The organism is Neorhizobium sp. NCHU2750 (assembly GCF_003597675.1).
Classification (GTDB): domain Bacteria; phylum Pseudomonadota; class Alphaproteobacteria; order Rhizobiales; family Rhizobiaceae; genus Neorhizobium.
The window spans coordinates 3,631,926-3,747,268 of sequence record NZ_CP030827.1; the positions used below are offsets into that span (position 1 = coordinate 3,631,926).

At 61.5% G+C, this 115,343-nt stretch carries 92 protein-coding genes, 1 tRNA gene and 2 riboswitches (2 of these 95 cut by a window edge); of the genes, 43 read left to right on the plus strand and 50 right to left on the minus strand.

Annotation, left to right across the window (positions count from 1 at the left end; translation table 11 throughout):
* From rimM to rplS, 3 genes are all read left to right on the plus strand, one after another.
* Positions 1 to 355, plus strand: partial view of a ribosome maturation factor RimM gene (gene rimM, locus NCHU2750_RS17620; protein WP_119941710.1) — the 3' portion only. It extends 239 nt beyond the left edge of the window; only the last 355 of its 594 coding nucleotides appear in the window; its start codon lies off the left edge, out of view; it ends in the stop codon at positions 353 to 355.
* Complete coding sequence (gene trmD / locus NCHU2750_RS17625; protein WP_119941712.1) at positions 355 to 1,038, plus strand: tRNA (guanosine(37)-N1)-methyltransferase TrmD; 684 nt, start codon at positions 355 to 357, stop codon at positions 1,036 to 1,038. Before rimM ends, trmD begins: the two co-directional genes overlap by 1 nt.
* A gap of 228 nt (positions 1,039 to 1,266) precedes the next feature.
* Positions 1,267 to 1,809, plus strand: a complete 543-nt coding sequence (rplS, locus tag NCHU2750_RS17630) for a 50S ribosomal protein L19 (protein ID WP_119941714.1) — start codon at positions 1,267 to 1,269, stop codon at positions 1,807 to 1,809.
* A 64-nt stretch (positions 1,810 to 1,873) separates the two neighbouring features.
* On the opposite strand, the gene NCHU2750_RS17635 is transcribed toward rplS, so the two are convergent.
* On the minus strand, positions 1,874 to 3,181 hold the full coding sequence (locus NCHU2750_RS17635) for an MFS transporter (RefSeq protein WP_119941716.1): 1,308 nt from the start codon (positions 3,179 to 3,181) through the stop codon (positions 1,874 to 1,876).
* A 189-nt stretch (positions 3,182 to 3,370) separates the two neighbouring features.
* On the opposite strand from NCHU2750_RS17635, the gene NCHU2750_RS17640 reads away from it, so the two are divergent.
* The 3 genes from NCHU2750_RS17640 to NCHU2750_RS17650 are packed head-to-tail and all read left to right on the plus strand — an operon-like array spanning position 3,371 to position 5,689.
* Positions 3,371 to 4,183, plus strand: a complete 813-nt coding sequence (locus NCHU2750_RS17640; RefSeq protein ID WP_119941718.1) for a transporter substrate-binding domain-containing protein — start codon at positions 3,371 to 3,373, stop codon at positions 4,181 to 4,183.
* Positions 4,184 to 4,223: 40 nt separating this feature from the next.
* Entirely contained in the window at positions 4,224 to 5,060 is an 837-nt protein-coding gene (locus NCHU2750_RS17645; RefSeq protein ID WP_119941720.1) for an amino acid ABC transporter permease, read from the plus strand.
* A complete protein-coding gene (locus tag NCHU2750_RS17650) occupies positions 5,057 to 5,689 on the plus strand; it encodes a class I SAM-dependent DNA methyltransferase (RefSeq protein WP_119941721.1) in 633 nt (210 codons plus the stop codon). The genes NCHU2750_RS17645 and NCHU2750_RS17650 overlap by 4 nt, the downstream gene beginning before the upstream one ends.
* A 3-nt stretch (positions 5,690 to 5,692) precedes the next feature.
* Here NCHU2750_RS17650 and NCHU2750_RS17655 read toward each other — a convergent pair whose 3' ends face one another.
* Positions 5,693 to 6,724 carry a sensor domain-containing diguanylate cyclase gene (locus tag NCHU2750_RS17655; RefSeq protein ID WP_119941722.1) on the minus strand — a complete coding sequence of 344 codons (1,032 nt, stop codon included), beginning with the start codon at positions 6,722 to 6,724 and terminating at the stop codon, positions 5,693 to 5,695.
* 347 nt (positions 6,725 to 7,071) lie between these two features.
* Between NCHU2750_RS17655 and leuC the strand changes: the two genes are divergently transcribed.
* Positions 7,072 to 8,481 carry a 3-isopropylmalate dehydratase large subunit gene (gene leuC, locus NCHU2750_RS17665; protein WP_119941725.1) on the plus strand — a complete coding sequence of 470 codons (1,410 nt, stop codon included), beginning with the start codon at positions 7,072 to 7,074 and terminating at the stop codon, positions 8,479 to 8,481.
* A 170-nt stretch (positions 8,482 to 8,651) separates the two neighbouring features.
* Here leuC and NCHU2750_RS17670 read toward each other — a convergent pair whose 3' ends face one another.
* Positions 8,652 to 9,215, minus strand: a complete 564-nt coding sequence (locus NCHU2750_RS17670) for a L,D-transpeptidase family protein (RefSeq protein WP_119941727.1) — start codon at positions 9,213 to 9,215, stop codon at positions 8,652 to 8,654.
* Positions 9,216 to 9,362: 147 nt separating this feature from the next.
* On the opposite strand from NCHU2750_RS17670, the gene NCHU2750_RS17675 reads away from it, so the two are divergent.
* Both NCHU2750_RS17675 and NCHU2750_RS17680 read left to right on the plus strand, forming a co-directional pair.
* Positions 9,363 to 10,043: a response regulator transcription factor gene (locus NCHU2750_RS17675; RefSeq protein ID WP_119943483.1), complete on the plus strand. Its 681-nt coding sequence runs from the start codon at positions 9,363 to 9,365 to the stop codon at positions 10,041 to 10,043.
* Complete coding sequence (locus tag NCHU2750_RS17680; protein WP_119941728.1) at positions 10,043 to 10,498, plus strand: cyclic nucleotide-binding domain-containing protein; 456 nt, start codon at positions 10,043 to 10,045, stop codon at positions 10,496 to 10,498. The genes NCHU2750_RS17675 and NCHU2750_RS17680 overlap by 1 nt, the downstream gene beginning before the upstream one ends.
* A 235-nt stretch (positions 10,499 to 10,733) precedes the next feature.
* Here the strand turns inward: NCHU2750_RS17680 and NCHU2750_RS17685 are convergent, their stop codons facing one another.
* The 6 genes from NCHU2750_RS17685 to tesB all read right to left on the minus strand — a co-directional run bounded on the left by NCHU2750_RS17685 (position 10,734) and on the right by tesB (position 18,190).
* Positions 10,734 to 11,534: an exodeoxyribonuclease III gene (locus NCHU2750_RS17685; RefSeq protein WP_119941730.1), complete on the minus strand. Its 801-nt coding sequence runs from the start codon at positions 11,532 to 11,534 to the stop codon at positions 10,734 to 10,736.
* Between the two features lie 128 nt (positions 11,535 to 11,662).
* Positions 11,663 to 12,313 carry an outer membrane lipoprotein carrier protein LolA gene (locus tag NCHU2750_RS17690; RefSeq protein ID WP_119941731.1) on the minus strand — a complete coding sequence of 217 codons (651 nt, stop codon included), beginning with the start codon at positions 12,311 to 12,313 and terminating at the stop codon, positions 11,663 to 11,665.
* 91 nt (positions 12,314 to 12,404) lie between these two features.
* A complete protein-coding gene (locus NCHU2750_RS17695) occupies positions 12,405 to 15,098 on the minus strand; it encodes an FtsK/SpoIIIE family DNA translocase (protein ID WP_119941732.1) in 2,694 nt (897 codons plus the stop codon).
* 261 nt (positions 15,099 to 15,359) lie between these two features.
* On the minus strand, positions 15,360 to 16,724 hold the full coding sequence (locus tag NCHU2750_RS17700) for an ammonium transporter (protein WP_119941734.1): 1,365 nt from the start codon (positions 16,722 to 16,724) through the stop codon (positions 15,360 to 15,362).
* 28 nt (positions 16,725 to 16,752) lie between these two features.
* The gene (locus tag NCHU2750_RS17705) at positions 16,753 to 17,103 is read right to left on the minus strand and encodes a P-II family nitrogen regulator (RefSeq protein ID WP_162939671.1); all 351 of its coding nucleotides are present in this window, start codon (positions 17,101 to 17,103) and stop codon (positions 16,753 to 16,755) included.
* Between the two features lie 208 nt (positions 17,104 to 17,311).
* Positions 17,312 to 18,190: an acyl-CoA thioesterase II gene (gene tesB, locus NCHU2750_RS17710; protein ID WP_119941735.1), complete on the minus strand. Its 879-nt coding sequence runs from the start codon at positions 18,188 to 18,190 to the stop codon at positions 17,312 to 17,314.
* Between the two features lie 87 nt (positions 18,191 to 18,277).
* Between tesB and NCHU2750_RS17715 the strand changes: the two genes are divergently transcribed.
* On the plus strand, positions 18,278 to 19,492 hold the full coding sequence (locus NCHU2750_RS17715; RefSeq protein WP_119941737.1) for a ubiquinone biosynthesis hydroxylase: 1,215 nt from the start codon (positions 18,278 to 18,280) through the stop codon (positions 19,490 to 19,492).
* 58 nt (positions 19,493 to 19,550) lie between these two features.
* Here NCHU2750_RS17715 and NCHU2750_RS17720 read toward each other — a convergent pair whose 3' ends face one another.
* From NCHU2750_RS17720 to NCHU2750_RS17735, 4 genes are all read right to left on the minus strand, one after another.
* A complete protein-coding gene (locus NCHU2750_RS17720) occupies positions 19,551 to 19,739 on the minus strand; it encodes a Trm112 family protein (RefSeq protein ID WP_119941738.1) in 189 nt (62 codons plus the stop codon).
* Positions 19,740 to 19,748: 9 nt separating this feature from the next.
* Positions 19,749 to 20,429 (minus strand): LON peptidase substrate-binding domain-containing protein, encoded by a 681-nt coding sequence (locus NCHU2750_RS17725; RefSeq protein WP_119941739.1) that lies wholly within the window; start codon positions 20,427 to 20,429, stop codon positions 19,749 to 19,751.
* 251 nt (positions 20,430 to 20,680) lie between these two features.
* On the minus strand, positions 20,681 to 21,673 hold the full coding sequence (trxA, locus tag NCHU2750_RS17730) for a thioredoxin (protein ID WP_119941741.1): 993 nt from the start codon (positions 21,671 to 21,673) through the stop codon (positions 20,681 to 20,683).
* Positions 21,674 to 21,735: 62 nt separating this feature from the next.
* Entirely contained in the window at positions 21,736 to 22,233 is a 498-nt protein-coding gene (locus tag NCHU2750_RS17735; protein WP_119941742.1) for a prolyl-tRNA synthetase associated domain-containing protein, read from the minus strand.
* Positions 22,234 to 22,497: 264 nt separating this feature from the next.
* Between NCHU2750_RS17735 and NCHU2750_RS17740 the strand changes: the two genes are divergently transcribed.
* Positions 22,498 to 22,572 (plus strand) — tRNA-Gly (locus NCHU2750_RS17740).
* 107 nt (positions 22,573 to 22,679) lie between these two features.
* Here NCHU2750_RS17740 and NCHU2750_RS17745 read toward each other — a convergent pair.
* Both NCHU2750_RS17745 and metA read right to left on the minus strand, forming a co-directional pair.
* Positions 22,680 to 23,702, minus strand: coding sequence for an aldose epimerase family protein (locus NCHU2750_RS17745; protein ID WP_119941744.1), 1,023 nt, complete (start codon positions 23,700 to 23,702; stop codon positions 22,680 to 22,682).
* 109 nt (positions 23,703 to 23,811) lie between these two features.
* Complete coding sequence (metA, locus tag NCHU2750_RS17750; protein WP_119941746.1) at positions 23,812 to 24,732, minus strand: homoserine O-acetyltransferase MetA; 921 nt, start codon at positions 24,730 to 24,732, stop codon at positions 23,812 to 23,814.
* A 53-nt stretch (positions 24,733 to 24,785) separates the two neighbouring features.
* A riboswitch (SAM riboswitch) is annotated at positions 24,786 to 24,863 on the minus strand.
* Positions 24,864 to 25,010: 147 nt separating this feature from the next.
* Here metA and NCHU2750_RS17755 point away from each other — a divergent pair.
* From NCHU2750_RS17755 to NCHU2750_RS17795, 9 genes are all read left to right on the plus strand, one after another.
* On the plus strand, positions 25,011 to 25,322 hold the full coding sequence (locus NCHU2750_RS17755; RefSeq protein WP_119941747.1) for a DUF1330 domain-containing protein: 312 nt from the start codon (positions 25,011 to 25,013) through the stop codon (positions 25,320 to 25,322).
* A gap of 157 nt (positions 25,323 to 25,479) precedes the next feature.
* Entirely contained in the window at positions 25,480 to 26,130 is a 651-nt protein-coding gene (locus NCHU2750_RS17760) for a thiamine diphosphokinase (protein WP_119941749.1), read from the plus strand.
* Between the two features lie 9 nt (positions 26,131 to 26,139).
* Positions 26,140 to 27,957, plus strand: coding sequence for an ABC-F family ATP-binding cassette domain-containing protein (locus NCHU2750_RS17765; protein ID WP_119941750.1), 1,818 nt, complete (start codon positions 26,140 to 26,142; stop codon positions 27,955 to 27,957).
* Positions 27,958 to 28,136: 179 nt separating this feature from the next.
* The gene (locus tag NCHU2750_RS17770; protein WP_119941752.1) at positions 28,137 to 28,589 is read left to right on the plus strand and encodes a response regulator; all 453 of its coding nucleotides are present in this window, start codon (positions 28,137 to 28,139) and stop codon (positions 28,587 to 28,589) included.
* Between the two features lie 102 nt (positions 28,590 to 28,691).
* Positions 28,692 to 29,087 carry a VOC family protein gene (locus tag NCHU2750_RS17775; protein ID WP_119941754.1) on the plus strand — a complete coding sequence of 132 codons (396 nt, stop codon included), beginning with the start codon at positions 28,692 to 28,694 and terminating at the stop codon, positions 29,085 to 29,087.
* A 239-nt stretch (positions 29,088 to 29,326) separates the two neighbouring features.
* Positions 29,327 to 29,432: riboswitch (TPP riboswitch) on the plus strand.
* Positions 29,433 to 29,472: 40 nt separating this feature from the next.
* Entirely contained in the window at positions 29,473 to 30,483 is a 1,011-nt protein-coding gene (gene thiB / locus NCHU2750_RS17780) for a thiamine ABC transporter substrate binding subunit (RefSeq protein WP_119941755.1), read from the plus strand.
* 31 nt (positions 30,484 to 30,514) lie between these two features.
* A complete protein-coding gene (locus NCHU2750_RS17785; protein ID WP_119941756.1) occupies positions 30,515 to 32,146 on the plus strand; it encodes a thiamine/thiamine pyrophosphate ABC transporter permease ThiP in 1,632 nt (543 codons plus the stop codon).
* Positions 32,136 to 32,846 carry a thiamine ABC transporter ATP-binding protein gene (locus NCHU2750_RS17790; protein WP_502703801.1) on the plus strand — a complete coding sequence of 237 codons (711 nt, stop codon included), beginning with the start codon at positions 32,136 to 32,138 and terminating at the stop codon, positions 32,844 to 32,846. Before NCHU2750_RS17785 ends, NCHU2750_RS17790 begins: the two co-directional genes overlap by 11 nt.
* A 420-nt stretch (positions 32,847 to 33,266) precedes the next feature.
* The gene (locus tag NCHU2750_RS17795) at positions 33,267 to 34,688 is read left to right on the plus strand and encodes a M48 family metalloprotease (protein ID WP_119943487.1); all 1,422 of its coding nucleotides are present in this window, start codon (positions 33,267 to 33,269) and stop codon (positions 34,686 to 34,688) included.
* A 6-nt stretch (positions 34,689 to 34,694) separates the two neighbouring features.
* Here NCHU2750_RS17795 and NCHU2750_RS17800 read toward each other — a convergent pair whose 3' ends face one another.
* From NCHU2750_RS17800 to NCHU2750_RS17820, 5 genes are all read right to left on the minus strand, one after another.
* Positions 34,695 to 35,558 carry an RNA polymerase factor sigma-32 gene (locus NCHU2750_RS17800; RefSeq protein WP_119941759.1) on the minus strand — a complete coding sequence of 288 codons (864 nt, stop codon included), beginning with the start codon at positions 35,556 to 35,558 and terminating at the stop codon, positions 34,695 to 34,697.
* Positions 35,559 to 35,832: 274 nt separating this feature from the next.
* The gene (locus tag NCHU2750_RS17805) at positions 35,833 to 36,411 is read right to left on the minus strand and encodes a CarD family transcriptional regulator (protein WP_119941761.1); all 579 of its coding nucleotides are present in this window, start codon (positions 36,409 to 36,411) and stop codon (positions 35,833 to 35,835) included.
* A gap of 481 nt (positions 36,412 to 36,892) precedes the next feature.
* Positions 36,893 to 37,231: a ferredoxin FdxA gene (gene fdxA, locus NCHU2750_RS17810; RefSeq protein WP_119941762.1), complete on the minus strand. Its 339-nt coding sequence runs from the start codon at positions 37,229 to 37,231 to the stop codon at positions 36,893 to 36,895.
* A gap of 186 nt (positions 37,232 to 37,417) precedes the next feature.
* Positions 37,418 to 37,843 carry an RNA-binding S4 domain-containing protein gene (locus tag NCHU2750_RS17815; RefSeq protein ID WP_119941764.1) on the minus strand — a complete coding sequence of 142 codons (426 nt, stop codon included), beginning with the start codon at positions 37,841 to 37,843 and terminating at the stop codon, positions 37,418 to 37,420.
* 11 nt (positions 37,844 to 37,854) lie between these two features.
* Entirely contained in the window at positions 37,855 to 40,983 is a 3,129-nt protein-coding gene (locus NCHU2750_RS17820; RefSeq protein WP_119941765.1) for a helicase-related protein, read from the minus strand.
* Between the two features lie 500 nt (positions 40,984 to 41,483).
* On the opposite strand from NCHU2750_RS17820, the gene NCHU2750_RS17825 reads away from it, so the two are divergent.
* Positions 41,484 to 41,639, plus strand: a complete 156-nt coding sequence (locus NCHU2750_RS17825) for a DUF3309 family protein (RefSeq protein WP_119941766.1) — start codon at positions 41,484 to 41,486, stop codon at positions 41,637 to 41,639.
* 32 nt (positions 41,640 to 41,671) lie between these two features.
* Positions 41,672 to 41,926, plus strand: coding sequence for a YMGG-like glycine zipper-containing protein (locus tag NCHU2750_RS17830; RefSeq protein WP_119941768.1), 255 nt, complete (start codon positions 41,672 to 41,674; stop codon positions 41,924 to 41,926).
* A gap of 252 nt (positions 41,927 to 42,178) precedes the next feature.
* Here the strand turns inward: NCHU2750_RS17830 and phbB are convergent, their stop codons facing one another.
* Together phbB and NCHU2750_RS17840 are read right to left on the minus strand one after the other, a co-directional pair.
* Positions 42,179 to 42,907 (minus strand): acetoacetyl-CoA reductase, encoded by a 729-nt coding sequence (phbB, locus tag NCHU2750_RS17835; RefSeq protein ID WP_119941769.1) that lies wholly within the window; start codon positions 42,905 to 42,907, stop codon positions 42,179 to 42,181.
* Positions 42,908 to 42,961: 54 nt separating this feature from the next.
* Entirely contained in the window at positions 42,962 to 44,143 is a 1,182-nt protein-coding gene (locus NCHU2750_RS17840; RefSeq protein WP_119941771.1) for an acetyl-CoA C-acetyltransferase, read from the minus strand.
* Between NCHU2750_RS17840 and NCHU2750_RS30610 the strand changes: the two genes are divergently transcribed.
* On the plus strand, positions 44,127 to 44,306 hold the full coding sequence (locus NCHU2750_RS30610; protein ID WP_162939672.1) for a hypothetical protein: 180 nt from the start codon (positions 44,127 to 44,129) through the stop codon (positions 44,304 to 44,306). The two genes, NCHU2750_RS17840 and NCHU2750_RS30610, sit on opposite strands and share 17 nt — an antisense overlap.
* 60 nt (positions 44,307 to 44,366) lie before the next feature.
* On the plus strand, positions 44,367 to 44,951 hold the full coding sequence (gene phaR / locus NCHU2750_RS17845) for a polyhydroxyalkanoate synthesis repressor PhaR (RefSeq protein WP_119941772.1): 585 nt from the start codon (positions 44,367 to 44,369) through the stop codon (positions 44,949 to 44,951).
* 82 nt (positions 44,952 to 45,033) lie between these two features.
* Here phaR and rpmF read toward each other — a convergent pair whose 3' ends face one another.
* From rpmF to mtgA, 3 genes are all read right to left on the minus strand, one after another.
* Positions 45,034 to 45,219 (minus strand): 50S ribosomal protein L32, encoded by a 186-nt coding sequence (gene rpmF / locus NCHU2750_RS17850; protein ID WP_092999643.1) that lies wholly within the window; start codon positions 45,217 to 45,219, stop codon positions 45,034 to 45,036.
* A gap of 168 nt (positions 45,220 to 45,387) precedes the next feature.
* Positions 45,388 to 46,047: a glutathione S-transferase family protein gene (locus NCHU2750_RS17855; RefSeq protein WP_119941774.1), complete on the minus strand. Its 660-nt coding sequence runs from the start codon at positions 46,045 to 46,047 to the stop codon at positions 45,388 to 45,390.
* Positions 46,048 to 46,115: 68 nt separating this feature from the next.
* A complete protein-coding gene (gene mtgA / locus NCHU2750_RS17860; RefSeq protein ID WP_119943489.1) occupies positions 46,116 to 46,817 on the minus strand; it encodes a monofunctional biosynthetic peptidoglycan transglycosylase in 702 nt (233 codons plus the stop codon).
* Between the two features lie 200 nt (positions 46,818 to 47,017).
* Here mtgA and NCHU2750_RS17865 point away from each other — a divergent pair, with 200 nt between their 5' ends.
* A complete protein-coding gene (locus tag NCHU2750_RS17865) occupies positions 47,018 to 47,941 on the plus strand; it encodes a polyprenyl synthetase family protein (protein ID WP_119941775.1) in 924 nt (307 codons plus the stop codon).
* Positions 47,942 to 47,977: 36 nt separating this feature from the next.
* Positions 47,978 to 48,619, plus strand: a complete 642-nt coding sequence (locus tag NCHU2750_RS17870) for a LysE family translocator (protein ID WP_119941776.1) — start codon at positions 47,978 to 47,980, stop codon at positions 48,617 to 48,619.
* Between the two features lie 78 nt (positions 48,620 to 48,697).
* Here NCHU2750_RS17870 and NCHU2750_RS17875 read toward each other — a convergent pair whose 3' ends face one another.
* The gene (locus NCHU2750_RS17875) at positions 48,698 to 49,357 is read right to left on the minus strand and encodes a YiaD family glycine zipper/OmpA-like lipoprotein (RefSeq protein ID WP_119941778.1); all 660 of its coding nucleotides are present in this window, start codon (positions 49,355 to 49,357) and stop codon (positions 48,698 to 48,700) included.
* A 126-nt stretch (positions 49,358 to 49,483) separates the two neighbouring features.
* Positions 49,484 to 49,966: a cupin domain-containing protein gene (locus NCHU2750_RS17880; protein ID WP_245480276.1), complete on the minus strand. Its 483-nt coding sequence runs from the start codon at positions 49,964 to 49,966 to the stop codon at positions 49,484 to 49,486.
* Between the two features lie 158 nt (positions 49,967 to 50,124).
* Between NCHU2750_RS17880 and NCHU2750_RS17885 the strand changes: the two genes are divergently transcribed.
* Complete coding sequence (locus NCHU2750_RS17885; protein WP_245480277.1) at positions 50,125 to 50,634, plus strand: TetR/AcrR family transcriptional regulator; 510 nt, start codon at positions 50,125 to 50,127, stop codon at positions 50,632 to 50,634.
* A gap of 36 nt (positions 50,635 to 50,670) precedes the next feature.
* Here NCHU2750_RS17885 and ispG read toward each other — a convergent pair whose 3' ends face one another.
* Both ispG and NCHU2750_RS17895 read right to left on the minus strand, forming a co-directional pair.
* Positions 50,671 to 51,924: a flavodoxin-dependent (E)-4-hydroxy-3-methylbut-2-enyl-diphosphate synthase gene (ispG, locus tag NCHU2750_RS17890; RefSeq protein WP_119941781.1), complete on the minus strand. Its 1,254-nt coding sequence runs from the start codon at positions 51,922 to 51,924 to the stop codon at positions 50,671 to 50,673.
* Positions 51,925 to 52,041: 117 nt separating this feature from the next.
* Positions 52,042 to 53,232 (minus strand): MFS transporter, encoded by a 1,191-nt coding sequence (locus NCHU2750_RS17895; protein WP_119941782.1) that lies wholly within the window; start codon positions 53,230 to 53,232, stop codon positions 52,042 to 52,044.
* Between the two features lie 210 nt (positions 53,233 to 53,442).
* Between NCHU2750_RS17895 and NCHU2750_RS17900 the strand changes: the two genes are divergently transcribed.
* The gene (locus NCHU2750_RS17900) at positions 53,443 to 54,366 is read left to right on the plus strand and encodes a DMT family transporter (RefSeq protein WP_245480422.1); all 924 of its coding nucleotides are present in this window, start codon (positions 53,443 to 53,445) and stop codon (positions 54,364 to 54,366) included.
* A gap of 22 nt (positions 54,367 to 54,388) precedes the next feature.
* Here NCHU2750_RS17900 and pyc read toward each other — a convergent pair whose 3' ends face one another.
* Positions 54,389 to 57,847, minus strand: a complete 3,459-nt coding sequence (pyc, locus tag NCHU2750_RS17905; protein ID WP_119941785.1) for a pyruvate carboxylase — start codon at positions 57,845 to 57,847, stop codon at positions 54,389 to 54,391.
* A gap of 142 nt (positions 57,848 to 57,989) precedes the next feature.
* Positions 57,990 to 58,730, minus strand: coding sequence for a helix-turn-helix transcriptional regulator (locus NCHU2750_RS17910; RefSeq protein WP_119941786.1), 741 nt, complete (start codon positions 58,728 to 58,730; stop codon positions 57,990 to 57,992).
* 273 nt (positions 58,731 to 59,003) lie between these two features.
* Between NCHU2750_RS17910 and NCHU2750_RS17915 the strand changes: the two genes are divergently transcribed.
* Entirely contained in the window at positions 59,004 to 60,791 is a 1,788-nt protein-coding gene (locus tag NCHU2750_RS17915; protein WP_119941788.1) for a glucan ABC transporter ATP-binding protein/ permease, read from the plus strand.
* Between the two features lie 705 nt (positions 60,792 to 61,496).
* On the opposite strand, the gene NCHU2750_RS17920 is transcribed toward NCHU2750_RS17915, so the two are convergent.
* Positions 61,497 to 69,971, minus strand: a complete 8,475-nt coding sequence (locus NCHU2750_RS17920) for a glycoside hydrolase family 94 protein (protein ID WP_119941790.1) — start codon at positions 69,969 to 69,971, stop codon at positions 61,497 to 61,499.
* A 338-nt stretch (positions 69,972 to 70,309) separates the two neighbouring features.
* On the opposite strand from NCHU2750_RS17920, the gene NCHU2750_RS17925 reads away from it, so the two are divergent.
* Entirely contained in the window at positions 70,310 to 71,488 is a 1,179-nt protein-coding gene (locus NCHU2750_RS17925) for a M20 aminoacylase family protein (protein WP_162939673.1), read from the plus strand.
* 38 nt (positions 71,489 to 71,526) lie between these two features.
* Here the strand turns inward: NCHU2750_RS17925 and NCHU2750_RS31185 are convergent, their stop codons facing one another.
* The 6 genes from NCHU2750_RS31185 to NCHU2750_RS17950 form a co-directional block, all read right to left on the minus strand.
* Entirely contained in the window at positions 71,527 to 71,661 is a 135-nt protein-coding gene (locus tag NCHU2750_RS31185) for a hypothetical protein (RefSeq protein WP_256377693.1), read from the minus strand.
* 179 nt (positions 71,662 to 71,840) lie between these two features.
* On the minus strand, positions 71,841 to 72,815 hold the full coding sequence (locus tag NCHU2750_RS17930; RefSeq protein ID WP_119941792.1) for a threonine ammonia-lyase: 975 nt from the start codon (positions 72,813 to 72,815) through the stop codon (positions 71,841 to 71,843).
* 107 nt (positions 72,816 to 72,922) lie between these two features.
* On the minus strand, positions 72,923 to 73,744 hold the full coding sequence (locus NCHU2750_RS17935; protein ID WP_119941794.1) for an endonuclease/exonuclease/phosphatase family protein: 822 nt from the start codon (positions 73,742 to 73,744) through the stop codon (positions 72,923 to 72,925).
* A gap of 70 nt (positions 73,745 to 73,814) precedes the next feature.
* Positions 73,815 to 75,287 carry a phospholipase D-like domain-containing protein gene (locus NCHU2750_RS17940; protein ID WP_119943495.1) on the minus strand — a complete coding sequence of 491 codons (1,473 nt, stop codon included), beginning with the start codon at positions 75,285 to 75,287 and terminating at the stop codon, positions 73,815 to 73,817.
* A 52-nt stretch (positions 75,288 to 75,339) separates the two neighbouring features.
* Complete coding sequence (locus NCHU2750_RS17945; protein WP_119941796.1) at positions 75,340 to 76,695, minus strand: aspartate aminotransferase family protein; 1,356 nt, start codon at positions 76,693 to 76,695, stop codon at positions 75,340 to 75,342.
* A gap of 138 nt (positions 76,696 to 76,833) precedes the next feature.
* Positions 76,834 to 78,267 carry a M20 family metallopeptidase gene (locus NCHU2750_RS17950; protein WP_119941799.1) on the minus strand — a complete coding sequence of 478 codons (1,434 nt, stop codon included), beginning with the start codon at positions 78,265 to 78,267 and terminating at the stop codon, positions 76,834 to 76,836.
* Between the two features lie 500 nt (positions 78,268 to 78,767).
* On the opposite strand from NCHU2750_RS17950, the gene NCHU2750_RS17955 reads away from it, so the two are divergent.
* From NCHU2750_RS17955 to NCHU2750_RS17975, 5 genes are all read left to right on the plus strand, one after another.
* Positions 78,768 to 80,366, plus strand: coding sequence for an ABC transporter substrate-binding protein (locus NCHU2750_RS17955; RefSeq protein WP_119941801.1), 1,599 nt, complete (start codon positions 78,768 to 78,770; stop codon positions 80,364 to 80,366).
* A gap of 160 nt (positions 80,367 to 80,526) precedes the next feature.
* Entirely contained in the window at positions 80,527 to 81,531 is a 1,005-nt protein-coding gene (locus NCHU2750_RS17960; RefSeq protein WP_119941803.1) for an ABC transporter permease subunit, read from the plus strand.
* A gap of 27 nt (positions 81,532 to 81,558) precedes the next feature.
* A complete protein-coding gene (locus NCHU2750_RS17965) occupies positions 81,559 to 82,476 on the plus strand; it encodes an ABC transporter permease subunit (protein WP_119941805.1) in 918 nt (305 codons plus the stop codon).
* A gap of 2 nt (positions 82,477 to 82,478) precedes the next feature.
* On the plus strand, positions 82,479 to 83,351 hold the full coding sequence (locus NCHU2750_RS17970) for an ABC transporter ATP-binding protein (RefSeq protein WP_119941807.1): 873 nt from the start codon (positions 82,479 to 82,481) through the stop codon (positions 83,349 to 83,351).
* Entirely contained in the window at positions 83,348 to 84,196 is an 849-nt protein-coding gene (locus NCHU2750_RS17975; protein WP_119941809.1) for a dipeptide ABC transporter ATP-binding protein, read from the plus strand. The genes NCHU2750_RS17970 and NCHU2750_RS17975 overlap by 4 nt, the downstream gene beginning before the upstream one ends.
* 177 nt (positions 84,197 to 84,373) lie before the next feature.
* Here the strand turns inward: NCHU2750_RS17975 and pbpC are convergent, their stop codons facing one another.
* Entirely contained in the window at positions 84,374 to 86,467 is a 2,094-nt protein-coding gene (gene pbpC, locus NCHU2750_RS17980; protein WP_119941811.1) for a penicillin-binding protein 1C, read from the minus strand.
* A gap of 286 nt (positions 86,468 to 86,753) precedes the next feature.
* Entirely contained in the window at positions 86,754 to 92,219 is a 5,466-nt protein-coding gene (locus tag NCHU2750_RS17985) for an alpha-2-macroglobulin family protein (RefSeq protein WP_119941813.1), read from the minus strand.
* Positions 92,220 to 92,431: 212 nt separating this feature from the next.
* Between NCHU2750_RS17985 and NCHU2750_RS17990 the strand changes: the two genes are divergently transcribed.
* Positions 92,432 to 93,355: a methylenetetrahydrofolate reductase gene (locus NCHU2750_RS17990; RefSeq protein ID WP_205583863.1), complete on the plus strand. Its 924-nt coding sequence runs from the start codon at positions 92,432 to 92,434 to the stop codon at positions 93,353 to 93,355.
* Between the two features lie 65 nt (positions 93,356 to 93,420).
* Here NCHU2750_RS17990 and NCHU2750_RS17995 read toward each other — a convergent pair whose 3' ends face one another.
* From NCHU2750_RS17995 to araD1, 9 genes are all read right to left on the minus strand, one after another.
* Positions 93,421 to 94,074 carry a TerC family protein gene (locus tag NCHU2750_RS17995; protein WP_119941815.1) on the minus strand — a complete coding sequence of 218 codons (654 nt, stop codon included), beginning with the start codon at positions 94,072 to 94,074 and terminating at the stop codon, positions 93,421 to 93,423.
* A 318-nt stretch (positions 94,075 to 94,392) separates the two neighbouring features.
* Positions 94,393 to 95,862 carry a virulence factor family protein gene (locus NCHU2750_RS18000; RefSeq protein ID WP_119941817.1) on the minus strand — a complete coding sequence of 490 codons (1,470 nt, stop codon included), beginning with the start codon at positions 95,860 to 95,862 and terminating at the stop codon, positions 94,393 to 94,395.
* Positions 95,859 to 98,435 (minus strand): bifunctional lysylphosphatidylglycerol flippase/synthetase MprF, encoded by a 2,577-nt coding sequence (gene mprF, locus NCHU2750_RS18005; protein ID WP_119943499.1) that lies wholly within the window; start codon positions 98,433 to 98,435, stop codon positions 95,859 to 95,861. The genes NCHU2750_RS18000 and mprF overlap by 4 nt, the downstream gene beginning before the upstream one ends.
* 326 nt (positions 98,436 to 98,761) lie before the next feature.
* A complete protein-coding gene (mmsB, locus tag NCHU2750_RS18010) occupies positions 98,762 to 99,952 on the minus strand; it encodes a multiple monosaccharide ABC transporter permease (RefSeq protein ID WP_119941819.1) in 1,191 nt (396 codons plus the stop codon).
* 3 nt (positions 99,953 to 99,955) lie between these two features.
* Positions 99,956 to 101,515, minus strand: coding sequence for a multiple monosaccharide ABC transporter ATP-binding protein (gene mmsA / locus NCHU2750_RS18015; RefSeq protein ID WP_119941821.1), 1,560 nt, complete (start codon positions 101,513 to 101,515; stop codon positions 99,956 to 99,958).
* Between the two features lie 56 nt (positions 101,516 to 101,571).
* Complete coding sequence (gene chvE, locus NCHU2750_RS18020; RefSeq protein ID WP_119941823.1) at positions 101,572 to 102,633, minus strand: multiple monosaccharide ABC transporter substrate-binding protein; 1,062 nt, start codon at positions 102,631 to 102,633, stop codon at positions 101,572 to 101,574.
* A gap of 101 nt (positions 102,634 to 102,734) precedes the next feature.
* Positions 102,735 to 104,579, minus strand: a complete 1,845-nt coding sequence (locus NCHU2750_RS18025) for an IlvD/Edd family dehydratase (protein ID WP_245480278.1) — start codon at positions 104,577 to 104,579, stop codon at positions 102,735 to 102,737.
* Positions 104,580 to 104,581: 2 nt separating this feature from the next.
* Complete coding sequence (locus NCHU2750_RS18030; RefSeq protein WP_119941824.1) at positions 104,582 to 105,508, minus strand: Gfo/Idh/MocA family protein; 927 nt, start codon at positions 105,506 to 105,508, stop codon at positions 104,582 to 104,584.
* A 7-nt stretch (positions 105,509 to 105,515) separates the two neighbouring features.
* On the minus strand, positions 105,516 to 106,508 hold the full coding sequence (araD1, locus tag NCHU2750_RS18035; RefSeq protein ID WP_119943503.1) for an AraD1 family protein: 993 nt from the start codon (positions 106,506 to 106,508) through the stop codon (positions 105,516 to 105,518).
* 316 nt (positions 106,509 to 106,824) lie between these two features.
* On the opposite strand from araD1, the gene ytfQ reads away from it, so the two are divergent.
* The 5 genes from ytfQ to NCHU2750_RS18060 all read left to right on the plus strand — a co-directional run bounded on the left by ytfQ (position 106,825) and on the right by NCHU2750_RS18060 (position 112,216).
* Positions 106,825 to 107,793 carry a galactofuranose ABC transporter, galactofuranose-binding protein YtfQ gene (gene ytfQ / locus NCHU2750_RS18040; protein WP_162939720.1) on the plus strand — a complete coding sequence of 323 codons (969 nt, stop codon included), beginning with the start codon at positions 106,825 to 106,827 and terminating at the stop codon, positions 107,791 to 107,793.
* A gap of 97 nt (positions 107,794 to 107,890) precedes the next feature.
* Entirely contained in the window at positions 107,891 to 109,417 is a 1,527-nt protein-coding gene (locus NCHU2750_RS18045; RefSeq protein WP_119943505.1) for a sugar ABC transporter ATP-binding protein, read from the plus strand.
* Positions 109,414 to 110,448 carry an ABC transporter permease gene (locus tag NCHU2750_RS18050; RefSeq protein ID WP_119941828.1) on the plus strand — a complete coding sequence of 345 codons (1,035 nt, stop codon included), beginning with the start codon at positions 109,414 to 109,416 and terminating at the stop codon, positions 110,446 to 110,448. Before NCHU2750_RS18045 ends, NCHU2750_RS18050 begins: the two co-directional genes overlap by 4 nt.
* Positions 110,445 to 111,431: a galactofuranose ABC transporter, permease protein YjfF gene (yjfF, locus tag NCHU2750_RS18055; RefSeq protein WP_119941830.1), complete on the plus strand. Its 987-nt coding sequence runs from the start codon at positions 110,445 to 110,447 to the stop codon at positions 111,429 to 111,431. The genes NCHU2750_RS18050 and yjfF overlap by 4 nt, the downstream gene beginning before the upstream one ends.
* Positions 111,432 to 111,433: 2 nt before the next feature.
* A complete protein-coding gene (locus NCHU2750_RS18060; RefSeq protein WP_119941832.1) occupies positions 111,434 to 112,216 on the plus strand; it encodes a FadR/GntR family transcriptional regulator in 783 nt (260 codons plus the stop codon).
* A 4-nt stretch (positions 112,217 to 112,220) separates the two neighbouring features.
* Here NCHU2750_RS18060 and NCHU2750_RS18065 read toward each other — a convergent pair whose 3' ends face one another.
* Positions 112,221 to 113,564, minus strand: coding sequence for a formimidoylglutamate deiminase (locus tag NCHU2750_RS18065; protein WP_245480279.1), 1,344 nt, complete (start codon positions 113,562 to 113,564; stop codon positions 112,221 to 112,223).
* 102 nt (positions 113,565 to 113,666) lie between these two features.
* On the opposite strand from NCHU2750_RS18065, the gene hutI reads away from it, so the two are divergent.
* Both hutI and hutH read left to right on the plus strand, forming a co-directional pair.
* Positions 113,667 to 114,893: an imidazolonepropionase gene (hutI, locus tag NCHU2750_RS18070; protein WP_119941834.1), complete on the plus strand. Its 1,227-nt coding sequence runs from the start codon at positions 113,667 to 113,669 to the stop codon at positions 114,891 to 114,893.
* Positions 114,890 to 115,343, plus strand: partial view of a histidine ammonia-lyase gene (gene hutH, locus NCHU2750_RS18075; RefSeq protein WP_119941836.1) — the start only. The gene runs 1,082 nt beyond the window's last position; only the first 454 of its 1,536 coding nucleotides appear in the window; it begins with the start codon at positions 114,890 to 114,892; its stop codon lies beyond the right edge, outside the window. Before hutI ends, hutH begins: the two co-directional genes overlap by 4 nt.

The window sequence follows — 115,343 nt, forward strand, 5'->3', positions numbered from 1 at the left end:
GGAACTCTTCGTCGAACGCGACAATCTTCCCGACGACGAACTCGATGAAGACGAATTCTATTATGCCGATCTCGAAGGCCTCGAAGCCGTCGATGCAGAAGGCAAAAGCTATGGTACCGTCAGCGCCGTCTTCGATTTCGGTGCAGGCGACCTGCTCGAACTGAAGGGCCCCGGCCGCCGCCCGACGCTCATCCCTTTTTCCGAGACGGCCGTGCTGGAAATCGACCTCGAAGCCGGCAAGATCCTCATCGACCCTGACGCGGCTGGCCTGATCGAGGACCCCAACGACCGCGATCCGACCGCTGCCGCCAGACGCCAGCCCAGACCGCGCCGCGACGGCGGCAAGGGCGAGTGATGACGTTCCGCGCCACCATCCTGACGCTCTATCCGGAAATGTTCCCCGGCCATCTGGGCTTCTCGCTCTCCGGCAAGGCCATGGAGCGCGGCGACTGGTCGGTCGAGACCGTGCAGATCCGCGATTTCGCCGAAGACAAGCACCGCACCGTCGACGACACGCCGGCCGGCGGCGGTGCCGGCATGGTGCTGAAGGCGGACATTCTGGCGAGAGCCATCGATTCCGTTGCCGACGACAGTCGCCCGCGTCTGCTGATGAGCCCGCGCGGTAAACCGTTGACCCAGAAGCGGGTGCGCGAACTTGCCGATGGTGAGGGCGTGGTGATCGTCTGCGGCCGTTTCGAAGGTGTCGACCAGCGGGTAATCGACGGGCGGAAGCTGGAGGAAGTGTCGATCGGCGACTACATCCTTTCCGGCGGCGAGCCGGCAGCGCTGACCGTTCTCGACAGCATCGTCCGCCTGCTGCCTGGCGTCATGGGCAATATCCATTCCGGCACCAATGAAAGTTTCGAGCACGGCCTGCTGGAACACCCGCACTACACCCGACCGCAGGTTTTCGAGGGTGAGGAAATTCCGGCCGTCCTGACATCAGGCAATCATGCGGCCATCGAGAAATGGCGGCTGGAACAGTCGCTGCGACTGACACAGGAGCGCCGGCCGGACCTGTTGCAATCCGAAGACTGAGAAATGGCCTGAATCTTCGGCCTGAGCGTCACAAAAGCGCAATCTGCGGGGTGACAAGTGCCGGTCTTTCGTGTATCAGCCGCCGCGGAAATGGGAAAATTCCCGTCGACCAGCAACAAAGAATGGCGAATTCGCTAGCCCGCAAGGCACGTCGCGAGGCCCTCGGATGAGGTGACCAAGGACGGGAAGCGCTCTGGCTGTTTCAGAAGAACTGAAAAGGTTTGACCGATGAACATCATCCAGCAGCTGGAAGCCGAACAGGCAGCCAAGATCGAAGCTCAGCGCAAGCTTCCGGAATTCGCCGCAGGTGACACCCTGCGCGTCAACGTCCGCGTGACGGAAGGCAACCGTACCCGCGTACAGGCCTATGAAGGCGTCTGCATCGCCCGTTCGGGTGGCGGCCTCAACGAAAGCTTCACCGTTCGCAAGATCTCCTACGGCGAAGGCGTCGAGCGCGTATTCCCGATGTACTCGCCGCTCGTCGAGAGCGTCGAAATCGTCCGCCGCGGTAAGGTCCGTCGCGCTAAGCTCTACTACCTGCGCGATCGTCGCGGCAAGTCGGCTCGTATCGTCGAGAACACCGGCACCCGCGCACGCAAGCTGAACGAAGCCGAGCGCGCTGCCGTTGCCGAAGAAAAGGCACGTATCGAAGCTGAAAAGATTGCAGCAGCACAGGCTCTCGCCGCCGAAAAGGCAGCACAGGAAGCCGCTGAAGCCAAGGCAGCAGCAGAAGCCGAAGCAGCAAAGGCTGCCGAAGGTTCGGCTGAATAAGATTTGCCGTCAAGGCATGCGAAAAGGCGACCCTCGGGTCGCCTTTTTTGTTTGTATCCGGCGCTCACCGCGAATGGCTGACCTTGGCCGCAGCCGCATAGCCGCTGGGATCCCGTCCCAGCATATGGCCGACGACGATCACAAGAAGGCCGGCTGCAGCAAGGCAGGCCGCGAGGAAGAACATCGGCAGGAGGTCGCTTCCGGTGGCATCGTTGATCCACGGTACGACGTTCTGGGCAATGAAGCCGCCGAGATTGCCGACCGAATTGATCGCCGCAAGCCCGGCCGCAGCCCCCGCTCCCTTGAGAAAGCGCGACGGCAGGCTCCAGAAGACCGGCTGGCCGGCAAAGATACCAGCAGCCGCAACGCACAGGCAGGCAAACTGCAGCACCGGCGAGGCAATCAGCACGGAGAGCACCAGGAAGGCCGCGCCGACAAAGGCCGGACCGACGATGTAAGGCGTCTTTCGTTCCGTGCGGTCGGCAGCAGCCGGTACGACCCACAGCGAAACCGCCACGATCAGCCACGGAATGATATTGATGAAACCGTTGACGGTATTCGACACGCCAAAGCCCTTGACGATGGTCGGCAGCCAGTAGCTCAGCCCGTAGGCAGCAAGCGGAAAGCCGATATAGCAGACCGCCATCAGCAGGACACGCGGATTGACCAGCGCCCTGAACCCGTGGTCGGCGTCCTTTTCCATGCCGGCATTTTCCTTTGCCAGCCGGTCCTTCAGCCAGCGCGTTTCGTCATCGCTGAGGAATGTCGCCTTCTCCGGTGTGTCGTTCAGGTAGAAGAGCGTGATGACACCGGCCAGAACCGCCGGAACGCCCGTAGCAAGGAAGACCCACTCCCAGCCCCGAACACCGAGCGATCCGTCAAGATCGAGCAGCATCCCGCCAAGCGGCGCACCGACGGCATTGGCCAGCGCGCTGAAGATCATAAAAAGGCCCACCATGCGGCCGCGATAATCCTTCGGGAACCACAGCGTCAGGAGATAGAGGACGCCGGGAAAGAAGCCTGCTTCGCAAAGGCCGAGCAGGAAGCGCAGGATGTAGAACATCGTCATGTTCTGGGTAAACGCCAGCGCGATCGTCACGAGCCCCCAGGAGATCAGGATGCGGGCAAACCAGATCCGCGCACCGAACCGCGTCAGAAACAGGTTGGCCGGCACTTCGAAGATGAAATAGCCGATAAAGAACAGCGACGCCCCGAGCCCGTAGGCATATTCGCTCATGCCGAGCGAGTCGACCATCTGCAGTTTCGCGAAGCTGACATTCTGCCGGTCGATATAGGCAATCAGATAAAGGAGCCCGAGAAACGGCATCAGCCGCCAGGTAATCTTCGAGACAATATGATTTTCGGAAACCAAGACACTCCTCCCGGCCATGTGGGCCTATGCTTGAAGTCACAAGGAGCCATTTAGTCGCGAGGGAAATTGCGACAAGAGGTTGAAAACCGCGGATGCAGCAATCCGAACCGCACGAAGACGTGATCCCGCTTGCCTTGGAGGCGTATTTGATGAGAGTTGCCGGGGACAACCATAAGGGGGATCGAACCGATGCTGACCAGACGCACGACACTCACCGGCCTTGTTTTCTCAACCCTCGCTTTGTCAGGGCTCGCCCCCGCCATGGCGGCGGCCGAAACCCTTCCGGACCTGCAAGGCCGTTCGGTGGCCGTCGTCACCGAAAACGCCTATCCGCCGCTGCAATTCGTCGATCCGAAATCCGGCAAACCAATCGGCTGGGAATATGACGCAATGGCGGAGATCGCCAAGCGGCTGAATTTCAAGCTCGACTACCAGAACACGTCGTGGGATGCGATGATCCAGGCTGTTTCCGACGGCCAGTACGACATCGGCATGACCGGCATCACCATCAAGGACGACCGCAAGGAAAAGGTCGATTTCTCCGATCCCTACATGCGCTCCGAGCAGTTCATGCTGGTACGCGGCGACGAGAAGCGCTTTTCCGACGCCAAGAGCTTTGCCGCCGTCGAGGACGCATTGGTCGGCGCTCAGGCGGGCACCACGCCTTTCTATACCGCGGCTTATGAAGTGCTGGATGGCAACGAACAGAACCCGCGCATAAAACTGTTCGAGACTTTCGGAGCCACGGTCCAGGCCCTGAAGACCGGAGACGTCGACATGGTTCTGACCGACGGCACGGCCGGCAAAGGCTATGTCGATGCCTCCAATGGCGGACTGAAGCTTGTCGGCGGCCCGCTCGGCTCGGAGGATTTCGGCTTCATCTTCAAGAAGGGCTCGGATCTCGTTGCCCCGGTCAATGCCGCCATCGCATCACTGAAGGCTGACGGCACGTTTGATGCGTTGAACAGGAAATGGTTCCTCGATTACAAGATGGGCCAATGACGGGAAGCGGCATGTCTCGAACGGCCGGAACCGGATTCTGATGGGCTTCCAGACCCTGCCGACATCCAGCGGCAAAGACGATCGGCCGTGGTGGCTTTACGCGCTCTGCGCCATAGGGCTCGCCATCGCCGCCGTCATCGCCGTCAACGATCTCTATGCCCAGGTCTTCGCCACCGTCGCTCGCGGCATCTGGGTGACGGTCTTCGTCAGCGTCACCGCTTTCGCGCTCGCCGCAGCCCTTGGCCTGCTGGTCGCACTCGCCGGCCTCTCCGGCGGCATCACGCTGCGCCAGGCGGCCCGCTTCTATGTCGAGGTGATCCGCGGCATCCCGGTCCTCGTCCTGCTCTTCTATATTGCCTTCGTCGGTGCGCCGAGCCTTGTCAGCCTCTATAATTTTCTGGTCATGCCCTTCGTCGACGGCGGCTGGCTGAAGCCCGCACAGGTGCGCGACGTCTCCCTGATGTGGCGGGCGATCATCGCGCTCACCATTGGCTATTCCGCCTTCATCGCGGAAATCTTCCGCGCCGGCTTTCAATCCGTCGACAGGGGCCAGATCGAGGCCGCCATGGCGCTCGGCCTCAATCGCCGCCAGCGGTTTCGCCTGATCGTCTTCCCGCAGGCCATCCGGGTCGTCTTTCCGCCGCTGTCGAACGATTTCGTCGCCATGGTCAAGGACAGCTCGCTGGTCTCCGTCCTCGGCGTCGCCGATATCAGCCAGGCCGGCAAGATCTATGCCTCCGGCTCGTTCCGCTTTTTCGAGACCTATTCAATTGTCGCCTATATCTATCTTATCCTCACAATCGGCCTTTCAATCCTGCTCCGACAGGTGGAAAAAGGCATGCGGGACAGACAGAACACCAAGGGGAACGGCAGATGAGCGAACGAAAGAGCGAAGGACTGGCCAAGGTCTACGCCTCAAGATCCGACGACGAACTGACCTCCGCCTACGCCACATGGTCGACGGATTACGATCGCGAGAACCTGTCTTCAGGCTACTGCCTGCCCTTCATGATCACCGCCTGGATCGCCCGCCATGTGCGCACCGGGTCCGGCCCGCTGCTCGATGCCGGTTGTGGCACAGGCCTGTCGGGCCCCTATCTCAAGGCACTCGGCTATGACGAGATCGAGGGACTGGATTTTTCCGACGAGATGTTGGCACTCGCCGAAAAGCGCGGCGCCTACGCTCGGCTTGAACGCGCGACGCTCGGCGAGGAACTGCCCTGGGCCGACGGCCATTTCTCCGCCTTCCTCTCCACCGGCGTCTTTACCGAAGGCCATGCACCGGCCCGCAGCCTGTTCGAACTTTGCCGCATCACCAGGCCCGGCGGCTACGGCATCTTCACCGTACGCGACAAGGTGTTCGAAACTGGCGGTTTCGCCGATGTCTTTGCCGAACTGTTTGCCCGCGGCGTCTGGCAGGCGGTGGAGGAGAGCCAGCTCTGGCGCTCCTATGCCATCGACGAACCGGATGTGCTCGTCAGGTCCTACGTCTTCCGCATTCGCTGACTGTCAGCTCTGCAGCAGAACGAAGCGGTCACGACCGGCTTCCTTCGCCTGATAGAGCGCCTCGTCGACAGCCTTCAACAGGCTCAGCCGCTCCGAACCGGCATTGGGGGCAAGCGCAGCCCCGATGCTGAGCCGGGCATTGAGGATCTTCTCCTCGGCGACGAACGGCCGCCGGAATTCACCGAGCAGGCGCTCCGAAAGATCCGAAAGTGCCGTAATATCCGGCGGATCGGGCACGAAGATCGCAAACTCGTCACCGCCCATGCGCACCACAACATCCTGCGCCCGAATGCATTCGCTGATCCGCTTGGCCGCATAGGTCAGCACTTCGTCGCCGGTATGGTGGCCATACCGGTCATTGATCGCCTTGAACCCGTCCATATCCAGATAGAGAACGCCAAAACCCTGATGCTGGGACAGTGCATTGTTGAGCATCACGTCGATCAACGATACGAGTGCCGAACGATTGTAAAAACCGGTCAAAGGATCGGTCATCGCCGCAAGCTTCAGCTTCTCCTCGGCAAATTCCATCACGAATTTCGCCTTTTGCAGCCTCAAAAGCCCGCTCGCAACATCGGCAAACTGCCTGAGATTGCGGATCTCGCCGTCGCTGAAATCCCGCGGCCTTGTATCGATCAGGCAGAACGAGCCGACCGGCATGTCCGGTTCGATTGATACCGGCGCGCCGGCATAGCTCAGGAAATGCGGCTCGCCGGTCACATAGGGCATATGGCGCAGTTCAGGGTGGCGTGACAGGTCCGGAATGACCACCACCTCATTGGCGAACACGACGCGCGAGCAGATCGATACATCGCGCGAGCAGGCGCTGATCTCGATCGTGCCGACCTGGCAGGCAACCCGCTGCCAGTCCTCGTCGACGACATTGACGGCAGCAACCGGGCTGTCGAAGACATCTTTCGCAAGCTGCACCAGGGATGTCAGTTCCGGCGTGGAGTAGCCATCCGGCGCGATCAGCGACCGCACGGACAACAATCGTTCAGCTTCGTTCTGCGGAAGCTGGACCGCGAGAGCCATTTGCACCTCCTCGTCGCGTCATTAACCCCGCCACAGGAAACAAAGACGCAAAATTAGAGCATTCTCATCAGCTTGCTTGTGGCACGCTCATTCTTTCGAAACAATTGCCGTCAATCCAAAAAACTGCTAATGGAGCCGCATGGGATCGAAATTCGGATGCCTCGCGAACAGATTTATCGTGCTGCAGGACCACAAGCGTCTGCCGGCACGCTTTTTCGCGCGCGTCTCCGGCGCTCTCAACAGCCGACTTAGCTGACGGTCGTATAAACGCGACCCGTGCTGCGGTACACGCTTTTGCCGCCACCACTCCCCCTTTTTTGACAACTGTTCTTCAACGGATGGCAGCCATGAGCGCACCCCGCACCCTGTATGATAAGATCTGGGACGACCACGTCGTCTCTCAAGATGAAAACCAGACCTGTCTTCTCTACATCGACCGTCACCTGGTCCATGAGGTGACGTCGCCGCAGGCCTTCGAAGGCCTGCGCATGGCCGGCCGCAAGGTCCGCGCCCCGGAAAAGACGCTCGCCGTTGTCGACCACAACGTGCCGACCTCTGCCGATCGCCATTTGGGCATCAAGAACGAGGAAAGCCGTATCCAGGTCGAGACCCTGGCCGAGAACGCCAAGGATTTCGGGCTGGAATATTATAACGAGAGCGATATCCGCCAGGGCATCGTCCATATCGTCGGCCCCGAACAGGGCTTCACCCTGCCCGGCATGACGATCGTCTGCGGCGACAGCCACACCTCGACCCACGGCGCCTTCGGCTCGCTGGCCCACGGCATCGGCACGTCCGAAGTCGAGCATGTTCTCGCCACCCAGACGCTGGTGCAGAAGAAGGCCAAGAACATGCTGGTACGCGTCGACGGCAAGCTGCCGGAAGGCGTAACCGGCAAGGACGTGATCCTGGCCATCATCGGCGAGATCGGCACGGCCGGCGGCACCGGCCATGTCATCGAATTCGCCGGCGAGGCGATCCGCTCGCTGTCGATGGAAGGCCGCATGACCGTCTGCAACATGACGATTGAAGGTGGTGCCCGCGCCGGCCTGATCGCCCCCGACGAGACGACCTTCGCCTATATCAAGGACAAGCCGCGCGCTCCGAAGGGCACGGCCTGGGACATGGCGGTCGACTACTGGAAGACACTGCAGACGGATGAAGGCGCTCATTACGACAAGGTCGTCGTGCTGGACGCTGCTAACCTGCCGCCAATCGTCACCTGGGGTTCTTCGCCGGAAGACGTCACGACCATCGAAGGCGCCGTGCCGAACCCGGACGACATCCAGGACGAGAACAAGCGCACGTCGAAATGGCGCGCACTCGACTATATGGGCCTGAAGCCGGGCACGAAGATGACCGATATCACCATCGACCGCGTCTTCATCGGCTCGTGCACCAACGGCCGCATTGAGGATCTGCGCGCTGCCGCCAAGATGGTGGAAGGCAAGAAGGTGGCCTCCACCGTCAACGCCATGATCGTGCCGGGCTCCGGCATCGTCAAGGAACAGGCGGAAGCCGAAGGTCTCGACGTCATCTTCAAGGAAGCCGGCTTCGAATGGCGTGAGCCGGGCTGTTCCATGTGCCTGGCCATGAACGACGACCGCCTGAGCCCCTACGAGCGCTGCGCTTCGACCTCGAACCGCAATTTCGAGGGCCGCCAGGGCTACAAGGGCCGCACCCACCTCGTCTCCCCGGCCATGGCCGCGGCGGCAGCAGTGGCCGGCCATTTCGTCGACATCCGCGACTGGAAGTAAACGAAGTTAAGACCCCTCCCAACCCTCCCCACAAGGGGGAGGGCTTAACCTAGCCGAACCGCCGAGATCATATTGATGCAGGCGATTGCCGCTGGTCTTCTCCCCCTTGTGGGGGAGATGGCCGGCAGGCCAGAGGGGGTTAACTGATGCACAAGACCGCCTTCAGCCGGCTACCCCACCACCTTCACCACCGTCCCCTTTCGCAAATGCGGCAACAACCGCTTCATGTCGCGCGGGTGAACCGCGATGCAGCCTGCCGTCGGTTGATAGCCCGGCTTGATCAGGTGGAAGAAGATTGCCGAGCCGCCAAAACGTTTGCGGCATGTGATGTTCCAATCCATCACCAGACACACATCATAGAGCCCGTCCGCCCGCGTCATCTCTTCATGGCTCGGCCGGAAGGACGATCCGGCCCGTTTCGTCACCAGCCGGTTATAGGCGGCATGTTTCGGCTCATCGCACCACAGCATGTCGGGCGATATCCGCTTCATTGCCAGCGGCGTCTGCGGCAGTCTCATCCTCTCGCCGCGGGTAAAGCCGGAAATGAGTTTCATTGATGCGATCGGTGTGGCACCATCCCCTTCCCGCTTGAATGCGGACGTGCCGGAGCGGCCTATTGCCGCCGGAATGCTCAGCCCGCCAATCGAGATGATTGCCCGGCGGCGATCCCCCGGCGCAGTGCGGACGACAAGAATCCATTGTTTTTGCAGGTTTTGCACACGGAAAAGCGGCATTTTCTCACGAGCTTTTGCTTTGAATATGATTTTGTTTGAATTCATAGCATGTTGGGAATTACATCGAAGAGCCCTAAATACCTTGCGAATCTGCCGACAGGACAGGCGCGGATGAAAATCACGGGCGACACGAAAGGCGAGAACCGTATGGCAAGAACGATACTCCTGGTGGATGACGACAATGATCTGCGCGAGACGCTGGTCGAGCAATTGTCGTTATACGACGAGTTTTCGCTATTGCAGGAGGAAAACGCCGCCAAGGCGATGAACACGGCCAAAAGTGCCCAGATCGATCTCCTGATCATGGATGTCGGCCTGCCGGACATGGATGGTCGCGAGGCCGTCAAGCTCCTGCGCAAGAACGGCTTCAAGGCGCCGATCATCATGCTCACCGGCCACGATACCGATTCCGATACGATCCTCGGCCTGGAAGCGGGCGCCAACGATTATATCGTCAAGCCGTTCCGCTTCGCCGTGCTCTTGGCCCGCATCCGCGCCCAGCTTCGCCAGTACGAGCAGAGCGAGGATGCCACTTTCACGGTCGGCCCTTATCTGTTCAAGCCGAGCCAGAAGCTTCTGACCACCGACGACGGCAAGAAGATCCGCCTCACCGAAAAGGAAGCGGCGATCATCCGTTACCTCTACCGCGCCGGCCAGAAGGTCGTCACCCGCGACGTGCTGCTCGAAGAGGTCTGGGGTTATAATTCCGGCGTCACCACCCATACGCTCGAGACCCATGTCTACCGTCTCCGCCAGAAGATCGAGCGCGACCCGTCCAGCGCCGAAATCCTGGTGACCGAGAACGGCGGCTATAAGATCATTCCCTGATGGCGCTGAACGACGACATAAGACTTCTGTCCAGCGTTCCGCTGTTCCGTGAACTGGATGGTGATCAGTTGCGCCTGATCGCCTTCGGCGCGGAACGCCGCTCGCTTGCCGAGACGCAGGAACTCTTTCGCGAAGGCTCGCCGGCGGAAGCAGCTTATATCGTCGCCAAGGGCCAGATCGGCCTCTATGCCATCGATCGCCAGGGCGACATCCGCCACCAGAAGAATGTCGGCCCCGGCACGCTTTTATCCGAGCTCGCACTGGTGACGATGGTGGAGCGCAAGTTCACCGCCGTCGCGGCATCCGATGCCGAGGTGATGAAGATCAGCCGCCAGCTCTTCCAGCGCCTGCTGGAAGAATATCCCCAGGTCGGCCGCCTGATCGAGGCCCGCATCCGCGATAATATCGCAGGGCTGGCCAAGGCTGCTGCGGCGATGGAACACCGGTTCAGGTAGTTTTCGGGCGTGGCAGCCGTTTATTGAGCGCCCACACTTTCCGCAAATCCCCCTCTGGCCTGCCGGCCATCTCCCCCACAAGCGGGGAGACGATCCGGGGTGACCTCCTGCCCCAAGCAATGAAAGACAGCGGACACGGCTGGGTTAAGCCCTCCCCCTTGTGGGGGTCCGAAGGACGGGCGAGACCCGCTGCTCGCCCCAGACGGTTGGGAGGGGTCTTTATTCCCCACCCGCCTCAGAACTTAAACACAGCCGTCACCGGCACATGGTCGGATGGCTGGTTCCAGCCGCGGGCTTCCTTGAGGATCTCGATCCGCTCCAGGAAGGGCCCGAGATCCGGCGACGACCAGACATGGTCGAGGCGCCGGCCCTTGTTGGCCGCTTCCCAGTCCTTGGCGCGGTAGCTCCACCACGTATAGATTTTTTCCGGCTCCGGCGTGTGCTGGCGCATCAGGTCCAGCCAGCCGCCCTTAGCGATAACATCCTTCATGCCCTCGGTCTCGACCGGGGTGTGGCTGACGATCTTCAGGAGCTGCTTGTGCGACCAGACGTCATGCTCCAGCGGCGCGATGTTGAGATCGCCGACGAGGATCGACGAGACGCCGGGCATATCTGCCTTCAGCGCCTTCATCTCCTCGACGAAATCGAGCTTGTGGCCGAATTTCGGATTGACCGTCCGGTCCGGCTCGTCACCGCCCGCCGGTACGTAGAAATTATGTAAGCGTACACGACGCGAGCCGCGCTCGAAGATCGCCGAGATATGCCGCGCGTCGCCCATGCCGCAGAAATCCTGCCGATGGTCTTCGAGAAGCGGGACCTTCGAGGCGATGGCGACCCCGTGATAGCCCTTCTGGCCATGCACGATGATATGCTCGTAACCGAGATCGCGAAGCGGCTGGTAGGGAAATTCCGGCTCCTGGCACTTGATCTCCTGCAGGCAGAGAATATCCGGCTGGTTGCGGACAATGAACTGCTGCACGATCGGCATCCTGAGCCTGACCGAATTGATGTTCCAGGTGGTGATGGAAAATGTCATGAAAAACCTCGGTTAAACCCGAGGTCTAGCGCATCGACCGGAAAATCGGAATCGATTTTCGCCGCCATCCGGAATCAAAAAGGGCCGAGCAACCCGCAGCCCTTTCGATATCCGGAACAGGACGGACGTTACTTCACCTGATCATAGGGGATGGTGAAGACCTTGTCGTCGAGGCTCACACCCGTCTGCACGTTGTAGATCATCACAGACGTATCCTTGCCCTGGTTGTCGGTAATCGTCCATTGGCGCAGGTCATAGGTCTTGCTGTCGAACATTATGGTGATGGTGGAATCGCCGAAAATCGTCTTGTTGCCGAGCACGATCGTGGTCAGATCGGTCTCCTGCTTGACGCTGCGCACCGCGTCGTCCGAAAGATCGATCTTGTTGGCCAGAAGCAGGCTCAGCGGCGTCTTCGACAGGGGATAGATGTCCCAGGTGCTCAATTTGACATTGCCGACGACGACATTGCGGCCATCGGCGATCACCCGCAACGGCGACGGATCCTCGAAATTGAAGCGCAGCTTGCCGGGACGCTCGATATAGAACTTGCCGCCGGTCTGCTCGCCTCGCGGGCCGAACTGGACGAACTCGCCCATCATTGTCTTCACTGAGGAAAAATGGTCGGCGATCTTCTGGGCCGCCGCACCGCCCGCCGCAGCACCTGCCCCTTGGGCAAGGCCTAAGCCGGGAATAACAGCAGTTACGGCAAGACCGAGAAGCCCTGCGGAAAACTGCCTGCGGCCGATCCGGATGGAAAGAGGTGTCTTTTCAATGGTCATTCTTGTCTCCATCCATATGCACTGGGCCGCAAACGCGGCGTCTTGATGACCGGCCGCCTTTGTGGCCGGGCCGCGGCGATCACGTGAAGGCTTACCTGTCGAGAATGTCTTCTTCGGTCGGCACGAGGATCTCGCGCTTGCCGGCATGGTTGGCCGGCCCGATAAGCCCTTCCTTCTCCATCCGCTCGATCAGCGAAGCGGCGCGGTTATAACCGATGCCGAGACGCCGCTGGATGTAGGAGGTCGAAGCCTTGCCATCCCGAAGCACGATCGCCACCGCCTGGTCGTAGGGGTCGTCCGAATCCGACAGATTGGACGTGCCCGCCGGGCCGCCGCCACCGCCTTCATCGTCATCGTCGTCGGCCGTGATCGCTTCGAGATATTGGGGCGAACCTTGAGTTTTCAAGTAGGCGACGATTTCCTCGACCTCGTTATCCGACACGAAAGGCCCGTGGACACGCTGGATGCGCCCGCCGCCGGCCATATAGAGCATGTCGCCCTGGCCGAGCAGCTGTTCGGCACCTTGCTCGCCAAGAATCGTGCGGCTGTCGATCTTCGACGTCACCTGGAAGGAAATGCGCGTCGGGAAGTTGGCCTTGATCGTACCGGTGATGACGTCGACCGACGGACGCTGGGTTGCCATGATGACATGGATGCCGGCAGCACGCGCCATCTGCGCCAGACGCTGTACGGCACCTTCGATATCCTTGCCGGCAACCATCATCAGGTCGGCCATTTCGTCGATGATGACGACGATATAGGGCATCGGATCGAGATCGAACTCTTCCGTCTCGTACATGGCCTCACCCGTCTGGCGGTCGAAGCCGGTCTGCACGGTGCGGGTCAGGATTTCGCCCTTCTCCTTCGCCTGCTCGACGCGGGAATTGAAGCCGTCGATGTTGCGCACGCCGATCTTCGACATCTTCTTGTAGCGCTCTTCCATCTCGCGGACGGTCCATTTGAGCGCAACGACGGCCTTCTTCGGATCGGTCACGACCGGAGACAGAAGGTGCGGAATGCCGTCATAAACGGAGAGTTCGAGCATCTTCGGGTCGATCATGATCAGGCGGCACTTCTCCGGCGTGTAGCGATAGAGAAGCGACAGGATCATTGTGTTGATCGCGACAGACTTACCCGAACCGGTCGTACCGGCGACGAGGAGGTGAGGCATCTTGGCAAGATCGGCCACGACCGGCTCGCCGCCGATCGTCTTGCCGAGCGCCATGGCGAGCTTCGCCTTGCTGCCCTCGAAATCCTTCGAACCGATCATCTCGCGCAGATAGACCATCTCGCGGGTGCGGTTCGGCAATTCGATGCCGATCGCATTGCGGCCCGGCACGACGGCGACACGGGCAGCGATCGCGCTCATCGAGCGGGCAATATCGTCGGCAAGGCCGATGACGCGGGACGACTTGATACCCGGCGCCGGCTCCAGTTCGTAAAGCGTGACGACCGGACCGGGACGAACATGGATGATCTCGCCCTTGACGCCGAAATCCTCCAGAACGCCTTCCAGCATACGGGCATTCTGCTCAAGAGCCTCGGCCGAAAGCGTCACATCGCGGGCAACCGCCTTGGGCTCGGTCAGCAGGTGCACCGAGGGAAGCTGGAATCCGTCGGGACGAATGAACGAGCCCTGCGCATCACGGGCAACACGTGCGCTCGGCCGCGGCGCGGCGGCAGCGGGTGCAACGCGCGGCGAGCGACCTGCGGCCTGCGGTCCGCGCGAGGCGACAAAGCCTGCATCGTCGTCTTCATCGGAAAGAATGCCGTTGGGGCGGCGCGGCATGTCGTCATCCATGTCGAACGGCGGATCGTCGTCATGATCATGGGCCGACATCGGCGGAGCCGATACGATCCGTCGGGGAGAAGCCACCCTTTCGCCGGCGCCATCGAGCGAGGGTTCCATCCGCCCGCGGTCGCTGGATGTGGCCTTGGCGCGCACCGGCTCGTTCAGCGTGCCGAACTCGTCCTCATTGAAATCATACGGCTGGTCGAAACTGCGTCGGGCGCGCGGCTTCATGCCCACCATGCGGCGCAGGCGGGCCTGGGTGATGAACCAGTAATGGGAAGCAAGGCCGATCGGCAGGAAGCGCTCGAGCAGGCTGCCGCCATCGTCCTCGTCGTCTTCCTCTTCCTCGCGCCTCGGGCGGGAGACGACGGCGGCAACCGGCCGGTCGTCATCCTCGTCCTCGACGATCTCTTCCAGCGAATCGCCGACGAGACCGGAAGCAAACAGCATCAGCCAGATACAGGGAATGGTAAAAACGCCGCCGAGAGCCATGGCGACCACGCCGGTCGGATAGGCGCCGACGAAGAGAGCCGGAAAGCGCAGGATCATGTCGCCGATGACACCGCCGATACCGTTCGGGATCGGCCAGGTCTGTGGCGCAGGAAAACAGCCGAGCGTCGCCGAGGCGAGAACCGTGCCCCCGGCCCATGCGGCAAGCCTGGCGGGAATGCGATCGAAGCGACGCCCCGAAATCAGCGCCAGCGCAAAGGCCAGTATCGGCAGCAATGCCAGGATGCTGGCAAGCCCGAGAAACTGCATCATCACGTCGGCAAAGGCAGCACCGGCAAAGCCCAGCATATTGGTGGGCGCATTGTCGGTCGCATAGGAAAAGCTTGGATCGGCGACATTCCAGGTGGCGAGTGCCGCAACCGCGAGCGCCAGTGCCAGAAAAATGCCAAACCCGATCAGCGCCAGCGTCTGCCTCAGGACAAAGGAGCTGAGGACAGAGCGGGTTGACCGGTTTGCCAATACCGCTGAACTGCTTCTGCTCATCGTGTCTGCCCGCCGCCTGAAAAACGTAATCTATGTGCGAATCCGGGAAAATGCCGTCGCACAATTCCAAGACAAGGTAGCGCAGCGATGGTTAACGCAGCTTTAACCAAGCCGGTCCAGGCACTGAACCTAAAGTATTGCCAGGCAATTTTTACCCGGAAAGCGGGCTCCGGATACGAAAAATGGCCCGGAACATATCCGGGCCATCTGATTGCTTGCAGGATTGCCACCGACATCCTCAGACGACAGTGGCAGGCCTTATTAGTCGTGATAGGCAGACTCACCGTGGGAAGCGAGATCGAGACCTTCGCGTTCGGCTTCGACCGGTACGCGCAGGCCGACGATCAGGTCGGTGATCTTGTAGAGGATGATCGAGCCGATACCCGTCCACAGGATCGTGATGACGACGGCTTCGATCTGAACCATGACCTGGCCGCCCATCGTCTGCTCGCCGGCATAACCGATGCCGCCCAGCGAAGCGGAAGCGAAGATGCCCGTTGCGATGGCGCCGAAGATGCCGCCGATACCGTGAACGCCGAAGACGTCCGAAGTATCGTCATAGCCGAACTTGTTCTTCACCGTGGAGACGAAGAAGTAGCAGATCGGCGAAACGATCAGACCCATGACGATCGAGCCCATCGAGCCGACGATGCCGGCAGCAGGCGTGATGGCGACGAGGCCGGCGATCATGCCCGACGCAGCGCCGAGCATGGAAGCCTTGCCACGGGTGAAGGTCTCGACGATCGACCAGGAAACGGTTGCAGCAGCCGTTGCCAGGAAGGTGTTGACGAAGGCGATGAAGGCGCCGCCGGAAGCTTCGAGGTTGGAACCGGCGTTGAAGCCGAACCAGCCAACCCACAGAAGGCTGGCGCCGACGAAGGTGAGCGTCATGGAGTGCGGAGCCATCATGTCCTTGCCGAAGCCGGTACGCTTGCCGACCATGATCGCACCAACAAGACCCGCAACACCGGCATTGATGTGAACGACGGTACCACCGGCGAAGTCAAGCGCGCCCTTACCGAACAGGAAGCCGTTCGAATCCCAGACCATGTGAGCGATCGGGAAGTAGACGAAGGTGACCCAGAGTGCGCAGAACAGCACGACTGCGGAGAACTTGATGCGTTCTGCGAAGGCGCCGATGATCAGGCAGGGGGTGATGGCGGCAAAGGTCATCTGGAACAGGAAGAACACATATTCCGGAATGACGACGCCCTTGGTGAAGGTTGCCGAAGTGTTGGTCGGATCCATGCCGGCCATGAACATCTTGGCCGTGCCGCCCCAGAATGCGGACGTGCCGCCGCCGAAGGCGAACGAGTAGCCGTAGATCGCCCAGATCAGCATGACCACGCAGGTGACCATGGTGACCTGCATCAGGACCGACAGCATGTTCTTGGCGCGGACCAGGCCGCCGTAGAACAGCGCGAGGCCCGGCAGGATCATCAGAAGAACGAGCAGGGTGGCGATGTACATGAAGGCGATGTCGCCCTTGTCCATTACCGGGGCCGGCTCCGCAGCGGCAGCAGCTGCCGGTGCGGCATCCTGCGCAAAGGCGACAACCGGCGCAAGCAGAGCGGCTGCAGCAACAGCGCCCATGCGTCCGAGGTTGGAAATCTTGGTCAATTGCATAATCTAAAAACTCCCCTGTAAGCCGTGCTTAGAGCGCTTCGGTATTGGTTTCGCCCGTACGGATGCGCACGGCCTGCTCGATCGAATAGACGAAGATCTTGCCATCCCCGATCTGGCCCGTCTTTGCCGACGAGGCGATTGCCTCGATTGCCTTGTCCACGAGATCGGCAGCAACCGCGATCTCGATCTTCAGCTTCGGCAGAAAACTTACGGCATATTCGGTGCCGCGATAGATCTCGGTGTGTCCCTTCTGGCGTCCGTAACCTTTGACTTCGGTGACGGTCAGGCCCTGGATACCGACAGCCGTGAGGGCTTCACGCACCTCATCCAGCTTGAACGGCTTGATAATGGCCATCACGATTTTCATCTGGCTTCCCATCCTTTGGTTATTTCGGCCAAGGCCGACTCTCCTCATTACCGAATTATGACACCGGCAACTGCGCCTTTACATTCAAGGGCCGTGCCAGATTCACGCAGCTATTAAGTTATTGAAAAATAAAGGTCTATATAGGCATCGCCACAAATGAGGCAGTTGGGCGCCACAAAGGCGCCGAAATCCTGTGCATTTTTTATTTTTTGCACATAATTTAGTCATTTGCCTTTTTACGAATCAACCCCTCCTGCGCCACCGACGCAACGAGAGTGCCCGAACGGGTATAGATGCTGCCTCGCGTCATCCCCCTTGCGCCGGAGGCGCTGGGACTATCCTGACTATAGAGCAGCCAGTCGTCGAACCGGACCGGACGGTGGAACCACATGGCGTGATCAAGGCTCGCCGCCTGCACCCGCGGATCATAGACCGAGGTCCCGTGCGGATAGAGCGACCCGTCGAGGAGCGTCATGTCGGAGAGATAGGCGAGAATGGCAGCGTCATAGATCCCGTCATCCGGCATGGAGCCGACCGTGCGCACCCAGACGTCCTGACGCGGATCGAGCTTTTCGGTCGTCAGGAAATGCGTGAGCGATACCGGCCTGAGCTCGATCGGTCGGGGCCGCTCCCAATAGCGCCGGATAGCCGGCGGCGCCTTGGGCAGAAAAATCCGCTTGAACTCTTCCTCGTCGATCAACTCCTCCGGCTGCGGCACGTCCGGCATGGCGATCTGATGGTCGTACCCCTCTTCCCTGCTCTGGAAGGAAGCCGACATGGTGAAGATCGCCTTGCCGTGCTGGATCGCCAGCACCTGCCGCGTGGTAAAACTCCCACCGTCACGAATTCTCTCCACCTGGTAGACGATCGGAACGCTGGGGTCGCCGGGCCGCACGAAATAGGCATGCAGCGAGTGGACCGGCCGCTCGGCCTCGACGGTGCGCTGCGCTGCTACCAGCGCCTGTGCGATCACCTGCCCGCCGAACACCCGTTGCCAGCCGATATCCGGGCTCGTGCCGCGATAAAGATTATGCTCCAGCTGCTCCAGATCCAACGTCCGGATAAGCTGCTGCATGGGGCTTGAGGTCGTATCTGACATTTTTACAGACTCCGGCAATAGGAAGCGGCGGTCAGTTGATCTATATCCACCCCATCGGTAACCACAAGACGGACGGGAGCCAGGCAGATGCTGGACATGATGGTTGTAGGTGGAGGTTATGTCGGGCTGGCAGCGGCAGTCGCGGTCAAGCAGGCGGCTCCTCACCTGAACATCGAGGTCATCGAGGCGGCACCCGCGGGCATATGGGAGAAGGACGAGCGCGCCTCCGCCATCATCGCCGCCGCAAGCAGGATGCTCGCCGTCCTTGGCGTGTGGGACGAAATCCTACCCCAGTCCCAGCCGATCAACAGGATGGTCGTCACCGACAGCCGCACATCCGATCCGGTGCGCCCAGTCTTTCTCACCTTCGACGGCGAAATCGAGAAGGACAAGCCGTTTGCCCATATGGTGCCCAATGTCGCCATGGTGCGCGCCCTGAGGGGGCGGGCCGAAGAGCTCGGCATCGCCATCCGTCACGGCCTCTCAGCCACCGCTTTTTCAACCGGCAGCAACGCGACCACGGTTAGCTTCTCCGACGGATCGACCTCAGAGACCCGCCTTCTGGTCGCCTGCGACGGCGTGCGCTCGAAACTGCGCGATATGGCCGGCATCAGGACGGTCAGCTGGCAATATGGCCAGTCCGGCATCGTTGCCACGGTCGCCCATGAACGGTCGCATGAAGGCGTGGCCGAGGAACATTTCCTCCCCTCCGGCCCCTTCGCCATCCTGCCATTGCCCGGCAACCGGTCGTCGCTCGTCTGGACCGAGCGGACCGAAGATGCCGACCGGCTGGTTGCAGCCGATGATCTCGTTTTCGAGGACGAACTCGCGCGCCGCTTCGGCCACAAGCTCGGCGAACTGACGGTCGTTGGCGGCCGCAAGGCCTTTCCGCTCGGCCTGACACTCTCGCGCGCCTTCGTAGCACCGCGTTTCGCGCTGGCCGGCGATGCCGCCCATGGCATCCATCCGATCTCCGGACAGGGCCTGAACCTCGGCTTCAAGGATGTGGCCGCCCTTGCCGAAACCATTGTCGAGGCCGACCGCATGGGCCTCGATATCGGCTCGCTCAATGTGCTGGAACGCTATCAGTCCTGGCGCCGTTTCGACACGTTCCGCATGGGCGTGACGACCGATGTCCTCAACCGGCTCTTCTCCAACGACGTGGCGCCAATCCGTTTCGCCCGCGATTTCGGTCTCGGCCTCGTCGAGCGCATGCCGAAGCTGAAAGATTTCTTCATCGGCCAGGCGGCGGGGACCACCGGCGAAGGCCATCCGAAACTGCTGGCCGGCCAAGCTCTCTGACAGGCCTCCCGGCGAAAGTCAGGTCCAGACGGCGCAGGACAAAGGACTTGAGCCAGACTCAGTCCTCGATCTTGCGCGCCTCGGAAATCAGCATGATCGGAACGCCATCGCGGATCGGATAGGCCAGGCGGGCATTTTCCGACACCAGTTCGTTGCGCTCCCGGTCGAACACGAGCGTGCCCTTGGTGAACGGGCAGACCAGCAGTTCCAAAAGCTTGGGATCGACCTTGCTGAGTTTTTCGTCCATTGGCGCGGCTCACTGCAGGATTGTGTCGGTATCCGCCAGCCCTCGCGCCAGCAGGATCTCGGTAATGGCGATCAGCGTATCGGCGCGGCTCTTCAGATCCGGCGCCTCCAGGAGCGCCTGCTTCTCGGCCGGACCGAAGGGCGACATCATCGACAGCGAATTGACCAGCGTGCGATTTCCGGCTCGCTCGACGCTTTCCCAATCCACTTCCAGCTTGTTGGCATCGAGATAGGCACGGAAGACGCGCAGCAATTCGCGCCTATCGACGGCAGCCTCGCCATCCTCTTCCGAAAGATCCGCCATGAAGGGCGCAAAGCGGATGGTGCGATACGGATGGTCGCCGCCCACTTCCTCGAGCAGCCGGAAACGGCACACCCCGCTGACCGAGGTGATATAGCGACCGTCGCCGGTCTCCGCAAACGACGTGATCCGCCCGACGCACCCGACAGTCGACAGCGCCGGCCGCAAGGGATCGGAAGCCTCCGCCGCGCCCTCGATCAGCGAGGGCTGTACGACACCGATCAGCCGGTGACCCGCCAATGCGGCATCGAACATGGAAAGATAGCGCGGCTCGAAAATATTGAGCGGCAGCTGCCCGCCGGGAAGCAAGAGGGCACCGGTCAGCGGAAACACCGGCAGGTCTTCCGGCAGATCCTCACGCTTCACATACCGTGCGTTTCCCACATGCATCGGCTCGCCACCTCCCGCAGAACATTTCGATTGCGATCGAGACCGCCCGCACCCTTACGCGGGGCATCCGGCACGGACAGTCATCATTGCAATTATCTGGGGCTCCGGCCCGCGAACGCAAGACCATCGCCTGAGGATAAGTTGTCGCCTACGGCAGTTGCGCCAGAAGCTCACGCCGGCCAGCCGTTCGAAACGACCGAAACACCGGCGCGGACGCAATCATACGCCCCCCCGAGGAAAGGCGAATTGCCTCAGGAGAAAAGGATGGACGAAAGCCGCCGCCGGGCCGCGATCGTTGCCGGGTCCTTCGGTCCCCAGACCTCGAAGAACTGCAGGAGTTCGCGCCGCGCACCGTCATCGTCGAAAGTCCGGTCCTTGCGCATGATCGTCAGCAGGTGTTCCGCCGCATTTTCCCGATCACCCTGGACGTTGAGGATCTTTGCAAGCTTCATCCGCGCTTCGTGATCGTCGGGATTGGCGGCAAGCGCCTGCTCAAGTGCCACCGGATCGCCAAGCTTGCGGGCTTCCTCGATCTGGCCGAGCTTCTTGGCCACGGCCTGGATCGCAGCATCCGCCTGCATCTCTTCCGGAAGCGAGGAGAGCATCTGCCCGACCCGTTCTGTCTCACCCATGGCGATCATGCAGTTCATCATGCCGGCTGCTGCACGGGCATTTTCCGGATCGGCCTGCAGCACGGCGCTGTAAAGCTGCGCTGCACCCTCGATATCGTCGGCGGCAAGCAGTCCGTCGGCATCGCCGAGCACGGCCTCGATCTCTGCCGCCTGATCGGCACCGGCAGGACCGGCCACCTTGTCGATGAACTCGTTGACCTGGCTTTCCGGCACCGCGCCCATGAAGCCATCGACGGGGCGTCCGTCGACAAAGGCAATCACCGCGGGGATCGACTGGATGCCGAGCTGGCCTGCGATCGACGGATGGTCGTCGATATTCATCTTGACCAGCTTCACCCGGCCTTCAGCGCCATTGACGGCCTTTTCCAGCACAGGGGTCAGCTGCTTGCAGGGACCGCACCAAGGCGCCCAGAAATCGACGAGAACCGGCTGATGGCGCGATTCCTCGAGCACGTCCTTGGCAAAGCCCGCAGTCGTCGTGTCGCTCACATAGGAGCCCGCTGCCGCACCTGCCGGGCTGGCCGGCGCCGCGCTAACATTCGCCGACGCGCTCATCTGTCCGCCGTAACCGCCGCCATAGGATCCGCCATAAGGATTATCGTTGCCGCTCATCGATGTTCTCCCGGGAAACTGGGGTGAGGACCCTTTTCATTATCTGCCCGAAACATCGTATGTCAGTCCGTTACTTTCAAGACAAGCGGCGTGTGCCCGGTGGCCTCCATAAAACGGATGAGATCGTCGCGGCCGATCGAGGTCGTGGCATCGTTGGAGAGCGGATGCCCGTTGATGATCTCGTGCTTCATCAGATCCTCGTCGAGCACGAAGGTGACGTTCCTCTCCGTATCGCAGAAGGCGCCGAACACGGTGACCGAGCCGGGCACGACACCGAGATAGTCCAGCATCATTTCCGGCCTGCCGAAGGAGACGCGGCTTGAGGCGCCGATCACCTTATGCACCGTCTTCAGGTCGACCACCGCGTTTTCCTCGACGGTGATGACGAAATACTGGTCCTTCTTGTCCTTCACGAACAGGTTCTTGGTGTGCCCGCCGGGTATCTCATCCCTCAGCCATTCCGATTCGGCGACGGTAAACACCGGCGCATGCTGTTTTGTCGTGTACTTGATGTCGAGATTGTCGAGAAAGGCAAAAAGGTCGGCAGCTGTCTTGGGCATGTTTCCGGTCGCATAAGAGGGGTCGATAGAGAGAAGGCCGGACTATAGCGACATTGCTCCACAGGACCAAGCATCCCGCCACATCATTGGCCAAAACGAAAAGCCCTGCGATTCAAGGACTTTAGCGAAATACGAAAAATTCTTTGGCCCGATCGTCATTTCCCTGTTGCATTTGAAAATCGTCTGGGCCATATAGCGCCTCGTCGCCGGCAACGAGCCACGACACACCGGTTCAGACTACCACACGGACCGATGGATTGATGAGCGGGTGTAGCTCAGTGGTAGAGCACAACCTTGCCAAGGTTGGGGTCGAGGGTTCGAACCCCTTCGCCCGCTCCATTCCCCCTCCCGAGACAAAACTGAGAAATTGTCCTTCGGGCAAATGCTGCATTTTGCGCGGGCAGCGCCGCCAGATATTTCAGGCTGGCCGGGGCCAACCCCTCTCCTCAACTCTTCGAAAACACATAATCCGTTTCCTGCCGCAGCACCTCGCCCGTCTGCAGCACGGCATTTGGAAAATTCTCGTGGTTTATCGCGTCCGGCCAGATCTGGGTTTCCAGGCAGAAGCCGGCATAGGGGCCGTAGCGGCGACCATCGAAGCCCGGCACCGGCACGTTGACCATCACCCCGGCATAGAACTGCACGCCGGGCTCGGTCGTCCTCACCTCCAGCGAAACGCCTGAATAGAGGCTGCGCACCAGCGCCACCGAGCGCTTGGCACCACGCTGCGCCGACAGGCAGTAATTGTGGTCGAAGGGCACTTGCAGACCATCCGCGCCAGAACGCTTGACCGGCCCCATGCGGCGCAGGTCGAAGGGCGAACCGGCGAGATCGGTCAGCCGGCCGGTCGGCACGAGATTGCCATCGACTTCCGTCAGCCGGTCGGCAGCAATCATGATCTCGTGGCCAAAGATATCCTCGCGGCCATCGAGGTTGAAATAGGAATGCTGGCAGATATTGGCTGGCGTCTTCTCGTCGCTTACGGCCTCATAGATGACGGAAAGCGTGCCGTTGCCCGAAAGATGATAGGTGGCGCTGATCGTGCAATTGCCCGGATAGCCGGCCCGCCCGTCGGGATCGGTGATCGTCAGCACCACCCTGTCGGCGCCATGCTCGACGATCATCCAGTTGCGCTCGGCAATTCCGTCGGAACCGCCATGCAGGTGGGTGATGCCGCGCTCGTTGAGTTCGAGCTGATAGTCCCGTCCGTCAATCGAGAACTTCCCGCCGCCGATCCGGTTGGCGCAGCGGCCGGGCGTCGCGCCGAAATAGGGCGAGTGGGCAAGATAGGACGCAAAATCGTCGAAGCCGAGCACCAGCGGCGCATCATGGCCTTCGAGGCGCAGGTCCTGGATCACCGCACCCCAGCTGATCACATGGGCGACCAGACCGCCGCCGGCGATCCGCACACGGTGGACGACCTCCCCCTCCGGCGTCGTGCCGAAAATCTCAAGCGCCTGCCCAGCCATGAATGTCCTCCGTCTCTCAACGGCGGCAAACTGCGCGATTTGACAGGGCGCTGCAATGGGCAAGGAAGCCGCGCGACGTCTTTTCCGACATACGCGCGAACCACCACACTCATTCCGTGCCGATCTTCTCCAGGTCGTAGGGCGTCGTCTGGTAGATCTCGTTGATCCAGTTGCCGAACAGAAGATGCGCATGGCTGCGCCAGCGGTTCTGCGGCGTCAGCGTGTCGTCGTTATGCGGGAAATAGTCATGCGGCATCTTGATCGGGATGCCGGCATTCACGTCGCGGAAATATTCGTCAGCCAGCGAGGTGGAATCATATTCGACATGATTGAACATATAGAGCCGGTTGCCCGCCTTCTCATGCACCAGGCAAAGCCCCATCTCGTCGGATTCCATCAGGATTTCCAGATCGCGCTTCTTCTCCACATCCTCGCGGCGAACCTCCGTCCAGCGTGACACGGGCACCTGGAAATCATCGGAAAAACCGTTGAGATAGACCGAGGCCGGCGCCAGATTGCGGTGGCGATAGACCCCGAAGGCCTTCTGGTCGAGCCCGTGCTTCGGCACGTCATGGAAATGATAGATCGCCGCCATCGCCCCCCAGCAGACATTCATCGTCGAATGCACATTGGTCGCCGTCCAGTCGAAGATCTGGCTCATCTCATCCCAATAGCTGACATCCTCGTAGGGCATCGTTTCCACCGGTGCGCCGGTGATGATGAAGCCGTCGAACTTGCGCTCCTTCACCTCTTCCCAGGTGTGGTAGAAGGACAGGAGATGTTCTTCCGACGTGTTCTTCGCCTTGTGGGTACCGAGCCTGACGAGCGAAAACTCCACCTGCAGAGGCGAGGCACCGACGAGGCGCGCCATCTGCACCTCGGTCTTGATCTTGTTCGGCATGAGGTTGAGGAGCCCGATCTGCAGCGGACGGATGTCCTGACGCAGCGCGGCCGTATCGGTCATGACGCGTACGCCTTCGGAAACAAGAGTGGCAAACGCTGGAAGCGTATCGGGAATCTTGATCGGCATGTCGAACCCACAAACAAAAAGCCGGCAACGAAAAATCGCGACCGGCCCGTGGGAAACATGTTCTCGCGGCCCTTTAGCGACTTTTTTAACGTGGCTGCAAGCCGGCCGGCCAAATCACCACGAATTACGGCTCTCCAAATAATCCTTGCTGCCGTGAACGTCAATGGCAGCAAAATCATCCGCGGGCTGCGGCCTGGATTTGAACACCGCATCATTTTTATTGATTGGGCGCTCCGCCACGGACCGGCTAAGCCTGTAGGGCAATCAAGGAGATTTTCATGAAGGGTTACTGGTTCATCCTCGCCACCGAGATCATCGATCAGGCGGCACAGCAGGAATATGGCAGGCTCTGGGCGCCTATTGCAGCCAAATACGGCGTGCGGGTGCTGCGCGGGGAGGAAGCCCCGGCACTGCAGGAAAGCCGCCCCGACACGAGCCGGGTTCTTCTGGTGGAATTCCCGACCTACGCGGACGCAAAAGCCTGCTATGACGATCCCGATTATACCGAGGCTCGCGCCTTCGCCGCCAAGGGAGCCCGGCGCGATCTGCTGATCATCGAGGCCGATTTCGGCACTCCCCCTTCGGCCTGAGGCTCCGGCTAAGCGTTCGCGAGGTCTCTTTTCGAAGCAGGACACGGAGAAAGGCCGGGATCGGCGCGAATGAAATCCGGGTTTTCGCGCCTGGGCGGCTTCTGCCTGCACGCAACCGCTTTCCCTTCCCCCTCGCTTTGCGCTATGGGCAGTGCCCATGGCCAGTTCGACCTTCACAATCCTGCTTGGCGGCAACCTTGCCGTCACCGATCGCGTCCGCCGCGCGGTCGCGGGTAGCCGCGTCATTGCCGCAGACAGCGGCATGCGGCATGCGGTCGAGCTTGGCGTCACGCCGGAACTCTGGGTCGGCGATTTCGATTCCTCCGATGACACATTGATCGCCCGGTTTCCCGACGTCGAGCGCCAGACCTATCCGCCGGCCAAAAACGAGACCGATGGCGAGATCGCCACGGCCGAGGCGGTCGAACGCGGCGCAACCCGCCTCATCCTGATCGGCGCTCTCGGCGGCGAGCGGTCGGACCACGCGCTGCAGCACCTGCTGCACGCCATGGGGCTTGCCGAACGCGGCATGGACGTGCTGCTGATGTCCGGCGATGAAGAGGCCATTCCCTTCCTGCCGGGCAAAAAGACGGTTGATCTGCCCAGGGGGGCGCTCTTTTCCGTCCTCGGTCTTTCGGCCCTGTCCGGCCTCGATATCCTCGGCGCGCGATATCCGCTGAAGGACTTTTCGCTGCCCTTCGGCTCGTCCCGCACCGTCTCCAATGTTGCGGAAGGCCCTGTCGAATTCCATCTAAGAGCTGGCAAGGCGATGATCCTTGCCCGACCCAACGATTTTTCCGGAGCATAAACGGTCCTCATGGCACCTCCCATTCTCAAGCTCGACGATATCTTCCTCAGCTTCGGCGGCACGCCGCTGCTGAACGGCGCCGGACTGCAGGTGGAACCGGGCGACCGCATCTGCCTGGTCGGCCGCAACGGCTCCGGCAAGTCGACGCTGATGAAGATCGCGGCAGGCTTCGTCGAGGCGCAATCCGGCGAAGTCTTCCGCCATCCGGCAGCCACGATCCGCTATCTCGAACAGGCGCCCGATTTCGCCGGCTATTCCACCGTCCAGTCTTACGCAGAGGCGGGGCTCGGACCGGGCGACGATCCCTATCGCGTCACCTATCTGCTGCAGCATCTAGGCCTGACCGGCGAGGAAGACCCGGTAAGACTGTCCGGTGGCGAAGCCCGCCGTGCGGCCCTTGCCCGCGTCATGGCGCCGGAACCCGATATCCTGATGCTCGACGAGCCGACCAACCATCTCGACCTGCCGACCATCGAATGGCTGGAAGACGAGCTGCGTCGCACCAAGAGCGCCCTCGTGGTCATCTCCCACGACCGCCGCTTTCTCGAAAAGGTGTCCAATGCCACCGTCTGGCTCGATCGCGGCACCTCGCGCCGCCTTTCCCGCGGTTTCGGCCATTTCGAGGCCTGGCGGGACCAAGTTCTCGAAGAGGAAGAAATCGAGCAGCACAAGCTCGGCAAGGCGATAGAACGCGAAGAACACTGGATGCGCTATGGCGTGACCGCGCGGCGCAAGCGCAACATGCGGCGCGTCGGCGAACTCCAGGCCATGCGCGCCGATTATCGCGGCCACAAGGGCCCCCAGGGCTCTGTCCAGGCCTCCGTTGCCGAGGGCCGTGAATCGGGCAAGCTGGTTGTCGAGGCCGAAAACATCACCAAGACCTACGACAAGCCGATCGTCGAGCCCTTTTCGATCCGAGTCCATCGCGGCGACCGCATCGGTCTCGTCGGCCCGAACGGCGCCGGCAAGACGACGCTTCTGAAAATGCTGACCGGCCAGCTTGAGCCCGATTCGGGCTGGATCAAGCTCGGCACCAATCTCGAAATCGCCACCCTGGACCAGAAGCGCGAGGACCTCGATCCGGAAGACACCCTGTCCCATTATCTGACGGATGGCCGTGGCGAGACATTGCTCGTCAATGGCGAACAGCGCCATGTCGCGGGCTACATGAAGGACTTCCTGTTCCAGCCTGAACAGATCCGCACCCCGATCAAGAACCTGTCCGGCGGCGAACGCGCCCGTCTGATGCTGGCCCGCATGCTGGCAAAGCCGTCCAACCTTTTGATCTTGGACGAACCGACCAACGACCTCGATATCGAGACGCTGGACCTGTTGCAGGAAATCGTCGCCGGCTATAACGGCACCGTCATACTTGTCAGCCACGACCGCGATTTCCTCGACCGAACCGTCACCTCGACCATCGCGCCCGCCAATCCGGACGCGCCGGACGGCCGCTGGATCGAATATGCGGGCGGCTATACAGATATGCTCGCCCAGCGCAAGGGCGCCCTGGAAGAGCGAAAAAAGGCTGAGAAATCAGCTGAAAAGCCCAGGGCCGAGACCCCGGCCTATGAAGCGCCCAAGGCCAAGGGAAAGCTTTCCTACAAGCAGAAATTCGCGCTGGAAAACCTGCCGAAGGAAATGCAGAAGGCCGAGGGCGAGATTGCGCTGCGCGAAAAGAAGATGGCCGATCCGAACCTCTTCGCCAAGGACCCGACGACCTTCAACAAGCTCGCCGCCGAAATGGAAAAGCTGCGCGAAAAGCTGACGGCCATGGAAGAGGAATGGCTGGAGCTTGAAATGCTGCGCGAGGAGCTTGAAGGCTGAGGCCGCGACAGATTGCCTCGAAATCAACTATTTATTAAGATTAACAATAAGTTACCTTAAATAAATTCTGTCCCGCCGCGGAACAATCTCCTCACTCCGGCGTTCTTGGGTTTGTTCGGTTGCATCGCTGAGACATGGCGGCAACCGGGCGGCAGCGAGTTGAACTGTGGAGATGTGCAATGCTGACAAATGTTTCGCGTCGTCGGCAGGCCAGTGAGGCAATGAACCAGCGGGTTCTTATCATCGAGGACGAGTTCCTCATCGCACTCGACGTCGCCGAGACGATCGAACAGATGGGGCTGAAAGTGACCGGTTTCGCCAGTGGTCGCAAACATGCGCTGGCGCTGGCGCCCTATGCGGATATCGCCTTTGTCGACGTCAACCTTTCCGATGGCCGCACCGGGCCGGATATCGGTCGCGAACTCGCCGAGGACTACGGCCTGACCGTCGTCTTCATGACCGCCAATCCGGACGACATCGGTGGCGGGATAGAGGGCACGCTCGGCGTACTGACAAAGCCTGTCATGCCCGACGTCGTAGTGAAGACCGTCGACTACGCGATCGCCAATCGCCTCGGCGGCATGGCCATCGTTCCCCGCGAACTGAAGGTCTTTCAGGGCGGAAGCCACTGAATTTGAAGATCCGGCATGGACGTGTCGGATTGCTACCGCATCTTTCGTCCTTGGCATGACGGCGCCCCTCGAAGAGGCGCCGGACAATGAAGGAGGAAAGACATGCGCATGATTTTCGTAAACCTGCCGGTGGCAGACCTTGAAGCATCGACGGCCTTCTACGCCGCACTCGGCTTCACCAGGAATCCGGACTTTTCCGATCAAACGGCAAGCTGCATGGTCGTCAGCGACGCGATCTACGTAATGCTGCTGACCCATGAGAAATTCGGCATGTTCATCAACGGCCAGATCGCCGACGCCAAGACTGCAACGCAGGTGCTGAACTGCCTTTCCGCCTCAAGCCGCGACGAAGTCGACGGCTTCAGGCAAAAGGCACTGGCCGCCGGCGGCAGCGAATGGAAGCCGAATATGGAAATGGGCTCCATGTACGGCTGCAGCTTCCAGGATCCCGACGGGCATGTCTGGGAGATCATGTACATGGACATGTCCGGCGGCTGATTTGACCACGAGCCGCCGACCGTATGGGCCGCCAGGACTGCTGTAGGAAAGCCACCTCCCAACCCTCCCCACAAGGGGGAGGGCTTAACCCGGCCGCACCCTTAGCGCCCGATAGGGAGCGAGCGGCTTGCCACGGGTCTTCTCCTCCCTTGTGGGGGAGATGGCCGGCAGGCCAGAGAGGGTCTTTGATCAAGCGTCCTGCCCTCTTGCCAGTATCAAGCGAGACCGCTACATCTTTGCACGCTCTAACGGGGTGCCCTGCGCAAGCAGGGCTGAGAGGCTTCATGCCAACCCGCGGAACCTGATCCGGTTAACACCGGCGGAGGGATTAGACGGCTCATCACCAGCGCCTGTCCCCCATTCGTTTTTTTGAGAGGAGGCGCTGATGCGCAGGATTTCGACGATATTTCTGGCGGCCACGGCTGCAATTCTTCTGCCCTTTGCCGCAAGGGCAGAGAACAAACCGCTGACCGTCTATACCTATGAGAGTTTCATCTCGGACTGGGGCCCCGGCCCGAAGATCAAGACCGAATTTGAAAAGACCTGCGGCTGCACGCTCAATTTCGTCGGCGTGGCCGATGGCGTGGCGCTGCTCACCCGCCTCAAGCTCGAAGGCGCAGGCTCCGATGCCGATGTGGCGCTCGGCCTCGATACCAGCCTGGTTTCCGAGGCGAAGGCGACTGGCCTGTTCCAGCCCGCCGGCATCGATATGAGTGCCGTCAAGGTTCCGGGCAATTATACCGACGATACGTTCGTCCCCTATGACTACGGCCATTTCGCCGTGGTCTATGACACGCAGTCGATCAAATCTCCGCCGACAAGCCTCAAGGATCTCGTCGAAGGCGACCCGTCGCAGAAGATCGCCATCGAGGATCCAAGAACCTCGACGCCCGGCCTCGGCCTGCTGCTCTGGGTCAAGGCGGTCTATGGCGACAAGGCGCCGGAAGCCTGGGCAAAGCTCAAGGACCGCGTGCTGACCGTCACCCCCGGCTGGTCGGAAGCCTATGGCCTGTTCACCAAGGGTGAAGTTCCGATGGTGCTGTCCTACACCACCTCGCCCGCCTATCACATGATCGAGGAAAAGACCGATCGTTATCAGGCCGCATCCTTCTCGGACGGTCACTACATCCAGATCGAAGTTGCCGGCATCCTGAAAAACACGAAGAACAAGGATCTGGCGAAAAGCTTCCTCACCTTCCTCCTTTCTCCCACGGCACAGGACATCATCCCCACCACCAACTGGATGATGCCGGCGGCACCGACCTCCACGCCGCTGCCCGACGCTTTCGGCAAGCTGGTCGAGCCGAAGAAGACCCTTCTGATCGGCTCCGATGAAGTGGCGAAGAACCGCCAGGCCTGGATCGATGAATGGCTGACCGCCATGAGCAAGAATTGAGGCAGACGCAGAGAGCAGCCGGGGCCGCCACGTGTTGACCCAAGCAGAACGACAGCGAAGCATCGGTGCGGGCCTTGCCGCGCTTGTCCTCGTCTTGCTGTTCGTCGGCACGGCGGCTGTCACCCTGCTGGCCTGGGAAGGCGGCCAGTCGGCATCCCGGCTGTTCACCGCCTATACCTGGCGCATCCTGCAATTCACCCTCTGGCAGGCGGCACTCTCCACCCTCCTCTCGGTGTTCTTCGCCATTCTGGTGGCGCTTGCCCTGGCGCGCCGCCCACGCTTTCCCGGCCGCGTCTGGATCGTCCGGCTGATGGCGCTACCGATGGGGCTCCCCGCGCTCGTCGGTGCCTTGGGTCTTCTGGGCGTCTGGGGCCGGCAGGGCATGCTCAATAGCTGGCTCGGCATGGCCGGCCTCGAGCAGCCGGTCAGCGTCTACGGCCTGTCCGGCATCCTGATCGCCCACACATTCTTCAACATCCCGCTCGCCACCCGCCTGCTTCTCGCAGCGCTCGAACGCTTGCCGGCGGAATATTGGCTCCTGTCGGCAAGCCTCGGCATGAAGCCCCTGTCGATCTTCCGCTTTGTCGAGATGCCGGCCCTCAAGCGCGTCGTGCCGGGCGCGGCCGGCCTCATCTTCATGCTCTGCGCAACCAGTTTCACCCTCGTCCTCGTGCTCGGCGGCGGCCCGGCGGCAACGACACTGGAAGTGGCGATCTATCAGGCGCTGCGCTTCGATTTCGATCCGCCGCGCGCCATCGCACTCGCCTTCCTGCAGATCGCCGTCACCGCCACCGTCATCGGCCTGATCTCACTGCTTCCGGCGGCAAGCGAGACGGCAAGGACGGCAGGGCGCAGAACGAAGCGTTTCGACGGACGATCGGCGCCGGCGCGGCTGTGGGATCTCCTGATGATCGCGGCTGCAACGCTCTATGTCGCAGCACCGCTGATCTCCGTCCTCGCCGCCGGCCTCAAGGCGGATTTGCCGAAGCTCGTGGTCGGCCCGCTGTTTCTTCGCGCAGCAGGAACCAGCCTCGTCATCGCTCTCACCGCCGGCATTGTCGCGGTCGCGGCGAGCCTCGCCATCATCCTCGCGCGACAGGCGATCGGCGCCGGCAGCAAGCGACCGCTCGCATTGCGGAGCCTCTCCGTCTCGCTTGCCGGCCTCTCGTCGCTCGTCCTCGTCATCCCGCCGATCATTCTCGGCACCGGCTGGTTCCTCGCCCTGCGCCAATGGGGCATTTCGGGTAATGCACTGGCTGCCTTCGCGCCCTATCTGGTCGCCGTCATCAACGCCATGATGGCCCTGCCATTCACCATACGCGTGCTACAGCCGGCCCTAGACGACCACCAACGGCAGACCGCCAGGCTTGTCACGGCGCTTGGCCTGACGGGGGTCGCCAAATGGCGGCTGATCGACCTCCCCGTCCTGAGAAAGCCGGTGCTAACGGCGCTCTCCTTCGCCATGGCCCTGTCGCTTGGCGATCTCGGTGCTGTCGCTCTTTTCGGCTCCAGCGATCTCGTCACCCTGCCCTGGCTGGTCTATAGCACGCTGTCGAGTTACCGGACCCATGATGCCGACGGGCTGGCGCTGATCCTCGGCCTTGTCTGCCTAGGCCTGACCATCCTCGGCACCGCCGGCGCAAGGGAGAAGAATGATGCATGAAGGCATCCGGATCGAAGACACAAGCCTGACGCTTGGTGCGACCCGCTTTGCTTTCGATTGCACAATCGAACGAGGCAGGATCACCGCCATCGCCGGCCCGTCCGGCGCCGGCAAGTCGACGCTTCTCAATTTGATCGCAGGCTTTGAGGTCGCACACGCCGGACGGATATTCATAGCCGGCAATGAATGCACCGGAACGCATCCGTCGGAGCGCCCGGTCTCCGTTGTTTTTCAGGACCATAACCTCTTTGCCCACCTCGATGTCTTCACCAATGTCGCGCTTGGCATCAACCCAGCCATGCGGCTCCCTGCCGAAGACAGGCAACGGGTCGAACAGGCGCTCGCGCGCGTCAGCCTTGCTGGCTTTTCGAAACGCATGCCGGGCTCGCTGTCAGGCGGCGAGAAACAACGGGCGGCATTTGCGAGAGCCCTTGTCCGCCGCAAGCCCGTTCTGCTGCTCGATGAGCCCTTCGCTTCGCTCGATGCCGATCTGCGGCTGCGGATGACCGATCTGCTGCGCGAACTTCATGAGGAAACCGGCAATACCGTTGTGATCGTCACCCATGATCGCAGCGAGATCGAGCGCTTGGCTGATGATGTCGTCCTCGTCGAGCATGGCCATGTCGCCGCGCACCTGCGCTGCGCGGACTATCTCGCTCGTTTCGGCGCCGACGGCGCCTCCGCCGCCAACGCCTCGTAAACGCCTGTCTTCAACCGTGCGGATTGGTCGCCACAATTTGGACTTGGGTGAATGCCATCGGCGATTGACGTAATTTTATTTTCAAACACAGTGGACGATACATATTCATTTAGGAATATCTGTGCAGCTTGGGCGAAAATCGGTCAGCGAAAATTGATCGGTGATTGAACTGGCAACATGTCACGCGCGACAGCGCTGTCGTTTTGCGATAACGGCATGTTAGGAAACGAAAACTTGGAACAGGAAGCCGGTCCGCAGGGGTCGCCGACTGGTCCAGGCGCAACGGCAGGATGCCGAAGCGTAAGTCCGGAGATGATGGTGCAGGCGAAGACGGTTGAGACGGATAATGCAACGCGGCCAAGCGTTTGGCACCGTGCCCGCCTATTCCGGTCGGCCGCGGCCCTCTGTTTTGCCACCTCGATGCTCTATGGCTGCCAGTCGATCTTCGACCAGGCCTATACGCCGAACGTCTCGCCCTCCGACAGTCCTCAGACCGTCGAAGAGGTTCAGAAGAACGATCCACGTGCCCAGATGGGCGCCCGCGAACACCCTCGAATCGTTGCAAGCTATGGTGGAGAATATAAGGATGCCAAGACCGAGCGGCTCGTCGCCCGGATTGCCGGTGCACTGACCGCGGTATCGGAAAACCCGAACCAGTCCTTCCGCATCACCATCCTGAATTCGCCGGCAATCAACGCCTTCGCCCTGCCGGGCGGCTATCTCTATGTCACCCGCGGCCTGCTTGCGCTCGCCAATGATGCCTCGGAAGTCGCAGCCGTCCTGTCGCACGAAATGGGCCATGTCACCGCCAATCACGGCATCGAGCGCCAGAAACGCGAAGAGGCGGAGGTCATCGCCAGCCGCGTCGTCGCCGAAGTCCTGTCCAGCGATCTTGCCGGCAAGCAGGCGCTCGCCCGCGGTAAGCTGAGGCTCGCCGCATTCTCGCGCCAGCAGGAACTTCAGGCTGATGCGATCGGCATCCGCATGCTGGGGGAAGCCGGTTACGATCCTTATGCCGCCGCGCGCTTCCTCGATTCCATGGCGGCCTATGCGCGCTTTTCCTCCGCCGATCCGGATAACGACCAGAGCCTCGACTTCCTGTCGAGCCACCCGAATTCGGCGCAGCGCGTCGAGCTTGCTCGCCAGCATGCCCGCAATTTCGGCCAGGAAGGCTCGGTCGGAGATCGCGGCCGCGATTACTTCCTTGCCGGCATAGACGGCCTTCTCTATGGCGACAGCCCGCAGGAAGGCTATGTCCGTGGCCAGACCTTCATGCATGGCGGGCTCGGCATCCGCTTCGACGTTCCGCCGGACTTCCGCATCGACAACAAGGTCGAGGCGGTACTGGCAACCGGACCGAATGAGGCGGCAGTTCGTTTCGATGGCGTCGCGGCCGGCGACAACAACAACTTGGCCAACTATCTGACCAGTGGCTGGGTGGCGGGCCTGCAGCCCGATACGGTCAAGGAAACGACCATCAACGGCCTTCCGGCGGCAACCGCCCGCGCCTCTGCCGAGCGCTGGGATTTCGACGTCACCGTCATTCGCGTCGGCGACCAGATCTTCCGCTTCCTCACCGCCGTGCCGAAGGGCAGCGATACGCTGGAAAGCACCGCCGATACGCTGCGCAACAGTTTCCGCAAGATGACGCCGGCTGAAATCGCATCCCTGAAGCCGCTTCGCGTGCGCGTCATCACCGTCGGCCCGAGCGATACGCTCGCTTCGCTTGCCAATCGGATGATGGGAACCGACCGTAAGCTCGATCTCTTCAAGCTCTTGAACGCGCTGCCGGCCGGGGCGACGGTATCGCCCGGCCAGAAGATGAAGATCATTTCCGAATAGGAATTGTCAGCAGGCGGCGGCCATCTGCGGATTGGCGGAAACCAGTGCGGACTTCAGCTTCTCGATGGCGCGGCTTTCGATCTGGCGCACACGCTCCTTGGAAATGCCGAGCTCGGCGCCGAGAGCCTCCAGCGTTGCGCCGTCGTCGGTCAGGCGGCGGGCGCGAATGATCTTCTTTTCGCGGTCATTGAGCTTGGTCAGCGCTCCCTGCAGCCATTTCAGCCGGCGCTCGCCATCGATCATGCCCGAAACCTGCTCGTCCGGCAGCGGTTCACCGCTCTCCAGCATGTCAAGGCGCTCACCACTATCATTATCGCCGGCAATCGTCGGTGCCTGCAGCGAGGCATCGTTGGCGGACAACCGCGCGTCCATCGTCTGTACGTCGGACACGCTGACGCCGAGCGCCACTGCGATTTCCTCATGGATCGCACGTGCCGTCAGGTTGCTGTCCCCGCGGGCGAGCTTGGCACGCAACCGGCGAAGATTGAAGAACAGCGCCTTCTGCGCCGAACTCGTTCCGCCGCGGACGATCGACCAGTTGCGCAGGATATAGTCCTGCATCGAGGCACGGATCCACCAGCTGGCATAGGTGGAGAAACGCACGTCGCGGGCCGGCTCGAACCTTGCCGCCGCTTCCAGCAGCCCTACATAGCCTTCTTGAACGAGGTCGCTCATCGGCAATCCGAAGCCGCGGAATTTGGATGCCATGGCGATGACGAGCCGCATATGGGCAAGCGCGATCTGGTTGCGGGCGTTCTGATCCTGGCCATCCTTCCAGCGGATGGCGAGGTCCCGCTCTTCTTCTCTGGCGAGATAGGGAGCCGACATCGCTATCTTGATCATGGTGCGGTCTGCGGACATGGCTGTCATCGTCTTCTCCGTCAACGGTTCTGATCTGACGAATAAACAGCGGGACCGGAAGACGAGCAGCCGAAGAGCATGCCAACGTGATTTCGGATTGCTGCCTTCGCCCCCTGTTCTATGACCCCCCGATTGCGGGTTGCCAGCGGTTCAGACGGGAACCGAGGCCAGCTTCACGCAGCACTCAATTCGCCGTTCCGGCGGGTTAACGCGACAGCCTGGAAAAAGTTCCAATAAAAAACCCGGCTCAAGGCCGGGTTTTTGTCGGTATGTTTTGAGGCGATCAGGCCGCTTCATCTTCCTGTGCGTCGTCTTCATCGACGGTCTTGCCGCGCTTCGGACCCTTGGCGAGGTTGACTTCGACAAGACGCACGGCTTCCGTTTCGGACATCTTGTTGACGGCAGCGATTTCGCGGGCCATGCGGTCGAGGGCAGCTTCGTAAAGCTGGCGCTCGGAATAGGACTGTTCCGGCTGGTTTTCGGCGCGATACAGATCGCGAACCACTTCAGCGATGGAAATCAGATCACCGGAATTGATCTTGGCATCATATTCCTGGGCGCGACGCGACCACATCGTACGCTTGACGCGAGCCTTACCCTGGACGACCTTGAGGGCGCGATCGACGAAATCGGTTTCGGACAGCTTGCGCATGCCGATGTTCACAGCCTTGGTGACCGGAACTTTCAGCCGCATCTTATCCTTTTCGAAGTCAATCACAAAAAGCTCAAGCTTCATGCCGGCAACTTCTTGCTCTTCGATCGCAGTAATCGTACCTACGCCATGTGCCGGATATACGATTGCTTCGCCGGTCTTGAAGCCCTGGCGTGCTGGGGAATTCTTCTTCTGCTGAGTCGTCGTCATTCGTTTCAAAAACTCCCTTCTACTCACCCACATCTGGGTCAGGGGAAACCGGGTCTGTCAGGCCCGGATGAGACGGGGGAAACCGTCGGGTCACTCCATACTGGTCCGACTACACGCGCGCGAAAAAACAAATCCCATCGCTTTACTGCGACCGACGACATCAAACATAGTTATGTCACGGAAAGAGCGTGTGATTGATCTGTTGCTTTCGTGATGTTTTTTGGGCACGCGAGTGCCGCCTTGTGGAACAGTGCCCCTTGTCTACCACAAAAAAGTGCGGAAATCAATAATTTGCTTCACCGAGTCGGAAAGGCAACAGAATAGCCTGTTGCCTAGCAAAGCGGCAGCGGGCAAATGCGCGCTGCGACAGCATGTCGGCTTCAGCCCGGCGAACGGCCTGCAAAGCACGGGAAAAAGCGCCCAAAGCCGATGCCCGAAAATCAGGCTGGCCGAAAACTCCCGCCGTTTTTCGCAGCAGGGATCAGTCGCCCTTGCCGGGTTCGGCAGAGAAATACTTTTCGTATTTGCCTGTCTCGCCGTCGAGTTCCTTGGCGCCTTCCATGGCATCGCGCTTGACGGTGATGTTCGGCCAGATCTGGGAGAACTCGGCATTCAGCGCCAACCACTTGTCCAGCCCCGGCTCGGTATCGGGCTTGATCGCCTCGGCGGGACATTCGGGCTCGCAGACGCCGCAATCGATGCACTCATCCGGATTGATGGCGAGGAAATTCTCGCCTTCATAGAAGCAATCCACCGGGCAGACTTCCACGCAATCGGTGTATTTGCAGCGAATACAATTGTCTGTCACGACATATGTCATGCGGTACTCCAAGAATGCGGGAACGGGGCAGCGGTTTGGGAGGGGAGCCTGCAGCCCGAAGCCGAAGCTCATGGGTGCTTTTCGCAGCCGCACGCGTCCGACTTTTGCGACAGTCAGGTAAAGCCTTTATTGCTGCTTAGCAAGAATAAAGCTTTTCGAAAGAACGGCGACCGGAGGTGGTTTTTTCTAATCGTCACGCCATCCGGCATCGTAACTTGCCGGATCGGGCAAAAGCCGGTCGGTTTCACGCCGTTCCTTCTTGGTCGGCCGCCCGCTGCCCTTGACCCGTTGCGCCTGATCGAAGGTCGTCAGGCGCTCGGTCACTTCGCGCGGAGGGGTCAGATCCTCGTAGAGGAGCTTCGCCTCCTCATAGGGGCCGCGCCGCTCGCCGCCCGATTTCACGACAAGAATGACGTCTCGCCGCTCAAGCGCCATTTCCACCCGGTCACCGGTCTTCACTTGAAAACTCGGCTGACGGATCGAACTGCCGTTCACTTTCACATGGCCGGAATTCAGCAAGCCCTGCGCGAGAGATCGCGACTTCACCATGCGGGTAAAGAAAAGCCACTTGTCGATCCGTTGTCGCGTCTCTGCTTGTGGCTTTTCTGTCATGGGCGAAGGTCTTACTTCTTCATCTGCTCCTTGAGAGCAGCGAGTTTTGCGAACGGAGAATCCGGGTCGATCGGCTTTTCCTTGCGCGGTGGCTTGGCTTCGAAACGGGCCGGCTGGTTGTTCTTCTGCCCACCACGTTCCGGACGCGGACCATTGTCGTTCCGCTCGCCGCGGAACGGACGGTCGCCCTGCGGACGCTTGTCGCCACGCCGGTCGTTGTTGCGATCATTATTGCGGTCGCGATCACCACGACCCTGGCCTTCGCGGCGCTGATCGCCGCCATTGCGGTTGTTGTCGCGACGGCCACCATCACGACGACCCTGGCTAGCCTCTTCGCCACCCTGGGCAGCGCGCTCGCCGCCCTGACCACCGCGACCGCGATCGCCACCATGCCCGCGACGCTCGCCCTGCGGACGCCCACCACGCTGGTTATTGTCACGACCACCACCCGGACGCCACAGGAGAACCGGCTTCGGCTCTTCCGCTTCCGCAGGAACTGCCTCCGTCTTTTCAGCCTCGGCATCGGCAGCGACTTCCGCCACCGGCTCGGAAACGGTTTCGACCGGAGCGTCTGCAGCAGCAGTCTCGGCAGCAACCTCTTCGGAAGCAGGCTCATCGGCAGCGGCCTCGGCCGGTGCAACCTCGGCCGCAGCCGCCTCACCTGCCGGCTTTGCGGCGCCATCCTGGGTGGCGAGATAGGCCTGCGCCTCTTCTGCCGTCACCGTGTCGGCGCGATAGCCGAGACCCTTGAGGATTTCTTCCATGTCGTCCGGCGTCGCACCGAGGATCGACAGCATCGCCGTCGTCGTGGTGAAGCGGCGGCCGTCATAGGCACCATCCGGACGCGTCGTACCCGGCTTCCACTGAAGAAGCGGGCGAATGAGGTCCGCCAGACGCTCGAGAATATCGACGCGCACGGCACGCTTGCCGAGGAAACGGAAACCGGCAAGCTTGTAGAACATCCGCTCGAAGGACGGGTCGGCAACGACCGAGGTACGCCCGGCCGCAAGTGCCGGGATCAGGTCGCCGTAACCGGGCTTGTCGAGACCGTCGTTCTTCAGTGCCCAGAGCAGCGTGATGAGCTCGGCCGGAGCCGGCTTCAAAAGTGCCGGCATGAACACGTGATAGGCGCCGAAGCGGATGCCGTAGCGGCGCATCGAGGCGCGCGCATCCTGATCGAGCGACTTCACCTCTTCGGCGACATCGCGGCGGAACAGGACGCCGAGATTTTCGACGATCTGGAAGGCAAGCCCCTTGGCAAGGCCCTGCAGGTCTTCCGCACGAGACAGGTCGTCGAGCGGCTTCAGGACCGTTGCGATATGATGATTGACGAAGCGCTCGATGCGAGCCGCAACATGTTCGCGGGCGTTCCCCGTCAGCTGCTCGTCGGAAAGCAGGATGACGCGCGGACGCATGACATGGTCGCTTGCCGCAAGGCGTGCAACCGGATCGCCGAGCCAGCGCACGAAACCGTCGGAGCCGACGGCAAGATCATTATTGCCGGACGCATAAAGACGCGCGGCGCGCGCTTCGAATTCCAGCGCAAGCGCCTTCTGCGAGGCAGCCTGGACAGCCTTGGCATCCGGCCCATCGGTCCCGGAGACCGGGGTAAAGCGGAACCCCGCCAACTGTCCGACGTGATGTCCTTCGACAAACACATCGCCATTCACACTGATTTCAGCTTCCAGCATCGCATTCTCTCTTAGGCGCTTCATGAGCACAGATGTCCTGCGATCAACAAAGCGTTTCGTCAACCTTTCATGTAGCGCGTCCGACAACCTATCCTCTATTTCCCGTGTCTTTTCTTGCCAGTGTGTCGGATCGGCAAGCCAGCCGGGCCGGTTGGAGACATAGGTCCAGGTCCTGATCTGCGCGATCCGCGCGGATAGGGTGTCGATTTCGCCATCGGTACGGTCGGCCCGGCGGACTTGCTCCGCCATGAAGTCCTCGTTCACCGTACCGCGGCGTACAAGATCGAAGAAAAGAGTCGAAATAAGGTCAGCGTGCTGCGCCGGCGCAATTCTTCGATAATCCGGCAACGCACAGGCGTCCCAGAGTTTCTCGACCCGCTCGGCCGTCGTCGCGATATCGCGCACTTCCGCATAGCGGGAAAGATGATCCAGCGCCTGACTGTCGGTCGCCGGCAGCGCCCGCGTCAGGCCCTGAATGGTCGGCGCCGCGTCGAGGCTCCGCCGCAGATCCTGCAGCGAGGCGAAGCTCAAATTCTTCGAGCGCCACTGCAGCACTTTGACATTGTCGAAATGGTGGCTCTCGATCCGCTCCACCAGCTCGTCGTCGAACGGTGCCACCTGCCCCGTGACGCCGAACGTGCCGTCGCGCAGGTGACGCCCGGCGCGGCCGGCGATCTGGCCCATCTCGCCGGCATTGAGATTGCGGAACTGGTAGCCGTCGAACTTGCGGTCCTGGGCGAAGGCGACGTGATCGACATCGAGGTTGAGGCCCATGCCGATCGCATCGGTCGCCACCAGATATTCGACATCGCCCTCCTGGTAGAGCCCGACCTGCGCATTGCGGGTACGGGGGCTGAGCGCGCCAAGCACGACGGCCGCCCCGCCCCGCTGGCGGCGGATTAACTCGGCGATCGCATAGACCTCGTCGGCCGAGAATGCGACGATCGCGGTGCGCTGCGGCAGGCGGGTGATCTTCTTCTGCCCGGCATAAAAGAGCTGGGAAAGCCTCGGCCGCTCGATGACGGTTATCCCCGGCAACAGATGTTCGAGGATCGGCCGCATCGTCGCGGCGCCGAGAAGCAGCGTCTCGTCCTTGCCGCGCAGATGCAGGATACGGTCGGTGAAGATATGCCCGCGCTCTAGGTCGCCGGCAAGCTGCACCTCGTCGATCGCCACGAAGGAAGCCTTCGTCTCGCGCGGCATCGCTTCGACGGTGCAGACCGAATAGCGCGCCAGATGCGGCGTGATCTTTTCCTCGCCGGTGATCAGCGCAACATTGTGATGCCCAACCTTTTCGACAAGCCGCGTATAAACTTCGCGCGCCAGAAGACGCAGAGGCAGGCCGATCACGCCTGACCCGTGCGCCACCATGCGTTCGATCGCGTAATGGGTCTTGCCGGTATTGGTTGGCCCGAGCACGGCGGTCACGCCGCGCCCGCTGAAAATCATGGGCTGAGAATTCAAAGCGAAGTTCCGCGTCCTGTACCACGCCCTCGGGTTCAACACCCTCGGTCGCTTGCCACACATGGCGACGCAGCGTGGCAAACGCAAGGAAAATTAGGCGGGCGGATCGAAAACGCGACCAGCTAAATCCGCTGCGGAACAAATGCGAACGAATCGGCGACGAATCGAAGACTCCCGCGATTCACGCTCCGTTCTCACAACATGCAGCATCGGCAACCAGCATACCCACATCATCTTGTGGTCGATCCGCAATCGACGCGATTCTCACCGGGAATCGCCGAGGGACTCGTTTGCCGCCGAGAGTCAATGGTGGCTGCGGCGCAGATATTTTCCCGCACCCGACCATCGGTACAGCCGCAGGGTTGAGCTGTTAACATCCCGTAACACAGAGTGAAATTCCCGATTGCAGGGCGATGGAACAAAAGTTCAGCCGTGACGTTTTCACCGCAAAATTCATCCGGCCTTCAGGGAAATGGAGCTAGACAATGCTTGGAACGATACTGCTAATTATCCTGATCCTCATGTTGATCGGCGCTTTGCCGAACTGGGGCCACAGCCGCAACTGGGGTTATGGTCCGTCAGGAGGACTTGGACTTGTCGTTCTCATCATCATCATTCTGCTCCTGATGGGCAGGATCTGATCGGTTAACGTGGAAGGGAAGGAAACCGAAACATGAAGAAGATCATTCTGATGGCCGCACTCGTCGGCGCACTCGCATCGTGCACGTCCACCGAAAAGGGTACTGCTATCGGCGCGGCATCCGGCGCGGTCATCGGCGGCGCAGTCAGCCACAGCTGGGGTGGCGCAGCCATTGGCGCGGTCGGCGGCGGTCTGGTCGGCGCTGCGATCGGCGAATCCCAGAAGCACAGAGGGTACTGCGTCTACCGCGATCGTTACGGCCGCACCTACGAGGCCCGTTGCCGCTAAAGGCAGCACGCATTCCGACCTGGGACCGGCGCCGGGAAACCGACGCCGGTCTTAACTTTTATGGGCTTTGCTGCCCGGCCGACCATAAGCAGAACGAATCGCTGACGAATCGGCGACATTGCCGAATTCACGGTTTGTTTCCAGCAACATATTGTTATTTAATAAAAATTTAACCATAGGGGCGACCGGGTCGATGACGCGATCGCACGCGATCCGTTAACACCGCGCAACCAGATCGGCAGTTGCCGAAAATCATCCACCGATATGCTGGCCGCCATTGGCACTGAGCGTCGATCCGGTGATGAAGCCCGCTTCGTCGGATACGAGAAACAGCACGCAACGGGCGATTTCTTCCGGCATGCCGAGCCGGCCGACCGGGATCTGCGGCAGGATTTTTTCCTCCATCACATGCGGGGGAATGGCCCGCACCATGTCGGTTTCCGTATAGCCGGGGCATACCGCGTTGACGGTGATGTTGCGCGATGCGCCTTCCAGCGCCAGCGCCCGGGTAAAACCGAGGTCTCCGGCCTTCGAAGCCGAATAATTGACCTGCCCCAGCTGGCCTTTCTGCGCGTTGATCGACGAAATATTGACGATCCGGCCAAAGCCCCGCTCGCGCATGCCCGGCCAGACCGGGTGGGTCATGTTGAACAGGCCGTTGAGATTGGTGCCGATCACCTCGTTCCACTGCGCAAGCGTCATCTTGTGAAACATGCCGTCGCGGCTGATACCAGCATTGTTGACGAGGATATCGATGGGGCCGAGCTCTGCCTCCACCCGCGAAATCCCGTCGACACAGGCGTCGTAATCGGAGACGTCCCAGCGAAACACCGGAATGCCGGTGGTCTGGTGAAAGCTCGCCGCTCTTTCTTCGTTGCCGTGGTAACTGGCGGCGACGGTGTATCCGACCTGGCTGAGTGCCCTGGCGATTGCCGCGCCGATCCCGCGCGTACCACCGGAAACGAGTGCTACCCGTGCCATCACCACTGCCTCCCTGTTTATTCTGGACCGTTTATTTTAGCGAAGTGCGTTGCTTTAGGCGCGCTCGAGGCACATGGCAACGCCCATTCCGCCGCCGATACACAATGTTGCAAGCCCCTTCGACGAGCCGCGCCGCTTCATTTCGTAGAGCAGCGTGTTGAGAATGCGCGCTCCCGACGCACCGATTGGATGGCCAATGGCAATCGCCCCGCCATTGACGTTGACGATATCGGGATTGAAGCCCAGTTCACGCACGATGGCACAGGATTGTGCCGCAAAAGCCTCGTTCGCCTCGATGAGGTCGAGGTCGTCGACCCGCCATCCGGCCTTCTCCAACGCCTTGCGCGATGCCGGAATGGGACCGGTACCCATGATCTGCGGATCGACGCCGGCCGTTGCCCAGGACGCGATGCGCGCCAGTGGCTCGATGCCCCGGCGCCTCGCCTCGTCCTCCGTCATCAGCACCACGGCAGCAGCCCCATCGTTGATGCCGGACGCGTTACCGGCGGTCACCGTACCGTCCTTGTCGAAGGCAGGGCGAAGCCGTGCCATGCTTTCGAGCGTCGTTCCGGCGCGGATATGCTCGTCCCGGTCGACGATTACGTCGGCCTTCTTGCCCTTGATCACGAAGGGCAGGATCTCGTCCCTGAACCGGTCGGCAGACTGCGCGGCCTCCGCCTTGTTCTGCGAGGAAACGGCAAAAGCGTCCTGCTCATCGCGCGACAACTGCCACTGCCGCGCTACGTTTTCCGCCGTAATGCCCATGTGATAGCCGTAGAATGCGTCGGTGAGGCCATCCTTGATCATCGTATCGACCATGGCGAAGTCGCCCATCTTCACGCCGCCGCGCAGATGCGCGCAATGCGGAGCCATGGACATCGATTCCTGCCCGCCGGCAACGATGATCCTCGCGTCGCCCAGCGCGATCTGCTGCATGCCGAGCGCCACCGCCCTCAGGCCGGAGCCGCAGAGCTGGTTGACCCCCCAGGCTGTCGCTTCCTGGGGCACGCCCGCCTTCATCGCCGCCTGCCGCGCCGGGTTCTGGCCCTCGCCGGCCGGCAGGACCTGGCCCATGATCACCTCGTCCACCTCCGCCGCATCGACACCGGCACGCGCCAGCGCACCGCCGATCGCCGCCGCTCCCAGATCATGGGCCGGGACATGGGCGAAGGCGCCGTTGAAGGAACCGACGGCGGTGCGGCCGGCAGAGGCGATGACGATGGCAGGGTTGGACATGGTTTCCTCCGGCATTCTTTGGCCCGGACACTGGCAAAGCTTAGCGGCAGTGTCAAATGGACGCATGGAGCGTGGCGATATGCGTCATTTGCTGCGCAACAAGAACTTCGTCGCGGCGCACAAAAACATTGTCCATCCGCACGTTTTGAGCGTAGTCTTCTGATGGGAGAAGGTGGGCGAAAGCCCAAGAATCATAAGATCTACGCTTTAGGGAGGTAAAGCCATGGCAAAAGCCGAAGGCGAAACAATCATCAAGAAATACGCCAATCGGCGGCTGTATAACACCGGCACCAGCACCTATGTCACCCTCGAGGATCTCGCCAAGATGGTGAAGAAGGGTGAGGAATTTCTGGTGCAGGACGCAAAGACCGGCGAAGACATTACCCATGCCGTTCTGACCCAGATCATTTTCGAACAGGAATCCAAGACAGGCAACACGCTGCTTCCGGTCTCATTTCTGCGCCAGCTGATCTCCTTTTACGGCGACCAGATGCAGATGGTCGTGCCGACCTTCCTTGAGCAGTCGATGCAGGCCTTTACCGAGCAGCAGGTGCAGATGCGCGAGCAGATGAGCCGTGCCTTCGGCGAAACGCCGCTCGGCAAGAACCTGCAGGTACCGATGCAGATGATGGAAGATCAGGTGCGCCGCAACACGGAAATGTTCCGCCAGGCGATGCAGATGTTCGTCCCCTTCGCCGCCACGCCGCCATCATCCGGCCAGCCGAAAAAGGCGGAAGCGCGCGACATCGACGAATTGAAGGAGCAGTTGCGCAACCTGCAGAGCCGGCTCGACAGCCTCGGCGCCTGACCCGAAGGCAAACCCGGAAAATCAGACAACAAAAAAGCCCGGCAAAAACCGGGCTTTAAAGTGATTGCTCAAAAGAAAACGCTTATGCGCTTTCCTTCGGCGTCAGAACCTGGCGACCGCGATACATGCCGGTCTTCAGGTCGATATGATGCGGACGGCGAAGTTCGCCGGAATTCTTGTCCTCGACATAAGTCGGGGTCTTCAGCGCGTCGGCGGAGCGGCGCATACCGCGCTTGGACGGGCTAACTTTTCTCTTCGGTACTGCCATTTTCGTTACTCCACTTCGTGCAAAACGTAATATCCGGGCCTATGTGAGGCCGAACCCATCACGTCTCGATCTCGGAAATTGGGCTGGCTTATACATGCACGTCAGGGCTTTGACCAGTCCCCACAGGGATTTTTTCGCCGGCATGCCTGCGCCAGCGATTCGAGGGTCTCAAGCCTCGTCCGCCGGCACTACCCAGCGCTCGGCAAGGGCCGCCGCCTCCCAGGCTTTCCAGGCCGGATGCGCCTTCATTGCCGCCATATAGGCCAGCACTGCCGGATCGGAGACCAGCTCATAGGCCTCGAACCGGTTGACGACCGGCGCAAACATCGCATCCGCCGCCGAAAATTCGCCGAACAGGAAGGGACCGCCGGATTTGGCCGTAAGCTCCGTCCAGATCGACGAGATGCGTGCCACATCGGCATCCAAACCTGCCCGCACGTCGTCAGCCAGCACCAGCTTGGCTTTCGGGCGGCGAATGTTCATCGGGCAGGCATTGCGCAGAGAGCAGAAGCCCGACAGCATTTCCATGGACACCGACCGCGCCACTGCCCGATCCTGCATCGCCTTTGGCCAGATCGCCTTTTCCGGGAAAAGCTCGGCGGCATATTCGATGATCGCGAGAGATTCCCACGACCGGAACTCGCCATGATGAAGGCAGGGTACCCGGCCCGTCGGCGAGATCTCCCTGAACTTCGGATTTCCGCCGTCCTCATTGAACGGGATCAGCACCTCTTTGAAGGCCACGCCTGCCGCGGTGAGTGCGATCCACGGCCGAAACGACCAGGACGAATAGTTCTTGTTGCCGATATAGAGGGTAAGCTCGCTCATGATGATCTCCGCATGTCTGGCTCACGCTACCGCGACCGCACGTACGGCTCCAATGAATAGGCTAGAACCTAGTCATAAATGCATTTGATGTATTCACCCGAATTCTTCGCCCGCCGGTCGATGATCGCGGCCAGCCGCCGCATGCCGCGTCCCGGCTTGCTGGCGATGCGGGTGAACGGATTGGGAAGGGCGACCGCCAGAAGTGAAGCCTGGGTCGGGCTCAGCCTTGCCGCGCTCGTCTTGAAATAATGCTGCGCTGCAGCCTCGATCCCGTAGATGCCGGGGCCCCATTCGGCAATGTTGAGATAGATCTCCATCAGCCGCCGCTTCGACCAGACGAAATCGCTGGCAAGAGCCAGCGGCATTTCCAGCCCCTTCCTGAGGAACGAACGACCGTTCCACAGAAACAGGTTCTTGGCCGTCTGCATCGGAATGGTGCTGGCACCGCGGGTGGATTCACCCTCCATCGCATCCTGCACGACGCCGCGCATCTGCCGCCAGTCGACGCCATTATGAAAACAGAACTGCCCGTCCTCCGACATCATCACCGCCCGCACCAGATTGGGGGAAATTTCGTCGAGATCGACCCAGCGCCGGTCATAACCGCGCAGCAGGAAGAGTTCCGACAACATCAGCGTCGAGACGGGGCGGGTGAATGGCAGGGCATAGACGGGGATCAGAAGATAGGGCAGCACGAGAAGCGCCACGAGTACCTGCGCCACGCGTCGAACCATGTGCGGAAGCATTCCCGCTTGTTGCCGTCTCGGCATGGCGGGCTCCTCTTCCTCCGCCGGCTCCTCGGCGTGTCGTTCCGGCGTCATGTCCAATTGCAGCTTCCCCTTGCCACGCCTTTCTTAGCCACTCTAGCGCCTTGTGACGAGTCTGGCGCCAAAACTTACTGTGGGCCAAAACCTTCCTTGGCATGGTAAATCCCGTTGCCAGCGCTCCACTGGCATGCAACAGAGCGGCCATGAGCACAGCACCCACCGAGCCTGGTTCCTTCGAGAGCCGACTGAGACAGAGCGCCGCCCAAACGGAGACGCTGCTGCTCGATCTTCTGTCTCCGGCCCCGCTCGACGGCGAGACCACCCGCCCGCAGGCCCTGCTGGCCGCCATGCGGCACGGAACGCTGAATGGCGGCAAGAGGTTGCGACCTTTTCTCGTCGTCGAAAGCGCTGCCCTGTTCGGTGCGGATCATCATGCGGCACTGCGCATCGGCGCAGCACTGGAATGCATGCATTGCTATTCGCTCATCCATGACGACCTGCCGGCCATGGATGACGACGATCTGCGCCGCGGCCAGCCGACGGTGCACAAGGCCTTCGACGAGGCGACCGCCATTCTCGCCGGCGACAGCCTGCTTACCTATGCCTTCGATATCGTCGCCGCCCCCGAAACCGCGCTTGCGGCACAAAGCAAGATTGACCTGACCTTGATGCTGGCGCGCGCCGCCGGCATCGGCGGCATGGCGGGTGGCCAGGCGCTCGATCTCGCGGCCGAAAAATCAGCCCCCGACGAGGCCGGTATCCGCATGCTGCAGGCGATGAAGACCGGCGCATTGCTGCGCTTCGCCTGCGAGGCAGGCCCGGTGATCGCCGGCGCCACCGATGACGACCGCCTGCGCCTGCGTGCTTTCGGCGAAAAGATCGGCCTCGCCTTCCAGCTCGCCGACGATCTGCTCGACGTCACCTCCGATACGGCAACGCTCGGCAAGGCCGCCGGCAAGGATGCGGGCCGCGGCAAGGGCACGCTGGTCGGTCTCCATGGCATCGAATGGGCGGAAGCACAGCTCGATCTCCTGACGCAGGAAGCCGTGTCGCTTCTCTCGCCTTACGGCGAAAAGGCTGCCATATTGCAGCACGCGGCACGTTTCGTCGCCAATCGGAAAAGCTGAAAAGGGCAGCAGTGCCCGAATGTTGCGAGGCGACCTATGCCGGATATCTCGAGCTACCTGCCCTATATCTGGCCTGCCTACCTGGCCTATCTGATCACTGTCCTGAGCCCCGGACCGGCCAATCTGGCCATCATGACCACGGCGATCTCGCAAGGGCGGCGCGCCGGCCTTTTCATCGCGCTTGGCGTCTTCTGCGGCTCGCTGACATGGGCCTGCGCCGCAGCACTCGGGCTGGCCGCTCTGCTGCGCACCTATGCCTTGGCACTGGAGATCATCAAGATCCTCGGCGGCCTCTATCTCATCTATCTCGCCTGGAAGGCCTATAAATCGGCTCGCAAGCCGGATAAAGACATCGCGCTCAGCGAGGCAAGGGCGAAACAGACGGCAGGCCAACTCTGGCTGCGCGGTTATGGCATCCACATTACCAATCCGAAGGCAATCTTCGGCTGGCTGGCGGTTATCTCGCTCGGACTGCCGGCCAACGCGCCGCCCTCTGCCGTTGCCCTGATCGTCTCGATCTTCAGCGCCTCGAGCCTGACCATCTTTACCGGTTATGCGATCCTGTTTTCGACACGGCATGCGCTGCGTCTCTATCGCGCCGCGCGGCGCTGGATCGAGGCGACGATGGCCGTCTTCTATTCGCTTGCCGGGATAAAACTGCTGACCAGCCGGATCTGAACCGGTCACCGGAACGATACAGCCCCGCACGTCGGATGGGACGCACGGGGCTGTCGAGCAATCTTTGCGCGTCTGCGCTTATTTCTGTTCGATCGGCGCGATCTGCACTTCGACGCGGCGGTTCTGGGCGCGGCCTTCCGGCGTTGCGTTGGAAGCAACCGGCTGCGACGGACCGAAGCCCATGGTCGACATGCGGCGCTGGTCGACACCCTGGCTTGCCAGATAGTTGGCAACCGACGCCGCACGGCGCTCGGAAAGCCCCTGGTTATGCTGCAGGCTGCCGGTCGAATCGGTATGGCCGTTGACGTCGATATAGGTCTTGCCGAACTTGTTGAGCACCAGCGCAACCGAGTTGAGCGTCTGATAGAATGGCGGGATCACCTGATCCTGGTCGGTGGCAAAGGTGATGTTCGACGGCATGTTGAGAATGATGCGGTCGCCGTTGCGGGTCACGGAAACGCCGGTACCCTGCAGCTGCTGGCGCAGTTCTGCTTCCTGGCGGTCCATGTAATTGCCGATCGCACCACCGGCGAGACCGCCGATTGCAGCGCCGATCAGCGCATTGCGGCCCTTGTTGCCGCCGCCGATCAGCAGGCCGCCGACCGCGCCGAGGCCCGCGCCGATCGCAGCGCCGCCGGCCGTATTGGAAACCTTCTGCTCGCCCGTATAGGGGTCGGTCGTGGTGCAAGCGGAAAGGTAGGTGGCGCACAGCGCAACCAGTGCAAGCTTCTTGATCATTCGAATCGTTTTCCCCGTCGTCTGAGATGATCTCCAATTACCACAAAATGCGGCAAAACGAGGAAAGGGCTGCTTTCTCCCCGTCGTTGGCCACCGACGAGGATACGGCATCATCCATGCGCACCGTCACGCGGCGGGCGGAAGGATTTCGATCCGGTTGCGCATGCCGCTGGCAACGATGGCCGGCACATCCGGCGGCGTCATCGGCGGAAAGTCTGTCTGATGAAGCGCGGCCTTCTCGCCCACTTCGACGAAGAACGCCTCGTGCAGGCTGCCCGGCGAATTGATGATCAGCATCCGCGCATCCGTCATGCCCGGATTGCGGAAGGCATGCACGGTGCCGGGCACGATATGGACCGCCTCGCCGACGCCCTTTTTCTGCCAGGTGCCATCGAGGAAGAATTCGTATTCGCCTTCCAGCACATAGAAAGCCTCGTCATCCGCCTGCCGGTGCATCGGCGCCCCCTGTCCCGGTGCAGTGCGGTTCTCGATCAGGGTGAACCTGTCGCCGGTCGCCGCACTGCGAATGTGGAAAGTCAGCAGGTTGCCGAGAAAGTGCACGGTCATCGGACCGGTATCGCTGGAATTGACCTTTGCGGCCATCATCATCTTGTCCTCTCGTCTTTTTGTGATAAAATCATCTCTTAATGAGACGAATTTCTCATAAAGGAAGAATGATGGCAGGTCAAGCAGAGCGCGAAATTCCATTCGAGAGAATCAACCAGAAGAAGAGGACGCGCACCGAATTGTTAAGAACGGCGCGGAAAATGATCGAGGCGGGGACATCGTTCTCGGTCGCCGATGTCGCGGACGCATCCGGCATTTCCCGCGCCACGGCCTACCGCTACTTCTCCAAGCCGGATGATATGCTGCGCGAGGCGGTGCTGGATGCCGTGGCCGAACAGGTCCATCTCCCGGACGAGATCGCCAGGAATGGAACGGTCGAACAGAGGCTGGATGAGATGGTCGGCCAGATTTTTCGAATGGTGGCCGGGAACGAGAGCCTGTTCCGCGCCTTTCTTGCCGCATCGGTGACCGGGGATCAGATACAGCGCTCGGCCCGCCGCCTGCCCTGGCTCGCCGAGGCGCTGCAACCGGCGGAAGGCAGATTATCGAAGCCCGCTTTCGAGCAATTGCTGGCCGGTCTGTCACTGCTGACCGGTATCGAGGCGATCATCGTGCTGCGTGATGTCTGCGGCATGGATCTCGAAAAGGGGGAACATGTCGTGCGCTGGTCCGCCCAGGCGATGCTCGCAAAGGCTCTGGCAGAGGCCTGAAGGCCGCCGCGCAATGGAGATCGGAGGAGGAGCAGCTTATTCCGCCGCCGTACGATTCTGGCCGAAACGGTTCTCGATATAGTCGGCGACGAGCTTTTCGAAGTCGCCGGCAATATTCGGCCCCTTCAGCGTCATCGCCTTCTTGCCGTCGATAAAGACGGGAGCAGATGGCGTCTCGCCCGTGCCCGGCAGCGAAATGCCGATATCGGCATGCTTGCTCTCGCCCGGACCGTTGACGATGCAGCCCATCACCGCGACGTTGAGCGCCTCGACGCCCGGATATTTGTCACGCCAGATCGGCATGTTCTTGCGGATATCGGCCTGGATCTTCTGGGCAAGTTCCTGGAACACGGTCGAGGTCGTCCGCCCGCAGCCGGGACACGCGGCAACCACCGGAATGAACTGGCGAAAGCCCATGACCTGCAGGATTTCCTGGGCAACCTGCACTTCCTTGGTGCGGTCGCCATTCGGCTCCGGCGTGAGCGACACGCGGATGGTATCGCCGATCCCGTGCTGCAATACGTAACCCATGGCCGCCGACGAGGCGACGATGCCCTTCGAGCCCATGCCCGCCTCGGTCAGACCGAGATGCAGCGCATGGTTTGAGCGCTCCGCCAGCATCGAATAGCAGGCAATCAGGTCCTGCACCTGGCTGACTTTGGCCGAAAGGATGATGCGATTGCGCGGCAGGCCGATACTCTCGGCAAGCTCCGCGGAAATCAGCGCCGACTGCACGATCGCCTCATGCATGACCTGGCGTGCCGAAAGCGGCGAGCCGGCCTCGGCATTGCGGTCCATCAGTGTCGTCAGAAGGTCCTGATCGAGCGAGCCCCAGTTGACGCCGATACGGACAGGCTTGTCGTAGCGGATCGCCATCTCGATGATGTCGCCGAACTGCTTGTCCTTCTTGTCCTTGAAGCCGACATTGCCCGGATTGATGCGATATTTCGCAAGCGCCTCGGCGCAGGCCGGATGATCGGCCAACAGCTTGTGGCCGATATAGTGAAAATCGCCGATCAGCGGCACGTCCATGCCGAGCCTGAGTAGCCGCTCGCGGATCTTCGGCACGGCGGCTGCACTTTCGTCACGATCGACCGTGATCCGCACCATCTCCGACCCGGCCTTGAACAGCGACGCGACCTGTGCCACCGTCGCATCGATATCGGCCGTATCCGTATTGGTCATCGACTGCACGACAACCGGCGCTCCGCCACCCACGATGACGCCGCCCACATCGACCGCAACGGTCTGGCGGCGCGGCTTGGGATCAAAGTCGATGGGTGAGGTCATGGTCGCTTCTCGGTGCCTTCAAGCGGAATTGCATTTCAGGTGGCGTATGCACTGCCGCTTGTCAACCACCGAGCTGAGGCAGTTTTGCGACAGGGCAGCACGAACGGCCATTTCCCTTCAATGGTGCGCCCCATCCGCATGCCGGGCAAGCCTTGAAAGCAGCAGGACCACGACGAGAAAACCGGAAAGCGCCAGGAAGATCACCCCGAGCCCCGTATGCGCGGCGACAAAGCCGATCACCGACGGCGCCACCAGAATGCCGGAATACCCCATCGTTGTGACGACCGAGAGCCCGACGCCAGCCGCCATGCCCGGCAGGTTGCCGGCCGCGGAAAACACGATCGGCACCATGTTGGAAATGCCGATCCCCGCCAGCGCAAAGCCGGCAATCGCCATCGGCACACTTGGCGCCGAACCGATCATCGCCAGCCCGAGAATGGCGATCGTCCCGCAGATCCGCAGCGTCATGACGGCCCCGAGCCGGTCGCGGATGATATCGCCGGCAAAACGCATCACCGCCATGGTGAAGGAAAATCCGGCAAAGGCGAAACCCGACAGGGCAACCGTCGCGCCGAGCTCATTGCGCAGATAGAGTGCGCCCCAGTCGAGAATGGCGCCTTCCGGGATCATGCAGAACAGCGCGACGCAGCCGATCAGCCAGGGCAGCACCGAACGCGGCAGCCGGCTTTTCGCACTATCCTTGTGTTCGTCAGGATGCGGCGCATCCTGCAACACGATCGGCCACGCCACGGCAAGCATCACAGCGGCAATCAGCGTGACGACGATGACATGCGGCATCACCCCGAGCCACTGCATGAGAAAACCGCCCGTCGACGAGCCGATCAACCCGCCCAGGCTCCAGAAGGCGTGGCAAGACGACATGATCGAGCGGCGCATATGTTTCTCGGTGGCCACCGCATTGGCATTCATCGCCACGTCCATCGCCCCGAACAGACCGCCGAACAGGAAGATCGCGATCGCCGCGCTCCAGATTTCTCCCGTCAGCGAGAGCACCAGCAGCATCGGCGTCAGAAGCACGGCGGTGAATTTCGACACCCGGCTGGATCCGAACCGCGCAATCTGGCTGCCGGCAATCGGCATCAGGGTAATCGAACCCAGCCCGAAGACAAGGATCATCAGCCCCAGCGATTTTTCACTCAAGTTCAGGCGCGAGGCGAATTCCGGGATCTTCGGAGCCCATGCGCCGATCAGGAAACCGTTCATCAGAAACAGCAGCGCAACGCCGGCCCGCTCTTTCGTCAGTATCGGCAAGGGTGTTTTAGCGACCGTGGTCGATATCGTATCCATAAGCCCTCCAGATCGGCGCAACTTATTTAAATCGATTTAGATTGCAATCTGGCGACACTCTTCCTGCCGTCACGATTTATGTTCCCCGTTCATCTCGATCCATGCAAAGCCACCATGAAGTGGGCAATAACGAAGCCGATTGCAATTGCGTGGAAATCACGTAGAGCGTTAGCCCATAATCGTCCCGAGGCGCCATCCGGCGTGACCCCCTTGAAAACCACCACTGCCAGCGGCATCCTTTTCGTCAGCGCGTCGTATTTCCTGTTTACCCTGCACGACGCGGTCATCAAGCTGCTCGTAACGCATCTCAGCGTCTGGCAGATCGTCTTCTTCCGCAGCCTTGGCATCTTTGCCGCCTGCATGCTGATCGGCGGGCGCGGCTTTGCCGGACGGGTCATCTCCTCGCCGATCGTCAAGCCCATGGCGGTCCGCAGCCTGCTGCTGCTTGCGGCCTGGATCTCCTATTACACGGCGGCAAAATCGCTGCAGCTCGCCGAACTGACGACCATTTATTACGCCGCCCCGATCGTCGCGACGCTTCTCGCCATCCCGATGCTCGGCGAGAAGGTGCCTCTGCCCCGCTGGGCCGCAATCATTCTCGGCTTTATCGGCGTCATTGTTGCCAGCAATCCCGCGGGCCTCGCCATCTCGCTGCCCGTCGGCCTTGCCCTTCTCGCCGCCGTCCTCTGGGCCAGCGCCAGCGTTCTTCTGCGCAAGACAGCGATGAACGAATCGACACTGGTGCAGATGACCCTGACTAACGGCTTTTTCGTGCTGTTGACCTTTGCCATGGCGATCTATCATTGGCAGCCGATCGACTTCGACAGCGCTGCCCTGCAGTTTCTCGTCGTCCTCTTGGGCGGCGCGGCCCAGGCAAGCCTGTTCGAGGCCATGCGCCGCGCGCCGGTCTCGGTTCTGGCGCCATTCGAATATTCGTCGCTGATTTGGGCCTTCGTGCTCGGCTATGTCATCTGGCTGGATATTCCAGCCCATAACGTCGCCATCGGCGCCGGCCTGATCTGCTGCGCCGGCCTTCTGATCGTATCGACCGAAAGGCTGGCAGCAAGACGATACCGTCTTGCCCGCCCCCAGACGCCGGCCGAAGCCTCGAAGGAAGATGCAACGGGCGCCTGAAGGCGCCCGTCATCGATCCGGATCAACCGGCATAGACGATCAGCAGATCCTTGGCGTCGATCTGGTCGCCGGCCTTCACCAGCACCTCGGCGATCACCCCATCCTTCTCGGCATGCAATGCCGTCTCCATCTTCATCGCCTCGATGGAGAGAAGCACGTCGCCGGCCATGATCGACTGACCGGCGGCAACCGCTACGGTGGAGATGACACCCGGCATCGGTGCGCCGAGATGCGCCACATTGCCGGGCTCCGCCTTGCGGCGGACGGCACCCGATGCAGCCCGGTTGCGATCCGGCACCTTGATGCGGCGCGGCTGGCCATTCAGTTCGAAGAACGCCGTCACCATGCCCTGGGCATCCGGGGCGCTGATCGCCTGGTTGACGATGACAAGCGTCTTGCCGCGCTCGATATCGGCAAAAAGCTCTTCCCCGTCGGCAAGCCCGTAGAAATAGGCAGGCGTCGGCAGGACCGAGACCGGGCCATAGGTTTCCGAAGCCATTGCGAAATCGGTGAACACCTTCGGATACATCAGATAGGAGGCAAACTCGAAGTCATCGACCTTGCGGCCGAGTTTCTCCTCGATATCCTTGCGCTCCTTGGCCAGATCGGCCGGCGGCAGCAGCGACCCGGGAACCGCCGTATAGGGCTTTTCGCCCTTCAGCGCCTTCTTCTGGATGCCTTCCGGCCATCCGCCCGGAGGCTGGCCGAGATCGCCCTTCAGCATAGAGACGACCGATTCGGGAAACGCGATGTCCTTGTCCGGGTTTTCGACATCGGCAACCGTCAGGTCCTGTGAAACCATCATCAGCGCCATGTCGCCGACCACCTTGGAGGACGGCGTCACCTTGACGATATCGCCGAACATCTGGTTCACGTCGGCATAGGTCTGGGCGACCTTGTGCCACTTGGTATCGAGCCCCAGCGACCGCGCCTGTTCCTTGAGGTTGGTGAACTGACCGCCCGGCATTTCATGCAGGTAGACTTCCGAGGCCGGTCCCTTGAGATCGCTTTCGAAGGCCGCGTACTGGTTGCGCACCGCTTCCCAATAGAAAGAGATCTTGCGGATCCATTCCGGATCGAGGCCGGAATCGCGCTCCGAACCCGACAGCGCCTCGACGATCGAGCCGAGGCAGGGCTGTGACGTGTTGCCCGAAAACGCATCCATTGCCGCATCGACCACGTCGACGCCGGCATCGACGGCCGCAAGCACGGTCGCCGCCGAAATGCCCGACGTGTCATGCGTGTGGAAATGGATCGGCAGCGATGTCGCCTCGCGCAGCGCCTTGAACAGAACCTTGGCGGCAGCCGGCTTCAAAAGCCCGGCCATGTCCTTGACCGCAATGATATGCGCGCCGGCCTTTTCCAGCTGCTGCGCCAGCCCGACATAATATTTGAGGTCGTATTTCGGCCGCACCGAGTTTCCGAGATCGCCGGTATAGCAGATCGCCGCCTCGCAGAGCCTGCCTTCCTCGTTGACCGCATCCATCGACACGCGCATGTTGTCGACCCAGTTCAGGCAGTCGAACACGCGGAACACGTCGACGCCGCCCTTCGCCGCCTGGGCGACGAAATATTTGACGACATTGTCGGGATAATTCTTGTAGCCGACGCCATTTGCGCCGCGCAGCAGCATCTGCAGAAGGATGTTCGGTGCTGCTTCGCGGATCAGCGAAAGCCGCTCCCACGGATCCTCCGTGAGGAAGCGCATGGAAACATCGAACGTCGCTCCACCCCAGCATTCCAGCGAAAACAGGTTCGGAAGCGCACGGGCATAGACGCCGGCAATGCTCGCAATGTCATTGGTGCGCATGCGGGTGGCAAGCAGCGACTGGTGGCCGTCACGCATCGTCGTGTCGGTGATGAGTGCGCGGGTTTCACCCCGCATCCATTCGGAAAACTTCTTCGGCCCGAGCTCATCGAATTTCTGCTTGGTGCCGGCCGGAATGGCACCTTCGATGAACGGCAGGACAGGCTTGGAAATCTTGTTCGACGGCGTTGGCCGGCCCTTCGTCTCCGGATGGCCGTTGACGGTGACGTCGGCAAGATAGGTCAGAAGCTTGGTGGCACGGTCGGCACGCTTCACCTGCTCGAACAATTCCGGCGTCGTGTCGATGAACCGCGTCGTGTAGGTGTTGTCGCGGAACTTCGCATGCCCGATGATCGCCTCGAGGAAGGTCAGGTTTGTGGCGACGCCGCGGATGCGAAACTCGCGCAAAGCGCGGTCCATGCGGGAAATCGCTTCCTGCGGCGTCGAGCCGGAAGCCGTCACCTTGACCAGCAGCGGATCGTAATAGCGGGTGATGATCGCACCCGTATAGGCCGTGCCGCCATCCAGCCGGATGCCGAAGCCGGCAGCCGACCGATAGGCGGTGATGCGGCCGTAATCCGGAATGAAATTGTGCTCCGGATCTTCTGTCGTGATGCGGCACTGCAGCGCATGGCCGTTGAGACGGATATTCTCCTGCGACGGCACACCCGATTCCGGCGTGCCGATGGCAAAGCCTTCCAGGATATGGATCTGCGCCTTGACGATGTCGATGCCGGTAACGACTTCGGTCACCGTATGCTCGACCTGAATGCGCGGGTTGACTTCGATGAAGTAGAATTTCCCGCTGTCGGCATCCATCAGATACTCTACCGTGCCGGCGCCGACATAATTCGTCGCCTTGGCGATTTTCAGCGAATAATTCGCCAGTTCCGCCCGCTGCGTTTCCGACAGATAAGGCGCCGGCGCACGCTCGACCACCTTCTGGTTACGCCGCTGGATGGAGCAGTCGCGCTCGAACAGATGCACGACATTGCCATGGGTATCGCCGAGAACCTGGCTTTCCACATGGCGCGCACGCTCCACCAGCTTTTCCAGATAGACCTCGTCCTTGCCGAAGGCGGCCTTCGCCTCGCGCTTGGCCTCAACGACTTCCTTGGCGAGATCGGCCTCGGAGCGAATGGCGCGCATGCCGCGCCCGCCGCCGCCCCAGGAAGCCTTCAGCATCACCGGATAGCCGATCTCGGCCGCCATCCTTGCCACTTCCGCCATGTCGTCGGGAAGCGGTTCGGTGGCCGGAACGACCGGCACACCGACCGATATGGCGAGGTTACGGGCGGCCACCTTGTTGCCGAGCTGGCGCATCGTATCCGGCCGCGGCCCGATGAAGATGATGCCGGCCTCGTCGCAGGCATCGACGAATTCCGGGCTCTCGGACAACAGGCCGTAACCGGGATGAATGGCGTCCGCGCCGGAGAGCTTGGCGACCCGGATCACCTCGGGGATCGAAAGATAGCTCTCGATCGGTCCGAGATCCTTGGCAAGATGCGGGCCGCGACCGACCTGGTAGCTCTCGTCCGCCTTGAAGCGATGCAGCGAGAGCTTGTCCTCCTCGGCCCAGATCGCAACCGTTTTTATCCCGAGCTCGTTGGCAGCGCGGAACACGCGAATTGCGATTTCTGATCGGTTGGCAACGAGAATCTTTGATATCGGCAACGCAGTCTCCCCAAGGCGTTTTCTGTCCATATTGCACCGCAAAGAGATCAATATCCCCGAACTTACGCAAGTATAAATTTGGACAATGGTAGAGGGATATGGCCGCAGCAGCAAACTGCCGTCATGGGCATCGCCGACAATTTCAGGAAATAAGCGCCAACCGGAATGCCCGTGCAATCAGGTGCTGGCGATTGTTGGCTCCGAGCTTTTCATGCAGGCCATTGATGTACCAGTCGACGGTATGGCTGGAAATGTCGAGCTGCTTGGCAATCTCGTTGGATGTCAGCCCATTGGCGAGCAGCAGCGTCACCTCCATCTCGCGCCGGGTTAGCTGGACGTCCACGGTCGTCGGGCTTTCGAACACCTCCGCCAGATGACGCAGTTCCAGCAGTTTCCAGAATACCGCCTTGGCTGCCGCATCGAAGACGTTCATCTCGGGCGGAGAGAGATCGACCGGCTGGCCCGCAACCGCGAGATTGCCGAGAAGCCCTGTACGGCCGTGAACAGGGAAAATATATCCATCGTGAAGGCCATGCCGGGCTGCCTCCTGCGTCAACCGTTTCATCCGCTGCCGATGCGGGTCCGCCTTCAATGTCAGCAACGCATCCTTCCAGCGGAACGGGCGCTGCGCGGTACGCAACCACCGAAGCGTCGGATCGATCAGCGAATATTTGCGCTTCGAATAGACCTCGGTCCAGCCTTCGGGCCAGCGGGCGGCCAGCACCGATCTCTGGATGTTCAACTGAGGCAGAGGCTGCACGACCAGGCTATAGAAATCGAAGCCATAGGAACTGACGAGGCTGTCGAACCGGGCAGTCGCCTGTTCCGGGGTTTTTGCTTCTTGAAGCAAGACCAGGAACTCGACAATCAAGGTAATATTCAACTCTGCCCCCGAGCCTTGGTCGGCTAGACTAAATTACTCATTTTGCAATCGCCTGCATTGTCTACACTGGCGGTTAGCATTGATTGAAACGGAACGGCCAGATCTCGCAATGTCCTATCGCAATAAACTACAAATACGTGCATTCGAGACGTTCTACACCAGCCACCATCCTGGCACAATCAACCTTGGGATAAAGGCTTGGAATCGCCGTTCATTGTCCATACAGGTCATTTGCCCCACATATGGGTGACGACGACTGAAGAGGTTAGCGGTTTGACACTATTACAAGTTTACGCACGGGCACTCGGATACCTTGCCAAAAACAAATGGCGGGTGACCGCCATCGTCATCGCCAACATCGTCCTGGCCGTCATCACCATCGCTGAGCCGGTCCTGTTCGGCTGGATCATCGATGCCATATCATCCGGCGGCGCCGTGACGCATGTCCTGATGTTATGGGCAGGCTTCGGTGTTTTCAACACCATAGCCTACGTTCTTGTCGCACGCGAGGCCGACCGACTGGCCCATGGACGCCGGGCATCGCTACTGACCGAGGCCTTCGGCCGCATCATCTCCATGCCGCTCTCCTGGCATCACCAGCGCGGCACGTCGAACGCATTGCATACCCTGTTGCGGGCATCGGAAAGCCTGTTCGGCCTTTGGCTCGAATTCATGCGCACCCATCTTGCAACAGCGGTGGCGATCGTCCTGCTCATTCCAACCGCAATCTCGATGGACTGGCGCCTGTCGATCGTCCTCCTCGTCCTCAGCATCTTCTATTGGGTGATCGGCGTGGCGGTGATGAAGCGCACCAAGGAAGGCCAGGCGTCGGTGGAAAGCCACTACCACCAGGTCTTTTCCCATGTCAGCGATTCGATCAGCAACGTGTCGGTCCTGCACAGCTACAACCGCATCGAGGCTGAAACCCAGGCGCTGAAGGCTTATACCAAGGACCTGCTCGCCGCCCAATATCCGGTCCTCGACTGGTGGGCATTGGCCGGCGGCCTCAATCGCACCGCATCGACCGTTTCGATGGGCGTCATCCTCGTCATCGGCACGATGCTGGTGCAGGACGGCAAGATCCGCGTCGGCGACGTCGTGGCCTTCATCGGCTTTGCCAACCTGCTGATCGCCCGCCTCGACCTGTTGCGCCAGTTCGCCACCCAGATCTTCGAGGCCCGCGCCAAGCTTGAGGATTTCTTCATTCTCGAAGATTCCGTCGACGATCGCACCGAGCCGGCCAATGCCGGCGAATTGCGCGATGCCAGGGGCGAAGTCGAGTTCCGCGACGTCTCCTTCGGCTTTGCCAATACCAAGCAGGGCGTGCACGACATTTCCTTCATCGCCAGGGCCGGAGAGACGGTGGCGATCGTCGGACCGACCGGCGCCGGCAAGACGACGCTCATCAATCTCCTGCAGCGCGTCTATGATCCGCAAAAGGGCAAGATCCTCATCGACGGCACCGACATATCGACGGTCACCCGCAAGTCGCTTCGCCAGCAGATCGCCACCGTATTCCAGGATGCCGGCCTTCTGAACCGTTCGATCAGCGACAATATTCGCCTCGGCCGGGAAGGCGCCACCGACGACGACATCATCAAGGCGGCACAGGCTGCTGCTGCCACCGAATTCATCGAAAGCCGCCTCAACGGCTACGAGACCGCGGTCGGCGAAAGGGGCAACAAACTTTCGGGCGGCGAGCGCCAGCGCATCGCCATCGCCCGCGCCATATTGAAGAATGCCCCGATCCTCGTCCTTGACGAGGCAACCAGCGCGCTCGACGTCGAAACCGAGGCGCGGGTGAAGGTGGCGATCGACAAGCTCAGGCACAACCGCACCACCTTCATCATCGCCCACCGGCTTTCGACCGTACGCGACGCCAACAAGGTGATCTTCCTCGATGGCGGCCGCATTGCCGAAATGGGCAGCTACGACGAACTGAGCCACCTCGGCGGCCGCTTCGCCTCGCTTCTCAAGACCAGCGGCCTCCTGGACGACAGCGACGAGGACGATGCCGCGAAGAAAGGCAAGAAGCCGGAGGCGACACAAAGCCAAGCGTGAGGCGGTCTTCGCGACATTGAAAGGCCCGGTATTCGATCGAGTACCGGGCCTTTATCTTTCCAAAAATATCCCTTTCGCGATGGCATCCTGCGGCTTGCCTCTGGCATCGGATCACCTTGCAGCCGGAAGAACCACGGCAGACAACCGGGCATCCTTGGTTGAAGCCCTGGGATGCCCATGAGGAATGAGGCCTTCTGCTCTCCACCAACACGGAGATAGCGGGGACGAAATCCCCCATCTGAGCAAAAAACGCCGTTTTGAATCAACGCCCTGATAAAAATCTTTTCCCCCATCGTCCCCGCCCCGCCGAACCCGCCGTAACCTGATTACGTCATCGAGCAGGGGGCCGGGTCGCGAACCGGACGCCTACGGAGCAAAATCCGGCGCACGATGATGGTCGAAAGGCGGGAGGACATGCCGTCAGGGCAAAATCCTCCACCGGACGGGAAAGGCGGGGTCCTCACCCTCCGCCATCCCTTCCGAAACGCCGGACGATCGGGCGGGCAGAATGCCTGACACCCATACCATCCACCATCGCACTGCCCGCCCTCCCCTTCGAGCCGGCCGTGACGGGATCGCCCGCCGCGGTCACTGATGCTGGCCTTCTTCTGGAGACATCCATCATGCCGACCTAGAACAGCATCGGCCCGGAAACCGCTTGAGTTTCCGGGCCGATGCCATTTCAGCGTCTGGTCAGCTACAGGCCTATTTCGACGACAGCAGGAACCCGCCATCCTTGCCGGCTGCCTTGCCGTTGACGGTCACGTTGCCGCCTTCCACCTTGATCCTGTGGGCCTTGCCCTCGATCGTCAGTTCGGCTTCGAAACCATCCCAGCCGGTCGGCAGCGACGGATCGACATGCAGGTGCTCGCCATTGCGCTTGATGCCGAGAATACCCTCGATCGCCGCGCGGTAGAGCCAGCCTGCAGAACCCGTATACCAGGTCCAGCCGCCACGCCCTTCATAGTCGCCGGCACCGTAGATATCGGCAGCCACAACATAGGGTTCGACGCGGTACTTGTCGGCCGCATCGCGGTCGAGCGAATGGTTGATCGGGTTGATCAGCTGGAAGCACTTCCACGCATCGTCGCTGCGCTTCATCTTCGCCAGCGCCAGAACCACCCAGATCGACGCATGGGTATACTGGCCACCGTTTTCACGCACGCCCGGCGGGTAGGACTTGATATAGCCCGGATCACGGCGGGTGTTCTGGAAGGGCGGCGTGAACAGGCGGATAATGCCCGTCTCTTCGTCCACCAGCTGGTTCATGACGGCATCCATCGCCTGGTCGCGGCGGTCCATCCGGCCCTGGTCGGAAAGCACGCTCCACGACTGGCCGAGACTGTCGATGCGGCATTCGTCGCTCTTGGAAGAACCGAGCGGCGAACCGTCGTCGAAATAGCCGCGGCGATAATAGGTGCCGTCCCAGCCATCGGTCTCGAGCGCATCCTTGAGCGTCTCGATATGCTTCCTCCAGCGATCCGCACGCTTCATGTCCTTGCGCTCTTCGGCATAGGGAATGAAGTCGCGCAGTGCTGCGGCCAGGAACCAGCCGAGCCACACGCTCATGCCGCGGCCGTTGACGCCGACACGGTTCATGCCGTCGTTCCAGTCGCCGCCGAGCATCAAGGGCAGGCCCATGTCGCCGGTGCGGTCGATCGCGAGATCGAGCGCCCGTGCCGCATGTTCGTAAAGCGTGCCGATCTCGTTGGTCACTTCCGGCTGGATGAAAGCGTCATGCTTGGTCTTTTCGAGAATCTGGCCCGCAAGGAACGGCAGTTTCTCCTCAAGCAATGTCTCGTCGCCGGTGACCGACACATACTGGTTGATCGCATAGGCGAGCCAGACCACGTCGTCGGAAATCGTCGTGCGCACGCCCGAACCGTTATGCGGCAGCCACCAGTGCAGCACGTCACCTTCCCTGAACTGGCGTGACGCGGCATTGATGATCTGCTTGCGGGCAAGCGAGGGCTCGTGAACGAGGAAGGCCAGCGTATCCTGCAACTGGTCGCGGAAGCCGAATGCGCCCGATGCCTGGTAGAAGGCGGTACGAGCCATGATGCGGCATCCGAGTGCCTGGTAAGGCAGCCAGTGGTTGACCATGTTGTTGAGCGACTTGTCCGGCGTCGAGATCTTCAGGCGTCCGGTGAACTCGTTCCAGAAGCCGCGATTGGCGGCCAGCGCCTCGTCGAACTTGACGAGCTTCAGTTCGGCCGCAAGAGCGCAGGCCTCTTCCTTCGTCTTGGCATCGCCGATGAAGAAGGTGACTTCGGTTTCTTCACCCGCGGCAAGTTCGATATCATAGGCGAGTGCTGCGCACGGGTCGCCGTCGAGATCGAGAGAGCCGCTGAGATTGGAGCCCGACATCACCGCCGCCGGCATCTGCACCGAGCCGAAGCGGCCGATGAATTCGCGACGGCTGACCGTGAAGCCGGACGGCGTCTCGCTCATGCCGAGGAAGGCATGGCGGGCGAAATTGATGCTGAACGGATTGGTGGCGATCAGCGCACCGGTCGCCTCGTCCCGCATCGGCAGGATATAGGGCACGGTGCGCTGCGGGTTGGAGCCGAGCAGCCACTCGACATAGCCATAGAGCTTCAGCTTGCGGGGAGCAGAACCGGAATTCTTCAGCTTGACGCGCGAGTACTTGGCGTGGCGAACGCGGTCGACCGTCTGCGTCACTTCCAGAGCCAGCCCGTCTTCCTCACTGGAGAAGACCGAATAGCCGAGCCCGTGGCGGGTCTCGAACATCACTTCGGGACGACGCGAAAGCGCTGCGAACGGCGTGTAGACCTTGGCCGTCTCGGCATCGGCCACGTAGAAGCCTTCGCCCGGACGGTTGATGACGAGGTCGTTGGTCCATGGCGTCAGCTGGTAGTCGCGGGAATTTTCCGCCCAGGTGAAGCCGCAGCCTTCGGCAGACACGTGGAAGCCGAAATTGTCGTTGGAGATGACGTTGATCCACGGATGCGGCGTCGACTGGCCACCGGCAAGGTGAACCACATATTCGTTGCCCTCTTCCGAGAAGCCGCCGATACCATTCCAGAAGTCGAGACCTTCGGGCGCTTCCGGCTGAACGTCGGGACGCGCGAAGATCTCGCCGTTCAAAAGCGGGCGACGATCGGCGTCGATCTGATGCTCGGTGGACGGCGCAAAGATCGTGCTAGTGCGGTTCAGCTGATCGGCCATCTGGCCATTGCGGGCATGAAGCACGACGCGCGAGGCGGCGATCAGGCCATCGGAACCGACATCTTCGAGAAGATCGCGGCGCAGGGTGAAGACATGCGTGCGCCCGCCCTCCTGGCCCATGCGGGTCGCCATCTGCTCGATCGACTGCTGCATGTCGGTGACGTCTTCGGCCGCCCGCTCGTTGAAGATCACGAGATCCGAAACGACCCCGCGCGAACGCAGATATTGCTGCGCCAGGATCGCTTCCTTGGCGACCGGCAGGTCGGCCTCGTCATTGATGCGGAGCGTGAAGATCGGCAGGTCGCCGGACACCGCCGACTTCCACAGACCCGACTGGGCCTGCATGCCGGTCTTCAGCGTCTGCTGGTCGGCGCGCAGCTGCATGTCCGGATAGACGAGATAACGGGCCAGATGCTGGAAGGCCGCCGCATCCTGCGAGGTGACGCCGAGATGGCGCATCTGCATCTGGGTGCGGGTCCAGGCCTGGGTCAATTCGTTCTGGAACGTCTCGACATGGCGGTAATGTTCGACCGCCTTGTCGAGGTCCTCGCGCTTGGCTGCGGCAATCGTCCAGAAGATCACGCTGACCTTCTTGCCGGCCGGCACACGGACGGTACGGCGCAGCGAAAGCACCGGATCGAGCGTGAAGCCATCGGTATTCGACAGCGTCGCACCCGGATCGAAGGCGGCGGCCTCCGACAGCGTGCGGCCGCGGCCGAGGAACTTGCGGCGGTCGGTCTCGTATTCGGTCGGTCGCGACGAGCCGGCATTGTCGGCGGCGAGATGCGCCACGAAGACGTCCGGATCGCTGTGTTCGCGCTTGTTGCGCCAGGCGCGGATCACGTCACCACGCTTGCCGATCTCGGTATTGATGAACATGCGCGAGAACAGCGGATGGCCGTTATCGCCTTCGTCGCCGGCAAGCACGGGTTCCATATAGGAGGTTACTTCGATGAAGCGGTCCTCGTCGCCCATGTTGAGCAGCGTCACGCGACGGCCTTCGGCATCGTGCTCGGTACCGACGATGACTTCCACCGTGCTGGTCAGGTCGCCGACCGTCTTGTGGAACTCGGCCTTGTCGTCGCCGAACACCACCTTCGACTGCTCGCCTTCCGCCCGCCGCGGCTCGGCGGTCGTCGACCACCAGTCGTTGCTTGCGGTATCGCGCAGGAAGATGAACTGGCCCCAGCGGTCTTCGGTCGGATCGGGCTTCCAGCGGGCGACGGTCAGCCCGTTCCAGCGGGAATAACCGGAACCGGTCGCCGTCATCATCAGCGAATAGTGGCCGTTCGACAGCAGAACCAGTTCGCGGTCCTTGGTCGCTGGATTGTTGATCGTGCGGATTTCGGGGCGCAGCAGCTCGCCGCCGCCGGTGCCGGGCTTCTCCTCGTGCTTGGCGCTCATCACAGGAATGTCGCGCGGCGCCTTTTCCTGCAGCAGCAGCTCGGCCGCTTCGATCAGCGGATCGGCATGGAAGAGCTCGCGCAACAGGCCGTTCATCACGACGTTGGCAACGGCCGCGACCGACATGCCGTGGTGGTGGGCATAGTAGTTGTAGACGACGGCGCAGCGCTTGCCTTCCGGCACGCGGGTCGGCGTGAAGTCGACCGCATCATGGAAGCCATAGATACCGAGCGCGCCGAGAGACCGCAGTTCGGCAAGGTTTTCCACCGCCGAGATCGGATCATACTGGCTGGCGAGGATCGACGCATAGGGCGCGATGACCGCGTTCTGGCCGAGACCGCGCTTGAGACCGAGCGTCGGCACGCCGAAATTGGTGTACTGATAGTGCATCTGATGGTCGAGCGCGTTGAACGCGGCTTCCGAAATGCCCCACGGCGTGCCGAGGCGGCGGCCATGGTTCATCTGTTCCTTGACGATCAGGTTGTTGGTCTGGTTGAGGATGCCGCCCTGGCGCTCCTGCATGACGAGCGGCGGCATCAGATATTCGAACATCGAACCCGACCAGGAGACGAGCGCACCGCGCGCGCCGATCGGCACGACATGGCGGCCGAGCTTGTACCAGTGCTCGTTGGGCAGGTCGCCCTTGGCGATGCCGAACAGGCTGGTCAGGCGGGCTTCCGACGCCAGGAGGTCGTAGCAGGCCTCGTCGACTTCGTTGCTCTCGACCCGGTAGCCGATCGACAGGAGGCGGCGATCCTTGCGGAACAGGAACTTGAAGTTCATGTCGAGCGAGATCTTGCGCGCCTTGTCGCGCAGCACGGCCAGACGATCGCGCAGGTCCTCGACATTGGCATTGTCGAATGTACTGTCGGCGATATGCGCTTCGCAGACGGCAACAAGCGATGCCGCCCATTTGGTCACTTCATCACTCTGCGCCGAACGAACCTCGTGGTCGAGATTGGTCGAAAGCTTCTGGATGTCGCGGGCAAGCACCGACAGGTTGATGATGCGGATCGAGGCGAATTCATGCTCGCGCTTGACGGCTGCGAGCGCATTGGCAAAGCCGGCAATACGCTCTTCGAGACGGCGGCGCAGCGGGCGAACGGTCTTTCGGTCGTCCGGCAGTGCCTTCAGCGTCTCGCCGAGAATGCCGGCCACGTCGCCGATACCGTCGAGATTGCCCTGCAGATGCGCAGAGGGTGCTTCCGCCCAGATGCGGCAGGCCGACGAAATCGCGATCAGGTGGCCGGCAAAGTTGCCGCTGTCGACCGACGACACATAGCGCGGCACAAGCGGCTTCATCGTATCGATGTGATACCAGTTGAACATGTGGCCGCGGAATTTTTCGGCCTTCTCGACGGTCGCAAGCGTCTGCTCCAGCCGCTCCACCGTCTCGGCAAAGCTGATCCAGCCGAAGTGACGCGCCGAGATCGTCGACAGAAGATAGACGCCGATATTGGTCGGAGAGGTGCGCTTGGCGATCGAGGGATTGGGCTTTTCCTGATAATTGTCCGGCGGCAGGTAGCTATGCTCCGGCGTCACGAACATTTCGAAATAGCGCCAGGTGCGGCGCGCGATCTTGCGCAGCTCGACCGAGACGTTTTCCGGCACGAACAGCTTGTCTTCCGTCTCTGCAGACTGGCTGACATACCAGGCAACGAGCGGCGAGAAGATCCAGAGAATCGCGAACGGAATGCCGACCAGGAAGGCATTGTCGCCCGGAATGGCGGCCAGAAGAATGCTGAGTACGGCAATCGCCGGCGCATGCCACATGGACCGGTAATAATCGGTCGGGCTGCCCTGCGCGTTGGACTGGATCGACGCAGCCGTCTTCCATTCCAGCATCAGCTTGCGGGAAACGAACAGGCGGTAAAGCGAACGCGCGATCGCATCCGTCATGATGCAGGCGGAATCGGCGATGAACACGATACGCAGTGCGACCTGCGCATTGGTCGAACGCACATCCGACCAGACGGAATAGAAATGCGCCTTGGCGACATTATCGCTCGAACGCGGCAGGAGGTTCGTCAGAAGCGAGATCGTCGGAGCGACGAACAGCGAGAAGATCAACAGGATCTGCCAGATCAGCGCGCCTAGCGGGTCCATGAAATACCAGCCGAGCACCGAGGCGAAGAACCAGGCGATCGGGGTGAGCGAGCGGCGCAGGTTGTCCAGCATCTTCCAGCGTCCGAGGGCGGTCACGCCGCGCTTGGCATCGAAGATATAGGGAATGAGCTGCCAGTCGCCACGCGCCCAGCGATGCTGGCGCGACACTTCGACCTCATAGCGGGTCGGGAAATCCTCCACCAGTTCGACATCGGTGACGAGGGCGCAGCGCGCGAACGACCCTTCGAGAAGGTCGTGGCTGAGAACCGCATTCTCTTCGATACGGCCCTTCAGCGACGCCTCGAAGGCATCGACATGATAGAGCCCCTTGCCGGTGAACGAGCCTTCGGAGGTCAGGTCCTGATAGACGTCGGAAACGGCAAAGACGTAAGGATCAAGCCCGCGGCCGACCGAGAAGACACGCTGGAAGACCGAGGCTTCCGTGCCCGTCGTCAGCGACGGCGTCACGCGCGGCTGCATCAGGCCGTAGCCACGAACCACCTGGTTTGTGGCCGGATCGAGAACCGGGCGGTTGATCGGGTGATGCATCTTGCCGACGAGCTTGGTCGCCGCATCGCGGATGAGGCGCGTATCGGCATCGAGCGTCATGACATACTGGACATTTGCCGGCACCGTATTGGCGCCCTGAAGATAGGTCGTATCGCGGTCGCCGCGCAGAAGCAGGTTCAGCTCGTGCAGCTTGCCGCGCTTGCGCTCCCAGCCCATCCAGACGCCTTCGTTCGGATTGTAGAGCCGGCGGCGGTGCAGGAGATAGAAGCGGTCGCCGTCGATCCCGCCGTCGGCCTCGCCCTTGTAGCGGGCGTTGAGCGCTGCGATCTCGCGCTTGGCGTAATCGAGGATTTCGAGGTCAGCTTCGTTCTGCTCGGTCTTGCTGTCGCGCCAGTCGGAAAGCAGCGAGAAATAGACCTCGCCCTTCGGGTTGGCGAGATAATGGACCTCGAGATTGCGGACGAGTTCGTCCACCGTGTCGCGGTTGGAAATCAGGCAAGGCACGACGACCAAAGTCCGCGCCTCTTCCGGAATGCCTTCCTTGAACTCGTAGCCGGTCAGCCGTGCCGGTTTGGTGAAATAGGTGGCCAACGTGTTGAACAGGCCTGTCGCTCCTTCCGAGGCAGGCAGCGCCAGCATCAAAAGAAGGATGACGACGACTGCAAGCGGGATGGCCGCATGGACGAGGAAATAGCCGGCAATCGCCATGGCGAGCACGGTCAGCAGGATGACCGGCGCCGCGATGGCAAGCCAGTTCAGCTTGCGATAGGCGCGCACCGTCCGCTGAAGGATCGGCGGCTTGTAGCCGACGGCAGCCTCGAGCTCCTTGCGATGACGGCCGACGATGAAGGCGCCGACATTCGTCTCGCGCACGTCGGGATCGCGCGCCGCTGCTTCGGTTGAAAGCTTGATCGCCGCCTGGGTGACTTCCGCCTCGCTGCGCTTGGAAAGCCTTGCGAGCTTCTCGATGCGGTTACGATAGGTGTTGCGCGAACCGAAATCGAGCGCCTCGTAATCGGTGTGTTCGCGAAACAGACGGTCGATCTGCGAAACGTCCTCGAACCAGACGCTCCACTCCGTATCGATGATCAGGCGCAGGCTCTTGATGATATTGCCCATCGTCACGTTGCCGGACGACAGACGGCTCTGTTCCGACTGGGTGACGGTCTCGACATCCGTGCCGGCGGCGACAAGGCGCTGCTCCAGCCAGGATGTTGCATAACCCGAGGCCTGCGAGGCATTGCGCATCCGGTAGAGGAACTGCGCCGCAAACGTATTGTCGCGCGCAAGGTTCTCGACGCCCGAAAGCACCTTCATGCCTTCCGCCTCGTCATTGAGGCGAATGACCTCGTCGGCCGTGTCATTGGCCGCCTTGCGCATGTTGCGCGAACGGTCGACGCGAGTGGCGATGCGACGGAGGTTCTCGATCAGCACGAAGCGGATGAAGGACGGCAGCGCCCAGAGTTCGCCGATTTCGAGCGGTTCGTTTTCCTGGAAACCCTCGACCATGGCGGCAAGCGTCTCGCGGTTGAGGCCGCTATGGGTATGGGCGACGTAGAGCCATGCAAGCGCCAGCACGCGCGGGATCTTTTGCCCGTCGACGACCCGCTTCGGCAGCTGCTTGAAGAATTTCTTCGGGAAGTCGCGGCGGACTTCCTGGATCGCTTCCTCGACGATGTAATAATTGTCGAGCAGCCATTCGGCCGCCGGCGTGATCGATGCACCGGCATCGACATCGAGTGCCGCTGCCCGGTAGACGCGAAGAATTTCCTTCTCGTTGTCCGAATGCTGCTGGAAAAACTCGAAAGGCATGATGCCGGGAAGCGAATTGATATCGCCCCGCCCGAGCTGCACGCCGAGATCCCTCAAGTCTTCGACCGTGAGATAGGTCGCGCGGATCGAATCGTTATGATCGACCTGCTTGACGTCTTTTTCGCGCGGGGAGCCTGGATTTTGAAGGTCAAGGGACATGGATACGGGCTTCTGAATGAAAGATCGGGGTTGATAGGCCAGATTGCTCGGCCTACGCCGAAAAACACTGCCGCCATTTGAGACGCGACGGCCGGTTTCGGTGCAATCCGCGCGAAGGGAGATAGAGGCCGGCTTCAATATTGCAAACGAAACACATCAACTATCGCCAGCTGCAAATCGGATTGACACAGTCTATCGCTTTAATTGCATTAGCCTGAATAAAGGCTGAACGGATTCAAACGTTTGATTTTTTAGAGAAAGCACGCCGTCATTGGCGCCTGCGCCATCGGCTGCTATACCACCGCCTTGCTTCTGCGAAATGACCGAAAGGGTTGAGGATGACACTGCGATTTTCAAACGACATGACCTCCAATGTCATGGCCGAGGTCGTCGCCATCCGCCGGCATCTGCACGAATACCCGGAACTCGGCCTTTCGGAATTCAGGACCTCGGATTTCATTGCCGGCAAGCTTGCCGAATACGGCTACGAGGTGACCCGCGGCCTGGCGAAGACCGGCATGGTCGCCACGCTTCGCAACGGCACAAGCGCCCGCACGGTCGGCATCCGCGCCGATATCGATGCCCTGCCGATCACCGAGGAAACCGGTGCGGACTACGCCAGCAAGAACGCCGGTGTCATGCATGCCTGCGGCCATGACGGACACACCGCCATGCTGCTTGGTGCAGCCAAGATCCTTGCGGAACGGAAGAATTTCGACGGCACGATCCACCTGATCTTCCAGCCGGCGGAAGAGAATTTCGGCGGCGCCAAGATCATGATCGACGAGGGTCTGTTCGATCGCTTTCCCTGCGATGCGGTGTTCGGCCTGCACAACGATCCGGGCATGCCCTTCGGCAAGGTCTTCGTCAAGGAAGGGCCGATCATGGCCGCCGTCGACGATTGCCGCATCATCGTCAACGGTCGCGGCGGCCACGGCGCCGAGCCGCAGGCGGCAGCCGACCCGATCGTTGCCGGCGCCAGCATCATCATGGCGCTGCAGACCGTCGTCTCGCGCAATGTCCACCCGCTCGATCAGGCCGTCGTCACCGTCGGCGCCTTCAATGCCGGCATTGCCAGCAATGTCATTCCCGAACGCGCCGAGATGGCCATCACCATTCGCTCCTTCGACCCGAAGGTGCGCGATCTCCTCGAAGAGCGCATCCGCGCCATCGCCGAAGGCCAGGCCGAAAGCTACGGCATGACCGCAACGGTGGAGTACAGCCGCGGCTACGAGGCGGTGGTCAACCACAAGGCGGAAACGGATTTCGTCAGAGGTCTTGCGAGGAAAGTGGTCGGCCCCGAAAACGTCGCCGAAATCGCCCGCCCGATGATGGGGGCCGAGGATTTCGCCTATATGCTCCTGGAGCGCCCCGGCAGCTACTTTTTCCTAGGGACCGCGAAGACGGACAATGATCCATCCCTCCACCACCCGCGCTTCGACTTCAACGACGATGCATTGCCGATCGGCACGAGCCTGTGGGTGGAACTGGCCGAAGCCTATCTGGCGCTGAAATGACGAGTGGGGCAGTTGCCCCACCGCCGACGCGGAGCGTCTCAGAAAATCCCGAGCGTCACTGCGCCGACGAAGGCGAAGGCGGCAACGGCGATTGCCAGATGCGTGGCGGACTGCCAGCTGGCAAAAGGCGAATGACGGTGAGAAAACGATCTTGTCTGAACAGTCTGTCGCATGATCTTCCTCCAGCTTTATCTTGCCACCATTCTCCGGGTGATGGCTGATGCTACCGTATCCCTATCAACTTGGTAGAGATAAAGTTCCAAGCAGAAAGACAAGATTGGAAAATCCTTTTCCGTTAACGGCCCCATTGTACCGTTAACGGTTTATTATGCCCCTTCGCCTTTTTCCGGCCTTAATCCGGAAATTTCTCCAGCGCCATCCGGAAGACCTCGCCATCAACATTGCCGCCTGAGCAGACCGCAATCACGGTCTCGCCGAGCGTTTCGCCGTGGAAGAGTGCGGCGGCAAGCGCCACCGCTCCGCCCGGCTCGACGACGATCTTCAGGCGGGTGAAGGCCAGCGCCATGGCATGCAGCGCCTGCTCCTCAGTCACCACCAGCCCCGGTCCGGCGAGCCGCTTGACAATCGGGAAGGTGATATCGCCCGGCTGCGGCGCAAGGATTGCATCGCAGAGCGAGCCCGAAAGCGATGCGTTGCGTTCGATCTTTCCGGAGACGAGTGAGCGGGTCATGTCGTCGAAATTTTCCGGCTCGCAGGGATACGTGACGAAGCCCGGCGCCTTCGCTTCCAGCGCAAGCGCAATGCCCGACAACAGCCCCCCGCCGCTGACCGGCACCAGCACATCCGCCTTGTCGATGCCGAGCGCCTGCGCCTGTTCGGCGATCTCCAGCCCGCTCGTGCCCTGGCCAGCAATCACCAGCGGTTCGTCGAACGGCTTGATCAGCGTCAGGTTCCGCTCCTTGGAAAGCCGCGCACCGATTTCGTCGCGGCTCTCCTTCACCCGGTCATAAAGCACCACTTCGGCGCCATAGGCGCGAGTATTGGCAATCTTCAGCGCCGGGGCATCCGCCGGCATGATGATGACGGACGGGATTCCATGCATTCTTGCCGCAAGCGCCACGCCCTGGGCATGGTTGCCGGAGGAAAACGCGATCACGCCCCGCGCCCGATCCTCGGGCGACAACGCGGAAATCGCCGACCAGGCACCGCGGAACTTGAACGATCCCGTATGCTGCAGGCATTCGGCCTTCACCAGCACCCTGCGCCCGGCAATGTCGTCGAGGAAGGGAGAGGAAAGCAACGGGGTCACGCGGGCATGGCCGTCGAGACGGGCTCGGGCGGCTTCGATCATGGCAATATCGGTCATGGAAATCCCAGTTCGAAAATACGAATGGGAAAAATCTATGCGCGCTCAGGGGAGAGGTAAAGCGACAGCTGCCGGGAAGATTGTCACCCTGTCAATTCCATCGGCGCTCAGCCGACAGCGCCATTGGCGAGCGCGCCTATCCTCACCATCGCCTTGATCGGCAGATGGTCGGAGGCGAGCCGCGACAGGGATGTGTCATGGGTTTCCACCCGGTCGATCAGGCCGGGCCGGTTCGCCATGATCCGGTCGAGCGCCAGAACCGGCAGCCGGGAGGGAAAGCTCGGCACCGCCGATGGCAGGCCGAAAACGGTCGAAAGCGTGTTAAGCGACGACCGGTCTCCCAGACGCCATTCGTTGAGATCGCCCATCAGCACCGTCGGATGTTCCTCGCGGGCGCTGAGAATTTCGAGAATCATTCGCGCCTGCTGATGACGGGACCGGTTGAGTAGGCCGAGATGGGCGGCGATCACCCGAAATGTCTGGCCGCCCGTGAGGTCGAGTTCGGCAATCAGCGCACCGCGCGGCTCGAGCCCCGGCAATTTCAACTGGTGCACGTCGCGCACCGCCCCCTCGCGAAAGAACACGACATTGCCGTGCCAGCCATGTGCCTTGGTGACACCCGAGATCGGCACCGGGCAGAGCCCCGTCTCGCGCTCCATCCAGGCGAGATCGAGCAGGCCGCGGCGCTCGCCGAACCGCGTATCGGCCTCCTGCAGCGCGATGATATCTGCCCCGATCTCGCGGATCACCTGCGCGATCCGGCCTGGATCGAACCTGCCGTCCACCCCGACGCATTTGTGCACATTGTAGGAGGCAACGAGAATGCCGGCGGCACGATCATGCGGTGAATGAGCAACCGACCCCCTCGTCTTGCGGGCACGGATGGATGCTAGGATGCTGGCGGGAAGGGTTGCACGCTTTTCAGGCATCGTCGTTCATTCTCAAAATCGGTTCTGGCTGCAAATGTCTGGCACCTACCTTCTATCGGGCGCCTCAATTCTAAAGATATGGTGACGCCAGCCAAAGAACACGTTCGAGAAAACGCTTTGCGAACGGTCTTGCCCGCAGATCATGCAGCGACACCTCCTCTGCAGAGGAAATGGACGTGTCGATCCTTCGTTCCAGCGCTTCGGCGAATGGCCGGTCGAGAACTTCCAGATCGACCTCGAAATTCAGCCTGAGCGACCGCGGATCGATATTGGACGAACCGACATAGGACCAGCAGCCATCGATCGCCATCAGCTTGGAATGGTTGAACGAACCGGATGCCCGCCAGATTCGGCAGTAATTCTTCAGCATCTGGTCGAACTGCGCCGTCATGGCGAGATCGACGAGTTTGAGATTGTTGGCGCTCGGCACGACGATATCGACGGTGACGCCGCGCCGCGCCGCGGTGATCAGCGCCGTGATCAATTCTCGGTCGGGAAGAAAATAGGGAGACGCGATGCGGATCGACGAGCGGGCGATGGAAAAGGCGCCCATCAGCATCTTGTGGTTCGTCTCGATGCTGCGGTCCGGCCCGGAGGAAACGGTCCTGGCGATGACGGGCGATCCCGGCTTGATGTCGGTTTCCGCCTCCGGCACCGGCACTTTCCACGCCTCGCCCTCCAGCCGCTCTCCGGTGGAGAACTGCCAGTCGGCTGCGGAGATCGCCAGAAGATCGGCAACGAGGGGCCCCGTCACCCTGAAATGCGTGTCAAAGGCGCAATCCTTGCCGCTCAACTCCTGCGAAAAGGCCTCGCGGATGTTCATGCCGCCGGTAAAGGCGATCGCGCCGTCGATCACCATGATCTTCCGGTGGGTCCTGAGATTGGCATAGGGCAGGCGCAGGCCGATGATGACATTGCCGTTGAACACGTCGACGGTCACCCCGCCATCCTTCAGCATGCCGAGCACGCTCGGCACCGAATAACGGGCGCCGACCGCATCGATCAGCACCCGCACCTCGACGCCCCGCCGGACGGCGGCGCTCAGCGCCTCGACGAACCGCATGCCGATCCGGTCGCGGTCGAAAATATAGGTTTCGAGCAGGATCGAGCGTTCCGCAGCCCCGATCGCCGCAATCATCGCACCATAGGCGGCATCGCCGTTGTCGAAGGCCGATATGTCGTTGCCCGTCGTCAGGTGATGCCGGGTCACTCGGTCGCCGAGCGTCTTCATCGCCCGGAAACGGTAGCCGAAATCGGCGATCACCTGTTCGTCAGTGGCGTCATAGGAGGCGAAATCGGCGCGCTCGGCCCCCGCCAGCATCGAGCGCCGGTCGCCGATCACGGTGCGCCGCACGCGGTTGACGCCGGCGATCATGTAAAGTGCCGCCCCGACGATCGGCGACAGGATGACGACGCCCACCCAGCCGACTGCCGAGCGAACCTCCTCCTTCGTCATCGTTGCATGGATGGCGGCCGACGCCCCGGCCACAACCGAAATGATGAAAAGGATGTGCGGCCAATAAGCGTCGATGAGTGCGATCATGGCGTCCAATATAGGGACGCCATGACACTAGGCAATCGGGCCTTGAAAGACGTCAGGCAGTAAGTTGCTTGGCGAATTTTTCCAGGCCACGCTCGACCATGTCGAACATCTGGTCGACCTGTTCGCCGGTGATGATCATCGGCGGGCAGAACGCGATGGCATCGCCGATCGCGCGGGTGATGACGCCCTCTTCCATCAAGAGCGGCGCAAGCTTGGCACCGAGCTGGCCGGCGGTAAACCCTTCGCGCGGGGCAAGCTCGAAGGCGCCGATCAGGCCGATGCCGCGGGTTTCGACCACCAGCGGATGCTCGCCGATGGCTTCAAGGCGCTTGAAGAATTTCGGGCTCTGCGCCTTCACATTGCCGACCAGATCGCGCTCCTCGATGATCGCGATGTTTTCCAATGCGACGGCAGCGGCCACAGGATGACCTGCGGCCGTAACCCCATGGCCGAACGTGCCGATCTTCGCCGATTCATCCGCCAGCGGCTGGTAGACATTGTCGTTGATCAGCAACGCCGAGATCGGCTGGTAGGACGACGAGATCTGCTTCGACAGCGTCATCATGTCAGGCTGGAGATTGAAGGTCGTCGTGCCGAACATCTCGCCGGTGCGGCCGAAACCGCAGATCACTTCATCGGCGATGAACAGCACGTCGTATTTTTTCAGAACCTTCTGGATCGCCTCCCAGTATCCGGCCGGCGGCACGATCACGCCGCCCGCGCCCATCACCGGCTCGCCGATGAAGGCGCCGACCGTATCCGGCCCTTCCTTCAGGATCAGGTCTTCCAGATCTTTGGCGCAACGCTCGACAAACTGCGCCTCGCTCTCGCCTTCCGTCTTGAACACCCGGTAATGCGGGCAGGTCGTGTGCAGCACGCGCGACAGCGGCAGGTCGAAGGAGCGGTGATTGTTCGGCAGGCCCGTCAGGCTGGCCGATGCGATCGTCACGCCGTGATAGCCCTTGGTGCGCGAGATGATCTTCTTCTTGTCCGGCTTGCCGAGCGCATTCGACCGGTACCAGACGATCTTCATCGCCGTGTCGTTGGCCTCCGAGCCGGAATTGGTGAAATAGGCCTTCGACATCGGCACAGGCGCCATGCCGATCAGCTTTTCGGCAAGCTCCACCGATGGGCTGTGCGTGCGGGCGGTGAACGTATGGTAGTAAGGCAGCTTCGCCATCTGCTTGGCCGCCGCCTCGACCAGCCGGCTTTCGCCGAAGCCGACGCCGACGCTCCAAAGCCCCGCCATGCCTTCGACATACTGCTTGCCGGCATTGTCGTAGACATAGATCCCCTCGCCCCGCTCGATCACCAGCGCGCCGTCGCGCTCCAGCGCACGGGCATTGGTATAGGAGTGAAGGTGATAGGCCTTGTCGCGGGCCTCGATGGAATTGGGCTGGATGGTCACTGCAAATCTCCTCTCGCAGCAAAAGCGAATAGAGATTTCATAGGAGGAATCGCGCGGGTTGCACAGTGCCAAAAGCAGGGATGGACGGCGCCAGTCGGTGAAAATAATTGACAGGCGCCGCTTCTTCGTTTGGCAGGCTTACTTCGTCGTCATGGCCGCGATCGGCGGCTCGGCGGAAACCGGGATCGGGCTCTTGTATTCCTGACCCTTCAGCCGGCGCTTCAGGTCGGCCCATGCCGCCTCACGCAACGGCTCGCTCTGCAGCGCGGCCAATCCAGTTGCAGCCATCGCCTTGGCGACCGAGACCATGCCCTTGTGGGCGAGCGGGCTCTGGCCCTGCGCCACCACCTGCCAGGTGTGCAGCTGAGTGCCGATCGCCAGCGTCGCGCCATAGGCCTGGACGGTCGGCACCACCCAGCTGACATCGGCGACATCTGTCGATCCGCCCATCTGCCGTACCTCGTTATGCGCCGGCAGCACGAAATCGGCGAGCGGGATATCACGTGGCTCCAGGCGCTCCTGCGCCCAGCTTGCGGCAATGTCCTCAGGCGAAAGCGTAGAGCGGATCTGTTCGGCAAAGGCGACATCATGGGTATCGAAGGCCGGCGCCCCCATGCTGTCCCAGATATCCTGCATGGCATCCATCAGCGGCGTGTTGACGATGAGGTTGGAGACGCCGGCAAGCGTGACGCTCTCCATCTTCGTCTCGGTCATCAGCGCCGCACCTTCAGCCACCTTCTTGACCCGCTCGATCAGCGCGAAAAGACCTTGAAGTTCAGGCGCGCGGATGACGTAGCGCACCTTGGCATGCGCCTGGACGACATTCGGCGAAATGCCGCCCGTATCGAGAATGGCATAGTGGATGCGGCAATCGGACGGCATATGCTCGCGCATATAATTGACACCGACGCTCATCAGTTCGACGGCATCGAGCGCGCTGCGCCCCAGTTCCGGCACAGCGGCAGCATGTGCGGCACGGCCCGTGAAGGTGAAATCGATGCGGCAATTGGCTAGCGAGGTCTCCCGCTGCACGCCGGCGAAATTGCTCGGATGCCAGCTGATCGCGATATCGACGTCGGAAAATGCCCCGTCGCGCACCATGAAGGCCTTGGCCGCACCGCCCTCTTCCGCCGGGCAGCCGTAATAGCGCACCCGGCCGGGCGTACCGGTCTGCTCCAGCCAGTCCTTGATCGCGGTGGCGGCAAGAAGCGATGCCGAGCCGAGCAGATTGTGGCCGCAACCATGGCCATTGGCCCCGGCCGTCAGCGGATCATGTGTCGCAACGCCGGCCCTCTGGCTCAGGCCCGCCAGCGCGTCATATTCCCCCAGAATGGCAATCACCGGGCCGCCACTGCCGGCCTCACCCATCAGCGCAGTCGGAATACCGGCAATATTTTCGGTAATCGCAAAACCCTGCGCCTCAAGCATCTCGCGATGGGCGGCAGCGGACTGCGTCTCCATGTAGCAGGTCTCGGGCGTTTCCCACACCCGGTCCGAAAGTTCCGTGAAAACCTCTGTCTTGCGGTCCACCAGGGCCCAGACCAGCGGGAGATTGGAATTGCCATCAGTCATGAAACGCTTGCCTTGAATGTTGCGAAATGGAAAGCTCGCATACCTACCCCTTTCGGGCGCCAGCGCAATGGCGATTGCAACGATTTGAGGCGACGCTCACGAAATGGGCACCAACATCTCAGATGTGATCAACGGGTGAATCTTAGCGTCTCGACAACCGAGTGATAATCGCTATTCTCGCGCGCCACGGGAATGCGGTAGCGCTCAAAGCAACCGCCTGACCGCAAAACTAAAAACAGAGTGAAGGGGTAAGAGCCGGGAATGGCGTTCTGCCTCAGGCATCGGGAGTGGAACTTGTCCCCCGATGACTGATGGAAACGACAACCTGGCGTGGTCCTGCAGTTTCACCGAATGTTGGGGATATGTCGACCGGCCTAGCGCCTGCATGCCGGTCAGGAGGTGAATAGACAGGGACTTGGCTACCGGATGCGTCAACGCATCGCAATTCAGAGAAATCAACCGCGCCGGCGAAGCTGTCGGTGCAGGTAGGGAGACTATAAATGAAACGTATTGTTACTCTTGCGGCAGCAGCGCTTCTGTCCGCAACATTCTTTGCCGGCGCGGCCAGCGCCAAGACCTTCGTGTTCTGCTCCGAAGGTTCGCCGGAAGGCTTCGATCCGGGCCTCTATACGGCTGGCACCACCTTCGACGCATCGGCGCACCCGATCTACAACCGTCTTCTCGAATTCAAGCCGGGCACCACGCAGCCGGAAGCCGCTCTCGCACAGAGCTGGGACATTTCCGCTGACGGCACCGTCTACACCTTCAAGCTGCGCCCGAACGTGAAGTTCCAGACGACCGACTTCTTCACGCCGACCCGCACGCTGACGGCCGATGACGTCGTGTTCTCGATCGATCGTATGATCAACGAGAAGAACCCCTGGAACAAGTATATCAACGGCGCGTCCTGGGAATATGCCGACGGCATGGGCTTCCCGAAGCTGATCAAGTCGATCGAGAAGGTCGATGACCTGACCGTCAAGTTCACGCTGAACCGCGCCGAAGCTCCGTTCCTCGCCGACCTCGCAATGCCCTTCGCCTCGATCCTGTCGAAGGAATATGCAGATAGCCTCGACAAGGAAGGCAAGAAGGAACAGCTGAACCAGCAGCCGGTCGGCACCGGCCCGTTCACCTTCGTCGCCTACCAGCAGGACGCCATCATCCGCTACAAGAAGAACGCCGATTACTGGGGCACCGCTCCGAAGATCGACGACCTCGTCTTCGCCATCACCACCGATGCCGCCGTTCGTTACCAGAAGCTCAAGGCCGGCGAATGCCACCTGATGCCTTATCCGAATGCTGCAGACGTCGCCTCGATGAAGGCCGACCCGAACCTCAAGGTCATGGAACAGGAAGGCCTTAACATCGCCTACCTCGCCTACAACACGACCCAGGCTCCGTTCGACAAGCCTGAAGTCCGCAAGGCACTCAACATGGCCATCAACAAGAAGGCCATCGTCGACGCCGTCTTCCAGGGCATGGCAACGCCTGCAACCAACCCGATCCCGCCGACCATGTGGTCCTACAACAAGGACATCAAGGACGACGCCTACAATCTCGACGCCGCCAAGAAGATGCTGGCAGACGCTGGCGTGAAAGACCTTTCCATGAAGGTCTGGGCGATGCCGGTTTCGCGTCCCTACATGCTGAACGCCCGCCGCGCTGCCGAAATCATCCAGGACGATTTCGCCAAGATCGGCGTCAAGGTCGAGATCGTCTCCTACGAATGGGCTGAATACCTGCAGCGTTCGAAGGACGTGAAGCGTGACGGCGCAGCCATCATGGGCTGGACCGGCGACAACGGCGACCCGGACAACTTCCTCGACACCCTGCTCGGCTGCGATGCCGTTGGCGGCAACAACCGCGCGCAGTGGTGCAACAAGGACTTCGACGCCCTCGTCAAGAAGGCCAAGTCGACCGCTGACCAGGGTGAACGTGCAAAGCTCTATGAGCAGGCACAGGTCATCTTCAAGAAGGAAGCTCCCTGGGCAACCATCGACCACTCTCTCGCCGTCGTTCCGATGGCCAAGGGCGTGACCGGCTTTACCCAGAGCCCGCTTGGCGATTTCACCTTCGAAAACGTCGACATCGCCGAGTAATCGGACGCGATCACAACTTTTTGCCGCGGGACGCGTTGCGTTTCCCGCGGCATTTTCTTAAGAGACGCCCAAAAAATAATGGCGGTGACGCCACAATCGCCGCTTCCCGGGCTTGACAAAAAGCCGGTACCGGCCGGCAGCAAGCCCTTAAAGGTTTAAAATGTTTGGCTTCCTACTGCGGCGCCTCGCCGTCCTGATCCCGACGTTCATCGGTGTCTCCATCATCGCTTTCTCCTTCATCCGGCTTCTGCCCGGCGACCCGGTAGCCCTGCTGTCGGGCGAACGCGTCATGTCTCCGGAGCGTCATGCGCAGATCACCCATGATCTCGGCATGGACCGCCCGATGGTCGTCCAGTATTTCGATTACCTGAACGGCGTGCTGCATGGCGATTTCGGCACCTCGATCGTCTCGAAGAAGCCGGTCCTCGACCAGTTCCTGACGCTGTTCCCGGCGACCGTCGAACTGTCCTTCTGTGCCATCATCATCGCCATTGCCCTCGGCATTCCGGCCGGCGTGATCGCCGCGATGAAGCGCGGCTCCATCTTCGACCAGGGGCTGATGGGCATCGCGCTTGTCGGCTATTCCATGCCGATCTTTTGGTGGGGCCTGCTACTGATCATCCTGTTTTCCGGCATCCTGCAATGGTTTCCGGTTTCCGGCCGCATATCGCTGATGTTCTATTTCCCGCAGGTCACCGGCTTCATGCTGATCGACTCGCTGCTCTCTGGCCAGAAGGGTGCTTTTTCATCGGCGCTCAGCCACCTGGCGCTGCCTTCGATCGTGCTCTCCACCATCCCGCTTGCCGTCATCGCCCGCCAGACACGCTCCGCCATGCTGGAAGTCCTGTCGGAAGACTATGTCCGCACCGCCCGCGCCAAGGGCCTGTCGCCCTTCCGCGTCGTCGGCATCCATGCGCTGCGCAATGCCATGATCCCGGTCATCACCACCATCGGCCTGCAGGTCGGCGTGATGCTCGCCGGCGCCATCCTCACCGAGACGATCTTCTCCTGGCCGGGTATCGGCAAATGGATCCTCGATAGCGTCTTCCGCCGCGACTATGCCGTCATCCAGGGCGGTCTGCTTCTGATCGCCGCGATCATCATGATCGTGAACCTCGTCGTTGACCTGCTCTATGGCCTGGTCAATCCACGCATCCGCCACTAGTCCGCCGACAAGAAGGAGAAAATTCCCATGGCAGATACAGTCATCACCAAGACCGCCGAGCCGGTGACCAGCGGCCAGATGCGCCGCCAGATGCTGCGCGAGTTCTGGTTCTACTTCGCCGAAAACCGCGGTGCCGTGCTGGGCCTGTTCGTGTTCGTACTGCTTGTTCTCATTGCAGTGCTGGCACCGCTCATCGCCCCCCATTCGCCTTTCGAACAGTATCGCGATGCGGTTTTGAAGCCGCCGGCATGGTCCGAAGGCGGTTCCACCACCTATCTGCTCGGCACCGATCCGGTCGGCCGCGACATCCTCTCCCGGCTGATCTACGGCGCCCAGTATTCGCTCTTCGTCGGCCTTGTCGTCACCACTCTGTCTCTGGTCTTCGGCATCGTCATCGGCGTAATCGCCGGCTTCTACCGCGGCTGGCTCGACACGATCATCATGCGCCTGATGGACATGATCCTTGCCGTGCCCTCGCTGCTTCTGGCTCTGGTTCTGGTCACCATTCTCGGCCCCGGCCTCGACAGCGCGATGATCTCGATTGCCGTGACGCTGCAGCCGCATTTCGTCCGCCTGACGCGCGCCGCCGTGATGGCGGAAAAGACCCGTGACTACGTCACCGCCGCTCGCATTGCCGGTGCGAGCCCCATGCGCCTGATGTTCCGAACCATCCTGCCGAACTGCACCGCGCCACTGATCGTCCAGGCAACGCTGTCCTTCTCCAACGCCATCCTCGATGCGGCCGCCCTCGGCTTCCTCGGTATGGGCGCCCAACCGCCGACCCCCGAATGGGGCACGATGCTGGCCGAGGCCCGCGAATTCATCCTGCGCGCCTGGTGGGTCGTCACCTTCCCGGGCCTTGCAATCCTCATCACCGTTCTTGCCATCAACCTGATGGGCGACGGCCTGCGCGACGCGCTTGACCCGAAGCTGAAGAGGTCCTGATCATGTCGCTTCTCACCATAGACAATCTCGTCGTCGAGTTCGAAACCGCCACCGGCTGGTTCCGCGCCGTCGATGGCGTCTCGATCTCCGTCGACAAGGCCGAAGTTCTGGCAATCGTCGGTGAATCCGGCTCCGGCAAATCGGTCTCGATGCTCGCCGTCATGGGCCTTCTGCCCTGGACGGCCAAGATCACCGCCGATCGCATGCTGTTCGAAGGCCGCGATATCCAGAAGCTCAGCCCGGCCGAGCGCCGCAAGCTGATCGGCAAGGATATTGCCATGATCTTCCAGGAGCCGATCGCCAGCCTCAACCCGTGCTTCACGGTCGGCTTCCAGATCGAGGAAGTGCTGCGCATCCATCTCGGCTTGGGCAAAAAGGAACGCCGCGCCCGTGCCATCGACCTCTTCACCCAGGTCGGCCTGCCCAACCCGGCCGAGCGGATGAACAGTTTTCCGCACCAGATGTCGGGGGGCCAGTGCCAGCGCGTGATGATCGCCATCGCGATTGCCTGCAGCCCGAAGCTGCTGATCGCCGACGAGCCGACCACCGCGCTCGACGTGACGATCCAGAAGCAGATCCTCGACCTGATCATGGACCTGCAGGCCCGCACCGGCATGGGCCTGATCATGATCACCCACGACATGGGCGTGGTGGCCGAAACGGCCGACCGCGTCGTCGTGCAATATAAGGGCCGCAAGATGGAAGAGGCCGACGTGCTCTCCCTCTTCGAAAACCCGAAGAGCAATTACACCAAGGCGCTTCTGGCCGCCCTGCCGGAAAATGCCACCGGCGACCGCCTCACCACGGTTTCCGCCTTCTTCGACGGCACACCGGAACCCGCCCCCTCGGCAGCAACCAGCGGAGCATCGGCATGAGCGAAAACAACAACATCATGCTCGAAGTGCGCGACATCAAGCGCGACTACGACCTGCCGGCCGGCTTCATGAAGCCGAAGAAGACCGTCCATGCGGTCAAGGGCGTCTCCTTCAAGCTGGAGCGCGGCAAGACGCTGGCAATCGTCGGTGAATCCGGCTGCGGCAAGTCCACGCTCGCCCGCATGATTACCTTCATCGACGAGCCGACCGCCGGCGAACTGTTCATCGATGGCCAGAAGATGGATACCCGCCCCGGCCACCTGACGCCCGAAATGCGCCAGAAGGTGCAGATCGTCTTCCAGAACCCCTATGGCTCCTTGAACCCACGCCAGAAGATCGGCGACGTGCTGGGCGAACCGCTGGCGATCAACACCTCGATGTCGGCCAATGAACGCCGCGACCGCGCCACCGAAATGCTGATCAAGGTCGGCCTCGGCCCGGAACACTATAACCGCTACCCGCACATGTTCTCCGGCGGCCAGCGCCAGCGCATCGCCATTGCCCGCGCGCTGATGATGAACCCGAAGTTGCTCGTGCTCGATGAGCCAGTTTCGGCCCTCGACCTCTCGGTCCAGGCTCAGGTTTTGAATCTTCTGGCCGACCTGCAGGACGAGTTCGATCTCACCTATGTCTTCATCAGCCACGACCTCTCGGTCGTGCGCTACATCGCCGACGAGGTGATGGTCATGTATTTCGGCGAAGCGGTCGAAACCGGCACCCGTGACGAGGTGTTTTCCAACCCGAAGCACGAATACACGCAGACCCTGTTCAAGGCGACGCCGAAGGCCGACGTGGAATCGATCCGCGCCCGGATTGCAGCCAAGAAGGCTGCCTCGGCGGCTTGATCGTCTCTTTCCGTCGATGGCGGAAAGACCCCTCCCAACCCTCCCCACAAGGGGGAGGGCTTAACCTGGCCGCAACGTCTACGTTCAATTGAGGCAAATGGGCACGGCATGTCTTCTCCCCCCTTGTGGGGGAGATGGCCGGCAGGCCAGAGAGGGCCTTCTTAACTCCCGCCCAACCTATTCCACAAACACCCTCACACTCGCAGCCCTCCCCGCCGCATCGATCACCGTCAGCGTCGAGAACCCCGCCCCTTCCGGTAGCCACTCATTGGTGCGGCGGCGGGAAAGCTCGGCGAGCGGTTTGCCGTTGGCAAGCCAGCGGAAGGGCGGGCGGCCGCCCTGTAGCTTCAGCACCAGCGGGGACATATCTCCCGCCTCGGCGCCGAGATCGACCTTTGCCCCTTCCGGCGGATAGACGATCTGTGGCGCGGGCTCGCGCGTTCCTCCGCCGAGCGCGGAACGGATCAGCCCGCTCGCCGTCATCGAAAACCGTCTTTGCCCGATCGGCAATTCCGTCTGCGACAGCCGCACGGCGCCCGCTGGCGCTGCCGGATGCGGCGTGATCGGCACGCCCGAACGCGAAAACGCCTCAAACAGGATAGGCGCCGCCGTCATGTAGCCGGCAATGCCGGGCACCGCGCCATTATCCGGCCGCCCGACCCAGACGCCCAGCACATAGCGCCCGTCATAGCCCACCGACCATGCATCGCGATAACCGTAGCTCGTGCCGGTCTTGTAGGCGATGCCGAGCCTGCGCGCGCCGGTCGGCGGCAGGAGGTCGGAGAGAATATCCGTGACGTTCCAGATCGCCTGCGGCTCCAGCAGCGCCTCGTTGTCGAGAACCGCCGGCTTCTCGTCGATACCGTTGCCGACCCGGACCGGCTGGCCGCCATTGGCAAGCGCCGCATAGGCCTGAACGAGATCCTTCAGCGTGATGCCGACACCGCCGAGCCCGATCGCCAACCCCGGCGTCTCGTTTGGCGGCAACACGGGATGCACATCAGCACGGCGAAACCGGATCATCAGCCGCGACGGACCGACCGCATCGAGCAGCCGAACGGCCGGCACGTTGAGCGATAGTTGCAGCGCCTGCCTCACCGTCACCTCGCCCTGATAGGTCATGTCGAAATTCTTCGGCCGGTAGCCGAAGAAATCCGCCGGCCGGTCCTCGATCATCGTTTCCTGGGAAACAAGCCTCTGCTCGAAGGCAAGCCCGTAGATGAACGGCTTCAGCGTCGAGCCCGGAGAGCGCAGCACCCGCGTCATGTCGATCCAGCCGGACCGCCCGGCATCGAAATAATTCGCCGAACCCACCTCGCCGACGATCTCGCCGGTCTTCGCATCCGCCATCACCATCGCCAGCGATACTTTCGGCGCGAGCCTCGCGGATGCCTCGCGCGCAACGTCCTCCAACCTCTGCTGGATGCCGAGCTTCAGCGTGCTGCGATAATCTTCTGCACCCGGTCTCTTGCGGATAGCCGCTTCCGCCAGATGCGCCGCATAGGCCGGCAATTGCAGCCTTTTACGCGGCACCGGATCGTCCTCAGCCCGTTCCGCTTCGCCCTCGCCCGTCACCTCGGCCACGGCAGCGCGGGTCAGAACCCGCTCGCGCGCAGCGATGGCCGCCTGCGGATGCCGATCGGGCCGGCGCTGTTCCGGCGATTGCGGCAGGGCGACGAGGAGTGCCGCCTCCGCCACCGTCAGCCGCTTCGGTTCCTTGCCGAACCAGGCAAGGCTCGCGGCCCGGACCCCCTCGATATTGCCGCCATAGGGGGCATGGGTGAGATAGAGTTGCAGGATCTCTCGCTTCGTCAGCCGACGCTCGATCTGGATGGCGCGGGCGACCTGCAAAAGCTTTGCCGAAAACGACCGCGTCTCGCGCGGCTCGATCAGCCGCGCCACCTGCATCGACAGCGTCGAGGCGCCGGAAACGATACGGCCATTGGTCAGGAGCTGGAATGCGGCACGTCCGATTGCCCTGAGATCAATGCCGCCATGCGCGTAGAAGCGTCGATCCTCGTAGCCGATCAGCATCGCAAGAAAGCGCGGATCGACATCCTCGACATCAGTCTTCAGCCGCCACCGCCCCTCCGGCGTCGCAAACGCCCTGAGCAACTGCCCATCGGCATCCAGCACTTCCGCCGAAACGACCCCGGCACTGTCCAGCGGCGGCGGATAGGCTCGATCGGCCCATTCAAGACCGGCATAGGTCGACACTGCCATAAAGAGGCAGGCGCCAAGGCCGATCGTGAATTTCCACCTGCGTTTCATGCGGGTTCTTCTTAGCCTCACTCTATCGAGAGCGCATATTACCGTCGGATCGCGCAACGGCACGACGAGGATTTTATGACAGAAAGTCCCCTCCCAAACCCTCCCCACAAGGGGGAGGGCTTAACCCGGCCGATCCGCCGAACCTCTATTGAGGCAAGCGATTGCCGCGGGTCTTCTCCCCCCTTGTGGGGGAGATGGCCGGCAGGCCAGAGGGGGACTTGCTTCACAATTCGGTGTTGCTGCGAGTCAGGATGGGGCAAAGGCCCACAGCCATCCTTCGCCCCCCTCACTGCCCCGCCACAACCTCCATCTTGCCCATAGCGGTCCGTGCCGAAAACTGCGGGCGATACATATCCTCCACCTGCGCCGCCGGAACATCGTACGTTCCCGGCGTCACGGCGCGCACCACATAGGCGAGCTTGATCTCCCGGTTATCGCCGGCGCTGCGGTCGAGGGCTGCGACGAAGCGGTCGTTGCGGAATTCCGTATGTGCCGCCTGCACCTCGTCGAGCCAATCGAAATTCGACAGGTTGGCGCTGTTGACGATCGACGGATTGTCGATCTCGAACCCGGCCGGCAACAGATCAGTGACGACGATGCGCGACGGCCAGTCATTGGTCTCGGTCACCGTCAGCACCACCACATAGCGGTCGTTCTGTCTGGCTTGGCTGACATTCGCCTCTTCGCCCGCCATCGTGTAATAGGCACGCGAAATCTTGAACCCGTCGCCGCCGGCCGAAAGCGGCGTTGCCGGGGCGGCAACCGTGGTGATCGCCGCAGACAGGGCATCACCACTGTCATTGCGCACCGTCAGCGGATGATCGAGCAGCACATCCCCCGCCATCTGCGACATCAGCGTGCCACTAAGGTCGGCGCCGTTGACGTTGAGACGCAGGTTGTCATCGCCATTCTGCAGCGCGCGGGCGGCAAGCAGCATCCAGGTCTGCTCCTGGGTGCTGGTATATTTCTTAGCACCCCATTCCTTGGCGACGACGGCCGCCAGATCCGGCACGATCGGCGGCACCGGCCGGCTTTCGGCCGCGAGCGCCAGAACCGCAGCACCGTCACGCAACGAGGAGCCGTAGTCGGAGCGGACGAGGCTGACCTTGTGCACCTGCGCATCCTCGGACATTTGCAGCGCCGCATTGAAGATCGATTTCGACCGCTGGCTGTCGCCATAGAGCGAAAGCGCCGCCGCGATATGCGCCTTGGCAAGCGGGGTCGGAAAATCGTTGATGAGCGTATCGGCGTAATATCTGAGATCGCTGATCGCGGCCTTGCGGTTGCGCGCCAGAACATAGAGTGCATAGGCGATCTGGTTGCCCTGATCGCGCACATTCGTCGTATAGGCGAGCGTGTTCTGCAGGTTCTCCAGCGCCTGCACCAGCGGCTGTTCCGGCACCTCATACCCCTGCTCGCGCGCCCGCGACAGGAAATCGGTCAAATAGGAATCGAGCCAGAGATCATTGCCCGCACCATCCGGCCCCCAGAGCCCGAAACTACCGGCGGAGGCCTGGAAGGACAGCACGCGATAGATCGCATCCTGCACCCGTTTCTTCACCTCGGCATCGTCGGCAAGCCCGTTTTTCACCGCCATCTCGCTCAGATAGAGGAGCGGCAATGCCCGGCTCGTCGTCTGCTCGGCGCAGCCGTAAGGGTAGCGGTCAAGGCTCATCAGCAAGGCTGGAATATCGAAGGCATTGGACCGGCTGACATTGACGCTGACGGAAGCTCCCTGCAGCACGCTGTCTGCCAGAAGATTGCCGTCCACCGTGACGCTTGCACCCGGTTTCAGATCGACCAGCCGACGCTCCGTCACCGGCAGGGCTGCCGGGCGAACAGGGATGTTGAGGACCTGATCGACCGCAAGACCCGAGCCATTGGCAAGCCGGATCGACAGAGTACCATCGCCCGGTTCGATACCGACCAGCGGCAGCGTGACGCTCGCCTTGCCGCCCGCGGAAAGTTCCACCGGCTTGATGGCGCTCTGGCCGACGGCGACCGCATCGCTGGTCTTGACCGTCAGGTCATAGCTGCCGGCAGGGCCATCGGTATTGGCAATGTCGAGCCGCAGATTGCTGTCGTCTCCCGGCGCCAGGAAACGCGGCAGGCTAGAGGTTATGACGATCGGATCACGGATGATGACATCCTTGACCCCGTGCCCGACGCCGGATTTCGACCAGGCGACTGCCATGACCCGCGCCGTGCCGTTGAATTGCGGAATGTCGAAGGAGACATGCGCCTTGCCGTCACCGTCGAGCTTTACCGGACCGGAGAAGAAGGCGACGAGCTTTTCCTTCGGCGGGCTTGCCTGCAGCGCCATGTTGCCGCCATCACCACCGGTCCTCAGACGCCCGGTGGCACCGAGCGACCCGTCGATCAGCCGGCCGTAGATATCGCGGATTTCCAGCCCGAGCCGCCGCTGGCCGAAATACCAGTCATCCGGCGCCGGGGGCTCGTAACGGGTGAGATTGAGAATGCCGACATCGACGGCGGCAACCGTCACATAGGCATCCTCATTGGCCCCGGCGCCCGCCACCTGCAGTGAAATATCGAGCGGCTGGCGCGGCAGCACCTTGTCCGGCGCAGTGATGGCGACCGACAGATCGCGCGCCTCCGGATCGACCTTCAGCCATGTGACCCCGATCGCCCGCATCGGCATGTGGTTTTCACGCGCCTCGCCCGGCCTGTAGAGCGTCGCTGTAATATAAGACCCGGCACCCCATTCCTTGGTCACCGGAATATCCACCTCGCCGCCATGTTCCGGAATGCTGGCGGTCTTCACCGAGATCAGCGCCTCGGATCCGGCCATCACCATCAACTCGCCGGCATAGCGCGACGAGACTTTCAGTTTGGCGGTGTCACCGACCTTGTAGCTCGGCTTGTCGAGCGCGATTTCCAGCGCATCCGGCGTATCGGTCGACGTGGCGGTGACGAACCAGCCGGCATCGAACTCGACGCTTGAGGCCGGGCCGCCATTGTCGGCCGTCTCGACCTCGAGCCGGTAGCGGCCCCACTCGACCGGCACGGAAATACGCCCGCCATCCGTCGTCACGTCGATCGTGCCATTGGCCACCTGACGCGTGCGGGTGATCGGCTCGTAACGCCAGGAATTGCCGTCGCGATACCACTGGTAATCCTGCTCGACCTTGACGAGTTTCCACGGCAGGCCCTTGGACACCTGCTTCGCCCCGGCCTCATCGACGAGGATGACGTTGAAATTGCCGACCGCACCTTCCGGCAGGTCGCCGGAAAATTCCGGTTTGATGCCGATCCGCGGCCCGTCGGCCTTGACCGGCAGCGACAGCGTCCGCTCGATCGCCCGTCCACCTGTCTCCTGCATCCTGACGGTGATATCGGCATTGAGAAGCCTGGTGGTCGATGGCAGTTCGGCGACATCGGCGTCGAACTCGGCCTTGCCCTCTTCATCGGTCTCGGAAAGCGCATCAAGCGGAATGCGCACGGTCTCGGTTTCCTCCTCGTCGGCAAGGCCGAACTGGTAGCCGGGGAAGGCAGCATTGTCGCGAATCGGTTTCAGCGCAATCTCGCCTTCGAGGCCGAGACCGGCCGCCGGGGCGCCATAAAGGAAACGCCCGTCGATCGAAACCTTGGCCGGCTCACCGACCGCAATTTCCTTCGCCTCGCTCGTCATGTCGAACTCGATGCGATCCGGTACGAAATCGTCGACGAGAAATGTCTTTTCACCGATCGCCGAACCCTTGGGATCGGTAAACACCTGCATCGTCCAGGTGCCGCGCATCGATGTGTCTTGCAGGGCCAGATCCAGCGTATAGCCGCCGAGATTGCCGCTCTCCACCATCCGCCGATCCTCGACGCCGTCCGGGCGCAGGAAGACGAAAGTGAGCGGCAGGTTCTCGATCGCGGTTGCATCGATAGTGCGGGCAAGCGCACTGGCATGCACCACCTCGCCCGGCCGATAGATGCCGCGCTCGGTAAAGGCGAGAAGGTCGATCGCCCCCGGCGCCGGGCGCCCGGTCACGCCGCGGTCGGAGAGATCGAAACCGGCGCGGGTCATGTCGAGGAAGACATAATCCTGGCCATTGTTTTGAGCTGTCAGCACCGCCGGCACCATCGCCGCCGTGCCGCGCATCAGCCCGGCGGTAAACGTCGCCTTACCGTCGGCATCGGTCTTAGCGGTGCCGAGGATTTCGTTGTTCTTGGCGAGAAGCTGCAGGTCGACACCGGCAATCGGCTTGGCCGACCCGAGCGAGCGGGCAAACACAGTGAGGCCATCCGTGCCGGCATAGGTGGTAAGCCCGATATCGGAGACGACGAACCATTGCGTCGCGCGGTCGTCCCATTCCTGATTGACGGCATTGGCGGCGGCCGCCGTCAGCACATAGACGCCGGGCTTGCGCTGCGGCAGTGCCTCGTCGACCGGGAAACTGGTCGTCACGTCCTTGTTCAGCTCCTGACCGAGATCGATCGTCCCCTGCCAGACCAGTTCGCCGTTTTCCTGCTCGATCCGGTCGGCGCTGTAGCCGCTCATCTGGGTGAGGAACTGCGAATTGGTCAGAAGCGGCGCAATGTTGCGATCGCCGATCCGGTAAAGCTTCAGGTTCGCCCGCTCGGTATTGACCGAAACGATCGGAATGCCGCGCCGCGCCGTCGACGGCAGCACGAAGCTGTCGCCGGTAAACCGCACCAGCGGCGAGCGATCCTTCACATAGATGTCGAGATCGACCTGCGCCGCCAGCGGTTCGTCAACCGAGGATGGCAGGCCGCGGCGCAAGGAGAGCTTGTAGCGCTGGCCATGGGTCAGGCCTTCGACGCAGATCTGGTTGTCCTTCGCCTCCATTGCCTTCGGCGCCTTGCCGTCGAGCGTCACGAAGGGCGCATAATCCGTACCGGCCTTGATCAGCGGTTCGGAAAACTGGACGCAGGCGCGGGGATTGGCACTGTCGGCATCGACCGTATTGCCGGTCACGCGGAAACCCTGCCGCTCGCGCAGGTCATTATAGGCGGCCTGCACCGTGCGGGCGCTGACAAGCGCGAGGCTTTGCTTGTAGGCGGTCAGCGCCTGCCGGTAATTCTGCTGCTTGGCAAGGGCGGCGCCGAGCACCGCCAGCGCATCGGCACGCGCCTGCGTCGTGCGCGACGTCAGATAGCCGTTGATCGCCGCAAGCGTGCCCTCGCTGTCGGCCGAGCTGTTATCCTTGGCAATGCCGGCGGCACGCGAAAGCGCAATCCACAGGTCGCAGTCATCCGGGGTCAGCGATAGCGCACCCTTGTAATTGTAGATCGCCGTATCGACCCGGCCGGAGAGAAGCTCGTTCTGGGCAATCGTCTTCAGGTTCTCGATACCGTAACCCTGCTGGTTGTCGCCGAGTGCCAGCCCGTCCTTCTGTTCGCGCGCCTGGGTCAGCACCTCGTCCGACAGGAAAGTCAGCCGCGGCGGAGCGCCGATATCCGGCTGAGCCGCCGCCTCGACGATCTTGCCGGCGACAGCACCGGCAAAGGTGTTGAGCTGGCCGTAATCGGTCTTGAGGAAGCACCACTTGGCTTTGACATTATAGGTGAAGGCACGGCACTGGGTGTCGCCGATGCAGGCGGTGGCACACTGGTCCTGGCTGACATTCTTCACTGTCCTGAGGTCGAAGCCGGTATAGTCGCTATCCGCCGTCGTCTCGATGCGGCGCTCGGCCGCCTGCAGCGGCAAGGCCAGCGGGCCGACAAGGCTAAAGACTGCCATTGCAAAAGCGGAAAAGCCGAAGATCGCGCGCCTAGACATGAAAAGTCCCCCCGTGGCTGCCGTCGGATGCGCCTTTTTCCAATGTGAGATGCCACTTGTCAACGCACGTCGTTACGTCGCAAACGGAGCAATTCAACGCGAAAGTGGCGCGCGGAGAAAATTGCTCGTCCAAAAGCTGTGCCAGAAATGCCGTCAAGCCAACTCTATGGCGGTGGCGGCAGGACAGTCTTATCGTGTAGAAGGCAGTCGATATGGCAATTCTCAGCATCTTCAGGAACAGGCAGGCGGAAGTCGCGCCGCAAGCGTCCGTCTTCGGCGGCCTGCTCGGCGGCTATTCCATCGAGGTCATGCCGCGCACTGCGGCCAAGATCGACAGTTTCCGTGAATTCCTGCCGGCCGGCACACGCGTCTATATCGCCCATATCGACGGCACGCCGATCGAAGACATGGTGGCAACGGCGAAACGGCTGACCGACGAAGGCTACGTCGCCATGCCGCATATCCCGGCCCGCAGCATTCACGGCAAGGCAATGCTGGAGGATTGGATCGCCCGCTATGTGAACGAGGCCGGTGTCGAACAGGCGCTGTTGCTGGCCGGCGGTGTCGCCTCGCCCGCCGGAGATCTCGCAAGTTCGCTCCATCTTCTGGAAACCGGGTTGTTCGACCGCTACGGCTTCAAGCGACTGCATGTCGCCGGGCATCCGGAAGGCAACAAGGATATCGACCGCGACGGCACCACGCTTCTCGTCGACGAGGCCCTGAAGTTCAAGCAGGCCTGGTCGGAGCGCAGCAATGCCGACATGGCGATCGTCACCCAGTTCGCCTTCGATGCAAAACCGGTGATCCTCTGGGCCGAGCGAATCGCTGCCGCCGGGGTAAAACTGCCGATCCATCTCGGCGTCACCGGCCCGACCAAGCTGCAGACGCTGATCAAATTCGCCGTCTCCTGCGGCGTTGGCCCATCGCTCGGCGTCTTGCAGAAACGCGCGCTTGATTTGAGCAAGCTTCTCACCCCCTATGAGCCGGAGGAATTTCTCACCGAAATCGCCGCCTACAAGCTTGCCCATCCCGAGAGCCTGATCGAGCAGATCCATGTCTTCCCGCTCGGCGGCATCCGCCCGAGCGCCGACTGGATGAACCAGCGGCTTCTCGAAGACCGTATCGCCGCACGCTGAACGGCAACAAAAAGCGGCGCGATCCGAAGATCGCGCCGCAAGATTTGACAGACAGGACCTGAGTATCAGCCTGAGACGTAGGGCAGCACCTCGTACGCACCGCGCCAGATCATTTCGAGCGCGACGTAGAGAATGACGGCAAGGCCGACATAGGCGATCCAGCGGTGTCTGTTGAGCAACCGGGCGATGAAGCTTGCCGCAATGCCCATCAGCGCGATCGACAGGACCAAGCCGAAAACCAGCACTTCGGGATGCTCATGCGCGGCACCGGCGACGGCAAGCACGTTGTCGAGCGACATCGACACATCGGCAATGACGATCTGCCATGCGGCCTGCGCGAAGGTTTTGCGTGGTGCACCGCCGGCGACCGAACCATCCCCGTTGAGGTCTGCATCGGCCAGCGCCTCCCCGGCCTCGTCGTCATGGCCATGCTGCGAACGAAGCTCGCGCCACATCTTCCAGCACACCCAGAGCAGCAGCACGCCGCCGGCGAGCAGCAGGCCGACAATCTGCAGAAGCTGCGTGGTTGCCAGCGCAAAACCGATACGCAGCAGCGTGGCCGCCAGAATACCGACCAGAATGGCCTTCGCGCGCTGCTCCTTCGGCAGGCCGGCAGCAGCCAGACCGATGACGATCGCATTGTCGCCGGCCAGAACCAGATCGATCATGATAACTTGCGCGAGGGCGGACAAGGCCTCGGGCGTAAAGAACTCCATCATACGACACCCTTATCTTCAGATGGGGTGCCTCATGTCCTGACGAGCTTTGGATGCGGATTGCCGGCAGACACCGCGCAACACGCTCATTTTAAGACCAAAAACCATCACGACACCGGGCACCGATATTGGACAATCCAGTCCGACATCACAGTTCTTGTTCGAACTGCCAGAGGGGCCCGGTCCTGGTCGACCGAGATTTAGCGCTGGCTTGAATGAAACTCAAGACCCTTGTTCACGAAACCGTGGGTCGGCCGTGATCCGGGACATTTTCCCGGACCGGATCATCCCATATTCTCGCGGCGCGGCCGTTCCGCCTGCTTATTTCGGCAGACGCTTCTGCAGGCTGTCGAGGATAACCTTGCCGAGCGCCTGATAGTCCTCGTCGAAATGGTGGCCGCCGTCGATCGGCACGGCTTCCACCCCGGATGCCTTCATTGTCGGGCATGGATCATCGTCCTCGTCCGTACCGTAGACGCATTGGACAAGGCTGCTCTTGATCTTAGCGATGTCGTCGGTGGTCGTGCCGCCGTCGCCCGATCCCGCCATGCCGAGCCAGCCGGTGACAGAGATCTCGAAATCGACTTCCTTCGACAGAGCCAGCAGCGAGAGCTGCTTGACCTTACGCTTCTCCGCCTTCGGCAGAAGATTATAGGAGGCGGGAATGATATCGGCGCCGAAGGAATAGCCGATCAGCACCACATTCGAGACACCCCACTTGGCCGTGTAGGTATCGATGATGCGTTTCATGTCCGCGGCCGTTTCCTGCGGGGTGCGCTTGGTCCAGAAATAGCGCAGTGAATCAACACCGACCGTCGGCAGGCCCTGAGACTGGAAATATTCGCCGAGCTCGCTGTCGATGTCGCGCCATCCGCCGTCGCCGGAATAGATGATTGCCATCGTATCCATGGTCGGCTTGGTCTCCAGGATAGAGAGCGGCAGGTCGAGCGCCCCTTCCGGCTTTGCTGCCGTCATCTGGTTGCCGAGCCAGCTGGACAGATATTCCTCGGCGTCGTCGGATGTTTCCTTGATGACGATGTCGCTGTGATCCTGCTTGAGGCTCAAGGCATGCGTCTTGCCGGCCTGATCCGCATCAGGCGTAAAGGCGATGGTCACCGGCGCAGGCAATGCGCCATCCGTCAGCCCGTAGACGATGCCGGTATCGGTGACGCGCTTGTCGGCCGGCGTGCACAATTCCTTGGTCAGCGGAATGACTTCCGTCGGATCGACGGCGATCGCGCTGCCGATCGTGGCGAAAGGCGATTGCGCGATCATGGCCAGCGCCAGCGCGCCGCCTTCCTTCGCACCGGCCAGGATTGGGTGCCGGTATTCGCGGTTGCCGAGGCGTCGCTGAACCTGCTGCGAAATATCCTCGATATCCGAGACCATGTAGATGCAATCGCCGTCATCGGTGGCGAGCGACTTCATGTAGGACGGGAAATCGATGCCGACGACGGCCGCACCGTTATCCACCAGTTCCTTGGCCTGAGCCTCTTCGGAAGGTCCCCAACCCTTGGCATCGGACAGCAGGAACACCATTGCGGTGAGATCCTGCCCCTGCGGCAGATAGATATGCGGCGAAGGCACGAGACCGGTCTGGTAATCCTGATCGGATGCCTGGCCCGGTGCTGCAGCTTGGGCCGGATTTTGGGCTGCCGCGGTGGCCGGAGCCTGACCCTGGGCACTATCCTGCGTAACGGCCGGAGCCGGAGCCTGTGTCTGGGCTTGGCTGACCGACACTGCGGCCGAACTGAGGCCGAGCGCCACAACCAGGGAAAGACATAGCTTCATTTACCGACCACTCCTCTTAATCCACCACCGATCAGAAGCGTCGCATCCATCATCGCCACGGCGGGCCCAATGCCCGATACAGCCAGATAACGCGGTTCCCATCGCGGTTGAAACTTTGACTTGAAGGCCTTCAGGCCTTTGAAATTGTAGAATCTTTCGCCGTGTTCAAAGATCACGCTGCCGATCCGGTCCCAGGCCGGCGCCGATTCCCGCTGTGCCATGCCCGAAAGCGGCGCCATGCCGAGATTGAACTGCCTGAACCCTTGGTCCCGCAGATACTCCATGATCTTGACGAAAAGAAAGTCCATCGATCCTTTTGGCGCATCCGGCATGAAACGCATCAGATCGACCGTGCCCTCTTGACGCGTGCCGGTCACTGCAAGCGTGGCGAAGGCAACGACCTGGCCTTCTTTCCTGAGGATGGCGACGGGCTGGGCCAGAACGTAATCGTCCCGGAACGCACCCAGCGAGAAGGTCTTCTCGCGCGTATTGTGGTCGTCGAGCCATGCATCGGAAACGGCCCTCAGCTCGGCAAGATGCGGTGCCACCTCTTCCGGCTGCAGCAACTCGAACTCGAGCCCTTCGCGGACCCCCTTGTTGATCGCCTGGCGCAAGGCAGCAAGCCGGCTTCCCTTCAATTCGAAGGCTGGCAGATCGACGACCGCAAGTTCGCCGAGCCGGAAGGCGCGCATGCCGGCATCGGTACAGGAAGCAAGAAGATCCGGCGAGATCTGGTAGAACACAGCCCGGCCGCCGCCGGTCCGTGCTTCCTCGACGAAGCGCCAGACGAGTTCCGCGGCTTCTTCGCTCGGGCCGACCGGGTCGAACAGCGCAATCCACGACCGCCCCTGGATACCGTACATGATGAAGGACTTGCCACTCGTCGAGAACATCAGCCGCTTGTCGCCCATTCGCACAAGATTGGCGTCGGCATAATCCTGCGCCATGGCGATTTCGGTCGCCTGCGCGAGGTCGTCGCTCGAAGACGGTTGCGAGCGTCGCACGGCCGGCCTCAAAAGGCTGAAGATCGATACGACGGCGGCCACGATGGCAATCCCGAGCGTCGCACGCAGGCCGCGCGGCGCCTCGGCCTCGAATTCGAACTGCCACCAGAGTTCCCGGCTGTAATCCACTTCACGATAGACGAAGAACAGGATCGTCGTTGCCGCCGCGACAAGGATCAGCATGGCGACGATCCATGGTGGAGTGAGCGCCTGGCGCAGCATCGAGGCCGGTCGATTGAACTGCTTGGCGCTGAGCAGCAGGCCGGCAAGCAGGATCGCGAGGAAGATCGCCTCGAACAGCGCCAGCGCCTTGACCAGCGAAAACAGCAGGCCAAGCGCAGTACAGATCGTTGCCGTCCACCAGGCACCGTCCAGCCTCTGCCCGATGCCGCGGGCCGAGACGAAGAGCAGGATGCCGATGACGCTGGAGAGGAAATGCGCGCCTTCCACCAGAGGCTCCGGCAGGTAATCACCGAGGAAATCGAGATTCCAGTCGGGCGTCGGCGTGACGCTCGACAGCACCAGCATGGCGCCGGCCAGCAGCGCAAAGGCGGAAAGCAGCATCGGCGCCAGCCGGAATTCCAGCTTGCGCAAAGTCGATGCCACCGGATGGTTCGCCAGCTGCCGCGCCTCGAGCACGATGACGAACAGCGTTGCAATGAGCAGCGGCAGAACGTGATAGATGACGCGATAGAGAACCAAGCTGCCGAGCACCTGATCGATATCGACCGTATTGCCGAGCGCCGCGACGATGACCGTCTCGAACACGCCGAGCCCCGCCGGGACGTGGCTGAGGACGCCGGCCCCGACCGCCGTTGCATAGATGGCAAGGAAGGAGGGCCAGCCGAGATCCGTATGCGGCAGGAGAACATAAAGTGTCGAGGCCGATGCGGCGATATCGAGCGCAGTCACCAGGAACTGCTGCGACGATGTCCGGCTGTCCGGCAGGCGCACATGCACATGCCCGATGGTGATTACCCGCCCATCACGCCCGATGAAGACCAGAATCGAAAGCGCGATAATGATGACCAGTGCCACGCCGCGGATGATGTTTGGGTCCACGCCGATAACGTCGCCCATGCGCGGTGCCGTGGCCAGGCAGGCAAGCGCGGTAACCGAAAGCAGGCCGATACCGAAGGCGAATGTGACGAAGGCGATGACCCGACCGATATCTTCCGGAGACAGGCCGAGCCGCGAGTAGCCGCGGAAGCGGATGGCGCCGCCGCTGAGCGCGCCGAAGCCGGCTGTGTTTCCGACGGCATAGGCGCTGAATGCGGTCATCGCCACCGGCACCGTCGGCAGTTTCCGGCCAATATAGGTCAAGGCATTGAGATCGTAGCCCACCAGCGCCGCAAAGCTCAGTCCGGTAAAGAAGATGGCGAGAGCAACCGACGACCATTCCGTCGCCATCAGCGCCGCGATGACGTCGTCGTAACTGACCTCAGTGGTCAGCTCATAGATCGCAAATGAGGTAAAGCCGAAAACCACGAGCACGACGAGCGGCACGAATATGCCGCGATGCTCCTGAAAAAACTCTCGAATTCGACTGTAACGACTGTTGGACGCCATGGATTGCTTTGCCTTCGAGACAAGCTGGAAATCGGGAAGTGGCAATTGCGCAGGGAAAAGCAATTCGATCAAGGCTTAAGTGTGTCATCCGGCCATCACGGTTGTTGATCGCGATCACCAAATGAGAAGGAATTCCCGCATATGGAGTGGGGAAATACTGTCGCCCTCGATAGATGAACAGGGCGCCCCGGCCTGTGCGGAGTGGCCGGCGATGGCAACAGCCGCGGCCAGCATCGAATGCTGCAAACAGCGATCCGGCCGCCCATGGCCCAAACGCCAAAAGGGGCGCTTTCGCGCCCCTTGGTCATTGCGGAAATCGGAATTCGTCAGCGGCGCTGGTTGTAGACGTCGACGCAGACGGCGCCGAGCAGCACCAGCCCCTTGATGACCTGCTGGTAGTCGATGCCGATGCCGAGGATCGACATGCCGTTGTTCATCACACCCATCAGGAAGGCGCCGATGACGGCACCCGTCACCTTGCCGACGCCGCCGTAAGCCGAAGCGCCGCCGATGAAGCAGGCCGCGATGACGTCGAGCTCGAAACCGGTACCGGCCTTCGGCGTGGCGCTGTTGAGGCGGGCCGCAACGACGAGACCGGCCAGTGCCGCGAGCACGCCCATGTTGACGAAAGTCCAGAACACCAGCCGCGTCGTCTTGATGCCCGACAGTTCCGCCGCACGCGCATTGCCGCCGACGGCATAGATCTGCCGTCCAAGGATGGTGCGGTTGGTGAAGAAGCCGTAGGCGACGATCAGCACGGCCATGATGATCATCACATTCGGCAGGCCGCGATGCGAGGCGATCAGATAGGCCACATAGGCGATGGCGGCAAATACGACGATATTCTTGCCGATGAAGAAGCCCATCGGCTCGCTCTCGACCCCGTGCACCACTCGGCGGCCACGGCTGCGGAAATTCTGCCAGACCATTGCGACGGCAAGCAGGATGCCGACGATGAGCGAGGTCAGGTAGATGCCGCCGTCGGACGAAATGAGTTCGACGAGATAGCCCGAGGACAGCTTCTGGAAGATCGGCGGGAACGGACCGATCGCCTGGCTGCCCAGGATCGCGATCATGAAGCCGCGGAACACCAGCATGCCGGCAAGTGTGACGATGAAGGACGGTATCTTGAAATAGGCGACGAAATAGCCCTGAACACCGCCGATAATGCCGCCGGCAATCAGGCAGGCGATGATCGCCAGCCAGATATCGACGCCCCATCGGACCATCAGCAGGCCCGCGAGCCCGCCGATGAAGCCGGCGACGGAGCCGACAGAAAGATCGATATGGCCGGTGACGATGACCATCAGCATGCCGAGCGCCATGATGACGATATAGGCGTTCTGCAGCACGATATTGGTGACGTTGAGCGGCTTCAGAAGAATGCCGTCGGTCATGATCTGGAAGAAGATGACGATGACGACCAGCGAAATCAGCATGCCGTAATCGCGAAGATTGTCCTTCCAGAACCCTGTCGCCGCTTTGGGAGCGACAATTGCTTCCTGTGGGGTGCTCATGGATTATCTCCCTTTGCGGCGCATGATGGCGCGCATGATATTTTCCTGCGTTGCCTCTTCGCCGGCGACTTCGCCGACGAACTCTCCCTCGTGCATCACCATGATCCGGTCGCAGGTGCCGATCAGCTCCGGCATTTCCGACGAGATCACGACGACTGCCTTGCCGGCATCCGCAAGTTCGTTGATGATGGAATAGATTTCGTATTTGGCGCCGACATCGATACCGCGTGTCGGCTCATCGAGGATCAGGATGTCCGGGCCGGTGAACAGCCATTTCGACAGGACGACCTTCTGCTGGTTGCCGCCGGAAAGCTTGCCGGTTTCCTGGTAGACATTGTGGCTACGGATCCGCATGCGGCTGCGGAATTCCTGCGCCACCTTCATTTCCTTGATGTCGTCGATCACGCCCGAGGACGAGACGCCGCCAAGATGCGCAAGCGAGACGTTCTTGCGGATGTCCTCGGCAAGGATCAGCCCGAGATGCTTGCGGTCTTCGGTGACATAGGCAAGCCCTGCTTTGATCGCCTTGTGGACGTCTGACGTATCGGCTTCCTTACCGTGGATCTTCACGGTCCCGGTAATGTCGCGGCCATAGGTGCGGCCGAACACGCTCATGGCGAATTCGGTACGCCCGGCCCCCATCAGGCCGGAAATGCCGACCACCTCGCCGGCACGCACTTTCATCGACACGTTCTTGACCATCTGCCGGCTGGAATGCTGCGGATGGAAGACCGACCAGTTCTCGACCTCGAAAATGACGTCGCCGATCTTCGGCGTACGGGCCGGATATCGGCTCTCAAGATCGCGGTCGACCATGCGGCGGACGATTTCGTCCTCATCGACCGGACCTTCGTGGCAATCCATCGTGCCGACCGTGCGGCCGTCGCGCAGAACCGTAATGCGGTCGGCGACTTCGGTGATCTCGTTCAGCTTGTGGCTGATCATGATCGAGGTGATGCCACGACGACGGAATTCCTTCAGGAGTTCCAGAAGGGCGGCGCTGTCGGTCTCGTTGAGCGACGCGGTGGGCTCGTCGAGGATCAGCAGGCGCACATCCTTCGACAGCGCCTTGGCGATTTCCACGAGCTGCTGCTTGCCGACGCCGAGATTGGTGATCAGCGTCTCCGGCGCTTCGGTAAGCCCGACCTTCGCGAGCAGTTCCTTGGTGCGGATATAGCGGGCGTCGCGGTCGATCACGCCGAATTTCGATGGCGCATTGGCGAGGAAAATATTCTCGGCAATCGACATCAGAGGAATGAGCGCGAGCTCCTGGTGGATGATGATGATGCCGAGCTTTTCGGAATCGTTGATGTCGCGGAACTGACGCTCCTCGCCACCGAACAGGATCGAGCCCTCATAGGAACCGTGGGGGTAGACCCCCGACAGGACCTTCATCAGCGTCGACTTGCCGGCACCGTTTTCGCCGACCAGCGCATGAATTTCGCCTTCCCGGACGGTAAAACTCACGTCGGAAAGCGCCTTGACCGCGCCAAAGCTCTTGGAAATGCCTCGCATCTCGAGGATCGGCGGTTTTTCCGCCACAGACAATACGGGATCAAGCATGAACAACTCCCAATATGAAGAGGCCGCGCGGCGAAGGCACCGCGCGGCCTTGACGATTACTTGAGCTGGTCTTCCTTGTAGTAGCCGCTCTTGATCAGGAGATCGACATTGGTCTTGTCGATGGCAACCGGCTTCAGAAGGTAGGACGGAACGACCTTGACGCCGTTATTGTAGGTCTTGGTGTCGTTGACCTGCGGCTCCTTGCCGTTCATCACCGCATCGACCATGTCGACGGTGACCTTGGCGAGGTCGCGGGTATCCTTGAAGATCGTCGAATACTGCTCGCCCGCCATGATCGACTTGACCGAAGGTACTTCGGCGTCCTGGCCGGACACGAACGGCATCGGCATGTCGCCGGAACCGTAGCCGACGCCCTTCAGCGACGACAGGATGCCGATCGAGATACCGTCATAGGGAGACAGAACGGCGTTGAGCTTCTTGTCGGAATAGGTCGAGGACAGGATGGCGTCCATGCGGGCCTGGGCAGTTGCCGGGTCCCAGCGCAGGGTGGCGACCTTGTCCATGCCGGTCTGGCCGGAACCGACCACGAGCGTGCCCTTGTCGATCAGCGGCTGCAGCACGCTCATCGCACCATCGTAGAAGAAGTAGGCGTTGTTGTCGTCCGGCGAACCGCCGAAGAGCTCGATGTTGAACGGGCCCTTTTCTGTGTCGGCCTTGAGAGCCTTGACCAGCGAGGTTGCCTGCAGGACGCCGACCTGGAAGTTGTCGAACGTCGCGTAATAGTCGACATTCGGCGTGTCGCGGATCAGGCGGTCATAGGCGATGACCTTGATGCCGGCGCTGTGTGCCTGGGCCAGAACGTCCGACAGCGTCGTGCCGTCGATCGAGGCAACGACCAGAACCTTGGCGCCCTTGGTGATCATGTTCTCGATCTGGGAGAGCTGGTTCGGGATATCGTCTTCAGCATACTGAAGATCGGTATCGTAGCCGCGTTCCTTCAGGACCTTGATCATGTTGTCGCCGTCGGCGATCCAGCGGGCGGAAGACTTGGTCGGCATGGCAACGCCGACGAGGCCCTTGTCCGCGGACCATGCGGGGGCTGCGACGGCCATCGAGGCCAGCATCGCCGCGGTGGTCAGAAACTTCAAAATTTTCATAAGTACACTCCTCCTAACGGGTCGGCTCCCAACGAGCCGCCGATCTTGATCCTCCTGCGTCGGACGGCCTCCTTGCCGTCCGACGGTGACTGGCATGCGCGTCAGTGGTTGTCGCGCGGCAGTCCTTCGGTCTGTGCGATACGCTGGTATTTCACGGCCGGTTCGAGAACCGCACCGGTTTCCATCTGTCCGACGATGCCGCGCTGGATTTCCTGCCAAGGCGTCTGGTGCTTCGGATAGTGATAGCCGCCATTGGCATCCAGATCACGGCGACGGGCGGCAAGCTCGTCGTCGGAAATCAGGATATTGGCTTCGCCGCGGCCGAGGTCGATGCGCACCCGGTCGCCGGTCTTCAGCACTGCCAGACCGCCGCCGGCCGCCGCTTCCGGAGAAGCGTTAAGGATCGACGGGCTGCCGGACGTACCGGACTGGCGACCGTCGCCGATGCAGGCAAGCGAGCTGATACCTCTTTTGAGAAGGTAGTCCGGCGCACGCATGTTGACGACTTCGGCGGCACCCGGATAACCGATCGGGCCGGCACCGCGCATGAACAGCACCGTATGCTCGTCAATGCCGAGCGACGGGTCGTCGATACGGTGATGATAATCCTCCGGACCGTCGAACACCACAGCCTTGCCTTCGAACGCCATCGGGTCCTTCGGATTGGACAGGTAGCGCTCGCGGAATTCCGGCGAAATGACGCTGGTCTTCATGATCGCGGAAGAGAACAGGTTGCCGCGCAGCACGCGGAAGCCGGCACGCTCCTTGAGCGGCTCTTCGTAGCGCTTGATCACCTTGTCGTCTTCGATGATCGCGCCGCGGCAGTTTTCGCCGATCGTCTTGCCGTTGACGGTGATCGCATCCTCGTTGATCAGGCCCTGGCCCATCAGCTGGTTGACGACCGCCGGAACGCCGCCGGCATGGTAATAGTCCTCGCCGAGATATTCGCCGGCCGGCTGCAGGTTGACGAGAAGCGGCACTTCCTCGCCATAGGTCTGCCAGTCGTCGACCGTCAGTTCCACGCCGATATGACGGGCAAGCGCGTTGAGGTGGATCGGCGCATTGGTCGAACCGCCGATTGCCGAGTTGACGCGGATTGCGTTGACGAAGGCGTCTTTGGTCAGGATGTCGGACGGCTTCAGGTCTTCCTTGACCATCTCGACGATGCGAAGACCGGTCAGATAGGCAATTTCCTGGCGGTCGCGATAGGGAGCCGGAATGGCGGCCGAACCCGGAAGCTGCATGCCGAGCGCCTCGGCGAGCGAGTTCATCGTCGTGGCCGTGCCCATCGTGTTGCAATAGCCGGTGGACGGAGCGGAAGACGCGACCAGCTTGACGAAGCCGGCATAGTCGATCTCGCCCTTCGCCAGAAGTTCGCGCGCCTTCCAGACGATCGTGCCTGAGCCGGTGCGCTCGCCGCGGAACCATCCGTTCAGCATCGGGCCGACCGACAGCGCGATCGACGGGATGTTGACGGTGGCCGCGGCCATAAGACAGGCCGGCGTGGTCTTGTCGCAGCCGATGGTCAGCACGACGGCATCGAGCGGATAACCGTAAAGCACTTCGACAAGGCCGAGATAGGCGAGGTTACGGTCGAGGCCGGCGGTCGGGCGCTTGCCGGTTTCCTGGATCGGATGGACCGGGAATTCGATGGCGATACCGCCGGCTTCACGGATACCTTCGCGCAGGCGCGTCGCGAGCTCAAGGTGATGGCGGTTACAGGGCGACAGGTCGGAACCCGTCTGCGCAATGCCGATGATCGGGCGATCCGACTGCAGTTCGGCCTGGCTGAGGCCGAAATTCATGTAGCGCTCGAGATAAAGCGCCGTCATGTCGATATTGTCCGGGTTGTCGAACCACGCCCGCGAACGCAGGCGACCCTTCAAGCCGTTATTGCCGTCAGCCTGGGCGACATCGGTGGACGGAGTCTTTCCGTTACTTGTCATTTTCAGTCCTCGAATGCTTCAGTTTCGATGCGGCGGCCGAGCAGGAAGGCATCGGCCACATGCACCAACGGCGAAAAATCTGTGTCGCTGGCGCCTTCGTTCACGAGTGAGACGAAATCCCGATAGAGGTTGCGATATTCGCGATCTTCCTCGACGATCTGTGCCTCGCCATCGACGATGAGCCGGCTTCCGCCATGGGTCAACACGATCGGACCTTCTTCGGTCTCGACGCGGATGTCCCAGGTCTGCGGGCCGGTCTGGCGCCAATCGAACTCGGCCGTAACCGGCAGGCCGGATGCCGTTGCAAATGTCAGGCTTGCAGCGATCGGCGCGGCGCGATTTTTCGGAAAAGTCAGATTGGATCTGGTCAGCTGGAAGGTTTCCGGCATGATGCGGGTGACGATCGACAGGGCATTGATGCCCGGATCGAACACGCCGAGCCCGCCCGGCTCCCAGATCCATGCCTGGCCCGGATGCCAGTGACGGACATCTTCCTTCCATTCGACGGAAACGCTCTTGATCCTGCGTTTGGCGATGAGGGCCCGTGCCGGCTCGACGGCCGCGGCAGCGCGCGAATGCCAGGTGGCAAACAGCGTCAATCCCTTGGCCTCTGCAAGCTTCTCCAGCGCGAACACTTCCGAAAGCGTCGCACCCGGGGGCTTTTCCAGCATTACATGCTTGCCGGCATCGATCGCGGCCTTGGCCTGTTCGAACCGGCCCTGCGGCGGCGTGCAGAGAGACACGGCGTCGATCTCGACATCCGAGGCAAGCAGGTCAGCAATGTCGTGAAAACAGTGCACACCGTCGAGCTGGGCATGGCGGCTCGCAACCGCAACCAGATCGATATCGTCGGTCGCCTTGATCGCACCGAGATGTTGATCCCGTGCGATCTTGCCCAAGCCGACGATAGCGAGACGAATATTGACCATTGCCGCCTCAGAGCTTCTTGATCGCCACGGGGCGCTCGCTGGCGACGGCAAGCGTATTCACCAGCGGCAGCTTGAACGGAGCGGCGTCGATTTCAAACACGTCACCGACTTGCGTTTTGATGCCGTGCGAAACCGAAAGCGTCGCCGTGCCGAAGAAATGCACATGCAGATCGCCCGGTTCGCGGAAGATGTCGTATTTGAAATTGTGATGTTCGAGATTGGCGATCGTGTGGGACATGTTCGCTTCGCCCGACAGGAAGGGCTTTTCGAAGATCACCTCATTGCCACGGCGGATGCGCGACGTGCCCTCGACGTGATCCGGCAGGTCGCCGATCAAAAGTTCCGGTCCGAGCGATGCCTCCCGCAGCTTGGAATGAGCAAGCCACAGATAGTTGCCACGCTCGGTCACGTGGTCGGAAAACTCGTTGGCGAGACAGAAGCCGACACGGAACGGGGTGCCGTCCGGACCGATCAGATAGATGCCCGCAAGTTCCGGCTCTTCACCGCCATCGAGCGCGAAGGCGGGTGAAACGAGGTCCGCACCGGTGGACTTCAGCTGCGAGCCATTGCCCTTGTAGAACCATTCCGGCTGTGCGCCGACTTCGCCCGGCTTCGGCTTGCCGCCTTCGACGCCGAGCAGGAACATCCGCATCGAATCGGTCGGCTTGTCTTCCGCTTGGGCCGCCTTGTGCATCTTGTCGCGACCATCGGCCGAACCGAGATGCGTGAGGCCGGTACCAGCGACGACGAAATGCGCCGGATCGGGATGGGAAATCGGCAGGCCGACGCGACCCTTGCGGGCAGCGGCCTTGACATCGACATCTGCGCCATAACCGAGCACCGCGATCTGCGAGGCGATGCTGCGGCCGGCGGCAATCGCCTGCATCGCAAGATCATAGGTGGACGACACGCCGTTTACGGCGCGGCCGGCCCCCTCACCTTCCCATGCCACAACCGTGATCGAACCCGCATCATCGGCAATCTGCAGAAGTCTCAGCATCGATTTCATCATCCAATTGTCATGATTTGACATGGCGCCTCCACAGGCCATGCCGTCCTCCCATCAGATCGAAGACCTGACGTTCTTCAAAAATACGACTATTGGATTTTCTCCTGCGATGTCAAGAACGTCTTTTTCCGTAAGCGTAAATCAGCATTGGTCAATTTTTAGGCTATTGTCGCGGTATATGCACGTATTTTCCCAGAATTTTCGGGGACTTGCTGGATTTCTTTGCAACCCGTCAAATTGGGGGTTGAAAAAGTATTATTATATGCCAATCCTTCACCCGCCAGTTTGCTTCATCATCTGTGGGAGGATTGAGATGAAAAAAGCACTCGTCGCGGCAACTGCTGCCGCTATGTTCGCATGCCTTGCATCAGGCGTTTCTGCAAAATCACTGACAGTCGGCTTCTCGCAGATCGGATCGGAATCCGGTTGGCGCGCTGCTGAAACGACGTTGACCAAACAGGAAGCCGAGAAGCGGGGAATCACGCTGAAATTTGCCGATGCCCAGCAGAAGCAGGAGAACCAGATCAAGGCGATCCGCGGCTTCATCGCCCAGGGCGTCGACGCGATCCTGATCGCACCGGTCGTATCCACCGGATGGGACGCGGTGCTGAAGGAAGCCAAGGAAGAGAAGATCCCGGTCATCCTGCTCGACCGCGAAATCGACAGCCCCAAGGATCTCTTCCTGACGGCCGTCACCTCCGACCAGGTCTATGAAGGCAAGGTCGCAGGCGAATTCCTCGCCAAGGATGTGGGTTCCAAGGACTGTAAGGTCGTGGAACTGCAGGGCACCACCGGCTCTTCTCCGGCAATCAACCGCAAGAAGGGCTTCGAGGAAGCGATCGCATCGCACAAGAATATCAAGATCGTCCGCTCGCAGACCGGTGACTTCACCCGCACCAAGGGCAAGGAAGTCATGGAAAGCTTCATCAAGGCCGAAGGCGGCGGCAAGGATATCTGCGCCGTCTACGCCCATAATGACGACATGGCCGTCGGCGCCATCCAGGCGATCAAGGAAGCGGGCCTCAAGCCCGGCACCGACATCAAGGTCGTCTCGATCGATGCCGTGCCGGATATCTTCCAGGCCATGGCCAAGGGCGAAGCCAATGCGACCGTCGAACTGACGCCGAACATGGCCGGCCCTGCTTTCGATGCGCTCGATGCGTATCTAAAGGACAAGAAGGAGCCGAAGAAGTGGATCCAGACGGAATCGAAGCTCTATACCCAGAAGGACGATCCGATGAAGGTCTACGAAGCCAAGAAGGGCCTCGGCTACTGATCTTCCGCTCTCCGGCCGTTTGAGGCCGAAGGCTGCGAACCGACCGAAGCGGGCCCACCGCCCGCTTCGGCTTTCCATCATGATGCGGGACGCAGACATGCCAGGACAACATGCTCTTCTCGAAGCCCGGGCCATCGGCAAATCCTTTTTCGGCATCCCGGCACTCGATGACGTCGACTTCACCCTCGGGGCCGGCGAAATCCACGCCCTGCTCGGCGAAAACGGCGCCGGAAAGTCGACGCTGATCAAGATCCTGACCGGCGTCTATCGCCGTGACCGGGGAACCGTCTCGCTCGAAGGCCAGGAGATCCACCCGGAAAATGTCGGCGACGCCCAGGCCCTCGGCATCGGCACGGTCTACCAGGAGGTCAATCTTCTGGAAAACCTGACGGTCGCCGAAAACCTGTTTCTCGGCCGCCAGCCGCGCCGTTTCGGCATGATCGATCGCCGCGCCATGCGCGAAGGGGCAAGAGCCCTGCTTGCCCGCTACGGGCTCGACATCGATGTCGATGCGCTGCTCTCGTCCTTTTCCGTCGCCATTCGCCAGATCATCGCGATTGCCCGCGCCGTCGATCTGTCCGGCAAGGTTCTGGTCCTCGACGAGCCGACGGCAAGCCTTGACGCCAACGAGGTGAAGGGCCTTTTCGCCGTGCTTCGCCAGCTGCGCGCCGAAGGCCTCGGCATCGTCATCATCACCCATTTCCTCGACCAGGTTTACGAGATCGCCGATCGCGTCACCGTGCTACGCAACGGCCGCCTCGTCGGCAGCCGCGCGCTGGCCGACCTGCCCCGCCTCGAACTGATCTCGATGATGCTCGGCCGCGAGCTGCAGCATATCACCCGCGACCATCAGGCGGAGGCCGAGACGGTCGACGAGCGCGGACCGCCTACGATCCGCTTCGAAAACTACGGCAAGAAGGGCAGCGTTGCGCCCTTCGATCTCGATATCAGGCCGGGAGAAGTGGTCGGCATTGCCGGGCTTCTCGGCTCTGGCCGCTCGGAAACGGCCTTCCTTCTGTTCGGCATAGATCGCGCCGACAGCGGTACGGCAACGATCGACGGGCGGGAAGTGGCAATCGCCTCGCCGGAGGCGGCAATCGCCAACGGCTTCGGCTTCTGTCCGGAAGAGCGCAAGACGGATGGCATTGTCGGAGACCTCTCCGTCGCCGACAATATCGCCCTGGCGCTGCAGGCAAGGCGCGGCTGGATGCGGCCAATCTCGTCCGCCTACAAGCGCGAACTCGCCGACAGCCTCATCAAGTCGCTCGACATCCGCCCCGCCGACCGCGAACGGCCGATAAAATTCCTGTCCGGCGGCAACCAGCAGAAGGCGATCCTGGCCCGCTGGCTGGTCACCGAACCGCGGCTGCTGATCCTCGACGAGCCGACCCGCGGCATCGATATCGGCGCCCATGCGGAAATCCTCAAGATGATCGAAAAACTCTGCGCAGAGGGCATGTCGCTCGTCGTCATCTCGTCCGAACTGGAGGAACTGACCGCCGTCGCCCACCGCGTCATCGTACTGTCCGATCGTCGCCACGTCGCCGAACTGTCCGGCAGCCGCCTCACCACCGACGCGATCATCGAAGCGATCGCCGGAACGGATAAGACGGAGGCCGCATGATGAACCTGATCACCCGCCGCCTTCGCCGGCTTGCCCCGCAGCTCATCGCTCTTGCCATCATTCTTGGCGCCATCAGTCTCGTTGCTCCCGGCTTCCTCACCATTTCGGTGCAGAACGGCCGGCTTTACGGCAGCCTGATCGACATTCTCGTGCGCGCGGCCCCGGTCGCCCTGCTGACCGTCGGCATGACGCTGGTCATCGCCACGCGCGGCATCGATCTTTCCATCGGCGCCGTCATCGCCATCTGCGGTGCAGTTGCCGCAACGCTGATATCCCATGATTACCCGCTGCCTATCGTCATCTTCGTCTCGCTCGGCGTCGGCATCCTCTGCGGCCTATGGAACGGCGTGCTGGTGGCGCTCCTCGACATCCAGCCGATCATCGCCACGCTGATCCTGATGGTCGCCGGCCGCGGCATCGCCCAGCTGATCACCGAGGGCGTCATCCTCACCTTCAACGACGACACATTCGCAGCCCTCGGCTCCGGCGCTTTGGCCGGCGTGCCCTTGCCCATCTATCTCTGGGTCGGAACCGCGCTTGTGATCGGCCTCCTGATGCGCCGCACGGCGCTCGGCTTCCTCATCGAGGCGACCGGCATCAACCGCCGCGCCGCAAGCCTAGCCGGCGTGCGCGCCCGCTTCCTGCTGTTTTCGGCCTATGCCATATCCGGCCTCTGCGCCGCGATCGCCGGCATGATCGTCACCGCCGACATCCGTGGCGCCGATGCCAACAATGCCGGTCTGTGGCTGGAGCTCGATGCCATTCTCGCCGTCGTCGTCGGCGGAACCTCGCTGAATGGCGGGCGCTTCTCGATCACCGCTTCGCTGATCGGCGCATTGATCATCCAGTCGATCAATACCGGCATTCTGGTCGCCGGCTTCCCGCCGGAATTCAACCTGATCATCAAGGCCGGCATCATCATCGTCGTGCTGACGCTGCAGTCGCCGGCAGTCATGACCCTGCTCGGCTTCCTGAAATCGTCCCGCCGGGCGCAAAAGCTCAATCACGGAACGAAGGAGGCGACACGATGATCCACGCCCGCAACCTGCCCTTCGTCACCACGCTTGCGATCTTCATCATCGCCTACGGGCTCTGCGTCGCGCAGTATCCCAACATGCTGTCGACGCGGGTGATCGGCAACCTTCTGACCGACAACGCCTTTCTCGGCATCGCCGCGGTCGGCATGACCTTCGTCATAATCTCCGGCGGCATCGATCTCTCGGTCGGCTCGGTGATCGCCTTCACCAGTGTCTTCGTCGCCGTCATGGTCGGCTCCTTCGGCCTGCACCCGATCACCGCCTTCATCGCCGCACTCGTCATCTCGACCCTGTTCGGCTGCCTTATGGGCGCGATGATCCGCTATCTCGGCATCCCGCCTTTCGTCGTTACCCTGGCCGGCATGTTCCTGGCCCGCGGCGCCGCCTATCTCGTCTCGACCGAATCCGTGCCGATCACCCACGAATTCATCGATGACATGATGGGCTTCTATATCCGCTTTCCCGGCGGTGGCCGTCTGACCCTTCTCGCCATGATCATGCTTGCGGTCTTTGCCGCCGGCATCTTCATCGCGGCGCGCACCCGCTTCGGCGCCAATGTCTATGCGATCGGTGGCAACCTGCAGTCGGCGGAACTGATGGGCGTGCCGGTGGGCGCCACGACGATCCGCATCTATGCGCTTTCCGGCTTTCTCTCCGGCCTCGCCGGGATCGTCTACACGCTCTATACCTCGTCCGGTTATTCGCTGGCGACCGTTGGTGTGGAACTCGACGCGATAGCGGCCGTCGTCATCGGCGGCACGCTGCTGACCGGCGGCGTCGGCCTCATCGCCGGAACCTTTGTCGGCATCCTGCTGCAGGGTTTGATCCAGACATACATCGTCTTCGACGGCACGCTCTCCTCCTGGTGGACGAAGATCGTCATCGGCATCCTGCTGTTCATATTCATCGTGTTGCAGCGCACAATCATCTGGTATTCAGACCGCCGACTTGCAGTCCGGCAATTGAAGGAGGTTTGATTTTGGGTCTTCTGGAAACGACGATCAGCGGCAGGAAGAGGGGAGGAAACCACGCCCATGTGGTGGCCGAACTCGGACGCGGCATCGTCTCCGGCAAGATACCGGAAGGATCGCTATTGCCCGGAGATGCAGAGCTTTCCGCCCGTTTCGGCGTCTCGCGCACGGTCCTGCGTGAAGCGATGAAGACGCTCTCGGCCAAGCGGCTGATCGAGGCAAAGGCAAAGGTCGGCACACGCGTGCTTCCCCGCGACAGCTGGAACTTCTTTGATTCGGATGTGCTCGGCTGGCGCTTCCAGTCGGGCCTCGATTTCGACTTCATCGAGCATCTGGCCGAAATCCGTCTGGCGCTCGAACCGGCAGCGGCAGCGGCGGCGGCCGCTCGCGCCACCAGCGACGATATCGTCGCCCTTTATGCCATCGCCGCCCGCTTCGACGACCTCAACCACACGCCGGAAACGGTGGCCCAGGTCGATCTCGAGTTCCATCTTGCCATCGCAAGAATGTCCGGCAATCCGTTCATGCGCTCGGCAAGCGCGCTGATCGAGGCGGCACTCGCCATCTCCTTCCAGCTCTCGTCGCCGGCCGCCTCGCCGGAAACGATCGACGAGGTGGCGACCAATCACCTGCGCATCGTCCATGCGATTGCCTCGCGCGATCCGGCCAAGGCCATGTCGGCCATGCGGCATGTCATCGAGGTGGGCAAGAGCCGCATCCGCGGCTCCATACGCAGCGCCGAGCGGGACGCAAGCGACGCCCGCAAGCCGGTCAGCGTCGACGACCGCTGATCTCTCAGCCGGCCGCAACCAGGTCCGACACGACCTTTCGGAAGCGCGACGAAATCTCGTCCCGGCCGACATGTCGCCCGCCCGAGACCAGCTTTTGACCGCGCACCCAGGCGCAATCGACGCCGATGCCCGCACCAAAGATCCATTGATCGATCGCGTGCTTTGCCGACCACGGCACATTGCTGAGGTCGAGCGTGAAGAGATCGGCCGATTGGCCGGCAACGATCCCGGCCGGCGATTTGAGTGCGGCCGCACCGCCATCGAGAGCCTTGGTGAACAGCGACACCCCGGTCGACTGGCCGGGCGCTGCAATGACATTGCGCGAGCGTTCTGAAAGGCGCTGCGAATATTCGAGGATCTGCAACTCTTCCCTGAGCGAGATCGACACATTCGAATCCGTACCGACACCGAACCGGCCGCCATGGCCGAGGAACGACGAGACCGGGAAAATGCCGTCTCCGAGATTGGCTTCGGTGACGGGGCAGAGGCCGGCGATCGCACCCGATTTCGCCATTCTCTCGACTTCGCTCGGCGTCACATGCGTGGCATGGATGAAGCACCAGCGATCATCGACCGGCGCATGGTTGAGCAGCCATTCGACCGGCCGCTGGCCGCTCCAGGCAATGCAGTCCTCGACTTCCTTCACCTGTTCGGCAACATGGATATGGATCGGCCCCGACGTCATCTCGATCAGCGCGGCGAGCTCCTGCGGAGTTGCCGCGCGAAGGCTGTGGGGAGCAAGGCCCAGATTCGCGCCGGGAAGATCGCGGGCGATTTCGCCACCCCGCGCCATCAGCACAGCGAACTGGTCGAGATCATGGATGAAGCGCCTCTGCCCTTCGACCGGCGCCGTGCCGCCAAACCCGGAATGGGCATAGAAGACCGGTAGCATGGTAAGCCCGATCCCCGTCTCGACCGATGCGGCAGCGATCCGCTCCAGATGCTCTGCCGGATTGGCGTACAGCGAACCGTCGCGATCATGGTGCAGGTAATGGAATTCGCCGACACGGGAAAAACCCTGCTCGACCATTTCCATGAAGGCTTGTGCGGCGATCGCTTCCAGCTGCTCCGGATTCATCGACAGGCCGAACTGATACATCACCGTGCGCCAGCTCCAGAAACTGTCTGCGCCCGGTCCGCGGGTTTCGGCGAGACCCGCCATGGCACGCTGGAATGTGTGGCTGTGAAGATTGGGCATGCCCGGCAGGACGAAGCTGTGGCGCTCGTCGCCGGCCTCAGCCTTCACACCGATTTCGATCCGCTCAATGCGCCCGTCAGCGATGGAGATGCGCACGTCCGATTTGATTTCGTCCCCGATTAGGGCGTGTTCGGCGAATATCACAGTCACGGCTATTCCCTTTTTGTCACGATACCGGCTTGCCTCGCCGGCTATTAAGTATATACATAACGACGAACGAAGCCATTCACAAGACGCGAAAGAGGGAGCGCAATGGCTACAGCCTATAAGATCTGGCAGAATGCCAGGATCGCAACACTGGACCCGCATCACGCCGGCCTCGGCGCAATCGAGGATGGCGCAATCGTCGCCGATGGCGCAACGATCGCCTTTGTCGGCAAACGGTCGGATATTCCCGCAGACATGCTCGCTTCGGCCGAGATCGTCGATTGCGGCGGACGCTGGATCACCCCGTCGCTTGTCGATTGCCACACCCATCTCGTCTTCGGCGGCGACCGGGCGATGGAATTCGAAATGCGGCTGGCCGGCGCGACCTATGAAGAAGTGGCGCGTGCCGGCGGCGGCATCGTATCTTCCGTCAAGGCAACCAATGGCTTGACGGTTGAAGGGCTCGTCGAGGCGACCCTGCCGCGGCTCGACACCCTGCTGTCGGAAGGCATCTCGACCGTCGAGATCAAGTCCGGCTACGGGCTCAATATCGAAGGCGAACTCAACATGCTGCGCGCCGCCCGCGCGCTGGAAAAGGTTCGCCCGGTCAGGATCGCGACATCCTATCTGGCAGCCCATGCGACCCCAGTCGAATACAAGGGGCGCAACGGTGACTATATCACCGACATCGTTCTACCCGGCATGGACAAGGCCCATGCCGAAGGGCTGATCGATGCGGTAGACGGGTTCTGTGAGGGCATTGCCTTCTCCGTCGAGGAGATGCGCCGGGTCTTCGATCATGCCAAGGCACTCGGCATTCCCGTCAAGCTACACGCAGAACAGCTCTCCAATCTCGGCGGCGCCAAAATGGCTGCCTCCTACGGCGCCCTCTCTGCCGACCATGTCGAATATCTCGACGCCGAAGGTGCATCCACCATGGCAGAGGCCGGCACGGTCGCCGTTCTGCTCCCGGGCGCCTTCTACGCCATCAACGAGACGCAGAAGCCGCCGGTTCAGGCCTTGCGCGATGCCGGCACCCATATTGCCATCTCCACCGACTGTAATCCCGGCACCTCGCCGCTGACCTCGCTGCTTCTGACCATGAACATGGCAGCAACGCTCTTCCGCTTGACCGTCGACGAATGCATTGCCGGTGCCACCCGCGAGGCAGCGCGTGCTCTCGGCCTTCTCGACAGCATCGGCACGCTGGAAGTCGGCAAATCGGCCGATCTCGCCCTCTGGAACATCGAGCGGCCGGCGGAGCTCGTCTACCGCATCGGCTTCAATCCTCTCCACTCCCGTATCTTCAAGGGGCAACAGGTATCCGCATGACCATCACTCTTCATCCGGGCAGTGTTCCCCTCAAGGATCTCGCCGAAATCTACTGGACCAACGGCTCTGCGAGACTCGATGCATCCTTTGATGCAGCAGTGCTGAAAGGTGCCAACCGCATCGCCGAAATCGCCGCCGGCAATGCGCCGGTCTACGGCATCAATACCGGCTTCGGCAAACTCGCCTCTATCAAGATCGATAGTGCCGACCTCGCCACCCTGCAGCGCAATCTCATCCTGTCGCATTGCTGCGGCCTTGGTGCACCTCTGCCGGAAAATGTCGTTCGCCTGATCATGGCGCTGAAGCTGATCTCGCTCGGCCGCGGCGCATCGGGCGTTCGTCTCGATCTCATCCGCCTGATCGAGGCTATGCTGGAAAAGGGCGTCATCCCGCTCATTCCAGAAAAGGGTTCCGTCGGCGCCTCGGGCGACCTAGCACCGCTTGCCCATA

Excerpts from the sequence above, each read along its gene's own strand:
- NCHU2750_RS17650 (WP_119941721.1), top strand. The coding sequence starts at position 5,057 with ATGAGCGAACGAAAGAGCGAAGGACTGGCCAAGGTCTACGCCTCAAGA.
- NCHU2750_RS17975 (WP_119941809.1), top strand. The coding sequence starts at position 83,348 with ATGAGCGAAAACAACAACATCATGCTCGAAGTGCGCGACATCAAGCGC.
- NCHU2750_RS31185 (WP_256377693.1), bottom strand. The coding sequence starts at position 71,661 with ATGCGACAGACTGTTCAGACAAGATCGTTTTCTCACCGTCATTCGCCT.
- NCHU2750_RS17675 (WP_119943483.1), top strand. The coding sequence starts at position 9,363 with ATGGCAAGAACGATACTCCTGGTGGATGACGACAATGATCTGCGCGAG.
- NCHU2750_RS17950 (WP_119941799.1), bottom strand. The coding sequence starts at position 78,267 with ATGACTGATGGCAATTCCAATCTCCCGCTGGTCTGGGCCCTGGTGGAC.
- NCHU2750_RS17715 (WP_119941737.1), top strand. The coding sequence starts at position 18,278 with ATGCTGGACATGATGGTTGTAGGTGGAGGTTATGTCGGGCTGGCAGCG.
- chvE (WP_119941823.1), bottom strand. The coding sequence starts at position 102,633 with ATGAAAATTTTGAAGTTTCTGACCACCGCGGCGATGCTGGCCTCGATG.
- NCHU2750_RS17685 (WP_119941730.1), bottom strand. The coding sequence starts at position 11,534 with ATGACATTTTCCATCACCACCTGGAACATCAATTCGGTCAGGCTCAGG.
- NCHU2750_RS17640 (WP_119941718.1), top strand. The coding sequence starts at position 3,371 with ATGCTGACCAGACGCACGACACTCACCGGCCTTGTTTTCTCAACCCTC.
- NCHU2750_RS17795 (WP_119943487.1), top strand. The coding sequence starts at position 33,267 with ATGCTCTATGGCTGCCAGTCGATCTTCGACCAGGCCTATACGCCGAAC.
- NCHU2750_RS17695 (WP_119941732.1), bottom strand. The coding sequence starts at position 15,098 with ATGAGCAGAAGCAGTTCAGCGGTATTGGCAAACCGGTCAACCCGCTCT.
- NCHU2750_RS17940 (WP_119943495.1), bottom strand. The coding sequence starts at position 75,287 with ATGATCGCACTCATCGACGCTTATTGGCCGCACATCCTTTTCATCATT.
- NCHU2750_RS17985 (WP_119941813.1), bottom strand. The coding sequence starts at position 92,219 with ATGTCTAGGCGCGCGATCTTCGGCTTTTCCGCTTTTGCAATGGCAGTC.
- trxA (WP_119941741.1), bottom strand. The coding sequence starts at position 21,673 with ATGAGCGGCAACGATAATCCTTATGGCGGATCCTATGGCGGCGGTTAC.
- rpmF (WP_092999643.1), bottom strand. The coding sequence starts at position 45,219 with ATGGCAGTACCGAAGAGAAAAGTTAGCCCGTCCAAGCGCGGTATGCGC.
- NCHU2750_RS17865 (WP_119941775.1), top strand. The coding sequence starts at position 47,018 with ATGAGCACAGCACCCACCGAGCCTGGTTCCTTCGAGAGCCGACTGAGA.
- NCHU2750_RS17770 (WP_119941752.1), top strand. The coding sequence starts at position 28,137 with ATGCTGACAAATGTTTCGCGTCGTCGGCAGGCCAGTGAGGCAATGAAC.
- NCHU2750_RS18000 (WP_119941817.1), bottom strand. The coding sequence starts at position 95,862 with ATGAAGCTATGTCTTTCCCTGGTTGTGGCGCTCGGCCTCAGTTCGGCC.
- araD1 (WP_119943503.1), bottom strand. The coding sequence starts at position 106,508 with ATGCTGAGACTTCTGCAGATTGCCGATGATGCGGGTTCGATCACGGTT.
- NCHU2750_RS17925 (WP_162939673.1), top strand. The coding sequence starts at position 70,310 with ATGACACTGCGATTTTCAAACGACATGACCTCCAATGTCATGGCCGAG.
- NCHU2750_RS17760 (WP_119941749.1), top strand. The coding sequence starts at position 25,480 with ATGGCCAGTTCGACCTTCACAATCCTGCTTGGCGGCAACCTTGCCGTC.
- mmsB (WP_119941819.1), bottom strand. The coding sequence starts at position 99,952 with ATGAGCACCCCACAGGAAGCAATTGTCGCTCCCAAAGCGGCGACAGGG.
- NCHU2750_RS17920 (WP_119941790.1), bottom strand. The coding sequence starts at position 69,971 with ATGTCCCTTGACCTTCAAAATCCAGGCTCCCCGCGCGAAAAAGACGTC.
- NCHU2750_RS17645 (WP_119941720.1), top strand. The coding sequence starts at position 4,224 with ATGGGCTTCCAGACCCTGCCGACATCCAGCGGCAAAGACGATCGGCCG.
- NCHU2750_RS17690 (WP_119941731.1), bottom strand. The coding sequence starts at position 12,313 with ATGACCATTGAAAAGACACCTCTTTCCATCCGGATCGGCCGCAGGCAG.
- phbB (WP_119941769.1), bottom strand. The coding sequence starts at position 42,907 with ATGGCACGGGTAGCACTCGTTTCCGGTGGTACGCGCGGGATCGGCGCG.
- fdxA (WP_119941762.1), bottom strand. The coding sequence starts at position 37,231 with ATGACATATGTCGTGACAGACAATTGTATTCGCTGCAAATACACCGAT.
- NCHU2750_RS18045 (WP_119943505.1), top strand. The coding sequence starts at position 107,891 with ATGCCAGGACAACATGCTCTTCTCGAAGCCCGGGCCATCGGCAAATCC.
- NCHU2750_RS17705 (WP_162939671.1), bottom strand. The coding sequence starts at position 17,103 with ATGGGAAGCCAGATGAAAATCGTGATGGCCATTATCAAGCCGTTCAAG.
- pbpC (WP_119941811.1), bottom strand. The coding sequence starts at position 86,467 with ATGAAACGCAGGTGGAAATTCACGATCGGCCTTGGCGCCTGCCTCTTT.
- NCHU2750_RS17830 (WP_119941768.1), top strand. The coding sequence starts at position 41,672 with ATGAAGAAGATCATTCTGATGGCCGCACTCGTCGGCGCACTCGCATCG.
- thiB (WP_119941755.1), top strand. The coding sequence starts at position 29,473 with ATGCGCAGGATTTCGACGATATTTCTGGCGGCCACGGCTGCAATTCTT.
- NCHU2750_RS17870 (WP_119941776.1), top strand. The coding sequence starts at position 47,978 with ATGCCGGATATCTCGAGCTACCTGCCCTATATCTGGCCTGCCTACCTG.
- NCHU2750_RS17895 (WP_119941782.1), bottom strand. The coding sequence starts at position 53,232 with ATGGATACGATATCGACCACGGTCGCTAAAACACCCTTGCCGATACTG.
- yjfF (WP_119941830.1), top strand. The coding sequence starts at position 110,445 with ATGATCCACGCCCGCAACCTGCCCTTCGTCACCACGCTTGCGATCTTC.
- NCHU2750_RS17930 (WP_119941792.1), bottom strand. The coding sequence starts at position 72,815 with ATGACCGATATTGCCATGATCGAAGCCGCCCGAGCCCGTCTCGACGGC.
- NCHU2750_RS17755 (WP_119941747.1), top strand. The coding sequence starts at position 25,011 with ATGAAGGGTTACTGGTTCATCCTCGCCACCGAGATCATCGATCAGGCG.
- leuC (WP_119941725.1), top strand. The coding sequence starts at position 7,072 with ATGAGCGCACCCCGCACCCTGTATGATAAGATCTGGGACGACCACGTC.
- phaR (WP_119941772.1), top strand. The coding sequence starts at position 44,367 with ATGGCAAAAGCCGAAGGCGAAACAATCATCAAGAAATACGCCAATCGG.
- hutI (WP_119941834.1), top strand. The coding sequence starts at position 113,667 with ATGGCTACAGCCTATAAGATCTGGCAGAATGCCAGGATCGCAACACTG.
- NCHU2750_RS17680 (WP_119941728.1), top strand. The coding sequence starts at position 10,043 with ATGGCGCTGAACGACGACATAAGACTTCTGTCCAGCGTTCCGCTGTTC.
- NCHU2750_RS17935 (WP_119941794.1), bottom strand. The coding sequence starts at position 73,744 with ATGCCTGAAAAGCGTGCAACCCTTCCCGCCAGCATCCTAGCATCCATC.
- tesB (WP_119941735.1), bottom strand. The coding sequence starts at position 18,190 with ATGTCAGATACGACCTCAAGCCCCATGCAGCAGCTTATCCGGACGTTG.
- NCHU2750_RS17855 (WP_119941774.1), bottom strand. The coding sequence starts at position 46,047 with ATGAGCGAGCTTACCCTCTATATCGGCAACAAGAACTATTCGTCCTGG.
- NCHU2750_RS17735 (WP_119941742.1), bottom strand. The coding sequence starts at position 22,233 with ATGCCCAAGACAGCTGCCGACCTTTTTGCCTTTCTCGACAATCTCGAC.
- NCHU2750_RS17955 (WP_119941801.1), top strand. The coding sequence starts at position 78,768 with ATGAAACGTATTGTTACTCTTGCGGCAGCAGCGCTTCTGTCCGCAACA.
- NCHU2750_RS18050 (WP_119941828.1), top strand. The coding sequence starts at position 109,414 with ATGATGAACCTGATCACCCGCCGCCTTCGCCGGCTTGCCCCGCAGCTC.
- NCHU2750_RS17820 (WP_119941765.1), bottom strand. The coding sequence starts at position 40,983 with ATGATTTTCAGCGGGCGCGGCGTGACCGCCGTGCTCGGGCCAACCAAT.
- NCHU2750_RS30610 (WP_162939672.1), top strand. The coding sequence starts at position 44,127 with ATGGCAGGGTTGGACATGGTTTCCTCCGGCATTCTTTGGCCCGGACAC.
- NCHU2750_RS17965 (WP_119941805.1), top strand. The coding sequence starts at position 81,559 with ATGGCAGATACAGTCATCACCAAGACCGCCGAGCCGGTGACCAGCGGC.
- mprF (WP_119943499.1), bottom strand. The coding sequence starts at position 98,435 with ATGGCGTCCAACAGTCGTTACAGTCGAATTCGAGAGTTTTTTCAGGAG.
- NCHU2750_RS17805 (WP_119941761.1), bottom strand. The coding sequence starts at position 36,411 with ATGACGACGACTCAGCAGAAGAAGAATTCCCCAGCACGCCAGGGCTTC.
- NCHU2750_RS17790 (WP_502703801.1), top strand. The coding sequence starts at position 32,136 with ATGATGCATGAAGGCATCCGGATCGAAGACACAAGCCTGACGCTTGGT.
- NCHU2750_RS17885 (WP_245480277.1), top strand. The coding sequence starts at position 50,125 with ATGATCGAGGCGGGGACATCGTTCTCGGTCGCCGATGTCGCGGACGCA.
- NCHU2750_RS17825 (WP_119941766.1), top strand. The coding sequence starts at position 41,484 with ATGCTTGGAACGATACTGCTAATTATCCTGATCCTCATGTTGATCGGC.
- ispG (WP_119941781.1), bottom strand. The coding sequence starts at position 51,924 with ATGACCTCACCCATCGACTTTGATCCCAAGCCGCGCCGCCAGACCGTT.
- mtgA (WP_119943489.1), bottom strand. The coding sequence starts at position 46,817 with ATGCCGAGACGGCAACAAGCGGGAATGCTTCCGCACATGGTTCGACGC.
- NCHU2750_RS17800 (WP_119941759.1), bottom strand. The coding sequence starts at position 35,558 with ATGACAGCCATGTCCGCAGACCGCACCATGATCAAGATAGCGATGTCG.
- NCHU2750_RS17725 (WP_119941739.1), bottom strand. The coding sequence starts at position 20,429 with ATGCATGTGGGAAACGCACGGTATGTGAAGCGTGAGGATCTGCCGGAA.
- NCHU2750_RS17815 (WP_119941764.1), bottom strand. The coding sequence starts at position 37,843 with ATGACAGAAAAGCCACAAGCAGAGACGCGACAACGGATCGACAAGTGG.
- NCHU2750_RS17875 (WP_119941778.1), bottom strand. The coding sequence starts at position 49,357 with ATGATCAAGAAGCTTGCACTGGTTGCGCTGTGCGCCACCTACCTTTCC.
- NCHU2750_RS17840 (WP_119941771.1), bottom strand. The coding sequence starts at position 44,143 with ATGTCCAACCCTGCCATCGTCATCGCCTCTGCCGGCCGCACCGCCGTC.
- mmsA (WP_119941821.1), bottom strand. The coding sequence starts at position 101,515 with ATGCTTGATCCCGTATTGTCTGTGGCGGAAAAACCGCCGATCCTCGAG.
- NCHU2750_RS17880 (WP_245480276.1), bottom strand. The coding sequence starts at position 49,966 with ATGATGATGGCCGCAAAGGTCAATTCCAGCGATACCGGTCCGATGACC.
- NCHU2750_RS17775 (WP_119941754.1), top strand. The coding sequence starts at position 28,692 with ATGCGCATGATTTTCGTAAACCTGCCGGTGGCAGACCTTGAAGCATCG.
- NCHU2750_RS17670 (WP_119941727.1), bottom strand. The coding sequence starts at position 9,215 with ATGCCGCTTTTCCGTGTGCAAAACCTGCAAAAACAATGGATTCTTGTC.
- trmD (WP_119941712.1), top strand. The coding sequence starts at position 355 with ATGACGTTCCGCGCCACCATCCTGACGCTCTATCCGGAAATGTTCCCC.
- NCHU2750_RS17765 (WP_119941750.1), top strand. The coding sequence starts at position 26,140 with ATGGCACCTCCCATTCTCAAGCTCGACGATATCTTCCTCAGCTTCGGC.
- NCHU2750_RS17960 (WP_119941803.1), top strand. The coding sequence starts at position 80,527 with ATGTTTGGCTTCCTACTGCGGCGCCTCGCCGTCCTGATCCCGACGTTC.
- metA (WP_119941746.1), bottom strand. The coding sequence starts at position 24,732 with ATGCCGATCAAGATTCCCGATACGCTTCCAGCGTTTGCCACTCTTGTT.
- NCHU2750_RS17970 (WP_119941807.1), top strand. The coding sequence starts at position 82,479 with ATGTCGCTTCTCACCATAGACAATCTCGTCGTCGAGTTCGAAACCGCC.
- NCHU2750_RS17745 (WP_119941744.1), bottom strand. The coding sequence starts at position 23,702 with ATGGCTGGGCAGGCGCTTGAGATTTTCGGCACGACGCCGGAGGGGGAG.
- NCHU2750_RS18025 (WP_245480278.1), bottom strand. The coding sequence starts at position 104,579 with ATGACAAGTAACGGAAAGACTCCGTCCACCGATGTCGCCCAGGCTGAC.
- rplS (WP_119941714.1), top strand. The coding sequence starts at position 1,267 with ATGAACATCATCCAGCAGCTGGAAGCCGAACAGGCAGCCAAGATCGAA.
- NCHU2750_RS18030 (WP_119941824.1), bottom strand. The coding sequence starts at position 105,508 with ATGGTCAATATTCGTCTCGCTATCGTCGGCTTGGGCAAGATCGCACGG.
- NCHU2750_RS17720 (WP_119941738.1), bottom strand. The coding sequence starts at position 19,739 with ATGGACGAAAAACTCAGCAAGGTCGATCCCAAGCTTTTGGAACTGCTG.
- NCHU2750_RS17655 (WP_119941722.1), bottom strand. The coding sequence starts at position 6,724 with ATGGCTCTCGCGGTCCAGCTTCCGCAGAACGAAGCTGAACGATTGTTG.
- NCHU2750_RS17990 (WP_205583863.1), top strand. The coding sequence starts at position 92,432 with ATGGCAATTCTCAGCATCTTCAGGAACAGGCAGGCGGAAGTCGCGCCG.
- NCHU2750_RS17995 (WP_119941815.1), bottom strand. The coding sequence starts at position 94,074 with ATGATGGAGTTCTTTACGCCCGAGGCCTTGTCCGCCCTCGCGCAAGTT.
- NCHU2750_RS17700 (WP_119941734.1), bottom strand. The coding sequence starts at position 16,724 with ATGCAATTGACCAAGATTTCCAACCTCGGACGCATGGGCGCTGTTGCT.